Genomic DNA, 115,343 nt, shown 5'->3' on the forward strand with positions numbered 1-115,343 from the left:
GTTCTTCTGCAGTTCGCCCAGGGCCATCTCGACCATGCCGACCGCACCGGCAACGATGCGCGTGCGTGCCGCGATCACCGCGTTGGCCTGCTGGCGCTGCAGCATGGCCTGGGCGATTTCGGCAGCGTAGGCCAGGTGGCTGATGCGTGCGTCGATCACCTGCACGCCGGCGTCGGCCAGGCGCTCGGCCAACTCGTTCTTCAGGTGCTGGGAGATCTCGCTGGCGTGGCTGCGCAGCGCCAGCTGGCCCTCTTCATGCTGGTCGTAGGGATAGCTGGTGGCCATCGCGCGCAGCGCCGATTCGGACTGGATGTGCACGAAGCTCTCGTAGTCGTCCACGTTGTAGACCGCTTCGGAGGCATCGACCACCTGCCAGACGATCACTGCGGCGATCTCGATCGGGCTGCCATCGAGCTCGTTGACCTTCAGCTTGCCGCTTTCGAAATTGCGCACGCGCTGGCTGACGTGGCGCTTGCTGTAGAAGGGGTTGTTCCAGCGCAGGCCATTGTCTTTCACGGTGCCGACGTACTTGCCGAACAGGCTCACCACCGCGGCCTGGTTCGGCTGCACGGTGTACAGGCCCGCCAGCGCGAACAGCGCCACCACCGCGACCAGCGCGCCAACCAGCATCATCAGCAGGTTGGGGGAGCCGGTCGACGCCTTGGCGGCGATGCCCAGCACGAACAGCACACCGCCGAAGACGGCGACGAGCAATGCGCCCGCCAGAGTGCCCAGGCCGTTGAGGGAGGACAGCGACTTCTCTTTCATGGCAGTACGTCCTTGAGGGTTCGAGGCGACGATATCAAATTGATATCAGATGGCGACTACCGTTCGTCGGGAACCGCCGCTGGACCGGCTAGAATGCCCACCCGCCTTCACATCACTGCCGGACCCCTCCATGGCCAAGCTCGGAACCCCCCTCTCGCCCTCCGCCACCCGTGTGCTGCTGCTGGGCTCGGGCGAACTCGGCAAGGAAGTGGCCATCGAGCTGCAGCGGCTGGGCGTGGAGGTGATCGCCGCCGACCGCTACGCCGATGCGCCCGCCATGCAGGTCGCGCATCGTTCGCACGTGATCGACATGCTGGATGCGATGGCGCTGCGTGCGCTGATCGCCCAGGAACAGCCTCATCTGGTGGTGCCGGAGATCGAGGCGATCCACACCGAGACGCTGGTACAGCTGGAACAGGAGCAGGGCCTGCGGGTGATCCCCACCGCGCGTGCCGCACGCCTGACCATGGACCGTGAGGGCATCCGCCGCCTGGCTGCCGAGACGCTGGGCCTGCCAACCTCGCCCTACCGCTTTGTCGATACCGAGGCGGAGTACCGCGCCGCCGTGGCCGCCATCGGCCTGCCGTGCGTGGTCAAGCCGGTGATGTCCTCCTCGGGCAAGGGACAGAGCACGCTGCGCAGCGAAGCGGACATCGCGCCGGCCTGGGAGTATGCGCAGACCGGCGGCCGCGCGGGCGCCGGCCGCTGCATCGTCGAGGGCTTCATCGATTTCGACTACGAGATCACTCTGCTGACCGTGCGCCACGCGGCAGGTACCTCGTTCTGCGCGCCGATCGGTCATCTGCAGAAGGACGGCGATTACCGCGAAAGCTGGCAGCCGCAGCCGATGTCGGACAAGGCGCTGGCGCGTGCGGAGGAGATCTCGCGTGCGATCACCGATGACCTGGGTGGCTGGGGCCTGTTCGGCGTGGAGCTGTTCGTGAAGGGCGATGAAGTGTGGTTCAGCGAAGTGTCCCCGCGCCCGCACGACACTGGCCTGGTGACGCTGGTATCGCAGGAACTGAGCGAGTTCGCGCTGCACGCACGCGCCATCCTGGGCCTGCCGGTTCCGGTGATCCGCCAGAGTGGTCCGTCGGCATCCTGTGCATTGCTGGCGCAGGGCGAAGGCGTGCCGTACTTCAACAACGTCGCTGCCGCACTGCAGGTGCCGGATACGGCCGTGCGCCTGTTCGGCAAGCCGAGCGTGCACGGTCAGCGCCGTGTCGGCGTCACCCTGGCGCGCGCCGACACCATCGACGAGGCGCGCTCGATCGCCCGTGATGCCGCCGACGCCATCGGCGTCGAGCTGCGTCCGTAAGCCGGTAGCGCCGCGCCGCGCCCGGCGGCTTTCTGCAAGGCAGAGCAGCGCGCCTGGCGCCTGGGGTCACTTCACATCCACCCACACCAGGTGGTGGTCGCTGCCGTCGGCAATCTTCGCGTCAGGGCTGTTGCTGGCTGGCCAGAACACGCCACTGCCCACGTACTGGAACCCGGTGGAAGGCAGCACGTAATCCAGTCGCAGGGTGCCGGACTTCGGGCCAAAGTCGCCGGTGGCGTGGAAGGGCGCACCCTTACGCACGATGCCCTTGGCGGCATAGGCGAGGCTGGTTTCCTCACCCCCCGCGCTGCGCGGGGTGGGGTAGCGCAATACGCGTGCGTTCTCGATCAGTTCGACGATCGCCTCGTGGCGGCCATCGCCGTCGACCGGGTCGTTGTTGAGATCGCCGAGGATCACGAAGCGTGCATCCTGCGCCAGACCTCCGCACTGGCCCTTGTCGTCGCACAGCCAGGGCTTGTCACCCGCGGTGAGATACTCCTGCCACAGGCGCAGTTCGTCGTGGTTGCGCGCCGCGTTGCGCTTTTCCGGGCCGTCGAACACCGGCGGCGTCGGGTGCGAGACCAGCGCATGCACCACGCCTGCCGGGGTCTGCACCGGTACATCCCAGTGCGACTTCGACGACAGGCGCAGCTTCGACCACACGGCGTCGCTGTAGAAGCTCTGCCCGCTGCGCGGATCGACCGGACGGATCGCGCCCGGCATCGTGCTCCACTTCAGCAGCTGGAAGCTGCGTACCCTGGCTTCATCGATCGGGTAGCGCGACAGCACCAGCATGCCGTACTGGCCCGGGTGCAGGCCGTAGCCCCAGGCATCGTTGCCACGGCTGCGACCTTCGCCGCCGACCACGCCGTTGTTGTCCAGGTCCAGGCCACTGGGCACGCCGGTGTTGACCGGGGCCAGGTAGCGGTAGGCGAAGTGCAGCGGCGCGCCGCCGCCCGGCTGCGCCACTTCCAGGTAGCGCTTCTGGAACAGGTCGGCGGCGCGATGGGCGTCGTCGAAATCGAATTCGTTCAGCAGCACCAGGTCCGGGCGCACCTGCTGCAGCACGGCGGCAATCTTGCGCGCATGCGCGCTGTCGCCTTCAAGCTCCCGGATCAGGCCGCCGGCCTCATCGGAGTACAGCGACGTGTTGTAGGTGGCCAGGCGCAGCGATGCAGACGGTGTTTCGGTCATCGCAGGGGTCCTGGCAAGAGCAGGGGCCGCAGCGCCACACAGCAGGGCCAGGGCAAGAATCAGGGGTTGGGTGTTCATGCCGCCTATTGTGCACCCCGCCCGGTGTCAGCGGTTTGTCAGCGGCCGTCCAGATCGCGGTCGAAATCGTGCCAGCGACGGCCATCGTAGGCCTCCAGCGGACGGAAGCGGCGCTTGTAGTCCATTTTCTGGTGTTCACGGATCCAGTAGCCCAGATAGACGTGCGGCAGTCCTTCGCGACGCGCCCATTCGATCTGCTGCAGGATGGCGAACGTGCCCAGTCCCCGCGCTGCGTGGTCTGGATCGAAGAAGGTATAGACCGCCGAAAGGCCGTGCTCGGTGACATCGGTGACGGCCACTCCGAGCAGCTGGCTGCGCCGGCCATCGTGGCCCGGCAGGCGCATCTCCAGGAAGCGGGTGTGCGACCAGCTGCCGATCAGGAACTGCTCGAACTCGTGCGGGCCATGATCGTCCATGCCGCCGTTGGCGTGGCGGTGCACCAGATAGCGGTGGTAGAGGGCAAACAGGTCCTCGCGCGCAGTGGCGGCGGTGATCCGCACTTCCAGGTCGGCGTTGCGGGTGGCGCAGCGACGCTGGCTGCGGTCCGGTGCGAACCGGGCCACCGGAATCCGTACCGCCACGCAGGCATGGCACTGCGCGCAGTGGGGCCGATAGACCAGGTCGCCGCTGCGGCGGAAGCCCCAGCTGAGTGCGAGGGGATACAAGCCGCCCAGGCGACGGTCGTGGGGATCCATCACCAGGTCGCGCGCCACCCGGTCCGGCCAGTACCCGCAGGGGTGCTCGCCGGTCTGGAACAGCCGCAGTTCGTCGTCTCTGTCGCCGTGGATCGCCATGGCCACAGCATAGCCCCAGCGTGTCGCAATGAACGCGACTGTCCGCCGGATGAACGGAACTGGCGACCGCGTCAACCGCCGTCGCGGCCGGGCGTTGTTGTCATTCGAGGGTGAAGTGATCACCCCGACGCAACCTCATCCCCAGGAGTGACCTCATGATCCGTACCCCCCTGCTGCTGGCCCTGCTGCTTGCCACGTCCGCCTCCGGTGTCGCGCTGGCGGCGACTCCCCCGACCGCACCGGCACAGCGTCCGGCCAAGCTGGACACCAACGGTGACGGTGTCATCGACCGCAGCGAGGCCGCTGCCAACCCACGTCTGGCGGCCAAGTTCGACGAACTGGACCGCAACAAGGACGGCAGGCTGTCGCGCGATGAAATGCCGCGCGGGCAGCATGGTCGTCGTGGCGGCCATGGCGGCGAGCGCTGGGCCAGGCTGGACACCGACAAGGACGGCCGCATCAGCCGCGAAGAGGCCAAGGCCGATCCGCGCCTGGCGGCACGTTTCGACCAGCTCGATCTCAACAAGGACGGCTATCTGGACAAGGCTGATCGCGAGCTGCGCATGAAGCAGCATCGCGACGCCTGGTTCGCCGCTGCCGACACCAACAAGGACGGCCAGTTGAGCAAGGCCGAATTCGATGCGGCGAAGGGCCCGATGCATGGCGGCCCGCGCCACGGGGGCCCGCGTGACGGCGCCGCACCGAAGCCGCAGCGCTGATCACGGCGCGACGTTCAACGACGACGCCGGCAGACTGCCGGCGTCGTCCGTTACAGGCGACCGCTGTCGAGCAGCGTATAGGCCACCAGGGCGATCACCAGCAGGTTCATCGCGATGATGGCGCTGCGGCCGTACATCGCTTCGTACTTCCAGTTGATGCCCTGCCGCCCGCGCCGCGCTGCGTCGCGCACGATCAAGGGCCGCATCAGGCGCTGCAGCGGTCCCAGGCACTGGTAGTTGACCGCACCCAGGCCGATGGCCATGACCACCAGGTGTACCCATACCGGCGTCTGCAGCAGCACGACCAGCAGTATGGACAGGCAGCAGGCCATCACGGTCCAGGTGTTGAGATGGACGAAGCGCCGGACCTGGGTCCGCTCCGGTTCCGTTTCGGCGTAGGACAGCAGGAAGCGACCGCCCAGGTAGCTGCCGAGCACGCCGCCCAGCACGGCACCGGCGATCGCTGCCCAGTTGTGGGCGGGGACCAGATGCAGGTGCCCCAGCGCCGCTGTCAGCGATCCCATCGCGGTACCGCCGGCTGCGCTGGCGCCGCCCAACCCCAGCTTGCTGCCGCCAATGCCCACACCGGTGCCGAGCAGGATCGCGGCACTGGCCGTGCCGGGCGCAGCGATCAGCACCATCGAGACCACGGTGGTTGCGAAGGCAGCGCTGGGTGCGCTGCTGCGCGCGAATTCGCCGAAGCGCTGCAGCAGTCCCTCGCGGACCTGCGCGCGGGCCCGCGACAGGCGCTTGCGCACCGCCGCATCACTCAGGCCCAGCAGGTCCGCCACCTGCTGCGAGCGCTGACCTTCCCGGTAGTAAAGCAGCAGGACTTCGCGGCTGTCGGTGGGCAGCGCCGAGATGATGTCCTCGGCGGCAACCTCCTCTTCCAGTCGCTGCAGGCGGTCGGCGGCAGTCGGCGAGGGGTCGGCCGCCATGCCCAGCGCAACTTCGGCGGCTTCGCCGCTCAGGGGCCTGCCGCGCTGCGCACGCAGCCAGTCGCGCGCGAGGTTGCGGGTGATCTGCCGCAGCCAGGGCAGGAAGCTGGTGGAACTGCGCAGCTGGTGCAGTTGCTGCCAGCCCTTCACGAACGCTTCCTGCGCGATGTCCTCGCTGGCCTGGCGATCGCCGGTAATGGCCAGGGCGATGGCGGTCACGGTGTTCTGGCAGGCGAGTACGATGCGCCCGTACGCCTGCTGGCAGCCGCTGCTGGCGGCTGGCAGTTCACGTTCCAGGGTCTGGTCGATGCTGGCGGCGAACGTCGTCATGGCAGCGGCTCCTGCAGGGATTGTGTCCCATGACGGGGCCGCGTGCCGAATGTGACCGGTTCGCGCCCCGGCAGCGCCGGGCCATTCCCGGCGGCTTTTCTGTCCGCTGCGCTCGCCGGGCATGGCCCGGCGCTACCGGCGCGTCATTTCGAGGGCTGGATGCGGACCCGCACTTCTTCCTGTTCCGGTGCGGGCTGCTGCGGTTGCGTCTGCGGGGCGGGGGCGGGTGCTGCGGGGGCCGGGCCACCGCGGTGGCGCAGGCCGATCACCAGCGCCACGCCAGCGATCACCACCAGCAGTGCGATGCGGATCCGCCAGGCCCAGCTGCGCCCGCCGCTGCCGGCATCCGGCGTGTCGCGGAACGCGAACTCGGCCGTGGGATGGTCGCGGCGGGTGGTATCGAGCAGGCGTGCATCGCGCAGGATGTCGCGCGCACGCGGCTGGTCGTCGGCGCGTACGATCCAGACCGCTGGATAGCCCTGCGTGTTGCCCAGGTCGGTATAGCTGAACTGGCCGCGGCGCCGGGTCTTGTACGAGCGCCCATTGGTCACCTTCACTTCGATGCCATGGCTGCGCAGGAGCTCGGCCACGCCCTCGACGGTTTCCACACGCTGGCTGCTGAAGATCTGACGCATCGGATCAGTCCTTGGCCGGCACGGCGGCCGCTGCAGTCTGGTCGGGAACCACGCGGATCAGGCCCTCCTGCGCCGTGCTGGCCACCAGCACGCCATTACGGGTGAAGAACTGGCCGCGGGCGAGGCCGCGCGAATCCTGCGCACTGGGGCTGTCCAGCGAATAGAGCAGCCAGTCGTCGGCGCGGAACGGGCGGTGGAACCAGATCGCGTGGTCGAGCGAGGCCATCTGCACGTGCGGATGGTAGTAGCTGATGCCGTGCGGGAAGGTCGCCGTGCCCAGCAGATGGAAGTCGGACGCGTAGGCCAGCAGCGCCTGGTGCAGCTCGGGGGCATCGCCGACCGGTTCGCTCAACCGCATCCAGACCTGGTGATAGGGCGGGCGCTTGGGCGGATTCAGTTCGTCGCGGGGATAGACGTGGCGGAACTCGAACGGGCCACCGCGCGAGAGCCAGCGCTGCACTTTGATCGGCAGCCGCTCCAGCACTTCGGCCGGCAACGGGCGGTTCGGCTCGATGTCTTCCGGTTGAGGCACTTCGGGCATCTTGTGCTGATGCTCGGCACCGGTCTCCGCCTGCTGGAACGAGGCAGCACAGAAGAAGATCACCTTGCCATGCTGGATCGCGGTCACCCGGCGCACGGAGAAGCTGCCGCCATCGCGGGTGCGGTCCACGTCGTAGACGATCGGATGGTCGATGTTGCCGGCCCGCAGGAAATACGCGTGCAGCGAATGCACATGGCGCCCGTTGTCGACCGTGGCCTGGGCGGCGGCCAGCGCCTGGCCCAGCACCTGCCCGCCGAACACGTACTTGGTGCCGATGTCGCGGCTTTGTCCGCGGAACAGGTTGTCCTCCAGCCGCTCCAGGGTGAGCAGGTCGATCAGCTCGGAGACGACGGGTTCGGGCGTGTCGTTCAAGGGGGCGGCCACAACAATGAAGAGGCCTTGATTATACCGGTCCGGGGTCGGATCCCTTTCGCATTGCAGAAGGGGGCTGACCCCAGAGCGCGGAGACCGTTACTTGCCCAGCCGCGCCACCAGCGCCTGCAGGGCATTCTGTGCGTCCGGGGCGAACCAGGCCTCTACGAACCGGTCCAGCTGGATCAGGTCCGGGTGCAGCGCTTCGTGCAGGTCATTGCGGGCCACGGCGCGGGTCAGCAGCATCGGCTGCCGCGGCTGCCTGAGCAGGTTCTGCAGCCAGGCCACGGCGCGGGCGACCACCAGATCGCCCTCGGCCAGTTCGTCGACCAGGCCGATCTGCAGCGCCTGCTCGGCCGGCACCAGGGCGCCGGTGGTGAGCAGCACCCCCGCGCGGTGCACGCCGACGGTACGGCGCAGCAGGCGCTGGATGCCTTCCGGTGCGATCAGGCCGACCTGCACCTCGTTCAGTCCGATGGCATACGGGCGTGCCGGGTCGGCGCTGCGCGCCATCACCCGGTAATCGCAGCACAGGGCGAGCACGCAACCGCCGGCAGGGGCGTGGCCGGTGATCGCGGCGACCACCGGGATGCGGCTCTCGGCCAGCGTACGTACCGCGCCGAAGAAGGCATTCCAGGTATCCAGCAGCTTGTGCTTGTCATCGCCGTGGGAGAGCAGGTGTGGCACGTCCATGCCGCCGGTGAACACGCGCTCGCTGCCGGACAGCACGATGCCGTGCGCATCGTCGGCCATGGCCTGCTCGACGGCGTGGATCAGCTGCCGGCACAGGTCGGTGTCCAGCGCATTGACCGGCGGCCGCGCCAGGCGCAGTTCGCGGATGGGACCATGGTTGATCACCTCGATGAGCGTCGTCATGCTGCGGTCTCGTTGCGAAGAAGGAACGTGGGCGATGATAACCAAACCATTCGTTGGCGTACTGTTGCTTCTGTGTGCGTCCGCAGCAGCGGCGGCGGAATCGCGCTGTGTGACGGTGGAGCAGGGCTGGGTGCGCCTGCCGCCGAACCCGGCCATGCCGATGACGGCGGGTTACGGGACGATCGTGAACCGCTGCGCAGCGCCGGTAACGGTGGTGGGCGCGGGCAGCAGGGCCTTCGGCGACGTGTCACTGCACGAGACCACCGTGGTCGACGGTGTCAGCCGGATGCGCGAAGTCGAACGGCTGCCGATTGCAGCCGGGGCGCGCACCGAGCTCAAGCCCGGTGGCCTGCACCTGATGCTGATGGAAGGCGAGGGAGCTTTGAAGGAAGGGCAGGTCGTGCCGCTGCAGTTGCAGCTGGAGGGCGGTGGCACCGCCAGCGCAACGCTGACGGTACGCAAGGCCGCTCCATGATGCAGCGCCCGTTCCGCCGGGTATCAGGGTCGGACCGGCGTCGGTAGCGCCGGGCCATGCCCGGCGGGGTGGGGCCGACCCGGGCCGGCACCCACCCGCAGTCCATCAGCTCGATGCGCTGCGGATCGCGTCCGGCAGCGGCGCGCTTTTGCCGGTCTGGGTATCCATCCAGACCACCACCACGTTGCCATCGGAGTACAGCTTCGACTCGTCCTGCTGGTCGACGATGCGATGACCGATGGTGACGCTGCTGTTGCCCAGGCGCTCGACGAACAGTTCGACCAGGATGTCGTTGGGCCACACGATCGGCAGCCGGTAGTTGACGTTGGTCGCGGCCACCACCGGCGCGATGCGGTCGGTCATCGACACGCCTTCCACGCCCAGCATCCAGCGCACGCGCGCTTCCTCCAGGTAGGAGATGTACTTGGCGTTGTTCACATGGCCCATGCTGTCCATGTCGCGCCAGCGCACGCTGATCGGGATGCGGGCCAGGATCTTGTGTTCGCTGCTCATCAGGCGTCCTTCTTCTTGGTCGTGCTCTTGCTGGCCTTGCCGGTGCTCTTGGCGGCCACGGCCTTCTTCGCCACCTTCTCCGGCTTCACCTTGCGCGGCGGCCGGGCGTCGGGCTTGTTGGCCACGGCGGCCGGCTGCTCCGGGCGCGCACTGGTGGACGGCAGCATGCGTGCCAGGAACTGCCCGGTGTACGACTGCGGGCAGGCGGCCACGTCTTCCGGCGTGCCGGTGACCAGGATGGTGCCACCCCGGTGGCCGCCTTCCGGCCCTAGGTCGACGATCCAGTCGGCGGTCTTGATCACATCGAGGTTGTGCTCGATCACCACCACCGTGTTGCCTTCGTCGCGCAGCTTGTGCAGCACGCCCAGCAGCGCTTCGATGTCGTGGAAGTGCAGGCCGGTGGTCGGTTCGTCGAGGATGTACAGGGTGCGGCCGGTATCGCGGCGCGACAGCTCCTTGGACAGCTTCACGCGCTGCGCTTCACCACCGGACAGCGTGGTCGCGCTCTGTCCCAGCTTGATGTAGCTCAGGCCGACATCCACCAGCGTTTCCAGCTTGCGCGCGATCGACGGCACGGGCTCGAACAGCTTCAGCGCATCTTCGACGGTCATTTCCAGCACGTCGTTGATGTTGAAGCCCTTGTACAGGATCTCCAGCGTTTCGCGGTTGTAGCGCTTGCCGTGGCAGACATCGCAGGGCACATACACGTCCGGCAGGAAGTGCATCTCGACCTTGATCAGGCCATCACCCTGGCACGCCTCGCAGCGTCCGCCGCGCACGTTGAAGCTGAAACGACCCGGTGAATAACCACGCGCACGCGCTTCGGGCACCTGTGCGAACAGCTCGCGCAGCGGGGTGAACAGGCCGGTGTAGGTGGCCGGGTTCGAGCGCGGGGTGCGGCCGATCGGCGACTGGTCGATGTCCACGACCTTGTCGAACAGGTCCAGGCCATCGATCTCCTTGTACGGGGCGACCGGGTGCGAGGAGCCGTTGATCTCGTTGGCGGCCAGCGAGAACAGGGTGTCATTGATCAGCGTCGACTTGCCCGAGCCGGACACGCCGGTCACGCAGGTCAGCAGGCCCGAGGGAATCGACAGGTCCACCCCCTTCAAATTGTTGCCGCTGGCGCCGCGCAGATGCAGGGTCATCTTCGGATTCGGCCGGTGCCGGCGCGCCGGAATCTCGATCGAGCGCTTGCCGGACAGGTACTGGCCCGTCAGCGAACGGGGTGCATCCAGGATGTCCTGCAGGGTGCCCTGGCCGACGATCTCGCCACCGTGCACGCCCGCGCCCGGGCCGATGTCCAGCACGTAGTCGGCCAGGCGGATCGCATCTTCGTCATGCTCGACCACGATCACCGTGTTGCCGAGGTCGCGCAGGCGGGTGAGGGTGCCCAGCAGGCGTTCGTTGTCGCGCTGGTGCAGGCCGATCGACGGCTCGTCGAGCACGTACATCACGCCGACCAGGCCGGCACCGATCTGGCTGGCCAGGCGGATGCGCTGTGCCTCGCCACCGGAGAGGGTATCGGCCTTGCGCTCCAGAGTGAGGTAGTCCAGGCCCACGTCGACCAGGAAGCCCAGGCGTTCGCCGATCTCCTTGACGATCTTCGAGGCGATCTCGCCGCGCCAGCCCGGCAGGCTCAGTTCGCTGAAGAACTTCAGGGCTTCGTCGATCGGCAGCACCACCAGATCCGGCAGCGGCCGGTCGGCCACGAACACGTTGCGCGCAGCCTTGTTCAGGCGGGCACCGTTGCACTCGGGGCAGGCGCGCTCGCTGATGTACTTGCCGAGCTCCTCCTGCACGGCCGCCGACTCGGTTTCCTTGTAGCGGCGTTCCAGGTTGGGAATGATGCCCTCGAAGCGGTGCTTGCGCTGGGTGCGGCCGCCGGCTTCGGTGAAGTAGGTGAACGTGATTGCGTCCTCGCCGCTGCCATACAGCACCGCCTGCTGCACCTTGGCCGGCAGCGAGTTCCAGGCGGCATCGACGTCGAACTTGTAGTGACGTGCCAGCGAGGCGATCAGCTGGAAATAGTACGCATTGCGACGGTCCCAGCCACGTACTGCGCCGGCGGCCAGGGACAGCTCGGGATGCACGACCACGCGCGAGGGATCGAAGAATTCGGCCATGCCCAGGCCATCACAACCGGGGCAGGCGCCCATCGGCGCGTTGAACGAGAACAGGCGCGGTTCCAGCTCCGGCAGCGAGTAATCGCAGACCGGGCAGGAGTATTTGGAGGAGAACAGGGTCGGCGCGCTGGCGGTGTTGTCCAGGCTCTGCACCGAGGCCATGCCGTCGCCGAGTTTCAGCGCGGTCTCGAAGCTCTCGGCCAGGCGCTGCTTGATGTCCTCGCGCGGGCGGAAGCGGTCGATCACCGCCTCGATGGTGTGCTTCTGGCGCAGCGCCAGCGGCGGCACCGCGTCGATCTCATGCAGCTCGCCATCCACGCGCACGCGCACGAAGCCCTGTGCGCGCAGCTGGTCGAATACCTGCGCGTGTTCGCCCTTGCGATCGCGGATCACCGGGGCCAGCAGCATGTAGCGCTGTTCCGGGTCCAGCGTCAGCACCTGGTCGACCATCTGGCTGACCGTCTGCGCTTCCAGCGGATAGCCGTGGTCGGGGCAGCGCGGCGTGCCGACGCGGGCGTACAGCAGGCGCAGGTAGTCGTAGATCTCGGTGATCGTGCCGACCGTCGAGCGCGGGTTGTGCGACGTCGACTTCTGCTCGATCGAGATCGCCGGAGACAGGCCCTCGATGTGGTCCAGGTCCGGCTTCTCCATCACGCTCAGGAACTGCCGGGCGTAGGCCGACAGCGACTCGACGTAGCGACGCTGGCCTTCGGCGTAGATCGTGTCGAAAGCCAGCGACGACTTGCCCGAGCCGGACAGGCCGGTGATCACGATCAGCTTGTCGCGGGGCAGGTCGAGGTCGAGGTTCTTCAGGTTGTGCGTCCGCGCGCCGCGGATGCGGATGAAATCCATCGCCATGGGGAATCCGGTTGTGGGGGCGTTGGCTGGGTGCCGGGCCAGCAGGGAACGGCAATCGGTCAGCCTACCGAGGTGACCAGATGGGGGCAATGGGCGACAATGCCAGCCCGGTGTCTCACCTTCTGAGACAGGCCGACAGGTGGGGGTCAGATCCCTTTTCACAACGTGAAAAGGGATCTGACCCCGTTCCGGCCGGGCCCCCTAGGCCGTTCAGGGGTTGACTTGACCCGCGGCCGTTGATCTGCGTACAATTCCGCTCCTGTCCGCCCTCGATGGCGGCAGCTCAGACCACAATAACTACAGAGGAAGGCCTGGTCATGTACGCAGTACTGGTCACCGGCGGTAAGCAATACCGCGTGGCGCAGGGCGAAAAGCTCCGCGTTGAAAAGCTCGAAGTCGAAGTCGGCAGCGAGATCAAGTTCGACAACATCCTGATGCTGGGCGACAGCGATGGCGTGAAGCTGGGCGATGCGCTGAAGGGCGCCGCCGTCACCGCCAAGGTTCTGTCCCAGGGTCGTGCTGACAAGGTCCGGATCATCAAGTTCCGTCGCCGCAAGCACCACATGAAGCGCCAGGGTCACCGTCAGTACTACACCGAAATCGAGATCACCGGCATCGCCGGCTAAGCATCAGGAGAAGCAGTCATGGCACATAAAAAGGGCGTAGGCTCCTCGCGCAACGGTCGCGACTCCAACCCGAAGTACCTCGGCGTCAAGATCTTCGGCGGCCAGGCCATCGAAGCAGGCAACATCATCGTGCGCCAGCGCGGCACCCAGTTCCACCCGGGTTCCGGCGTCGGCCTGGGCCGTGACCACACCCTGTTCGCCCTCGTGGACGGCAAGGTGGAGTTCTCGGTCAAGGGTCCGAAGAAGCGTCGCACCGTCAGCATCGTCTCGGCCGAAGCCTGATCCAGGCATCCGCCGGCACCCGTGCCCCGGCATGGGAATGCTGCATGAAGAGCCCCGCTTCGGCGGGGCTTTTCGTTAGAGTAAAAGCAAGACCGGCTGCGCCGGGTTGCCCGCCATCGGCAGGCATTACATTCAAGGCGACGGCAGGCTGGCCGCGCCCATCGCAGGCATCGAAACAATGAAACTGGTAGACGAAGCAGAAATCGAAGTGTTCGCCGGCAACGGCGGCAACGGCTGCATTGGCTTCCGTCGCGAGAAGTTCATTCCGCTCGGCGGCCCGGACGGCGGCGACGGCGGTGCGGGCGGCAGCGTGTACATCCGCGCCGACGAAAACCTGAACACCCTGGTCGACTTCCGCCATGACCGCATCTTCAGGGCGCAGCGCGGCGAGAACGGCATGGGCCGGCAGGCCTATGGAAAGGGCGGCGAAGATCTGACCATCACCGTGCCGGTCGGCACCGTGGTCATCAACGTCGCCACCGATGAAATCATCGGCGACCTGACCCAGCACAACGACCGCCTGCTGGTGGCCAAGGGCGGCAGGGGCGGCCTGGGCAACATGCACTTCAAGAGCTCGACCAACCGTTCGCCGCGCCAGGCGTTGCCGGGCGAGCCGGGCGAAGAGCGCACGCTGAAGCTGGAACTGAAGCTGCTGGCCGACGTCGGCCTGCTGGGCTTCCCCAATGCCGGCAAGAGCACCCTGATCCGCGCTGTCTCGGCGGCGACGCCGAAGGTGGCCGACTACCCGTTCACCACGCTGTACCCGAATCTGGGCGTGGTGAAGGTCGAGAACTACCGCAGCTTCGTGATCGCCGACATTCCGGGCCTGATCGAGGGTGCGGCCGACGGTGCCGGCCTGGGCGCGCAGTTCCTGCGCCACCTGCAGCGCACGCGCCTGCTGCTGCACTTGGTGGACATCTCGCCGATGGAGGGTGGCGTGGAAGGCATCTCCCCGGTCGAGCAGGTGCGCGCGATCGAGCGCGAGCTGGAAAAGCACGATCCGGAACTGCTGCAAAAGCCGCGCTGGCTGGTGCTGAACAAGGCTGACCTGATGTTCGAGGACGAGGCCAAGGCGGCGGCCGAACAGATCGTGGCCGAGCTGGGCTGGAAGGAGCCCTGGTTCCTGGTGTCCGCCCTGGGGCGCGAAGGTACCTTCCCGATCATGAGCCGGATCATGGCCTTCTTCGATCGGCAGAAGGAAGAGGAGCTGGAGGCCCGCAACGCGCAGTAAGGGCGTTGTGGCTCCCGCCAGAAAAGCCCGGCTTCGGCCGGGTTTTTTTGTTGGTTGCGATGCAGGCAGCAGCCGAGCATGGGCTCGGCTCTACGGAAAACGGGGAGGCGGCGGAGTGCAGGCAACAAAAAACCCGGCCGGAGCCGGGCTTTTGCGTGTCGCCGGGACGGCAGCCCCGGCGGCAACCGGATCAGGCGGCCTTGAGGGCCTTGATGCGGTCGTTCAGGCGGCTCTTGTGGCGAGCAGCCTTGTTCTTGTGGATCAGGCCACGCGCGCTGAAGCGATCCAGGATCGGCTGGGCAACGGCGAAGGCGGCTTCGGCGCCGGCGGCATCGTTGGCGTCCAGCGCCTTGATCACTTTCTTGACAGCGGTGCGCAGCATCGAGCGCTGAGCCACGTTGCGCGCGTTGCGCACGACGGTCTGCTTGGCGCGCTTCTTGGCGGACTTGATATTGGCCACGGTGGTGGTTTCCTGAAAAAATCGGTGTTATGGGAACAGCAAGCTGGCTAGTATGATGGCGCGGGAAATGTACGTCAAGTCGATTGTCAAGAGGGACGTTGAGTGAGTTCACCGAAGATGTTGCGGGGCCTGCTGTCGTTCAGCAGCATGACCATGGTCTCGCGGGTGCTCGGACTTGTCCGGGACCAGGTGATCACCACCACGTTCGGCACCAATGCGGTCACCGATGCGTTCTGGGTGGCGTTCAGGGTACCCAATTTCCTGCGTCGCCTGTTCGCCGAAGGCTCCTTCGCCACCGCCTTCGTGCCGGTGTTCACCGAGGTGAAGGAGACCCGCAGCCACACCGAACTGCGCGAACTGATGTCACGCGTGGCGGGCACCTTGGGCGGGACGCTGCTGGTGGTCACCGCGCTGGCGTTGATCTTCGCTCCCCAGCTGGCGGTGGTGTTCTCAAGTGGCGCTGATACCGACCCGGTCAAACAGACCCTGCTGGTCGATCTGTTCCGCCTGACCTTCCCGTTCCTGTTGTTCGTCTCGCTCACCGCGCTGGCCGGCGGGGCGCTGAACAGCTTCCAGCGCTTCGCGATGCCGGCGCTGACCCCGGTCATCCTCAACCTGTGCATGATCGCCGGCGCGCTGTGGTTGGCGCCGCAACTCGGCGGCACCCCGGAAAAGCAGATCCTGGCGCTGGGCTGGGCCGTGCTGGCGGCCGGTATCCTGCAGCTGCTGTTCCAGCTGCCCTCGCTCAAGGGCATCAATCTGCTGACCCTGCCGCGCTGGGGCTGGAACCACCCGGGTGTGCGCAAGGTGCTGACCCTGATGGTGCCGACCCTGTTCGGTTCCTCGGTGGCGCAGATCAACCTGCTGCTGGACACCCTGATCGCCGCCAAGCTGACGGATGGCTCGCAGTCCTGGCTGTCCCTGGCCGACCGCTTCCTGGAGTTGCCGCTGGGGGTGTTCGGCGTGGCCCTGGGCACGGTGATCCTGCCGGCGTTGGCCCGCCACCACGTCAGCACCGACCGCGAGGGCTTCTCGCGCTCGCTCGACTGGGGCCTGCGCATGACCCTGCTGATCTCGGTGCCGGCCATGCTGGGCCTGGTGCTGCTGGCTGAACCGCTGATCGCCACGCTGTTCCAGTACCGCCAGTTCACCGCCTTCGACACCCGCATGACCGCGCTGTCGGTGTATGGCCTGAGCTTCGGCCTGCCCGCGTTCGCCCTGTTGAAGGTGGTCCTGCCGGCCTTCTATGCCCGCCAGGATACCCGCACCCCGGTACGTGCCGGCGTGGCCGCGCTGGTGGCCAACATGGTGTTCAACTTCGTCCTGCTGGCCGTGCTGTATCAGGTGATGGTGCCGGACGCGCTGAAGGCGCAGGGTGTAATGACGGCCATCGGCAAGCAGCCCGGCCTGCATCTGGCGCTGGGCATTGCCAGTGCGTTGTCCAGTTACCTGAACCTGGGCCTGCTGTGGTACTGGCTGGGCAAGACCGATGTCTACCAGCGCCTGCCGGGCTGGGGCAGCTACCTCGTGCGGCTGCTGGTGGCGTGCGCGTGCATGGTCGGCGTGCTGCTGGCCCTGCTGTACTGGATGCCGGCCTTCACCGGGATGGACAAATGGCACCGGATCGGCGGCCTGATCCTGCTGGTGGGGGGCGGTGGCCTGACCTATCTGTTGGCGATGCTGGCCATGGGCTTCCGCCCGCGCGACCTGCGCGGGCATTGATCGTCGCCTGCGGCGGCTATACTTCAGGGTTACACCATTGAAGCGGCGGCCCCGGGTGGGCCGGAACGGGAGTTGATGAGCAGGCTGTTCAGAAGCGTCGAGGGCGGGGAGCTGCTCCCCAACGGAAGCGTGGTCTGCATCGGTGCATTCGACGGCCTCCATCTGGGGCATCGTGCACTGGTGCGGCATGCCGTTGCGCGCGCGCGCGCCTTGGGCGTGGCTGCGGTGGCCGTGGCGTTCGAACCGTTGCCCCGTGAGTTCTTCGCCCAGGGCACACCACCACCGCGCTTGACGCTGGCACGCAGCAAGGTCGAGATGCTGCGCGAGCTGGGGGTCGACGCGGTGGGGCTGCTGCGCTTCGATGCAGCGATGGCGGCGATGCCGGCCGAAACCTTCGTCCGCCAGCTGCTGGTGCGGCGACTGAATGCCCGCGAAGTGTGGATCGGGCCGGAGTTCTGCTTCGGCAACCGTCGCCGCGGTGATCTGGCCCTGCTGCAGAAGCTGGGTGGCGAGCTGGGCTTCAGCGCGGGCGAGATCGAGGCGGTCGACCTGCACGGCGAGCGCATTTCCAGTACCCGCATCCGCCAGCTGCTGCAGTCCGGCGATTTCGCCCGGGCCGGCGATCTGCTCGGTCGCCCTTACGCGATCAGCGGGCGCGTGGTGCGTGGTCGCCAGCTCGGCCGCACGCTGGGCTTCCCGACCGCCAACCTGCGTTTCCCCAAGACCCCGGCGTTGTCGGGCATCTACGCGACCTGGGTGCACGGTGTGTTCGACCAGCCCTGGCCGTCGGTGTCCAGCTTCGGCACGCGGCCGACGGTGGAGGGCGTGGAGCCGCTGCTGGAAGCCCACCTTTTCGATTTCCAGGGTGACCTGTACGGTCGCCACATCGACGTTGAATTCGTCGCCAAGCTGCGTGACGAAGAGAAGTTCAATGATCTGGCGGCACTGACCGACCAGATGCACCGCGACGCCGAGCAGGCGCGCGCCATCCTTTCCGAACATAGATTGCGAGCCACTGCGTGAGCCAGGACTACAAGACCACCCTGAACCTGCCAGCCACCGATTTCCCGATGCGCGGCGACCTGCCCAAGCGCGAGCCGGGCATTCTGGCGCGGTGGGAGGAGCAGGGGCTCTACCAGCAGTTGCGCGACAACGCCGCCGGCCGCCCGTTGTTCGTGCTGCACGACGGCCCGCCGTATGCCAACGGCCGCATCCACCTGGGCCACGCGGTCAACAAGATCCTGAAGGACATCATCGTCAAGTCGCGCTACCTGGCCGGTTTCGATGCGCCCTACGTGCCGGGCTGGGACTGCCACGGCCTGCCGATCGAGATCGCGGTGGAAAAGAAGTGGGGCAAGGTCGGCGTGAAGCTCGATGCGGTTGAATTCCGGCAGAAGTGCCGTGAGTTCGCCGAGGAGCAGATCGACATCCAGCGCGTGGACTTCAAGCGTCTGGGCGTGACCGGTGACTGGGACAACCCGTACAAGACCCTGAGCTTCGACTTCGAGGCCAACGAGATCCGCGCACTGGCCAAGGTGGTGGCCAATGGCCACCTGGTGCGGGGTGCCAAGCCGGTGTACTGGTGCTTCGACTGCGGTTCGGCGCTGGCCGAAGCCGAGATCGAATACCAGGAAAAGGAATCGCCGGCGATCGACGTGGCATACCCCGCGCGCGATCCGCAGGCCATCGGCCAGGCATTCGGCGTGAGCGTGCCGGCCGATGTGGACGTGGCGGTGCCGATCTGGACCACCACGCCGTGGACGCTGCCGGCGTCGCTGGCCGTGTCGCTGGGTGCGGACATCCGTTACGTGCTGGCCGAAGGTCCGGCGCACAACGGCAAGCGCCGCTGGCTGGTGCTTGCCGCTGCGCTGGCTGGACGTGCGCTGCAGCGCTACGGCGTCGAGGAGGTGGTACTGCACGGCGAAACCACGGGCGCTGCACTGGAAAACCAGCTGCTGTCGCATCCGTTCTATGCCGGGCGCGCGATCCCGCTGCTCAACGGCGACCATGTGTCCGACGAAGACGGTACCGGTGCGGTGCACACCGCTCCTGGACATGGCCAGGAAGACTACGTGGTCAGCCAGAAGTACGGCCTGCTCGACACGTACAACGCCGGCCAGGTGACGCCGATCGATGGCCGTGGCGTGTACCTGGAATCGACGCCGCCGGCCGGTGACGTGGTACTGGCCGGCCAGCACCTGTGGAAGGCGCAGGAGGCCATCATCGGCGTGCTGCGCGACAACGGCACGCTGCTGGCCTTCCACCCGATCCGCCACAGCTATCCGCACTGCTGGCGCCACAAGACGCCGGTGGTGTTCCGTGCCACCCCGCAGTGGTTCATCTCGATGGACAAGGCCAACCTGCGCAGCGATGCGCTGGCCGCGATCGACACCGTCGGCTGGTTCCCGGCCTGGGGCAAGGCGCGCATCCAGAGCATGGTCGATGGCCGTCCGGACTGGACGATCTCGCGCCAGCGCACCTGGGGCGTGCCGATCGCACTGTTCACCCATCGCCAGACCGGCGAGATCCACCCGCGCTCGGTGGAGCTGATGCAGCAGGTTGCCGACCGTGTCGAAGCCGAGGGCATCGACGTGTGGTACTCGCTGGATGCAACCGAACTGCTGGGCGCCGAAGCGGTCGACTACGAGAAGGTCACCGACATCCTCGACGTCTGGTTCGACTCGGGTGTCACCCATGAAGGCGTGCTGGCCGCGCGTGGCTTCGGCAAGCCGGCCGACCTGTACCTGGAAGGCTCGGACCAGCACCGCGGCTGGTTCCAGTCGTCGCTGCTGACCGGCGTGGCAATCGACAGGCGCGCGCCCTACAAGCAGTGCCTCACCCACGGTTTCACCGTGGACGAGCACGGTCGCAAGATGTCCAAGTCGCTGGGCAACGGCATCGAGCCGCAGGACATCATGAACAAGCTGGGCGCGGACATCCTGCGCCTGTGGATCGCCTCGGCCGACTACAGCAACGAGATGTCGCTGTCGCAGGAAATCCTCAAGCGCAATGCCGACGCCTACCGTCGCCTGCGCAACACCGCGCGCTTCCTGCTCGGCAACCTGGACGGTTTCGATCCGGCCCGGGACCTGCGCCCGCTCGACCAGATGGTCGCGCTGGACCGCTGGATCGTGCATCGCGCGTGGGAACTGCAGGAGAAGATCAAGGCGGCCTACGACGGCTACAACATGGCCGAGATCGTGCAGCTGCTGCTGAACTTCTGCAGCGTGGACCTGGGCTCGCTGTACCTGGACGTCACCAAGGACCGCCTGTACACGATGCCGACCGACTCGCACGGTCGCCGTTCGGCGCAGAGCGCGATGTATCACATCGCCGAGGCGTTCACCCGCTGGGTGGCACCGATCCTGACCTTCACCGCCGACGAGCTGTGGGGCTACCTGCCGGGCACGCGCACCGGCCACGTGCTGTTCACCACCTGGTACGAGGGCCTGGCGCCGCTGCCGGCGGATGCCCAGCTCAACGCTGCCGATTTCGACCAGCTGCTGGCCGTGCGCGAGCAGGTGGCCAAGGTGCTCGAGCCGATGCGTGCCAACGGCGCGATCGGCGCCGCCCTGGAGGCCGAGATCACCGTGGCCGCCAGCGAAGAGCAGGCGGCGCGCTGGCAGCCGCTGGCCGACGAACTGCGCTTCCTGTTCATCAGCGGTGACGTGCAGGTGCGTCCGGCAACCACCGACGAGGTGTTCGTCAGTGCCCAGCCGACCACCAAGGCCAAGTGTGTGCGCTGCTGGCATCACCGCGCCGACGTCGGCAGTCATGCCGATCACCCGGAACTGTGCGGCCGTTGCGTGAGCAACATCGACGGCGCTGGCGAAGTTCGGAGCTGGTTCTGATGAGCGCCGCCCGTCCGCATCCCAACGCTCTGGTCTGGCTGCTGCTGTCGGCGGCCATCATCGGCCTGGACCAGTGGTCCAAGGCCTGGGTCCTGTCGAGCCTGCCGGAGTTCCAGCCGGTGGTGGTCATCGATGGCTTCTGGAACTGGTATCGCACCTACAACACCGGTGCCGCATTCAGTTTCCTCAGCGACGCCGGTGGCTGGCAGAAGTATTTCTTCACGGCGCTGGCGATCGCCATCAGCGGCCTGATGGCATGGTGGCTGCGTGGCACCGCCCGTGGCAACTGGAAGGCCGCCGTTCCCTATGCGCTGATCATCGGCGGGGCGATCGGCAACGTGATCGACCGCCAGGTGCACGGTCATGTCGTCGATTTCATCCAGTGGTACGTTGGCAGCTATACCTGGCCGGCGTTCAACATCGCCGACTCGGCCATCGTGGTCGGTGCCATCGGCATCGCCCTGACCGGCCTGTTCGACGGCAGGTCCGCCAAAAAGGCGGATAATGCCACTCCGAAACCGTAAGCCGGCCGCTGCCGGGAGATTGAACTGATGGATGTGCTGCTCGCCAACCCGCGTGGTTTCTGTGCCGGTGTCGATCGTGCGATCGAGATCGTGAAGCGCGCGATCGAAACGCTCGGCGCGCCCATCTACGTCCGTCATGAGGTGGTGCACAACCGCTTCGTGGTCGATGATCTGAAGCAGCGCGGTGCGATCTTCGTCGAGGAACTGGACGAGGTGCCGGACAACAACACCGTCATCTTCAGTGCCCACGGTGTATCGCAGGCAGTGCGCCTGGAAGCGGAGCGTCGTGGCCTGAAGGTATTCGATGCCACCTGTCCGCTGGTCACCAAGGTCCACTTCGAAGTGGCGCGCCATTGCCGTGCGGGCCGCGACGTGGTGCTGATCGGCCACGCGGGCCATCCGGAAGTGGAAGGTACGATGGGGCAGTGGAACCAGGAAGCCGGTACCGGCCAGATCTACCTGGTGGAGGATGTGGAGCAGGTCGCCACGCTGCAGATCAACCAGCCCGAGAACTTCGCCTACACCACCCAGACCACGCTGTCCGTGGACGATACGCGCGGCATCATCGACGCCCTGCGCGAGCGCTTCCCGGCCATGCAGGGGCCGAAGAACGACGATATCTGCTACGCCACGCAGAACCGGCAGGACGCGGTACGTGACCTGGCCAAGCGCTGCGATCTGGTGCTGGTGGTCGGGTCCCCGAACAGCTCCAATTCCAACCGGCTGAGCGAGCTGGCACGGCGCGAAGGCGTCGAGAGCTACCTGATCGACGGCGCCCATGAGATCAACCCGGCCTGGGTGCAGGGCAAGCAGCACGTCGGCGTCACCGCCGGTGCGTCGGCACCGCAGGTGCTGGTCGATGGCGTGCTTGCGCGCCTGGCCGAACTGGGCGCCGGCAGTGTGTCCGAGCTTGATGGCGAGCCGGAATCGATGGTGTTCGCGCTGCCGAAGGAACTGCGCCTGCGCCTGATCGACTGACCGGGAAAGGCCTCATCCACGCATGGCGTGGATCTACTGAAACCGCTCTGGTGGGTGCAAAAACCGCTCTGGTGGGTGCAAACCAGCACAAGGTGGGTGCGAACCTTGGTTCGCACGCTCTTGGGCATGCGCGGATGGGCAGCCCGCCCATGACCTTTGGCCATGGGGCCGCGCACCACACAGGCCTAGCATCGGAGGATTCTCCGCTGTTGGAAGCCGCCCGATGAAGACCCGTGCCCTGGTGATGTCCGTGCTGTTCGCGCTGGCGGCCACACCCGCGCTGGCGCAGAGCCCGCCGCCGGCCGATGCCGCTGCGCACGGCCTGCTGCGCATCGACGTGGACGCGCGCGATCTGGCCCGGCGCATCTTCAAGGTGACCGCCACCGTGCCGGCAAAACCCGGCCCGATGACCCTGCTGTACCCGCAGTGGATTCCCGGCAATCATTCGCCCACCGGCCCGATCGACAAGCTCGCTGGCCTGCGCGTCACGGCCAATGGCAGGCCGCTGGCCTGGCAGCGCGACCAGTACAACGTCTATGCGTTCAAGGTCGATGTGCCGGAGGGCGTCAGCGAGATCGTGGCGCAGTTCGATTTCCTGTCCTCGCAGGGCGGCAACCAGGGCCGCGTGGTGATGACGCCGGAAATGCTCAACCTGCAATGGAACGCCAACGCGCTGTATCCGGCCGGGGTCGATGCACGCCATCTGCAGGCCCAGGCCAGCGTGACCCTGCCGAAGGGCTGGAGCTACGCCACCGCGCTCGAAACAGTCCGGCGCGACGGTGACACGGTGGTGTTCAAGCCGATCACTTTCGACCATCTGGTCGATTCGCCGCTGTTCGCCGGTGAGCATTACCAGCGCATCGATCTGGACCCGGGCGCCAAGGCGCCGGTGCACCTGAACGTGTTCGCCGATGAAGCGAAGTCGCTGAAGCCCACCGAGGCACAGATCAAGGCGCACCGCGCCCTGGTGCAGCAGGCTGACCGCTTGTACGGCGCGCGCCACTACGACCATTACGAGTTCCTGCTGGCATTGACCGACCGACTGGGCGGCATCGGGCTGGAGCATCATCGCTCCAGCGAGAACAGCGCTGCGCCGGGCTACTTCACCGAGTGGGATGACTCCGCATGGATGCGTGACCTGCTGCCGCACGAGTACACGCATTCCTGGAACGGCAAGTATCGCCGTGGCGCGGACCTGGCAACCGACAACTTCAACGTTCCGATGGGTGACAGCCTGCTGTGGGTGTACGAAGGCCAGACCCAGTTCTGGGGCCAGGTGCTGGCCGCCCGCTCGGGGTTGTGGTCCACCGATCAGGCGCGCGACATGCTGGCCAATGTTGCGGCGACCTATGATCGCGGTCGCCCGGGACTGGCCTGGCGGCCACTGCAGGACACCACCAACGACCCGACCATCGCCCAGCGGCGCACACTGCCGTATCGCAATTACCAGATGAGCGAGGACTATTACTCCGGCGGCCAGATGCTGTGGCTGGAAGTGGAGGGCAGGCTGCGCGCGCTGACCGGAAACCGGCGCAGCCTGGATGATTTTGCCCGTGCCTTCTTTGGCGTAGGCAACGGAGACTGGGACGTCAATCCGTATACGTTCGACGACGTGGTGGCGACCTTGAACGCCATTGCTCCGTACGACTGGGCCGGCTTCCTGCGGCAGCGCCTGGACGGCCACGGATCGCTGACCGGCGGTCTGGAACTGGCCGGCTGGAAGCTGGTCTACCGCGACGCGCCGAACGATGCCTACAAGGCACAGGAAAAACGCGCCAAGGCGGCGCTGCTGGCGTACTCGCTCGGTGCGACGGTGATGGACAGCGGTGTGGTCGGCGACGTGATCTGGGACAGTCCCGCCTTCAATGCAGGCCTGGCGCCGGGCATGAAGGTGATCGCCATCGGTGACCGCGAGTACAGCAGCGAGCGGTTGAAGGACGCGGTTGCCGTTGCCGCCACCAACAAGGCGCCGATCACGCTGCTGGTCAAGCAGTTCGACCGCATCGTGCCGATCCGGATCGACTATCACGGTGGCCTGCAGTATCCGGTGCTGGAGCGCATTCCCGGCCGCCCGGATCAGCTGGCCGAGCTGTGGAAGCCGCGATGAGACCACGCCTGGGCGGCGGTGCGATCCTGCTGCTGGCGGTGCTGGCCATCGTCGGTGCATTCCTGCCCGGCGAGGGCCGCTGGCTGCACTGGCTGGCAAAGCCGACAGCGACCCTGCTGATCGCGGCGATGGTATGGCAGACGCGTCCTGCTGGATCACCGTCGTACCGTCGCGCGGTGCTGGCGGGCATGCTGCTCTCGTGCGCAGGCGACATCGCGCTCATGCTGCCGATGGATGCCTTCGTCCCCGGCCTGCTGGCGTTCCTGCTGGCCCACCTCTGCTACATCGTCGCCTTCCGCGCCGGCCTGCGCGCGGGTCGCGGCCTGGTCGCCGCAGGGGGACTTCTGGGTGTGTTCGCCGCGCTCAACGTGTCCGGTCTATGGCCGCATCTGCCACCGCCGATGCGCATCCCTGTGCTGGCCTATGTGGTGGTACTGGCGTGCATGGCGATCCTGGCGCTGGCGCGGCAGTGGACCCGCCAGCGACCGGAGGCTGTCGAAGCGGGCAGTGCGCGCTGGGCGGCAGCCGGCGCCCTGCTGTTCGTCGCCAGCGATTCACTGCTGGCCTGGGACCGCTTCGCCGGTGGCCTGCCGCTGGCAAGCCTGCTGGTGCTGTCCACCTACTACGCGGCGCAGTACGCGATCGCACGATCGGTGCGCTAGCTACTCGACGTCGCCCGCGTTCTCGCAGGTCCGCTGCCGCGGGCACAGGCGATCCAGCAGTGCCAGTGTCACCCCGTTGCTCCAGCCGAAGCCATCCTGCAGCGGATACTCGCCGCCACCCCCTCCGCCCGCGGAGCCATCGACCACGTACTTCTCCACCAGCTTGCCTTGCCGATCGTAGACGGACTGCACGGTGCGCAGGAAGCGCACTCCCAGCTGCCGCGCCAGGCGCTCCTGACCGTAGTGCTGCAGGCCATCGACGGCCACCCACTGCAGCGGTGCCCACCCGTTCGGCGCGTCCCACTGCTGGCCGCTGACGAGGGTGGTGGTCAGCAGGCCGCCCTCACGCATCAATTGTGCTTCGGCTGCGTCGGCGCTGCGTCGCGCCTGCTCATCGGTGGCGATCTTCAACCACAACGGATACAGCGCGGCAGCGGTCAGGGCAGGGCGCAGCTGTCCGCTGCGCAGATCGTGATCGGCATACCAGCCCTGCGCCGCATCCCACAGCAGGCGATTGATGGCACTGCGTCGGGCCTCGGCCCGGGCCGAGTAGTCGCGGGCCGATGCGCGGTCGCCGGCCACGCGGCTGGCCCGGGCGATGGTCTGCTCGAGGTGGTACAGCAGACTGTTCAGGTCGACTGGAACGATCGACGTGGTCTGGATGCTGGACAGTGCACTGGGGTCGTCCATCCATCGCGAGCTGAAATCCCAGCCGGATTCGGCGCCGGCGCGAAGGTCGCGGTACACCTGCGAGGGTGCCCGCTGCGGTGCCTGTGCCGCCGTCGCCAGATCGTCCGTCCACGATTCGCTGCGTGGCACCGCGCGAGCATCCCAGTAGCGGTTGAGCAGGTCGCCATTGGGCATGCGCACCACGCGCTCGCGTGCCTGGCCGGGCGCAAGGCCATCGGCGCCCCGCATCCAGAAGTCGTGCTCGGTGCGCAGCTGTGTCAGATAGCGGCGGTACGCCTGATCGCCTTCGTGCGCGGCCAGCAGGGTCACCATCAGACTGAAGAACGGCGGCTGCGAGCGGCTCAGGTAGTAACTGCGGTTGCCGTTGGGAATGTGCCCGTACTGGTCGAGCTGCCACGCGAAGTTGTCGACCATCGCGCGGACCTGGGGCCAGCGGCCACTGGAGGCCAGTCCCAGCATCGTGAAGTAGCTGTCCCAGTAATACACCTCGCGGAAGCGCCCACCGGGCACCACATACGCGTGCGGCAGCGGCAGCAGCGAGCCATGGGGATCGACCGCCGTGGACTGCCGGGTCAGCACGGGCCACAGGCCTTCGATATGCGCGCGCAGGCTCTGGCCGGCGGGTGAGACGTAGGGCGCAGGTCCATCGGGCAGGTCGAAGGCCCTGTCGACGAAGGCCTGCAGCGTGTAGCCAGGCTCTCGCTGCGCGCGCTGCCAGTCAGCCAGCAGTGCAGCCGGCGACTGCCGCGGCACAGCATCGGCAAAGGTCTTCTGGTCGGGGAACAGATGCGCGCGCTGGACCTGCTGGAAAAGCGGTTGCCAGGCCTGGTCCGGTGGCGCAGGGGTCGATGCGGGTGAGCCGGCGCATGCCGCGCCGGCACTGAGCAACAGAGCCAGTACGCAGACGACCGGGCGGATCGAAGGACGCATGACGTACCTCACGGTGGGCGTGGGCCCACCCTAGCGTGCCGCCCGTGTCACCCGCGTGTGGATGCCAGCGGCCTCAACGGAACTGCAGGGTCAGCAGGAAATAGCGGCCCAGCGGATCATCCAAACCCGGCAACTGTCCGCCGTTGCCGACCAGATAGTTCACCGGCTGCCGGTCAAGCACGTTGTGCACGTCCAGCGCGGCGATCACCCGCGGCCCCAACCTGCGCGCCATGTGCAGGTTCCAGCGCAGCTGCCGTGGATTCATGCAATGGTTCATCTCGCGCTGGTCATCGGGGCATTCCGCACCGGGCAGCCAGGCGCGCGTGCGTCCCACCTGGTTGCCGCGCAATGCCACGTCCCATGCCGTGTTCTGCCATTGCACGGTGAGGATCGCGGCCATTGCCGGCGTGGCATGGCCGCGAAGATCCACGCTGCCATCCTGCCCTCGTTCGCGGCGCAGCGCCTGCTGTTTCAGCGCGTCCAGTGAGAAAAGCCACTGGCCGGTGTCATCGGTGTCGACGCGGTATTCGCCGCGCATTACCCAATTGCGCGACGTCGTGCGGCCGATGTTGTCGAATGACAGGCGAAGACTGCTCAGCCGCCCTTCGTCATCCAGCTCCCACGTGCTGCGGTTCCATGCCGCGTCGGTGGGCCGCAGGGCAAGGATCTCGTTGCGCAGCTCGACGATGTTGTGGGTCAGTGACAGCGAGAACACGTCGTTGGGCGTCCACGTGGCTGCCAGCGAATGGCTGCGTGAACGCTCCGCCTTCAGCGCGTCGTTCTCGGCGACCTCCACGTTGACCAGGCAGCTGCCGTCGATCGCGGGCTGTGCGCAGGGCGGCAGGCCCGGCGAGGCCGGCAGCGCGACCAGGCCGAAGTAGCCAGGGGGGCGTCGCTGCTCGAACAGGCTGGGCGCACGGTAGCCTTGTCCGCTGGTCAGCAGGAACGACCAGTGGGGCGTTGGACTCCAACGCAGTCCCGCGCGTGGCGAGAACGCCAGGTAATCGCCATCGCGGTCCCAGCGTGCGGCCACGTCCATGCGCAGCGAGCGGCTGAGCGGCAGGCCGACCTCGGCATAGGTGGCTCCGCTGCGACGTGACAGGCGTCGCTGCTGCTGGGGCAGGCCCAGTGCCAGATCGCCCTGGATCAACAACGGATCGGGTAACGAGGCCCATGCTTCGTAGCGCAGATCGACGCCGGTGGCCAGCTGGGCCGGCCCTCCAGGCAACTGCATCAGTTGCCGCTGCATGCCCCACCAGCCCTGCCACTGGTCAGTGCGTCCACGATTGCGGATCGACGGGAACAGCTGTTGCGCTTTGTCCGCACGCAGCGAGGTAAAGCCGGGAAGGTAGTCCAGTGTCTCGGCGGCGTGCAGCAGCGGTTCGGTGCGCACGGTGCCCGGCGTGACCAGGGTGACCTGGCTGCGTTGCGCGCTGATGCCCGCATCCCAGCTGCGTGACTGCTGCTCGCGACCGATACCCAGGGTGATGTCGGCATCGCTGGCGCGCACGTGCGGGCGCACGCTTCCGGCCTCGCGCAGCACGCTGTTGAACGTGATGCCGTACAGGCCGATGGCAACGGCGGTCGGCCCCAGGTCGAAACGCTGCCGATTGTGACTGCCACGTGCTTCCAGATAGGCGTAGCGTCCTTCGCCACGCTCGTGCCGGTAACGCAGGTAGGCCGAGGCAGTATCCGACGCGGGCTGCAGCGAGCGCGGCCGCGCGCTGTCGAACCAGCAGCCATCCTCACGCTGCATCAAGGGACCTTCGCAGAGTTCGGCGGGGATGTACGCGCCGTCGTAGAACGCGCCGATCGGATACAACGACGTTTCCGCATGCCACGCACGGCGATCGCCGGCCACGTGCTCGATGCGATGCAGGTCCAGGCCGGCGAACCAGCGGTCCCCACCTTCGCGTACGCCGCCGTTGGCGATCTGCAGGCGATTCTGCTGCGCGTCGCCGCGGCTGCTGATGCCCGATTGCACCGTCGCCTCCGGGCCTTCGGCCTGTTCGCGCAGGATGATGTTGACCACGCCGGACATCGCGTCGGCACCATAGATGGCCGACGCGCCTCCGCGCACCAGCTCGATGCGTTCGATGAAACTCAGGGGAATGCCGCCCAGATCGGTGAGCCCGCCCTGTTCCAGCGACACCATCGGATAGCGTGGCAGCCGCCGGCCGTTGACCAGGAACAGGGTCGCACGCGGCCCCATGCCATCCAGGCTGGTGGTGGCTGCAGCGCCCACCGGCAGATACTGCGAATCGCCGCCGCGCGACGTGGTCATCGCCGGGTGGCCGTTCATGCCGGGAAGGTGTCGCAACAGGTCGAACAGGCTGCCGTAACCACTGCGCAGGATGTCTTCGCGATCGATGATCGTCATCGGCAGCGTCGTCTGCACGGAGGTGCGCGGCAGGCGGCTGCCGGTGACGTGTACCGGTGCCAGTTCCACCTGCGCGGGGGCCAGTGCGACGGGCGGCGGCGGCTTGGGCGACGTCACGGCCGGGGCACGTGCAGGGGGCGCGGCAGAAGCAGCGACGCGGCGGATGACGAACGCCCCCGAGGGCGTGCGCAGGATGTTCACCGGCATCCCGGAGACCAGCTGCTTGAGAGCGATCGCCGGTGCCTGTCGGCCGTCGGCGCCGGGGGTGTGCAGGCCCGTCAGCTCGCGGGCGTCGAATACCAGGGCGATGCCGCTCTGGCGTGCCCATTGCTGCAGTGCCGGTGCCAGCGGGCCGGGTGCGATGTGGTAGTCGACATTGGCGGGTTGCTGGCCGGCGTGGGCCGGCGCGGCGCTGGCAGCGCCGAACATGACCCACAGCAGCCCCCGGAGCAGCCCCCACTGCAGCGCGCCCGGTCCTGCCATCACCGCCTTTCTCCTCAGTAGGTACGCCGCAGTTCCAGCGCGCCATCCGGACGCGCCTGGCCGGCAACCGACCATCCCAGCTCCAGCGCAGACAGCAGTTCCTCTGCGTCGCCTGCACGGAAGGTGCCGCTGACCGCAAGATTGGCGATCTCCGGATCGGCGATCACCATCTGCGTGCGGCCGTAGCGGTTCATGCGTTCGACCACGGTCGCCAGGGGAGTGGCATCGAACACCAGCCGTCCCTGCAGCCAGGCCTCAGCCGCTTCGGTCGAGGCGAGCGCAGGGCCCGGCTGGATCCGCCCGGAGGGCAGTACCTGCAGCTGCTGGCCCGGGGCCAGCGTGTGCTGCGCGCTGCCGCTGGTGACCTCCACTGCGCCTTCCAGCAGGGCGACCTCGACATGGCCGTCGCGCAGGCGCTCCACCTGGAAGGTGGTTCCGATATCGCGGATCGAACTGTTGCCTGCCTGCACGCGCAGGGCCTTGCGCGACGGTGCCACCTGCAGTTGCAGCCGACCCTGCTCCAGGACCAGTTCCCGATGGCGCCAGCCCATGCGCACGGTCATCGTGGTCCCTGCGTCCAGGATGGCGGAACTGCCATCGGCCAGCGTCTGTTGGCGGGGAGCAAGGCTGTCGTTGGCATAGATGCGGGGCGTGGGATTGCCATCGGTGGCGACCATCCAGCCCATGCCGATGGCCAGACAGAGCGCCGCCGCAGCAGCGACGCCGGGCAGCCAGCGGCGCCGGGCCGGATGCGCGGCGCGCGCCGCCGCCGTGCGCAGCCAGGGATCCTGGGCCAGGCCCGCACTCTGCTGATAGAGCGTTTCGGCCTGTACCCACGCCTTGACGTGGCGGGTGTCCTCCGCCAGCCAGTCTTCGAAGCGCTCGCGTTCCTCGGGCGTGCAGTCGTGTGCCTCCAGGCGCGCCACCCAGGCGCTGGCGCGCTCGAACACTCCCGCCTCTTCCGTGTGCCGGGTGCTGATCATTCGTTGTCCCTGTCGTTGTGCAGCGGGTGTGGCCCCAGCTCCTGGCGCAGGCCCTGCAGTGCACGGGCGATGTGTTTTTCCACGGTCTTGGCGGTGATGCCACAGTGCTGCGCGATCTGCGTGTAGCTCATCCCGGTGATCCGGTTGAGCAGGTACACCTCGCGCGCGCGCTCCGGCAGTTTGAACAGGGCCTGCCGGAGCAGGGCGAGCATCTGCCCGGATTCGGCCTGGCGCAGCGGGTCGGCTGACGTGCTGGAGGGCTCGTCGCTGCCATCGCGCTCGGCCAGCGACAGATGCGGTCTCGCCTGCGGCGAGCGGCCGCGGTCTGCCAGGCGGTTGCGGGCGATACGATACAGCAGCAGGCGCAGTTCCTCGGTGCCGTGCGCGCGATAGCGGATCAACCGTTCCATGCAGTCCTGGGCGATGTCCTCCGCATCCTCCGGGCCCACCCCACGGGTACGCAGGAAAGTGCACAACGGCGCGCGCTCTTCCCTTACGAACGTGATGAAGGCGTCCGGAGGCCCAGGCGGATCCGGTGCGCGATGGATCAGGGGGGACGAAGCGGACAGGGCTGGCCTCGGGCAACGATGAGGGGGGGGGCGTCACCGAGTTTTACGCGACGATGACCGGATGGGGAAGAGCCGCCGGCCTGCACGTGTCGATCATGAATTCGTTCACCTTTCACTCGGATGGCCACTGGGGGTGTTACCGCCCTTTCTGCGTTTTTAACTTTGCCGGAGGCTGTATTTCTCCTGTAAAAGCGTTCAAGAGCGCTAACTCAGCCACAGTTTTGACTGCCAACTTGATCTGAATCCGTTCATTATTTTCCATGGCATGCAGCGGGGGAGGGCCTCCCGCTCTGACGTTTAGCTTCCCGTCCGCGTGTTGCGGGGGGAGAGAGAACGGTATGAAGCAGTCCAAGTTGAGTCTGGCCCTGGCCGGCCTGATTGGTGTTGGCGTCATGGTCAAGGCTGATGACGCCATGGCAATGAACTATCACGTGCAGGGAGACCGCATCTTCCTCAGCGGTGGCGTCACCTTCGCCGACGTCGTTTCGCTGCCGGCGCTGCTGGCCAAGGCGCAGGCCGAGGGGCGGCCGATCCGGGAGGTGGTGCTGCGTACCTCCAACGGTGGCGCGCTGATCGCCGGCGAGTGGCTGCAGGGGGTGATCCGCACGTCCGGCCTGAACACCATCGTATCGGGCCACTGCATCTCGTCCTGCTCGATCATGCAGTCCGGGGGCGTGGAGCGCTATCTTGCCGGCGATCTGCCGATTGTCGATTCGGTGGAGATCCATGCGGCCAACAACGGCAGCAATGTGATCTACGAGCCGTCGCCGCGCATGACCCAGATCTACACCGGCAACTATGGCGGCGGCATGGATGCTGGGCTGCTGCACAAGGCGATGTACGAAGTGGTCAAGCCCAACGGCCTGCTGGTGTTCCGCGATCCTGCGCGCACCCCCGGTACGTCGGTCACGTTCGATCCGGATGGCAGCGGCAGCGCGCTGGAGTCGTTCCCTGGGCAGGACATTCACAGCAACCGGATCATCACCGCAACCGGCTATCGTGATCCGGGCGATAAGTTGAATGTCACTGCGGACGTCACCGGTGACATCAATCCGGGCTACCTGCGGTCGGGACGCCAGCTGCAGACCTTCGTCGATGATGACTTCGCGCGCTGGAGCACCGACCGGCCGTCGGCGTACTTTTCCTACGCACTGACCATCTACAACCTTTCCAGCACGGGTCCGCAGGGCATCGGCGCTGGTTCGGTGCAGGATTATCTGAGCGATCCCGGCGTGCAGGCCCTGCTGCTGTCCAAGCTTCGGCTGGGCGATCTGGACGCGTCCACGCTGGACGATTCGATGGGCGTGATCCGGATTGCCAATGGCGCTGTCTGGCGCTCGTCCGCAACCACCGGTGCGGACTTCATGCTGGTCGACAATGGCACCATCGCCCTGGAAGGTGGCGCCCTGCGTGCCCCGGAAGTGCGTGTGCTCGGTGCGGGCATGCTGGTCGGCCACGGCGACGTGGCGGGCACCGCGATGGACAGCACTGCATTGCTGGGTGGCACCGGCCCGTCCTGGCGCGAGGATGGCTTCAACCGCCTGCGCGTGTTCGGCACGCTGATGCCGCGCGGAGGTGATCTGGTCACCCATGGCTACGTCAACATCATGCCCGGCGGCAAAGTGCTGTTCGACGTGACCGAGAGCGGCGGCAGTGCCGGTGGTCGCGTGCGCGTGGGTAATTTCTTCGACCCGTCCACCAACAAAGTGCTCGATGGCGCGCTGGTGATCTCCAAGGGCGCCTTCCTTGAACTGAACGTGGCGCAGGGCTATTACAGCAAGGACTTCCGTCGCGATCTGGTTGAAGGCCCGATCTACCAGGATGGCTTCCAGGAGGTCGTGCGGCTGGGCGACACTGGCTACCGCGCCAGCATCAGCGGCGGTGAGGTGTTCCGTCCGCGCCACAACTCGCTGTTGAGTTTCAATGTCAGGCAGACGGCCGACGGTCTGTGGCTGACCGCCAACCCGGGCTTCGACCAGTGGGATCTGTTCGCCAACGGCCCGTCCGGTGATGACCTGGGGCGTGTGCTGGGAGCTGCATCCGATCGCCAGGACAGTGGCCTGAAGCCGCTGCTGGGCGCATTGCAGTTTGCCGACCGCGACGTGGTCGCGCAGCAGGCCGGTGCGCTGCGTGGCGATGCGCATGCCACCCTGCGCCTGGCTGACAACGCCCTGCTGGGCAGCATCGGCAACGTGGTCCAGCAGCATCAGGCGGCGATGCGCAGTGCCGGCGGCGATGCCGATGGCCTGGCCGCGCAGGTCGCGCAGTCGATGTCGGCACAGCCGGGCATGCGCCATGGCACCCTGTTCAACCAGCTGGCAATGCATCTGGTCGAGCCGACGGCAGCAGGTGCGGGGGCCAGCGGTGATGGCCAGCGTGGCCACGGTCTGTGGGCACGTGGCTTCGCCAGCCATGGCCGCATCGATGCCGATGCCGGCGTGGCCGGGATGAGCCATACCGTGGGCGGCATCGTGGTCGGTGCCGATGCGCGCCTGGCCGATGACCGTGTCGGCCTGGGCGTGAGCGTGGCGGCCGCGGACATGTCGACCAAGGCCCGTGGCGCCTCCCGCTTCACCGGCGACGTGCGTGCGCTGGATGTGGGCGGTTATCTGGACGCGATCTACGCGCGCGGTTATCTGTCCGCGGCGGTGCGCTACACCGACCTGCGCCACGACACCCGGCGCAGCATCGCCGGCATCGAGGGCCTGCAGGATCCGCTGCGTGCGAAGTACAGCAACGATGCGATCTCTGCGCGGGTGGAACATGCGTTCTCCTTCACCCGCGGCAAGGGCGTGGTGATCCAGCCGCTGCTGCCGGTGGTGGACTACGCGCGCACCTCCGCGACGCGGTTCAACGAAGGGCAGGGCGTGGCGGCGCTGGCCGGGCGTGGCGGCAGCCTGGAGAGCATCCGGGTCGGTGCGGGCCTGCAGCTGTTCAAGACCTTCGAGGGCAACAACGGCGAGCGCATCACCCCGCGGGCGCGGGTGGTGTGGCAGAAGGAGCTGGGGGATACGCAGGCCCGCTACAGCACCGGCTTTGCGGCGGCGCCGGATCTGGTGTTCGGCAGCAACAGCCAGACGGTGGGCGAACAGGTGCTGAGCTGGAACCTGGGTGTGACCAGCCGGGCCAGCGAGCGCCTGTCGGTGATGGTCGACTATGTGGGCGAGCGCCGCGACGGCCAGCTGCAGAATGGTGTGCAGCTGGGCCTGGGTTACCGGTTCTGAGTGGCCGGCGGCACCGGCGATGCCCGCATCGCCGGTGCCATCCCAGGACGCACGCTGCTGCGGTATGGTTCGGCATGGAATTCCACCCAGGCCCCTCCATGCAGATCGCAGTCTTCAGCGCCCGGCCCTATGATCGCCGCTTTCTTGACGAGGCCAATCAACGCGGCGCCGCAGAACAGGATTTCGCGTTCGTCTACTTCGATGCCGCGCTCGACCTGCATACCGCCACGCTGGCACAGGGCTGCGACGCCGTCTGCGTGTTCGTCAATGATCGTCTTGATGCCCCTGTGCTGCAGGCCCTGCACGCTCAGGGCGTGCGCGCCGTGCTGCTGCGGTGCGCCGGCTTCAACAACGTCGATCTCGCCGCTGCGACGTCGCTGGGCCTGTTCGTCGCGCGCGTGCCGGCCTACTCACCTGAGGCCGTCGCCGAGCATGCACTGGCCCTGGTGATGACCCTCAACCGGCAGACACATCGCGCCTACAACCGCGTGCGCGAAGGCAACTTCATGCTCGATGGCCTGCTTGGGCACACCCTGCATGGCCGCACCGTCGGCATCGTCGGCACCGGCAAGATCGGTCTGGCGACGGCGCGCATCTTCAAGGGCCTGGGCTGCACGGTGCTGGGCCATGATCCCTGTCCATCGGCATCCTTCGTCGGGCTGGGAGAAAACGTGGCTCTGGCCGAGCTGTTGTCCCGCGCCGACATCGTGTCGCTGCACTGCCCATTGACGGCGGACACCCATCACCTGATCAACGATGCGTCGCTGGCGCAGATGAAAGCGGGTGCCATGCTGGTCAACACCTCGCGTGGCGGTCTGGTCGATACCCATGCGGTCATCCGCGCGCTGAAATCACGCCGGCTGGGCCACCTGGCAATTGATGTCTACGAGCAGGAAAGCGCGCTGTTCTTCCAGGATCTCTCCGGGGAAATCATCGACGATGAAGCATTCCAGCGCCTGATGACCTTCCCCAACGTACTGGTGACCGGCCATCAGGGCTTCTTCACCGTGGAGGCCCTGCAGGAGATCTCGGCGATCACGCTGGGCAACCTGGCGGATTTCGCAGCCGGGCGGGCATGCGCGAACCGGGTGGAGGCAGGCTGACCGAGGGTGGATTGACCACCGGGCAGGGGAGCCCGTAAAATCGCGTGCTCGGCCGGAATAGCTCAGTTGGTAGAGCGGCGCATTCGTAATGCGTAGGTCGCAGGTTCGACTCCTGTTTCCGGCACCATGTTTGATGAAAAGCCCCGGCCCTGGTCGGGGCTTTTTTGTGTCTGGTGGCGCCGGGCCATGCCCGGCGGAATACGAGTTCCCCAGCAGTGCCAGCCCCATGGCGGGCAGCCCGCAGCTTCCGAGCCTCGCGACCCGCTGGCCCCTCCGGCTTCCCAGGCGCTTAGCTCCTCGCACAGTTCCTGACGTGGCAACCGCAGCCGGTCATTCCTGTGCTATGAATACCCAGCCTTGCTTCAAGGCTCTTTCAGGGATTGGAAGGATGCGCAGGTTCGGGGGAACTGCGGGCGGTGTGTCGACCCGCTTCAGGGGGTTTGAAGATCGAATTCGGAAGCTGGGGGCATTGGGCGCCTGGCTGTGCTGCGTGCTGCTGCTCGGCCTTGGCGTGTCGCCAGCCGCAATTGCCCAGACGACGGTGACGTACATCCACACGGACGCGCTGGGCTCGGTCGTGGCCGAGAGCGATGCCAACGGCAACGTGATCAAGCGCTATGACTACGAGCCTTACGGTGCTGTGGTCGGTGGTCAGGTCACGGATGGCCCGGGGTATACCGGGCATGTGAGCGACTCGGCCACCGGGCTGAGCTACATGCAGCAGCGGTACATGGATCCGCAGTTGGGTGTGTTCCTGTCGGTGGATCCGGTGACGGCCTATGAACAGCCGGTGGGGCAGTTCAATCGATATCGGTATGCAAACGGCAATCCGTACAAGTTCACTGATCCGGACGGGAGGCAGAGTTGGAGTGACTTCCAGACCGGCTTTGAGAACGGAACACTTAACGCCTCCCGATACGAGCACGGATTTCCGTTGCATGCCAATTGGGCTGAGCAAACTGGCTATGCCATTGGTTCCGGTATCGTCAAGGGCGGGCAGTCCCATGCTGGTGGCATTCGAGCGCCGCCCCTGCGTATGCAGCCACCCCGGACTGGGACTGTTACAGTTGGCGCGCCATCTGGCCGGAACACAAACAAATTGCGACCGGACGCCAATGCAGAGGGCGCACACTCTGTCCTAAAGCGTGGTGAGGATGGCAATATCAGCAATACTGCCACTTACCAGCCAAATCCGAACAATCCGTCCGGCTTCCAAGAGGTAAAGCGTGTCGACGTAACCGGAAAGGCTCATACCAATCCTGATGGATCCATCATTGCCACACCTCATGTGAAAGAGGCAGGGCAAAAGGGGGTGCGTCCGGCGCTCCCAGAAGAGCTGCCAAAGCGGAACTGAGATTATTTATGGACACTGCGATTGCGCTTTTGCAAAAATGGTACTCGAATCACTGTGACGAAGATTGGGAGCATTCCTACGGTATCAAGATAGACACTTTGGATAACCCAGGGTGGATTCTCACTGTCGACCTGGTTGACACGGAGTTGAGTGAATATTCGCTGCCCAGAACGCGCATTGATCGTTCGGAAGTAGATTGGATTCAGTCCGAGATTTCGGATGGGCGCTATATCGCTTGCGGTGGAGTGCTCAACCTGGAGGAGATCGTGCTTCAGTTTTTGAACTTCGCCGAGGGTCCCCGCGTCGACAGTCAGGATGCGCGAACCGACGGCGTAGGGCAGTAGGTTTTTTCGTTCAGTGTTCGGAGCAAGTTTGTGCTCTGTCGTCGCAGACATTAGGCATCGTCAGCGGACGATCCTCATCCAAACATCCCCTCGCATCCTGTCCTAAGTTGGCTCTATCGCCACTCACGGACAACCCGCCCGATGTCATCCGCCCTCACCAAACGCATCGTTCTCAGGGCTGAACCCCGGGATCGCCCCTGCGAGGTCAGGGACGCTCAGGTTCGCGGCCTGATCCTGCGTGTGCAGCCTTCAGGGCATAAGGCTTGGATCGTGACCTGGGCGCACGGTAAACGTCGTACCTTAGGTTCGGTCGAGCACTTGACGCTCGACCAGGCCCGCGACCAAGCCCGGCAAGCGGTCGCTGAATACGTTCAGTCCGGATTGCCGGCACTCGCAAAGTCCAAGCCCACTAGCTGCACGCTCGAAACACTGCTCAACGAGCATTTCGAGCCTTGGGCGATAGCTGAGCTCAAGGGTGGTCGTCAGTACCCGGACCGCATCCGATCAGTGTTCCCGTGGCTGCTGCGTCGTCAGATCATCGAAATTGACGTGCCCACAATGGAGCGATGGTGGCGCGGTCGTGTCACTGGCCCCGATGCAGTCACCAAGGCTACCGCAGCGCGCGACTTTGCTTGCCTGCGGTCTGCCTTGTCTCGGGCCGTTGAGTGGAAGCTGATCGAGACTAACCCCCTCATGGGCATGCGTCAGCGATCAGCAGCTAGCCGCAAGGTGGTTCGGTTCCTGTCCCCTGATGAGGAGGCGATGCTCCGGGCCTCGCTGGCAGCGCGCGATCTAGCTGGGGTTGAGGGGAGGGCGAACGCGAATGCGGCCCGACGTAAGTACCGGCAAGCGGTTCTGCCTGACTTGCCGATGGACGGCTATGTCGATCACCTGACTCCGGTGGTCCTTACAGCCATCAATACCGGCATGCGGCGGGGTGAACTGCTATCGATGACATGGGCGGACATCAACTGGGAAGCCAAGATGCTGACCATTCGAGCCGAGAACGCCAAGTCCGGTAGGCAGCGTCACATCCCGCTAAACGTCGAAGCCATGGAAGTCCTGCAGCGTTGGGCTAGACAAGCGGGCGAGCGCCGTGCGGGCAAGGTCTTCGACGTGACGGACATCAAGAAGGGGTGGGGCAACCTCATAGCCGATGCCCGCATCGAAGAATTCCGGTCAATCGCTATCGGTATGCGAACGGCAATCCGTACAAGTTCACAGATCCGGATGGACGTGCAGTCACTTGTAACGAGAATCGATGTTCTGGTGAGGTGAACACCATCGCTGATGCTCTGGCGCTTCCTGCAATTCTGACGATAGCGTACGGGGGGAGATTAGTCTCAAATGCAATTGATTCCATCCAGCGGAGTGAAGGGGCTGATCCGACCGACTCCACGGAGGGGGAAGGGGGAAAGCAGGCGCCCGATAGCGTAGCTGGACTACGTGGTGAATCGACTATTGAAAATGTCACTACCCGAGGCACCCGGGTATGGGATAGAGGAGCCGAATCAGATCAGAAAGCAAAGGATTTTGACGCGCTGGGTCCCAAGGATGTCGACACAAAGGCAAACGGAACTCGTGTTGGGCAATTGGAGGATGGAAGTCGAGTGATTGACAGGAACTACTCCAAGGATGGACGGCCGACGCTGGAGATTCGGCGCCAGGACGGTCGAACCACTGATGAGTTTAGATATGGGAAGAACCCATGATTGGACAGCGTTCTGCAGATTTTGAAGAGTGGCGACCTGACGGAATGGACGGGGATCACTCGTGGGATGTCGGGGAAGTTAGATATTCGATTGACGGATCTATGGCTATAGATTTGTTCGAGAACACGGGAAGGAAGGCGTGGATTCTGATTTTCGCAACGCCCTTGGCCGTTCGAATTACTCAGGAGGGAAGTCTCCAGGAATACTGGGAGTCAGGCGTAGTGGTGGCCGGGCATAACCTGATGCGTGCAACCAGCTCATCGTTGTTGACGTGGTTGGAGAATTCGAGCGGTGGCGTTCATTCTTCGGGAAATATGGCGCATTATGCGGTCTTCTCCGACGATGTCTGCGTTGAAGTTCTCTCGCGTGTCGTGCCTTCTCTGATGCCTGCAGATGCCTAGATGAGGACGATCCTCATCCAATCAACGCCTGGCATCCTGTCCTAATTTGGCGCTATCGCCACTTACGGACGCTCCGCCCAATGTCATCCGCCCTCACCAAGCGCATCGTTCTCACAGCAGAACCCCGAGATCGCCCCTACGAGCTCAGGGACGCTCAGGTTCGCGGCCTGATTCTGCGAGTGCAACCCTCGGGCCACAAAGCTTGGATCGTGACCTGGGCGCACGGTAAGCGTCGTACCTTGGGGTCGTTGAGCTTCTGACACTTGATCAGGCCCGCGACCAAGCCCGGCAAGCCGTTGCTGAGTACGTTTGGACTGCCACAAGCAATTGCACGGGAGAGATTAGCAATGAATGAGACGACCATAGCTAAAGATGGTGAGAACGAGACTGCGGTGCCGCAAGCTTGGCGGCCCACGCTCGCAGCCATCGTTGATGCTCTGATTCAAGGTGGCGAACCATCGCTACCGCAGGTAACCCTTCAGGCCCCAGATGTGTGGGCAAGCGCGCTAGAGAACATTCGCGCGTATGGCGCACACTTGAAAAGGCTGCCAGATGAGTCCTGGAACTCTTCCGTCTGCATCTGGTATGGAGATTTTTGGAATGTTCTGGTTGATCTTTACACAGAAGAAGAGGGGAGGAGTGACCTAGTGCTTCAGGCTCACGTGTACGAAGTTGGTGATGGGTATCGATACGAGGTGATTTTGGTATGCGTGCCGTAGAACCTGAAGGTCTGTTCGAATTTCATCGGTTTTCAAATTAAGTAGTGACTTAATTGGCGGCTACATGGGGCGGGGCTGTGCACTGTGGACGATCCTCATCCAAACACCGCCTTGCATCCTGTCCTAAGTTGGTTCTATCGCCATTTGCGGACGCTCCGCCCAATGTCATCCCCCCTCACCAAGCGCATCGTTCTCACAGCTGAGCCCCCGAGAGCGCCCCCATCGTCCCGGCGGCAACGGTCCATGCCGGTTCGCTCGTCCGGAGTCGGGATCATCCGGTCAGTCGCGAGCTGCTTAGATCGCTCGCCAAGTTCAGTCGGCTGGGTTCGTAATGCGTAGGTCGCAGGTTCGACTCCTGTTTCCGGCACCATGTTTGATGAAAAGCCCCGGCACTGGTCGGGGCTTTTTTTGTGTCTGGTAGCGCCGGGCCATGCCCGGCGGAATGCGAGTTCCCCAGCAGTGCCAACCCATGGCGGGAAGCCGCAATTTCCGAGTCTCGCGGCCTACTCGTCCCTCCGGCTTCCCGAGCGCTTGGCTCCTCGCACTGTTCCTGACGTGGCAACCGCGGCCGGTCATTCCTGTGCTATGAATACCCAGCCTTGCTTCAAGGCTCTTTCAGGGATTGGAAGGATGCGCAGGTTCGGGGGAACTGCAGGCGGTGTGTCGGCCCGCTTCAGGGGATTTGAAGAGCGATTTCGGAAGTCGGGGGCATTCGGCGCCTGGCTGTGCTGCGTGCTGCTGCTCGGCCTTGGCCTGTCGCCAGCCGCAATTGCCCAGACGACGGTCACTTACATCCACACGGATGCCTTGGGCTCGGTTGTGGCCGAAAGCGATGCCAACGGCAACGTGATCAAGCGCTATGACTACGAGCCTTACGGTGCTGTGGTCGGTGGTCAGGTCACGGATGGCCCGGGGTATACCGGGCATGTGAGCGACTCGGCCACCGGACTGAGCTACATGCAGCAGCGGTACATGGATCCGCAGTTGGGTGTGTTCCTGTCGGTGGATCCGGTGACGGCATATGAGCAGCCGGTAGGGCAGTTCAATCGGTATCGCTATGCCAACGGGAATCCGTACAAGTTCACTGATCCTGATGGACGGCAGGCGATCCCGATGCCGGCCCCTTACATCCTTCCCATCCCGGTTCCCAACCCTGGTGGAAACATCCAGCGCAGTGAGGATACATCCGGGGGGAATCGCGAGAGCGGGCCAAGTGGAAGGCCAACTTCGAGGCCCACTGAACGTCCCGCAGGTCGGGATACAGTGCGGCGGGGGCGAGACGGGCAGCCAATACCCAATCGTTTCCCCGACCGACCACTACCCACTAAGCCCAATGGTGAGCCTGCACCAGAACCGGATGCGGCTGGCCCGCATACGCAACTGGGGCAGCGAGATGGTAGAAATGGAAAGTACGACCAGGCGAGAGAATTCGACGGTCACGGGAGGCCGGTAAAGACTATTGATTTTACTGACCACGGTCGGCCGGGCAGTCATACGAACCCGCACGAACATCCTTATGAGCCGAGTGCTACCGGGGGCACTCCTTCACGCGGACCCGCGCGGCCGCTTAACGGAGGCGGATAGTCATGACCGTAAACGCTTGGGACTTCCCAATCACGGGAGACAGGGTAGTTGAGGCGTTAAGAGATAACTTCAGCACGAATGATATTTGGCTGCTATCGCATTTGGATGTCCCTTCGGGAGCGGAGTCAAAAGCGACCTTGGGTCATCTTCGAGAGCGGATGGTGAACAGGCCGTTAGAGGTGTCGACGGGTGATCTGTGCGATGCGCTTGCTGGTGCGCCGCAAGTATGGGTACTGGACATCCGGCTATCATCCGACCACGAAGTTCAGCTCTACATTGAAGATGGTGAGGTATTTGAGGAGAGTCTGGACAGGATGGTCGGAACCGGAAATATCGCTGGACCGACAGACCCGGGACTGAGATGAAATGTAGGTTCGACTCCTGTTTCCGGAGTTGGGCTTGTCCCCGTAGTAGGGGATGGGGCTGGGAAGCTGATAAAAGGCGCCGACAACATAGCGGATGGAGTTAGGTTGAATAAGCAACTTGGCAGCGAGCAGCAGCTTGGCGAGCTGATATCAGGCGAAGGGCGGGTCATAGCTGGCGGTAATGGTAGCGTCGGATTACGGGACTCGCCGCGCCTTAGCGCTGTTCATGGAGGGCAGGCATCAGATTGGACCAAGGTGTCGAGCTCATCGCATAAGGCGCCAGATGGTCAGCAGTTTTCTACCCACGCATATCGAAATCAGACGAGCGGACAAGTCGTTGAGCCAAAAACAAAGTTGATTGAAGAGGGGAAGTAGGTCATGCGAGTTAAAGTTATTGATGATTGGGAGAGCGTTCTCGCTGACCTTGGCGCAGAGGGTAAGGTGAAGCCGAAACTGTTCGTGGCTCGTGGAAAAGAGTACACGGTTTATGGGCTCAGTTTGCATCGTAGTTCAAGTGTGTATAGAGCGGGGGCGCTAATCTGTCAGCTGGTCGATGATTATGGGAATCTTATCTTCGCGCCGATTGGCGTATTTGATGTAATTGATGGAGCAATTCCGGATTTCTGGCGGATCGAAGTTCGCGATGGTGACGTTCTTATTTGGCCAGATATTTTCTACAAAGACTTCTTCTTCGACGACTTGTCAGATGGTGTTCCGGAGTGCGTCGCGGCCTTCCGAAATCTGCAGTCACTGATGGGAAATACTGGCTGACTGGTTTCCCGTATAGATAGGAGAACAAGGTTGAGGGCTTCGATGCAAAGGCTGGCGGAGCACGTTTGCTGCGGACGATCCGCATCCAATCACCGCCTCGCATCCTGTCCTAAGTTGGCCGGTAATCTCCCCGTAGGTCGGCAGCATTGATAAATGGAATTTTCTCGTAATCTAATCCAGAGGAGATCCCATGAAAATTCACTATTCGCCGATAGCCATATTGGACCGGTCAGGACTTCGCGCATGAACGGTGATAGCTACGAGCTTCTGGCCATAATTGTGGAGACAGGGCTTCTCGGATCTGCTAGCGAATTGGCTCCTGGCTTGCTGGACCGCTACTGGTCGGGCGAAGTAAGTGTGCCCTCGGCTATCGATGCCGACATTGCTTCCTATCTTTCGCAACACGACGTAGGGGCTCTTGCAAGAGCATCAACGTGGATTGCAAGGAATCATGTCCTTTCCGGGCAGATGCCCAAGCAACACTTGAGCATGGTGCGGTGGCTGTTTGAGAATGGCTATGTTGATCGGCTCGATCTACTGAACCTGCTGGCGCTGCTTTCACTTGGACCGCTGGATGAAGCCGGATTGGAGATCGCCTTGCTCTCCAAAGAAGCACTGGACGAAGGTCGGCTGGAGGGAGGCTTGAAGCTGATAGAGCCAATGCTACTGGCCTATAGCCCTTCGCTATGATGGATGCGTAGGTCGCAGGTTCGACTCCTGTTTCCGGCACCATGTTTGATGAAAAGCCCCGGCCCTGGTCGGGGCTTTTTTGTGTCTGGTGGCGCCGGGCCATGCCCGGCGGAATGCGAGTTTCCCAGCAGTGCCAACCCATGGCTGGCAGCCCGCAGCTTCCGAGCCTCGCGACCCGCTGGCCCCTCCGGCTTCCCGGGCGCTTGGCTCCTCGCACAGTTCCTGACGTGGCAACCGCAGCCGGTCATTCCTGTGCTATGAATACCCAGCCTTGCTTCAAGGCTCTTTCAGGGATTGGAAGGATGCGCAGGTTCGGGGGAACTGCGGGCGGTGTGTCGACCCGCTTCAGGGGGTTTGAAGATCGAATTCGGAAGCTGGGGGCATTGGGCGCCTGGCTGTGCTGCGTGCTGCTGCTCGGCCTTGGCGTGTCGCCAGCCGCAATTGCCCAGACGACGGTGACGTACATCCACACGGACGCGCTGGGCTCGGTCGTGGCCGAGAGCGATGCCAACGGCAACGTGGCCAAGCGCTATGACTACGAGCCTTACGGTGCTGTGGTCGGTGGTCAGGTCACGGATGGCCCGGGGTATACGGGGCATGTGAGCGACTCGGCCACCGGGCTGAGCTACATGCAGCAGCGGTACATGGATCCGCAGTTGGGGGTGTTCCTTTCTGGTGTCAAGCTCTTCTCATAAGGCGCCAGATGGTCAGCAGTTTTCCACCCACGCATATCGGAATCAGTCGAGCGGGCAGGTTGTTGAGCCAAAAACAAAGCTCATTGAAGAGGGGAAGTAGCTCAATGCGAGTTAAAGTTATCGATGAATGGGAGAGCGTTCTCGCTGGTCTCGGCGCAGAGGGCAAGCTGAAGCCTCGATTGTCCGTGACTCGCGGGAGGGAGTACACGGCTTATGGGCTTAGCCTGCATGAAGCCTCATCTGTGTATCGGGCAGGCGTACTTACTTGTCAGCTGGTCAGCGATCATGGGAATCTGATTTTTGCGCCGGTTGATATATTCTCAGTGACTGATGGAAAACTCCCGGACTGTTGGAGGGTTGAAATTCTTGGTGGCAGCGTCCTTATCTGGCCAGATATTTTCTACAGAGAGTTCTTCTTCGAAGATCTGTCAGATGGCGTTCCGGAGTGCGTCGCGGCCTTCCGACATCTGCAGTCGCAGCTGGAAGATGCGGGCTGAATGAATTGTCTGAAATAGTAAAAGGAAGGGAAGGACATCGATACAAAGGCTGACGGGGCACGTTGGTCGCGGACGATCCGCATCCAGACATCGCCTCGCATCCTGGCGTAAGTTGGGCCCATCGCCGCTTACGGACAATTCTCCCGATGTTGTCCGCTCTCACCAAATGCATCGTTCTCGCGGCTGGGCCAAGGATAGACCTGCGAGCTCAGGGGCGCTCAGGTTAGGTTCGTGGCCTGATCCTGAGAGTGCAGACCTCTGGCCACAAGGCTTGGATCTTCACCTGGGCGCAAGGGAAGCGCCGCACCTTGGGCTCCGTCGAACGCCTGACGCTTGAACAAGCTGCGACCAGGCTCGGCAAGCTGATGCGTAGATCGCAGGGCTCTTGTTTCTGATGCCCGCTGTAATGAAGATCCCTGGCCCCGGTCGGGGATTTCTGTTTTGGGGTGCCGGTGGTGCGGGCCCAGGCTCGACGGCCGTGGTGGCTGGCAGCCGCGGCCACCAAGGCCGCGCCGGGAGCCTGCCGACACGCCTCGCTGCGATGTGGCGCGATTCGCCGCCCGACTGGGGGTGAGGGCGACCTTCGGCCGTTAGTGCTTCCTGTCGTCGGCCACAGGCGCGACGGATGGCACTGCGACGTCCAGTGGCCCTGCATCGGCGGGGGCGTTGGCGGGGCGGCACTCTCTCGAACACAGGTAACCCGCATGTCGAACTCGTCGATCTCCCCCCTCACTTCCCGGTCCAGGCTGAGCATGGCGATGTCGTTCGCTCTGATGGCGGGACTCTCCACGCTCGATGCGCAGGCAAGCACCTTCCATCTTAACGGCGACACGATCTACTACTCCGGCGGCGTCGAGAGCAGCGATCCCAGGACCTTGGAGCGCATTCTCAGCGCGGCGAACCGGCAGGGACGGACCATCCGCCAGATCGTCTTCCGCAATTCACCCGGTGGTGCTGCCAGCGGTGGCGTTGGCATGGGCGAGGTCATCCGTCGCAATGGCCTGGATACCGTGCTGGACGGTGGTTGCTACTCGGCGTGTGCCGATGCGTTCGTCGCCGGTGTCAATCGTCGGATCACCCGCTTCGCCCTGCCGGTGTATGACGGTTACGACATGACCGTGCTGGGGATCCATGGCGAAGCCCGGGATGGTGTTCCCACGCCGTACCCGGGCCAGGAGAAGTACATCCAGTACTACCGGGACATGTTTGGCGCCAGGGACTTTGCCGTCATTGAAGGCCGGATCACCCAGGCCCACTACGAACTGACGGAAAGCTCCGGGTTCCTGCGCTATTTCGATCCGGCCACGATGGCCATCGCGACCCGCTTCTGCCCGACCCGCGACACCAGCGACGACGGTGGCTGCACGGCCTATCCGGACGTGACGCTGTTCAGCGACAGGGTGGCGACCTCGATGGACTATGCAACGACCAACGATGTCCTGATCATCGATGGCAAGCGGGTGAGCGGAAACATCAATCCGGCATTCGATCCCGCGCAGTTCTCCTATGTGCGCGATGTGGATGTGGACAAGGTCGTCGGCGGCGATGCCTTTGGCGTGATCAAGCTCACCGCAGGCGCCCACTGGTCCGCGACAGAAGACAGCGGTGCGTCGATCCTGTGGGTGGACTCGGGAAGGCTGGACATCACAGCGCAGAGCAACCTGCTTACCGGCAACAGCGTGATAGGACGCAACGGTGCCGTCGATGTGAGGGACGGTCTGCTGAAGGCCGGGAGCACGATCGTGGACGGTTCGCTGTCCCTCGCCTCGACCGGCGAACTGGACAACAGCGATACGCTGCTGGTCCGGCGTGGAGGTGAGGTGGCGATGGCCGGTGGTCGAATCTCCACGGCCGTCGTGACGCTGGATCCAGGGGCCGCACTGAAGGGGCATGGAACCATCGGCGCGACGGCCTATGTCGGGGACCCGGACTATCCCGACTTCCCCTGGAATGTTCCGCAGGTGGCGCGGGTGAGGGTGGCCGGTGGCGATCTTCATCCGCAGGGCGGCCCGTTGACGGTCAACGGCTATGTCAGCTTCGCCTATCCCAATGCCGGCCGGCTGCTGTTCGACATCACCCCGGAGACGCGCCAGGCGGGCCTTGTACTGGACGCATTCGAAGTCCATCGCTGCGACAGCCAGGGCAGCTACTACTATTGCGGAAACAGGGCGGCCACCACGGCGCCGGGCTTCCTGATCGGCGGCACGGTCGGCAAGCTCGCGCTGGATATCGCACCGGGCTACTACCGCCAGGATCTTTCGATCCCGCTGGTACAGGGACGTATCTATGGCAGCAAGGAAGGCAACGAGCTGACCACCGCGCTGTTGAACGACAGTGACAGCGAGTTCGATGCCAGCGTGCCGCAGCTGCAGGCCGGACAGGTCGCCTTCACCCGTGCCGAGCGGCAGGACGGCTCGGGCTACAGTGCCGATCTGACCAGTGCCGACACGGCACAGCGCAGGTTCCATCCGCGCGAGAACTCGCTGCTCACGTTCAATATCGTGCAGACCGGCGACGGCATCTGGGCGGTCGCCAATCCGGCCTTCGATGACGTGTCTCCGTTCGCCAACGTGGCGTCGGGCGCGGGCCTCGGCCAGGCATTGAGGACGGCCGCGTCGCAGCCGGCGTCGGCGCTGGAGCCGCTGCTGGGCGCACTGCAGTTTGCCGACCGCGACGTGGTCGCGCAGCAGGCCGGTGCGCTGCGTGGCGATGCGCACGCCACCCTGCGCCTGGCCGACAACGCCCTGCTGGGCAGCATCGGCAACGTGGTCCAGCAGCATCAGGCGGCGATGCGCAGTGCCGGTGGCGATGCCGATGGCCTGGCCGCGCAGGTCGCGCAGTCGATGTCGGCACAGCCGGGCATGCGCCATGGCACCCTGTTCAACCAGCTGGCAATGCATCTGGTCGAGCCGACGGCAGCAGGTGCGGGGGCCAGCGGTGATGGCCAGCGTGGCCACGGTCTGTGGGCACGCGGCTTCGCCAGCCATGGCCGCATCGATGCCGATGCTGGCGTGGCCGGGATGAGCCATACCGTGGGCGGCATCGTGGTCGGTGCCGATACGCGCTTGGCCGATGACCGTGTCGGCCTGGGCGTGAGCGTGGCGGCCGCGGACATGTCGACCAAGGCCCGTGGCGCCTCCAGCTTCACCGGCGACGTGCGTGCGCTGGATGTGGGCGGTTACCTGGACGCGATCTACGCACGCGGTTATCTGTCCGCGGCGGTGCGCTACACCGACCTGCGCCACGACACCCGGCGCAGCATCGCCGGCATCGAGGGCCTGCAGGACCCGCTGCGTGCGAAGTACAGCAACGATGCGATCTCCGCGCGGGTGGAACATGCGTTCTCCTTCACCCGCGGCAAGGGCGTGGTGATCCAGCCGCTGCTGCCGGTGGTGGACTATGCGCGCACCTCCGCGACGCGGTTCAACGAAGGGCAGGGCGTGGCGGCGCTGGCCGGGCGTGGCGGCAGCCTGGAGAGCATCCGGGTGGGTGCGGGCCTGCAGCTGTTCAAGACCTTCGAGGGCAACAACGGCGAGCGCATCACCCCGCGGGCGCGGGTGGTGTGGCAGAAGGAGCTGGGGGACACGCAGGCCCGCTACAGCACTGGCTTTGCGGCGGCGCCGGATCTGGTGTTCGGCAGCAACAGCCAGACGGCGGGCGAGCAGGTGCTGAGCTGGAACCTGGGTGTGACCAGCCGGGCCAGCGAGCGCCTGTCGGTGATGGTCGACTACGTGGGCGAGCGCCGCGACGGCCAGCTGCAGAATGGTGTGCAGCTGGGGCTGGGTTACCGGTTCTGATGCAGGGAGGACGTCCTCGCCCGCCGGGCGGGGACGTCCACCGGCGGCTGATCCGCCTCTACCGCCCGCACAGGTTGGCGCAGGAGTGTCTTGAGTCGCGAAGGAGCGGTCTTCCGTGGGTCGCTCAGATAGATCTCATGGTGCGGGCCGGCAAACGTGTAGCCTGGTCTGGTAGCGCCGGGCCATGCCCGGCGGAATGCGAATTCCCCAGTAGTGCCAGCCCACGGCTGGCAGTCCTGATTGCTGAGCGAAGCCTTCATGGCCCTGCTTCAGCACATGCGACATCCCACGCCAGTGTCGCATTTGCACCGAAAAGACCCTCCTGCTGCTGAACAGATGTTCCAGAACGACGGTATCGGCAGGGAGTCGGTTGGCTCTCCATAATCCCTGGACAGAGTCGGATTCCGGGCACGTCGGCAAATGTGGCAAGCATTGCCACGGGGCGTCGGAAGTCGGCTCATGGTTTCCCTTCTCCCCTGTGCCTATACTCGATGCAACGCATACAGCGGCCCGATCCATAGCACGGAGGCTTACCACGATGTCCATTGGCGCGATTCCTGACGTTTCTCTGGTCGATAACAGCGAACAGCGCACACCGCTGATACTGGTACTGGACTGCTCCGGCAGCATGGATGGTAGCCCGATCGAACAGCTCAACGTTGGTCTGAAGCTGCTGGAGAAGGAGCTGAAGGACGATGTGATAGCGGCCAAGCGTGTGCGCGTGTTGCTGGTGGAATACGGTGGCATGGACACTGCCGCCGTACGTGGTGACTGGTGCGATGCAATGGATTTCACTGCGCCCACCCTGAAGGCCAACGGCACCACCCCCACCGGCGCGGCGGTGGAGCTTGCCCTGCAGGAAATCGAAGATGAGAAGCAGCGCTTCCGGCAGGCTGGCGTGGCCTACACGCGGCCATGGTTGTTCCTGATGTCCGATGGCCAACCGACCGATGCCTGGGAGGCGGTGGCCGAACAGTGCCGCAGTGCCGAGGAACAGAACAGGGTGGCGGTGTTTCCAATTGCAGTGGGTAATGCCGACCTCGGTGTGCTTGCCCGGTTCAGCCGCAATGGCGAGCGCGGGGTGAAGCGTTTGCAGGGCCTGCAGTTCAAGGAGCTGTTCCTGTGGCTCAGCGCGAGCATGCGCGTGGTGTCCAATTCGACGCCCGGCGGGCAGGTCCAGTTGCCGGCGACCGATAGCTGGTCGCACGTGCCGGTCTGACCGTGAGTTGGCGCGTTATGGCTGCCTCGGCTACGGGGCGGTCGCACGTGGATCGCGGGCAGCCCTGCCAGGACGCGCATGCCGCGGTATGCAGCGGTGCGCTGCTGGTGGCGGTGGTCTGCGATGGTGCCGGCTCGGCCTCGCACAGCGATGTCGGGGCGCAACACATGTCGTGCAGCGTCGCCGCTGCACTGGCGGCGGCAATGGCGTTGGGCGACGCACCGCTGACGGTGCCCGTGGACGCGCTGCGGCCGATCATCGAAACGGCCATCGATGACGCGCGCGGTCAACTGGCGCTGTTGGCCGCCGGACATGGCCTGCGCCTGTCCGACCATGCCTGCACCCTTGTGGGGGTAGTAGCCGATGCGCGTGGTGGCTGGTTCCTCCATATCGGCGATGGGGTCGCCGCCTGCGCGTTCAGCGATGGCACCGCCGATGCAGTGTCGCTGCCGGCCAACGGCGAGTACGCCAACGAAACCTGGTTCGTTACCGGAGCCAATTGGCGTCAACAGTTGCGGCTGACCCGTTTCGAAGGGGCGGTGCAGGCGCTGGTGCTGATGTCCGACGGCGTGCAGCCCTTTGCGATGGGACGCCGAGGGGACACCTTGTTCCAGCCGTTTTTCGGGCCGGTGCTGCGCTATCTCTCTGCCGTGGATGAAGCACATGGCAGCCAGGCCTTGCAGGCGACCTTGTCCGACCCGCGCACGGATGGCATTACCGGCGATGACAAGACGCTGCTGATCGCATTGCCGGGCTGAGCACATGCCTGGCCGCAGTGGAGAAATCATCTTCGACCAGCGGCGCCAGCCGCTGACCCTGCTGCGCCTTCTCAAGAGTGGTGGCGCCGGCAGTGTGTTCACTCTGAAGGAGCGTCCGCGCGAGGTCGCCAAGCTGTATCACTCGGCCAAGGACGTGCCGTTCTACGAGCGCAAGCTGCGGGCAATGCTGGAACTGCAGCCGGATCTGCCGACGCTCCGTGAGGGTGGGCGCGAACGTGTGCAGATCGCATGGCCGACCGGTCTGCTCCGTGACCGTGGCGGGCGCTTCATCGGCTTCAGCATGCCGATCCTGGACGTGTCGGCCACCACCGATCTTGAGCATGTACTGCAGGAACGGCAGGCACGCGTTGAAAAGCTGCCCACCGGTCTGGGCGCGAAGATGACCCTGGCTGCGAATCTGGCGGCGACCTTGGCTGCCTTGCACCGCTGTCAGCACTACGTGGTCGATCTCAAGCCGCTGAATGTCCGCTTCTACCGCGATTCGCTGTTCATCGCCATGCTTGATTGCGATGGCTTCAGCATCCAGGGCAAGGACGAGCGTTTCCCGGCCGGCCAGGTGACCACCGATTATCTGGCGGCCGAGTTCCAGCAGCGTGGGGTCACGCCTGGCGAGGAAGAGGCGCAGGATCGCTTCGCATTGGCGGTGATCGTATTCCAGCTGCTCAATTCGGGCCTGCATCCGTACGCCGGGCGCCCCCAGGGGGGCGACGTGCCCAACGACCTGCCTGGGCGCATCGCTGCGCGGTTGTATCCCTACGGCCGGCGCGGCATCAGCCGCCTGCTGCCCGCACCGGTCAGTGGCCATGAAATGTTCCCGCCGGCTCTGCGCGATCTGTTTGATCGCGCGTTCTCGGCGCAGCCGCAGCGCCGTCCATCGGCGCAGGAGTGGTCGTCGCTGCTGATGGGCTACGCGCGGCGAAGCGGCGGCCAGTTGGTGGCGTGCAGTCAGGATGCCAGCCACCAGCACTTTGCCGGGCTACCCTGCGCGGCGTGCGCGCGCGCCGGCCTGGTCGCACGCAGTGCGCGCGTGGCACAGCAGACGAACGGCGGCAAGGGCCGCGGTCGCAAGCGGAAACGTACCCGCACGGCCCAGCCACTGCGGCAGGCGGCAGCCGCCCGCCCGGTGGCAAGGCCGGCCGCTCCGGGCGCTGCTGCCACAACCAGTCAGCTTCCCGGCCTGGGGTCGCGGGTTACGATGGCGGCGGTCGGCACCCTGGTGCTGGGCTGGGTGGCCGGCTGGGGCATGCCGGCCTGGCGTGCCTACGACGCGCTGCCCTCGCCGGGCTGGTGGGATGGCTTTGAGCTGGCCGTGCAGTCCGGCATGCTCCTGCTGGGCGTGCTGTTCTACATCCTGTGCGTGCCGGGCTTGATCATGAGTAGGCGGCCGTGAAGTGGCTGGGCTGGCTTGCCGTGCTGCTGGCGGTTCTGATTGGCCTGACGCCGTTGTGGGCGTGGCTGGGCGGTCTGGTTTACTCCACGTTTGATGTCCTGGGCCATCTGGGTGCTCGCCCATCCATCAGCGATGGCCGCGCTGCCTTCCGCGCGGCGGTGATGCTGGGCGGCACGGCTTCGGTGCTGTCGCTGCTGCGCGTGGCCTGGCTGGATCGGTCCGGCAATTACCTGGTGGCGGCTCTGATGCTGGGCTTGGGTTTCGTCGTGGTGGTAGTGATCTCTGGTGGCGGAGGCTCTGTTGATCGCGACGCACCGCGCCAGGTCTACATAGCGGCGAACGACTTGGCGCGCGGGCAGCGGCAATGGAGTTCGCGCGAGGCGTTCGAGCAGGACTCGCTGCAGACAGTGGAGGCGGCGATGCGCGCTGGTGCCCGCGGAGACGTGGCGCAGGTCGATCACCTGTTGAGCGAGCTGAAGGCATCTGCTCGGCTCTGGCCGCGCACGTCTGACCATACGCGCGAGTTCGCGCGCCTGCGCGACCAGTACAGCGCCGTGGTGGGCAAGATGAACGCGCTCTCTCCGCCCAGCCGTACCGGTGCCATCGATCGCAGTGTGCTGGAGGCAAGGCGGAGCCCGGAATACAGGGCGCTGGACGCGGAATCGACCGAACTGCTTCGGCAGATGTGGGCTGCGTCGCCACGCCGCCCGGCCATTGCTCTGGCGCTGTTGACCGAGGACATGCGAGCGCTGTCGGTGCGCAGCTTCTTCGGCAGGCGGCAGCTGCCTCCTGCGTTGGACGAGTTGCCATTGCAGGAGCGCCTGTATCGGATACAGACCCTCTTGGAACAGGTGCTGGCCTATGCGCCCAACGAAGTTCCTGTATGGGAGGCCTACAGCGAAGTGATGGCCGACCAGGACGAGGAACTGGCGCTGGGCGCGCGCGTGGTAGCCGGCCAGTTGGAACGACGGCTGCGCAGCGGCGTGGACTCGCGTGACTACCTCAATACCGGCAACATCCTGCTGGGCAGCGACGTGCGCCTGGGGGCCATCATGATGTCGCGCGGCAGCAGGGAGCGCTCCCGCATTCTGGAGGCGCGGGCCTCGGCGCTGCTCGGGCCGGCTGCCGACAAGGTTTCTGAGGGTACAAGTGATGACGCTGGCGGCGACACGGCGGCCTCGCCTGGCGGGATGGCAGAGCCGGGCGTGCCAGTGGTGTCGGTGACGTCGCCCTCGGATGAGCCCGACGCAGAGCGAGCGCTGCCGCCACGCGGAACGCTGGCCGATGGCACAGGGTTGTGGGTGCCGCCGCGGCCCCGGGCGCCCGCAGCCCCTGCGCAGGAAGACGGCGGGCCGCCCAATACGGCGGAGGGCGATCGGGGAACGCTACGTGTGGATCTGGCCGCGGCCGGCTTCACACCCGAGCCGTTGCCGCCTTTGCCGGAAGGCACCGTCGTTGCCCGTAACGTGCGTATGTTGCTGGTGGTTGATGTCTGGGAGGACGGGCAGGTGACCTCGGTCCTTGTGCAGAGGAGCAGCGGCGTCCTGGCGCTGGACCAGGCTGCGCGGGCGGCGGCGGCGCGCTGGCGCAGCGCAGTCAAGGTACCGGCTGGCGGGGAGCGGCGAGGGGTGGCAGTCGAGTTCCTGCCATCGGGTGGCGAGCCCCCCGTGCGTCGCTGACTGCCTTCATCCGCGGCTCCCCCGCCGATTGAGGCGGACGTCATTGCGTATCTGGCCCATGCGGATGATGTTCGGCAGCAACAGCCAGACGGTGGGCGAGCAGGTGCTGAGCTGGAACCTGGGTGTGACCAGCCGGGCCAGCGAGCGGCTGTCGGTGATGGTCGACTACGTGGGCGAGCGCCGCGACGGCCAGCTGCAGAATGGCGTGCAGCTGGGCCTGGGTTACCGGTTCTGATGCAGGGAGGACGTCCTCGCCCGCCGGGCGGGGGCGTCCACCGGCGGCTCATCCGCCTCTACCGCCCGCACAGGTTGGCGCAGGAGTGTCTTGAGTCGCGAAGGAGCGGTCTTCCGTGGGTCGCTCAGATAGATCTCATGGTGCGGGCCGGCAAACGTGTAGCCCAGCGATGGCATCACCTCCTGGTGCAGCCTCGCGAGTGTCGGGCCTTCATCCTCATAGGGGCCCACGTGCAGCGTTTGCAGGCAGAGACCCTCCTCCAGCCGCTGCAGGCGCAGGCTGGAGGGTGGCGCACCGAGCTTCGCCCTCACCTTCTCCGTTGCTGCAGCGAACCGCGGCGTGTCGACGGCATCCGGGGTGCGGATCATCAGGGTCCAGGTCCATTCGTCCTTGCGGCGGGCGACGAAGCTGCCCGGATCCTCAGCGCTCCACAGCCCCTCCAGCGGCGCAACCACATGGTCCTGTCCCACCGCCTTGAGGGCGAACTTCAACGCATAGCTGACGGAGTAAAGCCAGCGTACGGCCTCGGCGTAGGCGATTGCCGTGTTGGGGTCGCCGCGGCCGTCAATCATCACGAACGGCAGGGAGGGCACTTGGAGCAGGACGAAGTCGCCGGTCGGCGCCCGGTACAGGGTGCGGTCAAGCGTCTTGAAATCGACTTTGCCCATTGGAGCTCTCCAGTAGACGGACAGCATCGCACGCGCGTCAGCATGCCACAGTTCCTGAATGCGTTCATTCGACTTTGCCGAACGAGGGATTCCGGCGTGGCGACACCTGCGGCTGCGATGCTCCGCGCCCCATTGCGCGCACGGTGCGACAACGTGTCGCAGCCAGAATGGGGCCTTTCCTGCGGAGGATCATTGTCAATGCCTTTCTTAAATGGTGGGTGACGGCCTAAAATTGCAAGGCTGACTCGACCCCACCTCCCTGCCTGTCTCCGGACGGGTGGGACCGGCTTTGGCCGGAGCGGGCAGGACGGGGAACGGCATTCCCTCGCAATTGGATCGACCGATGATTCCGTTGAAAACCCTTGGGCGCTGGTTGCGCCCGGGCCTGCTGCTCGCAGTGCTGGTGATGCTCACCGGCTGCGATGCCGTGGCCATCCTCAGTCCGAAGGGCCAGATCGGCCAGGATGAGAAGACCCTGCTGATCACGGCCACCGTGCTCATGCTGCTGGTCGTCATCCCGGTCATCATCATGACCCTGACCTTCGCGTGGAAGTACCGCGCTTCCAACACCAAGGCCCGTTACGAGCCGAAGTGGTCGCACTCGACGGCGATCGAGGTGGTGGTGTGGTCGATCCCCTGCATGATCGTCCTGGTGCTGGCCGTGCTGACCTGGCGCTCCTCGCACGCGCTGGATCCGTACAAGCCGCTGGAATCGGACGTCAAGCCGGTCACCATCGAGGCGATCTCGCTGGACTGGAAGTGGCTGTTCATCTATCCGGAAGAGAAGATCGCGGTCGTCAACGAGATCAAGTTCCCGGTCAACACTCCGCTGAACTTCAAGATCACCTCCGACACGGTGATGAATGCCTTCTTCATCCCGCACCTGGGCAGCATGATCTATTCGATGGCGGCGATGGAGACCAAGCTCCACCTGATCGCCAACGAAACCGGTGAATTCCCGGGCATGTCCTCGCACTACAGCGGTGCGGGCTTCGCCAAGATGCACTTCACTGCCTATTCGGTCACCGATGCCGAGTACCGCCAGTGGCTGGACCAGGTCCGCGCCGGTGAGCAGACGCTGGACAAGGCCTCGTTCAAGGCCCTGGGTGAAGCGCGCAATGCCGAGTGGTATCCGGTGACCTACTACGGCCGGTCCGAGGAGGGCCTGTTCGACTGGGTCATCGCCAAGCACATGGGCGACAACAAGCACTACGGCATGAAGCACGCCCATGCGGGCGCCGCTGCCGCCGATGCTGCCAGCCATGAAGGGCACGAAGGCCACGCCCCGAGCGAAGAGCACAAGTCCAAGGAGTCCGGGGAAAACCTGGATGCCACTGAACACGAGCACGCCGGCCACGCCGGTCATGCGGGCTCGGGAGAATGAACATGCTGGGAAAACTCTCTCTTGAGTCGATCCCCCACGATCCGATCGTGCTGACCACACTGGTCGGTGCGGTGCTGGGTGGCCTGGGCGTCGTCGCCCTGATCACCAAGTTCAAGCTGTGGGGCTATCTGTGGAAGGAGTGGTTCACCTCGGTGGATCACAAGAAGATCGGCGTGATGTACCTCATCGTCGCCTTCGTCATGCTGCTGCGCGGTTTCTCCGACGCGATCATGATGCGCACCCAGCAGGCCATCGCCGTCGGTGGCTCCGAGGGTTACCTGCCGCCGCACCACTACGACCAGATCTTCACCGCCCACGGCGTGATCATGATCTTCTTCGTGGCGATGCCGTTGATCACCGGCCTGATGAATCTGGCCGTGCCGCTGCAGATCGGTGCGCGCGACGTCGCGTTCCCGTTCGTCAACTCGCTCAGCTTCTGGCTGTTCGTCGCCGGTGCGGTGCTGATCATGCTGTCGCTGTGGATCGGTGAGTTCGCCGCCACCGGCTGGCTGGCATTCCCGCCCTTGTCGGGGATCGAATACAGTCCAAGCGTAGGCATGGACTACTACATCTGGGGTCTACAGGTGGCGGGTCTGGGTACCACGCTGAGTGGTATCAACTTCTTCATCACCATCCTCAAGATGCGCACGCCGAGCATGAAGCTGATGCAGATGCCGGTGTTCACCTGGACTGCCCTGGTGACCAACGTGCTGATCGTCGCTGCCTTCCCGGTGCTGACCATCACCCTGGTGCTGCTGACCCTGGACCGTTACCTGGGTACGCACTTCTTCACCAATGACGGTGGCGGCAACGCCATGCTGTACATCAACCTGATCTGGATCTGGGGCCACCCGGAGGTGTACATCCTGGTCCTGCCGGCGTTCGGCGTGTTCTCGGAAGTGATCGCCACGTATTCGCGCAAGGCCCTGTTCGGTTACAAGGGCATGGTCTACGCCACCGCCTGCATCGGCGTGCTGTCGTTCATCGTGTGGCTGCACCACTTCTTCACCATGGGTTCGGGTGCCAACGTCAATGCCTTCTTCGGCATCACGACGATGATCATCTCCATTCCCACGGGCGTGAAGATCTTCAACTGGCTGTTCACCATGTTCCGCGGCCGCGTGCAGTTCACCACGCCGGTGCTGTGGACGATCGGCTTCATGGTCACCTTCACCATCGGCGGCATGACCGGCGTGATGCTGGCCATCCCGGCCATCGATTTCGTGCTGCACAACAGCCTGTTCCTGATCGCGCACTTCCATAACGTGATCATCGGCGGCGTGGTGTTCGGCATGTTCGCGGGCATCACCTACTGGTGGCCGAAGATGTTCGGCTTCCGCCTCAACGAGTTCTGGGGCAAGTGCGCGTTCTGGTGCTGGTTCATCGGCTTCTACGTGACCTTCATGCCGATGTACGTGCTGGGCTTCATGGGCATGACCCGTCGCCTGCAGAGCACGGTCAATCCGGCCTATGAGCCGCTGCTGCTGGTTGCTGCTGCAGGTGCCTTCATCGTCGGTGCCGGCATCCTGTGCCAGATCATCCAGGTGGCCGTGTCGATCCGCGACCGCAAGAAGACCGTCGACCTGACCGGCGATCCGTGGGATGCCCGTACGCTGGAGTGGGAAACCTCTTCGCCGCCGGCGTTCTACAACTTCGCCACGCTGCCGGACGTCACCGAGCTGGACGATTTCTGGGAGCGCAAGCAGCGCGGTGAGGCCTGGCCGAAGCCGGCGAAGTACACCGACATCCACATGCCGCACAATACCGGCACGGGTGTTGTCATCGGTGCCTTCAGCCTGGTGTTCGGCTTCGCGATGATCTGGCACATCTGGTGGCTGGCCATCGTCGGCTTCGTCGGCATGATCGCCACGTTCATCTACCGCACCTTCGACCAGGACGTGGACTACTGGGTCCCGGCCGCCGAGGTGGAACGCATCGAGAACGAACACCGCAAGCACCTGGAAGCCCAGGGCCTGGTGAAGTCGGAGCTGAAGGCATGAGCACCAATACCTCGACCCTGAGCCACGGGCACGCCGCGCATGCGGCGGCCCATGACGACCACGAGCATCACGACACCGGCGGCAACACCGTCTTCGGTTTCTGGGTGTACCTGATGAGCGACTGCCTCATCTTCGCGTCGCTGTTCGCCACCTATGTGGTGCTGGCCGGCGGCACCGATGGTGGCCCCGGTCCGAAGGACCTGTTCGAACTGTCGTTCGTGGCCTGGGAAACCGCGCTGCTGCTGACCTCCTCGCTGACCTTCGGTCTGGGCATGATCGCCCTGCACCGCAAGCAGGTGGGTCAGATGTACCTGTGGCTGGCAATCACCTGGCTGCTGGGCTTCGGCTTCATGTGCATGGAAGTGTGGGAATTCCAGCACCTGATCCACCAGGGCTATGGTCCGGACCGCAGTGCCTTCCTGTCGGCGTTCTTCGCCCTGGTCGGTACCCACGGCCTGCACGTCAGCGCCGGCCTGCTGTGGCTGCTGGTGATGTTCGTGCAGCTGAAGAAGTACGGCCTGACCCCGACCAACAAGACCCGCATGGCGTGCCTGAGCCTGTTCTGGCACTTCCTGGACCTGATCTGGATCGGCGTGTTCTCCGTCGTCTACCTCAATGGAGCGCTGTAATGGCACATGACAACCACGCACACGATCATGGCACCGGTGGCGAAAGCCACGGCAGCGTGAAGTCGTACCTGATCGGCTTCGTGCTGGCAGTGGTGCTGACCGTCATCCCGTTCTGGATGGTGATGTCGGGCGACTTCTCCCGCACCGTCAACGGTGTGGTGATCGCGATCACCGCCGTGCTGCAGATGCTGGTCCACCTGGTGTTCTTCCTGCACCTGGACCGCTCCTCGGAGAGCCGCTGGAACGTCAACGCTGCTGCCTTCACCATCGTGGTGATCGGCATCATCGTGGTCGGCACCCTGTGGGTCATGCACAACATGAACGTGCATATGATGCACTGACGTCCCCGCGACGTTGCCACGCAGAAAGGCCGCCCCCGGGCGGCCTTTCTGTTGTCGGGTGGATGGGGTCGGATCCCATGTCGCAGGCGAGGGCTCCGAACTCGCACGACGGGCCTCACCCCACCTTGCGCAGGAACTCCTCGGCATCCATCGGCCGACCCAGGTGGTAGCCCTGCAGCTGGTCGCAGCCCAGTTCGCTCAGATACTCGCGCTGGGCCTGGGTCTCCACGCCCTCGGCCACCACCTGCAACTGCAGCGTACGGCCCAGGGCGATGATCGAGGAGACGATCGCGGCGTCTTCGGCATTGCGTTCCAGGTCGTGCACGAAGGCCCGGTCGATCTTCAGCTCGGTGGCCGGCATGCGCTTGAGGTAGAGCAGGCTGGAATAGCCGGTGCCGAAATCGTCGATGGCGATGTGCACGCCCATCGCGGTGAGATCGTTGAGAATCGCCAGGCTCGCGTCGACATTCTTCATCGCAGTCGTTTCGGTGATCTCAAGCGTCAGCAGAGGCGGATCGATGGCGTGTCGTTCCAGCGCCGCACGCACGCTGGCCAGCAGCGTCGGCGAGGCGAACTGCAGGGGAGACAGGTTGACCGCCATCGTCCAGCCGCGATGGCCGGCATCATGCCACGCACGCAGCTGGGCGCAGGCGCGATCCAGCACCCAGTCACCGATCGGCAGGATCAGCCCGCTGCGCTCGGCGATCGGGATGAACACGTCCGGTGCCAGCAGGCCCAGTTCCGGGTGCTGCCAGCGCAGCAGCGCTTCGGCGCCGCTGGCGGGGGCATCGGCGGCGGGAAATTTCGGCTGGTAGTGCAGCACCAGTTCGTCCCGGGCGATGGCCTTGCGCAGATCCTGCAGCAGCCGCAGCTGGCGGTTTGCACTGAGCTGCATCGAGGGAGTGAAGAACGTGTAGCCGTTCCGGCCAGTGTCCTTGGTGTGGTACATGGCTGCATCGGCGTGGGCCATCAGCTCGCGTTCGTTGCCGGCGTCGTCCGGGTACAGGGCGATGCCGAGGCTGGCGCTGACCTGCAGCTCGGCCGCGTCGAGAATGAAAGGCTCGCTGGCCGCGGCGATGATGCGCTCTGCGACGACCACGGCGTCATCCGGGATGTCGATCGCCAGCACGATCACGAATTCGTCCCCGCCCAGGCGCGCGAAGGTGTCCTGCGGTCGCAGCAGGCCGCCGATGCGTTGCGCGACGGCGACCAGCAGGCGATCACCCAGTTGATGACCGTAGGCGTCGTTGACCGCCTTGAATCCGTCAAGATCGCAGAACATCACGGCCACCGCGTGCTGGTGCCGGCAGGCTTTCTCGATGGCCTGTTCGATGCGGTCCTGCAGCAGCATGCGGTTGGGCAGCTGGGTCAGCGGGTCGTGCAGCGCAGCCTGGATCAGCCGGTTGTTGGCGTGCGCCAGCGAATCGGCCAGCAGCCCGGTGCGGACCCGCATCTGGCGATCGAACAGGGAGGCCACCAGCGCGATGCCAAGCGTCGCCACGGTGGTGACGATGACCAGTACCGCCAGCCAGCGGGCATCGATGCCGCCATTGACCACGGCACCGCAGATGCTGCCGTCCGCGAAGCGTGCGGCGGCCATGCCGGTGTAATGCATGCCGACGATGGCCAGCCCCATCACCAGCGAGGCGAGCAGGCGCAGGCGCAGCGTGTTGCGCTGCTCGGTGCGCAGGCGGAAGGCGATCCACAGCGCAGCGCCGGCTGCGCCGATGGCCACCACGATCGATGTCGCGAACCAGCCTGGGTGGTAGTCGATGCCGGGCTGCATGCGCATGGCGGCCATGCCCAGGTAATGCATGGCCGCGATGCCGGTGCCCATCAGCACCGCACCGGCCAGCAGCCGCCGTCGCGGCAGGCTGGGGCGGGAGACCAGCCACAGCGCATAGGCCGATGCGCCGATCGACACGGCCAGGGAGTAGAGGGTGATGGCCAGGTCGTAACCGATCGGGATCGGCAGGTCGAACGCCAGCATGCCGATGAAGTGCATCGACCAGATGCCCAGGCCCATCGCGGCGGCGCCACCAGCCAGCCACCAGCGGGCGACGCGTCCCTGCGCGCTGGCGACACGCCCGGCCATGTCCAGGGCCGTGTACGAAGCAAGAATGGCCACCAGCAGAGAGATGGCGACCAGGCTCTGACTGTAACTTCCAGTCATGTTGAATCCAGTGGGAAAGGGAGGGGCGCCCGCAAGGCGCACGCCCGCGACCCCTATCGGCGCAGGTGGGCGGTACTTGAGCGGTCGCAGCACCTGCGACCGGGCTCGGCTATCCTGCCACGCCCGTCCCCGCCGCAGGAAATTCCCAGATGGCAAAAGCCCGCACCGCCTACGTCTGCAATGAATGCGGCGCCGAGTACAGCAAATGGCAGGGCCAGTGCACCGAGTGCAATGCCTGGAATTCGCTGTCGGAAATCGTCCTGGAAAGCGCGGCGGCGGCCAAGGCGCCGGCATCGCGGCGGGCCGGCTGGGCGGGCAAGGTCGATCCGCCGAAGATCACCGCCCTGAAGGACGTGGAGCAGACCGAGCATCGCCGGGTCAGCACCGGCATCGGCGAGTTCGACCGCGTGCTCGGCGGCGGCCTGGTGGAGGGGGCGGTGGTGCTGGTCGGCGGCGATCCCGGCATCGGCAAGTCGACCCTGCTGCTGCAGGCGGTCGCCAGGATGGCGGCCGAGCTGCCGGTGCTCTATGTCACCGGCGAGGAGTCTTTGGCCCAGGTGGCCGGTCGCGCGCATCGGCTGGAACTGCCCCTGGATGGCGTCAACGCGCTCGCTGAAACCGGCGTCGAGTCGATCCTCCAGCACGCGGCCAAGGCCGGCCCGCGCCTGATCGTGGCCGACTCGGTGCAGACGCTGTGGACGGAAAGCCTGACCGCCGCACCGGGGTCGGTCAGCCAGGTGCGCGAGAGTGCCGCACGGCTGGTGCGTTTCGCCAAGGAAACCGGCACCGCCGTGTTCCTGGTCGGCCACGTCACAAAGGAAGGTGGCATCGCCGGCCCGCGTGTGCTGGAACACATGGTCGATGCGGTGCTGTACTTCGAAGGCGAAAGCGGCAGCCGCTTCCGGCTGCTGCGTGCGTTCAAGAACCGTTTCGGCGCGGTCAACGAGCTGGGCGTGTTCGCCATGGGCGACAAGGGCCTGAAGGAGGTCTCCAATCCGTCGGCCATCTTCCTGTCCGGTGGCAGTACGCATCAGCCCGGCAGCTGCGTGATGGTGACCCGTGAAGGAACCCGTCCGCTGCTGGTGGAGGTACAGGCGCTGGTCGACGCGTCGCCGCTGTCGAACCCGCGCCGTGTCGCCGTAGGCCTGGAGCAGAACCGTCTGGCCATGCTGCTGGCGGTGCTGCACCGGCACGGCGGTGTGCTGGTGGGCGACCAGGATGTGTTCGTCAATGTCGTCGGCGGCATCCGCGTGCAGGAGACGGCCGCCGACCTCCCGGTGCTGCTGGCGGTGCTGTCGTCGCTGCAGGACCGGCCGTTGGCCGAGAAGACCATCGCCTTCGGCGAAGTGGGCCTGTCCGGCGAGATCCGGCCGGTGCCCAATGGTGAGGACCGGCTGCGCGAGGCGGCCACCCATGGTTTCAGGCGTGCGATCGTGCCGAAGGCCAATGCGCCCAAGGGCGGCTCGGTCAAGGGCATGGAGGTGATCGCCGTGGAGCGCCTGTCCGAGGCGATCGACGCGGCGTGATTCCATCGGAGGCGCGCCGGCGGCCGCGATCCTGTTGAGCCGGGCCACGCGCGTCTGCTTCCCCGGCGAAGGACCGCCGGGCATGGGCCAGACGCTGCAGACGTCAGATGCGGCTACGGTCAGCCTCCCTGTGCTAGTTTTTCCCGCTCGACGAAGGCGCCCTGTGGCGCCTTTCCGTGCCCAGGAGTAAACGATTACATGCAGGACCCCGCGCTTACCGCCCCCGCCGCCGAAATCCGCCGAGCGGGCGTCGACCTCAATGGACTGATGACGGTGCTGGGCAAGCACCTGTACTCCACGCCGATGGTGGCCCTGCGCGAGCTGGTGCAGAACGCGCATGACTCGATCATCCGCCGTCGCATCGAGCAGCCGGGCAGGGACGTGCCTTCCCGGATCTCCGTCCAGGTCGACGCCACCGCCGGCGTGCTGCGCATCAGCGATACCGGGGCGGGCCTGACCCGCCAGGAGATCCACGATTACCTGGCGACCGTCGGTGTCGGCTACACCCGTGGCCTGCGCCAGGGCGGCGCCGACGAGGATGGCCTGATCGGCATGTTCGGTCTCGGCTTCCTGTCCGCCTTCGTGCTGGCGCGTCGGGTCAGCGTTCGCACCACCTCCTACCAGACGCCGGAACTCGGCCATCTGTACGTGTCCAGCAATGCCGAGCAGTACACGGTCAGCGAAGTGCCCGCGCGCGAGATCGGAACCGAAGTGGAGCTGGAACTGCACCCCGACTTCCTGCCGCTGGCCAACGAAGCACGCCTGCACGAGGTGCTGGGGCGGTACTGCGCGCTGCTGTCCGAACCAATCTTCATCGGTGCCGCCACCTCGGCGATCAATCCGGAGCCGCCGCCGTGGCGGGCGCAGGGCGAGGTCGCGCTGCACCCGGTGCAGGCGCGCCGGCAGTCCCTGCAGTTCGCCGCGCGTTTCGAGCATGACTTCGAGCCCATCGTCACCCTGCCGCTGCGCGCCGATGGCGTCAGCGACGCCACGGGCCTGTTGTGGGTGCAGGATGGCGCCACCTATGGCACCAGTGACAACCGCAATCTGTCAGTGTTCGTGCGCGGCATGCTGCTGGACGACGATGCACGTGACCTGCTCCCGCCCTGGGCCGGCTTCATCGGTGGCGTGATCGAGTCCTCGCGGCTGACGCCCACCGCCAGTCGTGAGGATCTGCAGCGCGATGATCATTACCGCGCCGTGCAGCATGCCCTGCTGGAGGCGTTGATCGATGGCCTGGCCGAGGTCGCACGGCAGCAGCCTGAAGCCTGGCGCCGGGTGCTGGCCCGCCACAACGAAGCGCTGCTGGGCGCGGCGCTGTGTGATGACCGCTTGTTCGAACTGCTGGTGGAGCACGTGCGCGTGCCGACCTCGCAGGGCGATCTGCCGGCCAGCGCGCTGCCGGCACGCGGCGCCGTGCATGTGATCCTCGACAACGGTGGCGGTTTCGAAGAGATGCTGTTCCGCGCGATGGGGGTGCCGGTCGCGCATGGCCATCGTTATGCGGTGGTTCCGTTCCTGCGTCGCTGGGCCCAGGCCAAGGGCCTGCGTCTGGTGGAACTGGGCACCGAGCAGGGCAACCGCGCGCTGTTCCGTACCGATGACAGCCTCGATGAGGCGCAGCTGGCCTGGCTGCGTGAGCAGTTGGGCGATGGTGAGCAGCTGCTGCCGGCGCGCTTCAGTCCGGAGGCACTGCCGGTGGTGGTGGTGCCCGACCGCGAGGCCGAACTGAAGCAGCGGCTGGAGGACGACGAGAACGACAAGCGTGTGTCGATGGCCGCGCTGCGGCTGGCCCGCCAGTTCACTGCACGCATCGAATCGCGTGCACCGTCGCGGCTGTATCTCAACCTCGACAACACCGCGGTGCAGGCGCTGCTGCGCGCACAGCGCGAAGGCCACCCGCAGGCCGAAGCGGCTGCACGCCTGCTGCGCTCCCTGAAGATCATCGTCGCCGCGCAGGGCAGGCCCCTGGCGCGGACGACGGCAACCGCAGGCCCCGACCTCAATGGAGCCTTCACCGACATCGCGGGCGCGCTGCAGCAGATGCTGCGATGACGCCCGCTCTCATCCAGCCTTCGCTAGACAGGAGCACGTAATCCCCTCATGGACATCTGGAACTGGGTAGAAAAACTGCAGGGCGACCTGCGCCAGGCCGGGCAGGCGCAGAACGCGCACCTGCTGAACCGCCTTGCAGACGACGTCAGCGAGCTGCAGGTCGACCGCGTCGATGCGCTGTTGCCCGAGGCGCGTGCGCTGGGCAAGGCGCTGGACAATCCCTGGGTCGATGTCTACGTCGGCCACTGGGCGCTGCGCAACCGCGTGGGCAACCGCGTCGAAGGTGAAAGTGCACTGGGCGAGGCGGTCGCGCTGTTCGAGCGTGCGCATCGCGAGGACACCCTGGAGTGCCCGCAGTCGATCTGCGTGACCCAGGATCTGGCCGCCTGCTACGGCAACATCGACGGCCCCGGCTGGGTGCCCGAACGGGTCGAGGTCTGCGACGAGACCCTGGCACGCATCGATCCGAGCTGGGCCTGCTTCCAGTGCCTGAGCTGCGAGAAGGCGGACGCGCTGCTGGACGACGATCGGGGCCAGGAGGCGCTGGATTACCTGCAGGCACAGGCCGACGCGATCGAGGCCTGCGGCAAGGAGGTGTTCGACAGCTTCCCGGAGATGCAGATCAAGATCCTTCTGGGCCTGGGCCGCGCTGAGGAAGCGCTGGCGCTGATCGAAAAGCGGGAGGCCGAGGTGGTCGCGTCGGGCGAGTATGAGCCGGCCAACTGCACCGTGCCGCGCCGCCTGTCCAAGGCCTGGGCGCTGGCACAGCTGGGCCGCGACGAAGAAGCGCTGCAGCAGATGGTGCCGTGGAGCGAACTGACGCCGAACTACTGGCGACTGTGGGCGAACACCGCCGCTGCGCTGTGCCGGCGCGATCCGGCGCGCAACACCTGGGACCTGGGTACGCGCTTCAACACCATCATCGAACATTTCGCCCGCGTCGGTTCGCACCGGCTGTTGATCGAGGTGGCTGCACTCAGCCTGGAGCTGGCGCTGCAGCGGGGCGCGCGCTGGGTGGCGCAGCGGCAGCTGGGCCTGGCCCGTGCCCACCTTCCGCAGCTGCGCCAGGACCGCGGCGCGTCCGCGCTGGTGGCCGCCCTGGCTGCACGCGTGGAAAGCCTGCCGGAGGTCGCGCCGTTGCCGGTGCCGGCCACGGAGCTGCTGGCGTGGCTGGAAGCGCGCGGGGAGCAGAACCACTCGCGCGATCCCGAGCAGGAGGCGCAATGGTTGCTGCAGGCCCACGCACAGTGTCCCGATGATGAGCCGTTGGCCGACACGGCGGCTTCGGCGCTCAATGCCTGCGGCGCGCAGGCCGAAGCACGCACACTGCTGTGGGACTTCGTGGCGGCGCATCCGCAGCACGATGGTGCCGCGGCCTACACGCTGATGCGGTGGCTGGCCGAACAGGGCGATGACGCGGGCCTGCGCCGGTTGGCGGATGTGTTCCGCGACAGCGTGCCGGTGTTCGCCCACTGGTGCGAGGTGCAGCGCGCGCGCCGGGTGTCCGACTGGCCGGCGTTGGAGCTGGCCGCAAAGGCACTGCTGGAGCTGTCGCCGGGATCGCATGGCGCGCGTGGCACGCTGGCCCGCATGTACATGGAGACCGGACGCTTCAGCGATGCCCAGGCCTGCTACGCGCAGCTGATCGAACTGCTGGAGGAGCCCAATGCCGCGCATTGGGACCACATGAGTGCCGCCAGCGCCGCGCATGACTGGGACGCCGTGCGGCGGTCGGCGGCGGCGATCGGCATGGAACTGTCCAGCACCGAGGGTGTGGTCGAAGAGCCGTGGGGCTGGGTGATCATCCGCAGCGAGGAAGAGGGCGAGCCGATGGAGTACTACGCCCGGCGCAGTGGCCCGGTGACCGCCCGCATCGTCGAGAACGCGCCGGCCAACCGCGCCCAGCAGGTGGGTGACTGGGTGGTGTTCGACGCGGCGCTGGTGCATCCGGCACCGGAAGACGAGGAGGCACGCGAGCACTTCATCCCGACCTACGCACAGGTGCATGTGCTGGAGCGTGGCGGCTTCGCCCGCAGCTGGCTGATCGACGGCGCCCATCCGGGTGAGGACGCCTGGAATGCCCTGGTCGAGGCGGTTGAGGCGCAGGGCTGGAAAATCTGGGCCCACAGCCGTCCCGACTACACCGTGACCGACCCGGAGGCCGAGGATGGCACGCTGCCGGGGCTGCTGTTCACCATCGCCCAGCCTCAGGATCACGCACCGCTCGCGCTGCACCGGTTCCTGCAGCAGGCCACCGCCGGCTGGGCACATCCGCTGTGCTGGCTGCGCCTGGCCGAAGCCTGCGACCAGGATCGCCAGCCGCATCTGGACGTGATCGAGCGGTACGGCCTGTAGGCACGCCTCGCTCGCCGGGGCATGGCCCGGCGCCACTGCTCTGCGCCGCCGGGCGATGCCCGGCGGACCTGTCATCCGATCAACGGGAGTGTCCGAACACCAGCTCGATCGCGAACTGGCTGCCGAAGAAGGCCAGCAGCAGCAACAGCATGGCCGTCAATGTCCAGTGCACCGCCTTCACCCCGCGCCAGCCGTAGCGGCGGCGGCCGATCAGCAGCACGCCGAAAACGATCCACGACAGCACGCTCAGTACGGTCTTGTGCACCAGCTTCTGTGCAAGCAGGTCATCGACGAACAGGACGCCGGTGACCAGGGTCAGCGTGAGCAGGGCGAAGCCCACCGCGATGACCCGGAACAGCAGCGCTTCCAGATCGGCCAGCGGGGGCAGGGCGCGCAGCCAGGGCCGGAATTCGCGGCGGCGCAGCGCGCGTTCCTGCAGCCACAGCATGATCGCCAGCAATGCCGCGATGCTCAGCGTGGCGTAGGCCAGCAGGGCCAGCCAGGCATGGCTGGCCAACCGCCAGCCCAGCACCTTGCTCGGCTCGTGGCCATAGCCGTGATAGGCCAGCAGCAACAGTGCCGCGAGCGGAAACACCACCACGCCCAGCGCGGACATGCGGCCGCGTGCACCCACCAGCGACGTCAGCCAGGCCATGCCCAGGCCGACCAGCGACAGCGCCGCGAAGAAATGCATGTCCGGCCCGCCGTTCGTGCGCATCGCCACCATCACGTGATAGCCGCCATGCAGCACGATGGCTGGCAGCGCCGGCCACAGCCAGGCGGGCGAACCTACGGCACCATCGCGGCCGAGCGCGCGCACCAGCAGGACGCTGGCGGCCAGGTAGAGCAGGACGGCGATGAGAACGATTGTCATCGTGGCAGTTTCGCATACCCCCGGGGTGCTGGCGACGGCCGCCGTGTCGCAGCCCGGGAGCAGGGGCGGACCGGCTATACTGTGTGCCTTATTGTCCCCCGTTTTCAGACAGGTCGCACCGCATGTTCGAGTCCCTGACCCAGCGCCTTTCCGGCACCATCGAGCGCCTGCGCGGCCGTGGCCGCCTGACCGAGGAGAACATCCGCGAGGCCACCCGTGAGGTCCGCATCGCGCTGCTCGAGGCCGATGTCGCGCTGCCGGTGGTACAGGCGCTGATCGAGCGCATCAAGGTGCGCGCCGTTGGCCAGGAAGTATTGAAGTCGCTGACCCCCGGCCAGGCGCTGATCAAGGTCGTCCGCGACGAGCTGACCGCGGTGATGGGCGCTGAAGCCAGCGACCTGAACCTCAACGTGCCGGCGCCGGCCATCATCCTGATGGCGGGCCTGCAGGGCGCCGGCAAGACCACGACCGTGGGCAAGCTGGCCAAGCACCTGAAGGAAAAGCGCAAGAAGAAGGTGATGGTGGTCTCGGCCGACGTCTACCGTCCGGCGGCGATCGAGCAGCTGAAGACCCTGGCCGAACAGGTCGGCGTGCTGTTCTTCCCGTCCAGCGCCGACCAGAAGCCGGAAGCCATCGTCCGCGCCGCCATCGACGATGCGCGCAAGTCGTTCGTCGACGTGCTGCTGGTCGATACCGCCGGCCGCCTGGCCATCGACGAAGCGATGATGGCCGAGATCAAGGCCCTGCACGCAGCGGTCAACCCGGCCGAGACTCTGTTCGTGGTCGATGCCATGACCGGCCAGGACGCGGCCAACACCGCCAAGGCCTTCGGGGATGCGCTGCCGCTGACCGGCGTGGTGCTGACCAAGACCGACGGTGACGCCCGTGGCGGTGCCGCCCTGAGTGTGCGCTACATCACCGGCAAGCCGATCAAGTTCGTCGGTGTCAGCGAAAAGCCGGACGGCCTGGATGTGTTCCATCCGGACCGCATCGCCAGCCGCATCCTGGACATGGGCGATGTGCTGTCGCTGGTCGAGCAGGTAGAGCAGCAGGTCGACAAGGACAAGGCGGCCAAGCTGGCCGAGAAGGTCGCCAAGGGCAAGAAGTTCGACCTGAACGACATGCGCGACCAGCTGGAGCAGATGCAGAACATGGGCGGCATCGGCGGCCTGATGGACAAGCTGCCGGGCCTGGGCAACATCCCGGACCACCTCAAGCAGCAGGTCAGCCAGGGCAAGGAAGTGCCACGCATGATCGCCATCATCAGTTCGATGACCAAGAAGGAACGGCGCAATCCGAACCTGCTCAACGGCTCGCGCCGCGCGCGCATCGCCAAGGGCTCGGGCGTGACTCCGGCCGACGTCAACAAGCTCATGAAGCAGTACATGCAGATGGAAAAGATGATGAGCAAGATGGCCGGCGGCGGCATGAAGGGCATGATGCGCAGCATGAAGGGCATGATGGGCGCCATGGGTGGCCGCGGCATGCCGTTCCGTTGATCAACATCGGGGGCGGAACCTGTTCGGATCCGACCCCGCCTGCAACGACTGGCGTATGCTGGGCGGCGACCTCTCCCGCAGGTATGTCGCGTGAACGCATCGCCGATTCTTGAACGCGCCGACGCCTTCTGTCGGCGTTTTTCATTGCAGCTTCCGATCCTCCTCGCCCCCATGGCCGGTGCCTGTCCGGTGCCGTTGTCGGCGGCGCTGGCCAATGCCGGCAGCATGGGCGCAATGGGCGCGGTGCTCTCCTCGGCCGCCGATATCGGGCGGTGGATGGATGAGTTCCGGGCCATTTCCACCGGCCCGGCGCAGGTGAACCTGTGGTTGCCGGACCCGGCGCCGACGCGCGACGTGGTCGCCGAATCCGCCAGCCGTGCCTTCCTCGCGCAGTGGGGACCGGAGGTGCCGGCCAGTGCGGCCGATGCCACGCCAGCCGATTTCGAGGACCAGTTCGCTGCGTTGCTGGCCGCGCGCCCGGCGGTGGCCTCGACCATCATGGGTGTGCTTTCCCCCGCGCATGTGCAGCGGTTGAAGGACGCCGGCATTGCCTGGATCGCCTGTGCCACCACGCTGGCCGAAGCGCGGGCTGCACAGGACGCCGGGGCCGATGCGGTGGTGGCACAGGGGGCTGAAGCCGGTGGCCATCGCGGGGCCTTCGATCCGGCGCTGGCCGAACGCCAGCTGGTCGGCCTGTTCGCACTGCTGCCGCGGCTGGCGGACCATCTTCAAGTTCCGGTGATCGCGGCCGGTGGCATCGCCGACGGGCGTGGCATCGCCGCGGCATTGACGCTGGGTGCCAGCGCGGTGCAGATCGGCACCGCGTTCCTGCGCACACCGGAGGCAGCACTGGCGCCGGCCTGGGCCGACGCGCTGGCGATCACGGAACCGGAGGATACCTGGCCGACGCGTGCGTTCAGTGGCCGACTGGGCCGCGGCCTGGCAACGCCCTATGTACGCGCCGCTGCGGCGGCCGGTGCGCCGGCTCCGCGCCCGTACCCGGTACAGCGTGGACTAACCGGGCCGATGCGCGCGCAGGCCACACGCGAGAACCGGCTGGCGGCGATGCAGGCCTGGGCCGGGCAGTCGGCGTGGATGGCACCGGCGCGGCCGGCCGCTGACGTGCTGCGCGGCATGTGGGAACAGGCGCAGGCGCTGCTGCGATGATGCTGACCTGCAACGGCCAGCCGGCGCAGGTGGAGGATCTGCTGCCGGCGCTGGTGAATTACGGTCACTTCACCTCGCTGCAGGTGCGTGGCGGAGCAGTGCAGGGATTGGACCTGCATCTGGCTCGACTGTCGCAGGCCACACGAGACCTGTTCGGCAGCGAGCTGGACACCGCGCAGGTGCGGGGCTGGATGGCGCAGGCGCTGCAGAGGGCCGGTCTTGCCGACGCCTCGCTGCGGGTGACGGTGTTCTCGCGTCACTTCGACTTCCGCGATCCACTGGCCCGCGTGGCGGTCGATGTGCTGGTGGCGGTATCCGCGCCGGTATCGCTGTCCACGCCGCGCCGCGTGCGCAGCGTCACCTGGCAGCGGGAGCTGCCGCAGATCAAGCACGTCGGCACGTTCGGCCTGTTCGCGCAGCGGCGCGCGGCGATGGCCGACGGGTTTGACGACGCGCTTTTCGTGGACACGCAGGGGCACGTCAGCGAGGGCACGACCTGGAACGTGGCCGTGCATGATGGGCACCAGCTGATCTGGCCACGCGCCGCCGCGCTGCGGGGTACCGCAGAGGCCCTGCTGCGTGCGCATTGGAACGGACCGCAGGTGTGCCGGCCCCTGCCGGCAGGCGCCCTGCATGGAGTGCAGGCTGCGTTTGCCTGCAACGCCAGCGGACTCTGGGCGCTGCAGATCATTGATGGGCGGGCCCTGACCGGCTCGCTGGCGTTGGCTGAACAGGGCCGGGCGGTACTGGCCGGCGTGCCGTGGCAACCGCTTTCCTGAACGGATGCATGGCCTGCCGGCCGCCGGGCATGGCCCGGCGCTACCGTGACGCATGGGGTTGGCTCGGTCACGCTCTGCCGCTATAATCGCCCGCTTACCTCGCCATCCTGGCGACTGGGCAATAGGAAAACACACCATGGTCAAGATTCGACTGACCCGCGGCGGCGCCAAGAAGCGTCCGTTCTACCACATCATCGTCACCGACGTGCGCAGCGCGCGCGACGGCCGCAACATCGAGCGCGTTGGCTTCTACAACCCGGTCGCCCAGGGCGCCGAGAAGCGCATCGAGCTGGATCTGGCCCGCGTTGACCATTGGGTCAAGAACGGCGCCCAGCCGACCGACAAGGTCCGCAACCTGATCAAGGAAGCGACCAAGTCCCAGGCCGCTGCGGCCTGATCCTGACGGGCCACGCTCCGGCGTGGCCCTCCTGGTTGAAGCAGATGAAAGATATCGAGCGCCGCATCCTGCTGGGCAGGATTGTCGGCGCTTTTGGTGTGCGCGGCGAGATCAAGCTCGAGTCCTGGACCGAGCCACGTTCCGCCATTTTCCGTTACCAGCCATGGATCGTGCGCAGTCCGTCCGGCGTGGAAACCACGATTGAAGGTGTGCGGGGTCGCGACAGCGGCAAGCACCTGGTCGCGCGTTTCCCCGGCGTCGAGGACCGTGACGCGGTCGAAGCCATGCGTGGCACCGAGATCTACGTGCCGCGCAGCGCGCTGCCGCCGCCGAATCCGGATGAATATTACTGGGTCGACCTGGAAGGCCTGGACGTGAAGACGACCGAGGGCGTTGCCCTGGGCCAGGTCTCGCACCTGTTCAGCACCGGTGCCAACGACGTGGTGGTGGTCCGTGGCGACCGCGAGCGGATGATCCCGTTCGTGCTGCCGGACTTCGTCGTTTCGGTGGACTTCGAGGCGAACCTGGTCGTGGTCGACTGGGATCCCGAGTTCTGAGCATGCGTTTCGACGTCATCACCCTGTTCCCCGAGTTCCTCGCCCAGTCTGCTGGACTGGGCGTGGTCGGACGCGCGCAGGAGAAAGGGTTGTTCAGCCTTCACGGCTGGAATCCCCGTGATTACGCCGAAGGCAACTACCGCCGGGTGGACGACCGTCCCTTCGGCGGTGGCCCGGGCATGGTGATGCTGATCGAACCGCTGCAGGCCTGCCTGCAGGCGATCCGCAATGCCGATCCGACCCCGGCCAGGGTGATCTACCTCAGCCCGCAGGGGGCGCCGTTGACCCAGGCCAAGGTCCGTGAACTGGCGGCGCTGCCGCGCATGGTCCTGCTCTGTGGGCGCTACGAGGGCATCGACGAGCGCTTCCTGGAAGCCAATGTCGACGAGGAGATTTCCCTAGGCGACTACGTGCTGTCCGGCGGCGAGCTGGGCGCAGCGGTCATCATCGACGCCGTGGCCCGCCTGCAGGAGGGGGCCCTGAACGACGCTGAATCGGCGGCACAGGACAGCTTCGAGGGCGACCTCGGCCTGCTCGACTGCCCGCATTACAGCCAGCCGGCCCAGCACCCGCTGGGTGACGTGCCGGAGGTGCTGCGCTCGGGCAACCACGCGGCCATCGCCGCCTGGCGCCGCCAGCAGTCCCTGGTCCGTACCGCCCAGCGGCGCCCGGACCTGCTGGATGAACAGGCGCTGGGCAAGACCGACCGCAAACTGCTGGAGCAGGGCCGTCAGGCCCGGAAACAAAAGGCCAGCCCCTAGCGCAGGGCTGGCGTTATCGGCTATCATGGCCAATTCCCGCCGGCCCCGGCTGGCGTGCGCAGTACCCAAAACAAACGTGCAGCACAGTCCGGTGACTGCATGAGCCTACGTTGTCGAATCGACACGCCCACCCGAACAAGAATCGGTGTAACCCATGAGCAAGCTGAACAAGTCCATCGTCGCGGAATTCGAATCCGCCCAGATCACCCGCGAACTGCCGAAGTTCAGCCAGGGCGACACCGTTGTCGTCAACGTGAAGGTGAAGGAAGGCAACCGTGAGCGCGTGCAGGCCTACGAAGGCGTTGTGATCGGCACCAAGAATGCCGGCCTGAACTCCTCGTTCACCGTCCGCAAGATCTCGCACGGCTACGGCGTCGAGCGCGTCTTCCAGACCCACAGCGCCATCATCGACTCGGTCGAAGTGAAGCGCCGCGGCAAGGTCCGCGCCGGCAAGCTGTACTACCTGCGTGGCCTGGAAGGCAAGGCTGCCCGCATCAAGGAAGACCTGGCTGCCGCTGCGCAGGCCAAGGCTGCCCGTCTGGCCGAAAAGGCCTGATAGACAACTCCGGTTGTTGCCGCGACGGCCGCCTTCGGGCGGCCGTTTGCGTTTGTGCTCCTGCATCCGCTAGGTTCGTGCGATGAACAAGAACGACCTGCGCTATCCCGACCGCATCCGCGCGGCGCTTCGTCTGCTGGACGACAAGGGGCTGCCGCGCGCGCAGTCCGCACCGTTGCTGCATCGGACGCTGTGGCGGATGGGCGTCGCTGTGCCGCCGCCGATCCTGGCCGGTTTCCGCATCAACGCGCTGGTGCAGGGGCTGCTGTTCGGCCTGTTCTGGTGCGCCCTGATGTGGCTGCTGCTGTGGCAGGGCGGTGAGCGTCCACTCGGCCTGCTGCTGGGTGCCGGATTGCTGGCGGGCGGCCTGTTCGGTGTGGTGATGGCGCTCCTGATGCGCTCGCTTCAACGCCAACGACAGCTGCCCGAATGGCGCCAGTTCCTGGCCTCGCTGGCGGACTGAAGCGATGGCGCAGTGCGCCGTGACCGCAGGCTGCCGATGGCGCTAGTCTGCGGCTTCATTCCCATGCATGCGCCGTGCGATGCCTTCCAAGCGAGCCGCACCTTCCACTGCACCCAGGCTCCTGTCCGGGGGAAATCCGCAGATCGCCAAGGGCGAGGGTGATGCGCCGGTGCAGGCGTACATCGCCGCCATGCCGGACTGGAAGCAGCCCATCGGCGCACGCCTCGACGCACTGATCGGCCAAGCCGTGCCCGACGTGCACAAGGCGGTGAAGTGGAACTCGCCGATGTACGCGGTGGCCGCCGATGCCGGCTGGTTCCTCAGCTTCCATTGCTTCGCCCGTTACATCAAGGTTGCGTTTTTCCGCGGTGCGGCCCTGCAACCGATGCCACCGGAGCCGTCCAGAAGCGCCGATACCCGCTACCTGCACATCACGCAGGAGGGCATGCTGGATGAAGCGCAGTTCCTCGAGTGGGTCCGCCAGGCCGCTGCATTGCCCGGCGAACGCATGTAAGCCCGCCATTCCGGACGTTCCGCCGACGAGAGCACACGATGACCACGCATGCACCGAACCCCGACGACGCCGGAACACCCGCGGCCGCACTGATCGATGCGCGCATCGCGGAACTGGGTGACTGGCGCGGTGAAACGCTGGCACGCGTTCGGGCGCTGATCCATGAAGCGCTGCCGGAGGTGCAGGAAACCTGGAAATGGCGGGGCACACCGGTATGGGAGCATCACGGCATCCTGTGCACCGGTGAGACCTACAAGCAGGCAGTGAAGCTGACCTTCGCCCAGGGGGCGGCCTTGCCGGACCCGAAGCGCCTGTTCAACGCCAGCCTGGAAGGCAACACGCGGCGCGCGATCGACATCCATGAAGGCACCATGCCCGATGCCACGGCGTTCAAGACCCTGATGCGCGCGGCGGCCAAGCACAACGCCGCGAAGAACAAGCGGTAGCACCGGGCCATGCCCGGCGCTACCGGGTCACGGCATCCGGGTCCGCCACCGGTGACGGTGGGCAGGCGGGAATCTCCGACGGTGTGGCAATCGCCTCGGCCTTCGCGGGTGTGCTGATCATCTTCGCCTTGCGCCATCCCCCCCAGCGGTAGTACGCCAGCGACAGCAGCATCGACACCAGAGAACTGACCGGGAAACTCCACCAGATCGCATCTGCACCCCAATAGGGCTGCAGCAGTTCGGCGAACGGAACGCGCACGCCCCACAGTGACGCGGCCAGGATCAGAAGCGGTGGAATCACCGCACCCGTCGAGCGCACCACGCCGGAAATCACGAAGCTCACGCCGAAGAACAGGAACGAGCCGATCACGACATGGTTGAGGTGGCGCGCGATCTGCAGCGACTCGCTGCCCTGCGGCAGGAACAGGGCCAGCGAGTACTGGTCCAGCAGCACCAGCGGCAGGATCAACGCACCGGTCAGCAGGAAATTGAACAGCACGCCCTTGCGTGCGGTGCCGCGAACGCGATCCCACTGCTGGGCACCCACGTTCTGTGCGGCCATCGTGGAACAGGCCGCGCCGATCGCCATCGCCGGCATCTGCACGTAGTTCCACAATTGCAACGAGGCGCCATAGGCCGCTGCAGTTTCGGTGCCGTACTGGTTGACCATGGTCATCAGCAGGATCACCGACAGCGAGATCAGCACCATCTGCAGGCCCATCGGCACGCCTTTGACCACCAATGCCTTGAGGATGGTCAGGTCCAGCTTGAACAGGCGCATGTCGGCGCGACCCAGCCACAGCGTGTGGCGCTTGTGCCGCATGTACAGCAGCAGGCCGCCCAGCGAGAGGGTCTGCGACACCAGCGTGGCCCAGGCCGAACCGGCGATGCCCAGCTCCGGGAACGGACCCATGCCGAAGATCAGTACCGGATTCAATGCGATGTCTAGCACGACCGACAGCAGCAGGAAGCGGAACGGCGTACGCGAGTCACCGGCACCGCGCAGCGCGGCGCTGAGGAAGGCAAAGGCATACAACGTCGGCATGGCCAGGAAGATGATGCGCAGATAGGCCTCGGCCAGTGGCAGCGAGGCCGCCGGCGTGCCCATCGCCGCCAGCAGCGGATGGGCCATGAACCAGCCGGCGATGGCGATGATCGCCGACAGGCCGATGAAGAACGTGGCACTGGTGCCGACCACGCGCCGTGCCTGGGCGATATCCCGTGCACCGATGGCCTGGCCGATCAGGATGGTGGAGGCCATGCCGAAGCCGAACACCGAACCGATCAGGAAGAACATGATGTTGTTGGCGTTCGCGGTGGCAGTCAGTGCCGCTTCGCCGAGGAAGCGCCCGACCCATACCGCGTTCACCGAACCGTTCAGCGACTGCGCGATGTTGCCCGCCAGGATCGGCAGCGAGAACAGCAGGAGATTGCGGCCGATCGGGCCGGCGGTCAGGTCAAGCGGCGCTTTGGCCATGGGGTGGTGATCGAATCCTGGGAGGCGCACACTAGCACCAAGCCGGTTCGCGGGATGTGGCAATGCATCAACGACAGCAGGTGAGGTCGATGACGTTGGCCTTGATTGGCGGCCTGTTGGCCGCATGTTCGTCGGGAGACCGGCTGGGCGATACCCAGGTGCGGCCGACCGACCGCCCCGAATGTCTGGTCGGCAGCCAGCGCCAGGATCTCGCTGCCGGAGCACCGACCCTGATCGGGGGCAGCGGCTGCCGCACCGACCCCGACAATCCGCGTCCCCTGAACAAGCGAACGGAGTAGTACCTGCCGATGCCTGAGCTTTCCCCGCTGTCGCCCAGTGTCCGCCTGGACATCTGGTTGTGGGCGGCCCGTTTCTTCAAGACCCGCAGCCTGGCCAAGCAGGCCATCGAAACCGGCAAGGTCAGCGTGGCCGGTCAGCGGCCGAAGTCCTCGCGCGCGGTGCGCGTGGGTGAGCACCTGCAGGTCGATCGCGGCGAGGAGCATTTCGAGATCCAGGTGATGGGCCTGAGCGACCAGCGCGGGCCTGCCCCGGTCGCGCACCAGCTGTATGCCGAGAGCGAGGCCTCGAAGGCACGGCGCGCCGAGCAGCGCGCACTGCGCATCGCCGCGCGCGACGGCTTCCAGCCACCGGAGCACAAGCCGGACAAGCGCGCGCGGCGTCTGATCCGCGCGCTGGGCGACATCGACGCGCTGTAACGCGAACGCCCCCAAGGCAGCGCCGGGCCATGCCCGGCGAGCCCTTCAGTGGCAGCGCCGGGCCATGCCCGGTGGGCCTTCCGACAGCAGCGCCGGGCCTGCCGGTGATCAGCCGTGCAGGTCGTAGCGGTCCAGCTCCATCACCCGGGTCCACGCCGCGACGAAGTCCTGCACGAACTTCTTCTCGCCGTCTGCACTGCCATAGACCTCTGCCAGCGCACGCAGCACCGCATTGGATCCAAATACCAGATCAGCACGGGTGGCGGTCCAGCGTGCGGCGCCGTCGTTGCGGCTGCGGCCTTCGTAGGTTTCACGACCGGTGGCCTTCCACTGCGTGCCCATGTCCAGCAGGTTGACGAAGAAGTCGTTGCTGAGTGTCCCGGGCCGATCGGTGAAGACGCCGTGCGCGCTGCCATCGGCATTGGCACCCAGTACGCGCAGGCCACCGACCAGCACGGTCAGCTCCGGGGCGGTCAGCGTCAGCAGTTGCGCCCGGTCGATCAGCAGCGCTTCGCCCGGAACGCTGTAGGCGCCCTTGAGGTAGTTGCGGAATCCATCGGCCGCCGGTTCCAGCACCGCGAACGATTCCACGTCGGTCTGCTCCTGGCTGGCGTCGGTACGGCCCGGCGTGAACGGTACGCTGATGTCATACCCACCGGCCTTGGCGGCCTGTTCGATGCCCACGCCACCGGCCAGCACGATCAGGTCGGCCAGCGACACCTGCCTTTCACTGCCGGCATTGAACCCGCTCTGCACCTTTTCCAGTGCGGCCAGCACCTTGGCCAGACGGGTGGGCTGGTTTACCGGCCAGTCCTTCTGCGGTGCCAGGCGGATGCGCGCACCATTGGCGCCGCCCCGCTTGTCCGAGCCACGGAAGGTGGAGGCCGATGCCCAGGCCGTGGAGACCAGTTCAGGGACGCTCAGGCCGCTTGCGGCGATCGCCTGCTTCAGGGTGGCCACGTCCCTGGCATCGATGAGCGGGTGCTTTGCGGCCGGCAGCGGATCCTGCCAGATGAACTCTTCGGCCGGCACTTCCGGCCCCAGATAGCGCGCGCGCGGCCCCATGTCGCGATGGGTCAGCTTGAACCAGGCGCGCGCGAACGCATCGGCAAACGCCTGCGGATCGGCCAGGAAGCGGCGCGAGATCTTTTCGTAGGCGGGATCCATGCGCAGCGACAGATCGGTGGTCAGCATGGTCGGGCGGTGCTTCTTCGAGGCGTCGTGCGCATCGGGAATGACCGCCTCGGCATCCTTGGCCACCCATTGATGCGCGCCGGCCGGACTCTTGGTCAGTTCCCATTCGTACTTGAACAGGTTCTCGAAGAAGTCATGGCTCCACTGCGCTGGAGTACGGGTCCAGGTGACTTCCAGGCCACTGGTGATGGTGTCGCCGCCCTTGCCGCTGCCGAAGCTGTTGGCCCAGCCCAGGCCCTGGCTCTCCAGATCGGCCGCTTCAGGCTCCTTGCCGACGTTGTCTGCCGGGCCGGCGCCATGGGTCTTGCCGAAGCTGTGCCCGCCGGCGATCAGCGCCACCGTTTCTTCATCGTCCATCGCCATGCGGCCGAACGTGTCACGGATGTCATGTGCAGCCAGTACCGGGTCAGGATTGCCGTCGGGGCCCTCGGGATTCACATAGATCAGGCCCATCTGCACTGCGGCCAGCGGGTTCTCCAGCTTGCGCGAATGCACGTCGCCATCGGCATCGTCATCGGACACCAGCACGCCGTGGGATTCCACCACGCCTTCGGAGCCGTGCTTGTAGCGCACGTCACCGCCCAGCCATGTGGTTTCGCGGCCCCAGTACACATCCTGATCCGGTTCCCAGGTATCGGGACGGCCACCGGCGAAGCCCAGTGTCTTGAAGCCCATCGACTCCAGCGCGACATTGCCGGTCAGGATCAGCAGGTCGGCCCAGGAGATGGCCTGGCCGTACTTCTGCTTGATCGGCCACAGCAGGCGTCGCGCCTTGTCCAGGCTGACGTTGTCCGGCCAGCTGTTGAGCGGAGCGAAGCGCTGCTGGCCGCGGCCGCCGCCACCGCGGCCATCACCGATGCGATAGGTGCCGGCGCTGTGCCACGCCATGCGGATGAACAGGCCGCCGTAGTGACCGAAATCGGCCGGCCACCAGTCCTGCGAGTCCGTCATCAGTGCTTTCAGGTCTGCCTTCAGCGCGGCATAGTCCAGGCTCTTGAACGCCGATGCGTAATCAAAGCCGGCATCGAGCGGGTTGGAGCGCGCGGAATGCTGGTTGAGCAGGTCCACGCGCAGCTGGTTCGGCCACCAGTCGCGGTTGGTCGTCGCGTCACCGACGACGGCATGGTTGAAGGGGCACTTCGCTTCGCTTTTCATGGGTCTCTACCTGTGGACTGGCGAAAGGTGGAATCGGGGGAGGCCCGACCCACATTAGGTGGCGCCTGTGGATCGGTAAATTCGATTGATTCAACCAATGCGATAGTGGCTGTCTATTAGGTCCGGGGCTTGTACGGGTGTGTGCGATCAGCGCTTGAGCAACCCCGAGCCGAGCTTCAGCAGGTCGCTGGCCCCGAACTGGCCGTCGCCGTCCTGATCGAGCACACCGCCCAGCATGCTGCCGATGCCGCCGGACTGCTGCGCCTCCTGGCCGAGGGCGCTGCTGAGTTCGCTGGCGTTGCCCTGCTGGGCGAAGCGCTGGGCCAGGAAGGACATGACGATGGGCGCAAGGATCGCCAGCAGCTTGCCGGAGGTGCCGCTGTCCAGACCGGTCTTCTGGCCAAGCACCTGCGCGGCCTGCGGCTGCTGGCCACCGAAGATGTGGCCGAGGATGCCGGCCCCATCGGTGGCGCCGCTGCCGCCGCCACCCATCACTGCGCCGAGGATGCTGCCGAGGTCGAAGCCGCCCCCCCCACCACTGCCCAGATGGTCACGCTGCAGCGCATTGAGCAGGGACTGCGCGCCCTGCGGCTCGCTGGCGTTCTGGCCCATTGCGCCCAGCAGCAGCGGCAAGGCGCTGCCCACCGCCTGGGTGGTCTGGCTGCTGTCCAGGCCGAGCTGCTGGGAAACCTGCTGCAGGCCTTGCCCCTGCTGCAGCTGCTGGAAGAGGGATGCGGCGAGGGATTCGGTGTTCATGGCGGTCTCCGTTCTGTGAAGGAAGGACCGCCCGAGCATAACGCCGCCTGCACGACGGAAATGCGAAGGCTGCCGGGCGCAGGCTCGCTCTGACCGGGGGCGGGAGGGGGGGCCGGCGTTGCGCCGGTCCCATGCCGGTTACAGCAGTGACTTCAGCCGATACAGCGCTTCCAGCGCCTGTTTGGGCGTCAGTTCGTCCGGATCGATGGCGGCCAGCGCCTCCTGCGCCTTGCTGGACGGGGCATTGAACAGGCCGAACTGCTGCGGGGCATCCAGCGCCTGAGGGGCCAGCTCCGCCGCGTGGCTCTCGCTGCCCCGTTGTTCCAGTTCGGCCAGGCGCCGCCGCGCCTGTGCCACGGTCGATCGAGGCAGGCCGGCCAGCGCGGCCACCTGCAGTCCGAAGCTGCGGTTGGCCGGGCCGTCTTTCACAGCGTGCATGAACACCAGCGCTTCGCCATGCTCGACCGCATCCAGGTGCACGTTGGCGATACCGCTGCGGCCGCCCTCGTGCTGCTCGTCGGCCAGCGCGGTCAGCTCGAAGTAGTGGGTGGCGAACAGCGTGTAGCAGCGGTTCTCATAGGCGAGGTGGCGGGCCACCGCGTCGGCCAGGGCAAGGCCGTCATAGGTGGAGGTGCCGCGGCCGATCTCATCCATCAGCACCAGCGAATGTGGGCTGGCGTGATGCAGGATGTAGCTGGTCTCGGCCATTTCGACCATGAAGGTCGACTGCCCGCGGGCGAGGTCGTCGCCGGCGCCGATGCGGGTCAGGATGCGGTCGATCGGGCCGATCACGGCGCGGCTGGCCGGTACGAAGGAGCCGATGTGGGCCAGAAGCACGATCAGTGCATTCTGCCGCATGTAGGTGGATTTACCGCCCATGTTCGGGCCGGTGATGACCAGCATCCGGCGGTCCGGGTGCAGGTCCAGATCGTTCGGCTCGAAGGGCTGCTCGCGCACGGCTTCCACGACAGGGTGACGGCCGCGCTCGATCTTCAGGCAGGGTGCCGTTTCCAGTTCCGGGCGCGACCAGTCCAGTGCCTGCGCGCGCTCGGCGAATGCGGCCAGCACATCCAGTTCGCTCAACGCGGCGGCACACTGCTTCAGCGGCTCCAGCTGTGCACCCAGCGTGTCCAGCAGCTGCTCATACAGGAACTTCTCGCGCGACAGCGAGCGGTCACGCGCGGACAGTACCTTGTCCTCGAACGCCTTCAGTTCTTCGGTGATGTAGCGCTCGGCGTTGGTGAGGGTCTGGCGGCGCGTGTAGTGTACCGGTGCGCGGTCGGCCTGGCCCTTGCTGATCTCGATGTAATAGCCGTGCACACGGTTGTAGCCGACCTTCAGTGTGGCAATGCCGCTGCTTTCGCGCTCGCGCCGTTCAAGGTCGACCAGGAACTGGTCGGCGTTCGTGGAGAGGCGTCGCAGCTCATCCAGCTCCTCGTCGAAGCCATCGGCCAGCACGCCGCCATCGCTGAGCTTCAGCGGCGGCATTTCAGCGATGGCACGCGCGAGCAGCTGCGCGCAGTCGTCATGCTCGCCCAGCGCGGCGTACAGCGCCTGCAGGCGTGGCGAGTCCAGCGGCGCCAGCACGTCGCGCACCGCAGGCAACAGGCCCAGGCCATCGCGCAGTGTCGAGAAATCGCGGGGGCGTGCCGAGCGCAGGGCGACGCGGGTGAGGATGCGCTCGAGGTCACCCAGGCGACGGAACTGTTCGCGGATGTCGCCATCGCTGCCGCGATCGATCAGCGTCGCTACCGCATGGTGGCGCTGTACCAGCACCTCGCGCAGGCGCAACGGGCGATGCAGCCAGCGACGCAGCAGGCGGCCGCCCATCGGCGTGACGGTGCTGTCGAGCACGCCCAGCAGGGTGTTGCGGGTATCGCCGTCGACCCGCGTATCCAGCTCCAGGTGGCGGCGGGTCGCGGCGTTCATGGCGATCGCCTCGCCGGCGGTTTCCATCGCGATCGAGGTCAGGTGCGGCAGGCGCTGCTTCTGGGTTTCTTCGACATAGCCGAGCAGGGCGCCTGCGGCGGCCGTGGCGCGTGGCTTGTCGTCGATGCCGAAGCCGCTCAGGTCATGCAGCTTGAAGAAGGCCAGCAGCTGCCGACGACCGCTGTCCGCATCGAACAGCCATGGCGCGCGGCGACGCACACCGCTGCGCTGGCGCAGGAAGTCCGGCCAGTTCTCCTCGTCCGGCACCAGCAGCTCGGCCGGCTCCAGGCGCGCCAGCTCGGCTTCCAGTGCGTCGTCGGTGTCGACCTCGTTGACCAGGAAGCGGCCACCGGCGAGGTCGGCCCAGGCCAGGCCGTAGCCCTGCCGGGTGCGCGACAGGGCCATCAGCAGGGTGTCGCGGCGTTCGTCGAGCAGTGCTTCGTCGGTGACCGTACCGGGGGTGACGATGCGGACCACCTTGCGCTCGACCAGCCCCTTGGCCAGGGCCGGGTCGCCGATCTGCTCGCAGATCGCCACGGATTCGCCCAGCGCCACCAGCCGTGCCAGGTAGCCCTCGTAGGCATGCACGGGCACACCGGCCATTGGAATCGGGGCGCCGCCGGAACTGCCGCGCTGGGTCAGGGTGATGTCGAGCAGGCGTGCAGCCTTGCGTGCATCGTCGTAGAACAGCTCGTAGAAGTCGCCCATGCGGAAGAACAGCAGCAGATCCGGGTACTCGGACTTCGCTGCGAAGAACTGCTTCATGAGGGGCGTGTGCTCTGCACTGGCCTTCGATGCAGACGGTTTCGCTTTTGAATCAGTGGTTTGCAAGAGAGCTTCCTACCGGTTGTAGCGGTCGATCCGGGGCCACGCCGGCGGCAGTGACTCAAACAGGATCACATTGATGGCGCGACAGGCACACAGCGGATCGACCATGGATACGGTTGTTGCGACGCAGGCAGATGCCCGGCGCCGCCGACGCACCAAGTTTAAGCCGACCTACCGGCAAATCTGCCAACGGGGCATTATCGGCTGAGACATCACGCAGGAGATGGAGCTGTGACGCGGCGATTCGGTCCATTGTGGGTGATTGCAATCCTCTTCGCGCCCCTGGCTGCCAGCGGTGGGACGCCCACTGACGCAGAGCTGCGCGGTGAGCTCCTGCGGATGAAGGATGCCGATCAGGCGGTGCGGGACCTTCCGCTGACCACCGAGGGCGAGGAGAGGGTGCTCAGTGCCGTCGATGCGGTGCACACCGCTCGGCTGAAGGCGATCGTTGCGGCCCATGGCTGGCCGACCGTGGCGCAGGTGGGCCAGGACGGGGCGGACGCGGCCTGGCTGCTGGCCCAGCATGCCGACAAGGATCCGGCGTTCCAGCGCTCTGTTGCCGAAGCCATGGAGCCCTTGGTAGCGACGGGGCAGGTCAAAGCGTCCAGTTACGCCTACCTCTGGGACCGCACCCACGACCCCCAGCGCTATGGAACGCAGGGGCGTTGTGCAGACCCGGGGCGTTGGGAGCCACGTGCGGTTGAAGCACCTGAGACGCTTGACGAGCGTCGCGCTCGAATGGGCCTGGCGCCCATGGCGGAGTATCAAGCGATGGTCTCCAGGCATTGCGGGCAGTTTGGGCGTTAAGATCGGATCAGCAGTTGGGGCACTGCGCGCGGCGAGGCAGGGGTGAGGCCTGATTTTCTGAAATGGACCTTGGCAGCCCCAGACAACTCCGGTGGGCCAACGTGGTGTTGCAGGGCTTGCGGGTGGGCAACGACTGGGCGGGGGATGGACGCATGAGCGCTTTCGTAGGTGGTGCGAAGAGGCTGCTTTGGACGGTGCTGGCAGTGGGCACTTTCACGGTGCCAGTGGCTGCGCGCGACATGGAAGCGGGGTTGCACGCTCCGGCTGCAGCCCCGCACGCGATGGACATCCCCTTCGAGCGCTTCACGCTCCCCAATGGGCTGCGTGTCATCGTGCACACCGACCGGAAGGCCCCCATCGTGGCTGTCCACGTGTGGTATCAGGTCGGATCCGGCGATGAGCCTGCCGGTCGCACGGGTTTTGCGCACCTCTTCGAGCATTTGATGTTCCGCGGCACCGAGCATTACCGCGACGCCTACTACGGCCCGCTGCAACGCGTGGGCGCCACCGACGTCAATGCCACGGTTACGCCGGAGCGCACCAACTACATGCAGGTGGTTCCATCGACGGCGCTGGACCTGGCGCTCTGGATGGAGTCCGATCGCATGGGTCATCTGCTGGGTGCCATCGATCAGAAGGCGCTGGATACCGAACGGGGCATTGTCGAGAACGAGAAGCTGCAGCGGCGTGGCGTGCCTTACGGACTCGTATGGGAGCAGCTTTCCCGTTCAAGCTACCCGCCGGGGCACCCGTACCATCATTCGACCTTCGGATCCGCACGCGATCTGCAGGCGGCCACACTTGCCGACGTCCAGGATTGGTTCCGGACCTGGTACGGCCCAAACAACGCGGTGCTGGTGCTGTCAGGCGATGTCGGCGTTGAAGAGGCCAGGAAGAAGGTCGAGTCCCATTTCGGGCATATCCCAGCGGCGCCCGACGTAACAAGGGATCCCGTGGACGTCGCCAAGCGGGCTTCCACCACCCGGGAAACGTTGTCCGATCAGGTCCCTCAAGCGCGCGTTCACCGCACATGGAACATCGCAGCTCGTGGGACGCCGGACTTTGATCAACTGCGGGTGTTGGCTCACATTCTGGGAGGAGGCAATGCCTCCCGGCTGGGCAAGCGCCTGGTGCACTCCGATCAACTTGCCACTGACGTCACGGCAGAGGCAGGGGGGCAGCTCGGATCGCGCTTCATGATCGTCGCCAACGTGCGCGACGGTGTCGACCCGTCGGCCGTGGAAACCGCCATCGAGGTGGAGCTTCAGCGTCTGCTGAAGGAAGGCCCCACCCTCGATGAGGTGCAACGTGCGCGGACCGCGATGCGGGCCGAGTTCGTGAAGAGCATCGAGCGTAACGGTGGGATGGACGGCAAGGCAGAAGTGCTCGCCGCCTGTGAGGTATTTGAAGGCGATGCAGGCTGTTATCGGCGGTCCGCTGACGTGGTGGCAGCAGCCGCGCCCGACCAGCTGGTTCGCGTCGCTCGCCGTTGGCTGGGGCAGGGGGATCACATCCTGACGGTCATTCCAGGTGCCCGCGCTGCGTTCGCTGAGGAGGCCGAGCCGGCTGACGCGGTGTCCCACGCGCAAAGCCCAGGCAAAAGCCATCGCGCTGCAGCACCGGGCGTGGATCGCAGCGCAGGGCCGCCGTTTCCTGGAAGCTATCCGGAGTTGAGATTCCCTGCGATCGAGCGGGCGGCGCTGTCGAACGGCACCCACGTGATACTGGCTCGACGGGAGGACGTCCCGCTTGTTCGCATGTCGTATCAGTTCCCGGTGGATCCCGCGGCAACTGCGGGTCTGGCAGACATGGCGTTCAGCATGCTGGCGGAGGGGGCAGGGGATTACGATGCCCTGGCGTTCGCGGCGCGCGCTGAATCGCTGGGGGCGGAGCTGGGTTCCAGTGTCGACGTGGGCAGCGGCGCGGTGACCCTGGCCGGTCTCAGAGACACGCTTGACGATTCGGTTGCGCTGTACGCGGACATGTTGCGCCGACCGCGTTTTGAGCCGGCAGCAATGGAGCGCATGCGTGTGGGCAGGCAGGGCGCCCTTCGAGAGGACGCGGCCAACCCGCAACGCTTGGCCACGAGCCTTCTCCCTGCATTGCTGTTCGGGCTGGATCACCCCTACGCGCAAGCCTTCGGACGCGGCACCGTGGCCTCCGTGGAGGCTTTGCGCCGCGATGACCTCGTGGAGTTCCACCGCGCCTGGATCCGACCGGAGCGGGGCACGCTTGTCGTGGTCGGGGATACGACGCTCCAGGAGCTGATCCCGGTCCTTGAGAGGCATCTGGGCGACTGGCGCGGGTCGGGTGGGATCCCTGAGGTGCGCATCGACGACCGCCTGCCCGCGCAGGCGAGGCCACGGGTGTTTCTGGTCGACAGCCCTGGCGCTCTGCAGGCCACCCTGGTGGCCGGGCAGCTGGTCGCGCCGAGTTCAGACCCCCGGACGTTGGCCTTCGAGGTCGCCAATTCCGTCCTCGGGGGATCGCCAAGCGCGCGCCTCAACATGAATCTGCGAGAGGCCAAGGGCTGGTCCTACGGCGTGATCTCCAGTGCCGCCAATGCCCCGATAGCGCGACCCTGGCGCGTGGTGGCGCCGGTGCAGTCCGACCGCGTGGCGGAGGCCATGGCGGAGATTCAGCGCGAGATTGCGGAGTACGCGTCCGGACCGGCGCCTGCCAGGCAGGACGAGGTTGCACGCTTCCGGGACAGCCAGGTGCGGCGTCTGGCGGGCAGTTTCGAGACGCGGGAGGCCGTCGCCTCGGAGATCGCAGACATCGTGCGGTTCGACCGGCCAGACGATTGGACCACACAGCGCAGCAGCGCTCTCCGACAACTCGATCTCAACGAGGTCCGGGCCGCTGCTGCCGCGCTGGATGCCGACGGGTTGACGTGGGTCGTGGTGGGTGACCTGTCCCGTGTCGAGGCACCCGTGCGCGCCATGGGCTTCGGGGAGGCAACAGTGGTTGACTCACAAGGACGTCGTATCGGCGGGCGGCCCGACGAGACGCGCTGAGTCGCACACTCCTTCGGTTCAGGCCGATGGTGGAGGGGAGCGAATGCCGGCCAGCGGATCCCGCAGGATGCCGAGCCAAGGCTCGACGATCTGCTCGAATGCAAAAACGTGTTCCCGGTGCAGGTCCATGCCGCTGAGGTAGTGGCGGATGCTGCGTTCGAATTCATCGGCCGCGTCCAGATTGCCTGCGTTCGTGCGGAGCAGAAGAACGGTGGCCGCTTCCAGTGCCGCCACACGGACATGCATCCGGTTCATGGCCCCCTGGAGGCGCAGCAAGGCATCCCGCGTCTCAGTGTTCATCGGACCTCCCGGGGAAGATCGCTGCATCGGTCCGCGAACCTGCGAGCCGCCGCTGGAGAGTGAGAGCGACGCTCGGATCAATGAGGGCAACCTCCTGGTTGGATGCCAGGCAGACCCGGTGGCTGCAGAGCGGCAATCCCTGCCCATCGTTGCTGATGGGGTGGACGTGGCCGAGCGGGACACTCTCGATGGTGAGCACCTCGTCAAGCGCCAGGGCGACAAGCTGGACGCCAGCCTGCACCAGCAGCATCGCCGGGCAGCGGGCACCGCAGCGGGTGCCGCCCGTGACAAGGCCAAGATCCACGACGGGCACCGTCTGCCCGCGTACGGACACGCTGGACAGGCCGTCCGTACCCCGGGTTAGAGCCTCCGGACCACGTATTTCCACCGCCGATTCAACATCGATCCCGAACAGCGCCGCACCGGCACGAACAACCACAAGTTCCAGGAACGGCTGCGGTGACGCGTGGTGAGCGGGAGCGGCGGCAAGCGGGAGGGCACTGTGGTCGATGGCATCCGCGCGGGGCAACCGCTTGACGAACTCCTCGAAGCGCATGCGGCTGACCGCCTGCCGGTTGTGGCAGCAGGGGCAGACCAGGATCCCTGCGCCACGCAGATCGGTCAGGCCTGCGCCCGCCTTCAGCATCGAGGTGTGGTTGCATGCACGGCATGTTGCTTGCACTGCGTGCAGGCGTGTCAGCGCTCCTTCAGTGGTCAGGTCTCCCTGAACAAGGCGAAGCAGAAAGGAACCTGTGTTGGCCACTGGCAGACTTCTCGGATGGATCAGGAGCAGGCAACTGCCCCGGGATTCTCGGCGGCTTCCATGAAGGGATCAAACGCACGCCGCGCAGTCCATCCGCGGGTGCAGGCCTGGCTCATTCGAGCAGGTGGGGTGCAACAGTGAGTCTATCGGTCAGTTCGGTCGCACTGATGGGCCTGCACAATGCAAAGCCCTGGATCTGGTCGCATCCGAGCTCCCGCAGCGTGGTGACCTGGTCGGCGGTTTCAGCCCCCTCAGCGACGGCGGTGTAGCCCAGATCATGGGCCAGGCCGATGATGGCACGGACTTTCAGGCGGGCCCGCGTGTCGGTCGAGATTCCATCAATCAGCGATTTGTCCAGCTTCAGCGTGTGGATCGGCAGTTCGGTCAGGTAGGCGAAGTTGCTGTAGCCGCTGCCGAAGTCGTCCAATGCTAGGCGGATTCCCGCCGATGCCATCCGCCTGAGCTGCTCGCCGGGCACGGAGTTCACCCTCAACCATTCTCCTTCGGTGATCTCGATCTCGAGGTCGCTGCAGCGCAGCCCCTCGGCATGGATCCTGGCGACCAGCGCATCGGCCATGCCGGCACGGGCCACATTCCGTGCAGACAGATTGATCGACAGGCCCAGCGTGATGCCGTCGCGTCTCCAGCATGACAGCTGCTCCAGCGCTCGGTCGACGACCCACTCCGTGACCTTCTCCATCAGTGCGTTACGTTCGAATACCGGGATGAATTCGGCAGGGCTGACCGGGCCAAGCCGAGGATGATCCCAGCGGATCAGCGCCTCCGCTGACACCGCACTGAGATCAGACCCGCGGAAACGAGGCTGGTAAAGCAGATGGAATTCGTCGTGGCGCAGGCCGTCGCGGGCGCCGGCAAGCAGGTGATACTCGCGCCGCAGACTTTCATCGCGCGGGGCGGAGTACCAGCAGTAGGTGACCTGGCTGGACACTGCCCAGTGAAGTCCCACGAACATCCCGCGGATGATGTCGTCGGCGCTGTCCTTGCCGGTTTCGGCCTGGCAGAGGCCGACGTGGACGAGGGGCCGGAGGGGCTGCGCTGCACCCTCCCTTGGCTGCGTCAGGCGCAGGTGCAGCGCTTCCACCAGGCGCTCGACGGCGTCACGGGTGGGCAGCTCCACGATGAAGGCGAAACGGCTGCCGCCCATATGGTGGACGTCCGCCTGGCCGTCCAGGGCGGCCTCGATGCGTGCTGCGTCCTGCCTGACCCGCGTCTCCAGCGAGGCCATGCCGAAGGCCTGACAGGGCTCGGCAATCGGCAGGTCAAGGACATCGACGAGGACGGCGACGGGCGATCGGCCCGGTAACCGGGGTGATCGTGTGGTGTAGTCGATCGTGAAGGTATGTCTGTCCAGCAGCCCGCTGGAGGTCCCGTGGCGGCTGGACAACGCATGCGGCCGCAGGGGGCGTGTCACCGCCCCGATGAGGGACGGCAACGTGCGCCGATCAGTCAAGGAGAGTTTCCTGGGCAGGCTTTCCATCGAAGGATCCCGGGCATCGAGGGCGGCGCGGAGTGGCGCCGCCCCTGAGGCTTACTGCCGGGCTACCAGGGTCAACCCGGAATATGTTCCCGTGAGGCGGATCATGTAGGTGACCGCCGAGGGCGAGCCGATCCGCACCGACTCCGAATTGGTCGGTCGGGTTGATTTCGCATCGTAATCGGAGGCGCTGGGGACGCGCTGCGCCGCTACATACAGCGATACGTCGCCTTTGCCGCCCAGCGTCATGATGGTCAACGGTGTGCCGGCCCGGGCGGTGAAACTGTAGGTCCGCTCTGCGGAGGTGCTTGACAGCCCGCGCAGTTCGACTGCATTGCTCAGTTCCACATTCGGCGGGGTGCAGCTCTCGACGGTGGGATCGCAGGGTTCGGTGGTCGCGGCGGTTACCAGTGCATTGGCGTCGAGGATTCCCGCGCCCATCGGTGTGCTGGTGGGAATGCTGGCCGGGAAAGGACGCGCAGTGGATTTCAGCAGGTCCCGCATCTGATCCCAGCGCAGCGGCGTGGTGGCCACGCTCTGGACCAGCGCTGCCGCCGCGGCCACATGGGGCGATGCCATCGAGGTGCCGGTATATCCCCCGATGCCGAACTCGGTCGTGGGGCGGGTGGTGCCCGTGTTGACGATCTGGAAGATGTAGCCATTCGGGTCTCCATCAACACCTCCACCGCCACCTGGCGCGGACAGATCCACCCGGTTGCCCCAGCTGGAGTAGCTGGCCTTGCCGCCGGTGACACGCGTGGCGCCGACGCTGATCACGTCCTTGCAGGAGGACATCGTGTAGGTGCCGGCATCGGCGTTGGAGTTGCCGGCTGCCACCACCACCATCGCACCGCGTCGGTTCACTTCGTCGATGGCGTCCTGGTAGATCTGCGGGCAGGCGTCGGGCCCATTGCTGCCCAGGCTCATGTTGAGCACTTCTGCCGGATTGGCATTGACCGGCAGGCCGGCAACGGTCGCACCGACCGCCCACAACATGCCATCGGCAATGTCGCTGCCGTACCCGCCACACGAACCCAGCACACGCACCGGCAGAATCCTGGCGTTGTGGGCCAGACCGGCCAGACCGACACCGTTGTTGGTCTGCTGCGCGACGGTACCGGAGACGTGGGTGCCGTGCCAGGAGCTGTCGCGGGCGGCGTGCGGAGGCGCGCCCAGCGCCGTGCAGTAATTGGCTTCCATCCAGTCGCCCTGGTCCCAGCCACCGGCGACGCGGGCGTCGGTGTCGCGACGGGAGATCAAGCGGTCGGAGATCATGTCATAGCCCGGCAGCACGTTGTCCTTCAGGTCGGGCGTGTTTTCCACGACGCCGGTGTCGATCACCGCCACCACGACGCCTGCGCCGGTGGAGATGTCCCAGGCCTGGTCGGCGCGTACTCCACCGGTCTGATCGTGGAAGTTCCACTGCAGCTGGGCATATTGAGGATCATTCGGGATCAGTTTCGGCTGCACCATGCCGCGCCCGGTGTCGAGCGCCTGGTAGAGCCGGTCCACTTCGACCGACGTCACGCCGGGTTCGGCCGCCAGCTCGCGGACGAAGGCTGCCGTCTCGGCGGAGTTGAGCCGGCGTGAGGTCTGCACCACGTACCAGCCAGGTACGGCCATGTTGCGCAGGACACTGGCCCGGGCGGCCGGACGGGCGGCTGCGCGTGCCGTTGCCGCAGCCGCCGTGGTGATGCCTGAACGCTGCGCCGAGCTGGCGAGCGACTGCGTCAACAGGCTGCGTGACTGGGTGGTGGTGCCGGTCGTCTTGACGATGAAGCGCTGGCCGACCGACGGCTGGGCGGTCGATGTGGCGGCAGCCACGTTGCGCTTGATCACCTTGCTGGTATCCAGCCGTGGTGCGGCATGGGCGGCGCTGGTGGTGATCAACACCGAAGCGATTGCAGCGGCCAGTGAGGTGTGGATGGACATGGTGGGTCTCCAGGGAAAGGGTGAAGCGCGTCGGAGCGGGAGTGGTCGGTGTCGCTCTGTCACAGGTCGATGCCGAAGCCCACGCCTGCGGAGGATTCGCCACCACTGAAGGCCCCGCCCAGACTGAAGGAGCCGCGTTCCCCGATCTTCCGTGCATAGCCCACCGACAGCGCCTGCTCGCCGCTCTGGAAGCCCGCACCGACCGCGATGCGCCCGCGTTCGCTGCGGGTGCCTGCGGCGTTGGTCGCCATGTTCAGCATCGCCGCGCTCATCGCGCCCTGGCGGTCCAGGCGGCGATCGACCGAGCTGAGGCGGCGGTCCACGTCCGTACGATAGGTTTCGAAGGAATCGTTCAATGCGGTGAACCGTGCATCGGTATAGGATTTCGCCGCGTTGACACCGGCATTGACCTGGCCCACGTTCGCCGCATCGGTCGCCTGGGTACCGGCGGCCACATGGGTGATCTGGCGCTCCGCACCGCTGGCACCGACCGACACCGTGTCGGCGCGATCGGCGACCGAGCCGCGCCCCAATGCGACGGCGTTGTCGGCGGTGACGCTGGCACCTTGGCCGAGTGCGGTGCCGGAAGCGCTGCTGACGGAGGCCGACTCACCCAGGGCCACGGCGTTGCTGGCCTGGGCACTGATGCGGCTGTTGGCACCGACGGCCGTGCTGCCGTCGGCATTGACCCGCGCGTTGCCGCCCAACGCCGTGTCGTTGGGTCCATGGGCGTAGGCGCCGGCGCCCAGCGCCACGCTGTTGTCCGCGTTGGCGGTCGCGCCGGATCCCACTGCCACAGCGTTGGTCCCTTCGCCCGCCTGGGCTGCGGAATCGCCTCCCACGGCGACCTGATCGTTGCGGCCATGACCTGCACCGACGTCCGCCTCGATGTCATCCAGTCGGGTGGTCAGCCTGCCGATCTGCACATCGATGGCTGCGAAACTGTCGGCGAAATTGCCGAGCGCACCCGACACCGCATCCAGCTGTGCCTTGTTGACCGCATCGGTTGCCGCCGTACCGGCCGCCACGTTGACGATCTGGCGTTCGCTGCCTGCGCGTCCCACCGAGATGGTGTTGTCACGATCGGCGTAAGAGCCTGCACCGAGCGCCACCGCGCGGTCGACGGGGTGGGTCACGCCGTCGACGAACGACGGGTCGCCCACGGTTGCACCGCCGCCGATCGCCACCGACTCGCTGCCCCACACATCCGAATCCGTGCCGATCGCCACGCTGTTGGTGAACAGCCGCGGTGTATCCCCCCAGAAATCGCCATTCCAGGTCATGCCGTCACCGACCACCACGCTGCCTTTGCCGGCGGCCCAGGCGCCATAACCGACTGCGGTGGCGCCCTCGATCAGGGCCAGCGCGTTGGCGCCCAGGGCCGTGGTGTTGAGCGCGCCCGCCCGGGCATTGCTGCCCACGGCCACGGTCAGGTCGTACAGGGCCAGTGCGCCCGAACCGAACGCATTGGAGAACTCGCCCAGAGCCTGGGCCCGGTCACCGACGGCCATGGCGTCATATGCGCTGGCCACCGCGCGGTAGCCGATCGCGGTGGAGCGGATAGCGCTGGCACTGGCCAGCCCGCCCAGGGAGATTGCTGCATAGGCGGTGGACTGCGCGCCGCCGCCGACGGCCACGGAAAGGCGACCGGTGGCCTGCGTGTTCTGCAGCAGCTGGCCGGCAAAACCTTCCCCGATCTGGTCCTCCAGATCGTCGGCAATGCCGCCGATCGCCACGCTGGATTTGCCGCTGCCCAGGGCGCCGGCGCCCCCGGCAGTGGCAAAGTCACCTTCGGCCTGCGCGCCGGCGCCCAGCGCCGTGGACGCCACGCCGGTGGCGGCGGTCTGCTGGAACAGCACTACGCCATACGGGTTCTGCGACTGGTAGTCGATGTCCAGCATGCCGCCGATCGCGGTGCTCGAGTCGGCGATGGCCAGCGCTTCATTGCCCACCGCGGTGGCGCGGTTGGCGTAGGCCACGCTGCCGGCGCCAAGCGCGGTCGTGCCTTCCCCGACCGCGGCGCTCGCCTCGCCTGCGGCCAGCGCGTTGTCGCCGTCGGCGTAGGCGCCGGCATTGCTGTCTTCGCTGCCGGTGGCGGCGAGGTAGGGCACTGGATCAGCCTCGACATCGGCGGCGTACACGATCTGCTCCGGCGCGGACACCTGCTCGACGCCCAGCGCCGTGACGATCCCGCTGGCCAGGGCGGAGCAGGACACCAGCAGCGAGCCGGTGGCCAGCAGCGCCGCGACCTGGCGGCGGCGCCCGGACCGCGTCCGGCTGCACGCGATTTCGGACACAACCACCTGCCGGCCCAGCGCGGCGTTCCACACGATACGGTAAATCCGGTTCATTGCTCTGATCCTCGATCTGGAGTGCAGGCCCTTCGTCGTGGCTGCCCGCAGGGGGTCGACGAGTGGGGCGGTGTAGTCGTCGTGTCACGGCAGTGGCGTAGGCGCCCGCCGACAACATGAACGTAGGCCCACCGAGGGGGCATGTCGACTGCAACTCCTGACAGAAATATGATCGGTTTCTCGCCATCTCTTCACGCCGCCCATGCTCCGTTCATTCCTGCGCTGGCTGGACCGGGCGCCGATCGAAGACCCGGTGGACCGCCGCAACGCGCGCGTCATCCAGCTGCTGCTCCTGTTCCTGGGGGTGACCATCCCGGCGACCCTGGCCTTCGCGGTGATCGTGGCCTGGTCCCAACTGGTCTCGAGCGAGGTGCACTGGTCGACGCATGCCTCGTTGGCGATGAGCCTGTCCATCGGCGCCGCCGCATGGATCGGACTGGCACTGACGCGGCGTGGTGCGTTCGCTGCGGCGGTCAAGCTGTTGATCGGTGCCATGCTGCTGGTCACGACGATCAATCTGGGCGTGAACGGCCTGCAACGGCAGATGCCCGACCAGCTCGCCCAGATGCTGGTGCTCGTGCTGAGTGGTCTGGTGCTTGGTCGTGGCGCGCTGTGGACCACGCTGGCGGTCCTGGTGGGCAGCGTAGTGCTGGGTGCAGGACGCGATGCGATGAGCGTCTTCGCCGATGCTCCCGCGCGTGCGTTCTACAACCTGCCCCCACTGCTGTTCACCTACCTGCTGGTCACACTGCTGATCGACCGGACGACCCAGGCTCTGCGCGAAAGCCTGCGCGAGTCGAACGAGCGCGGGCGGCAACTTGCCGAAGAGATGCGCGAACGCGAGCGCACCCATGCCCAGCTGATCCATGCGCAGAAGAAGGAGATCACCGAACGCATGGCCAGCGGCATGGCGCATGATTTCAACAACATCTTCGCGGTGATCGTCGGCTTCGCCAACCAGCGGCATGAAGACGACGGCGAAGGCAGCCGGCAGCGTCTGGTGCAGCTTGAAGGCCACCTGTCAGACGTGGAGGAGACCGCGCGGCGTGGCATGGCCATCAGCCGGCGGCTGCTCCGTTTCAGCCGTCGTGATGGCGAGCAGGCCGTCGTGTTTGATGCCGCGCAGGCGGTCCGGGAACTTGAGTCGATGCTGCGCCAGTTGCTTGGGCCGGGGATCGTACTGTCCGTGCGCAGCGATGGTGAAGCGGCGCCGGTGCGGATGGACCGCAGCCAGTTCGAGCTGATGCTGTTGAACATCGCGTCCAACGCCCGCGATGCGCTCAGCGATCACGGGCGGTTCGAGATCGACATCGACCGCGATGGAGATCGCGTCCGGATCCACCTGCGTGACAATGGCAGCGGCATGCGCGCCGAGGTGGCGGCCCGGATCTTCGAACCCTTCTTCAGCACCAAGCCGGCGGATTCGGGCACGGGACTGGGGCTGGCGGTCGTGAACGAGCTGGTGACAGAGGCCGGCGGTGGCATCGGCGTCGAGAGCATCCGTGGCGAAGGAACGACGTTCCTGATCAGCCTGCCGTGCGCCCGGCAGGATTCAGCATGTATCCCCGGCCATGAACCACCGTAAGAGGCAGTTCCATGCCACAGCGCTTGCGTGCCTTCACGCGCAGCCGGTAGACCATGGCGTCGAGCCGGTGCGCATCGAAATCGTCTGAATCATCTGCAATGGCCAGGATCAGCTGCTCGCGTGACACCAGCGCCCCGGCGTGCTGGAACAGTTCCGCGCACAAGCTGCGCTCGCTGCGGGTGAGCGCGGCCGAGGTGCCGTCGGGCGCGATCAGGCCCCATTGGTCCTCACTCATCCTCCAGCCGGGCAGTGACCGGTTCGCTGTTGCCGGCGTGGCGATCCGTCGTGCCAGGCTGTGCAGTGCCGCCGCCAGCAGATCGATCTCGATCGGCTTGGAAAAATACACGTCGGCACCTTCGGTCAGGCCGCGGATACGATCACTCACATCGGCAAGGCTGGTCAGCATGATGACGCCGAGGCCCGGTTGTCGTTGGCGCATTTCGCGCGCCAGGCTGAAGCCATCGCCGTCAGGCAGGCTCACGTCGAGCACGAGCAGGTCGGCGGGCTGTCTCTCCATTCCGGCGCGGAAGGCGGCGACGCTGGCGTAGCCGGTCGCCAGGAATCCATAGCGCGCCAGTCCTGGCAGGATGATGCGCTCGCGCAGGGCAGGCTCATCCTCCAGTACCGCTACCCTCAAGCTTTCTGATTCCTGCACATCCACGTCCAGATGCCTGCGCCCTTTGTCGGTTGATCATAGCCGCATGCGCGCTGCCCCCGGGAGGGGCCGCGCGGGTCGGCGCACCGATGCAGGGGGCCGATTCCCTTCGCGGCGACCGAACGGGAGCCTCTGCCAGGCGCTGGATCGTTCCATGGCCGCGGTTCTCTTCATGAACGACGCATGGCCGATGAAGTCCTGATGACACCGATTTCACTCGTAGTTGCCAGCGGCAGGCGGAGACTGGACCCATCCCGGAAGACAGGAGCTGGCCATGAAGACCTCGACCCGACTGCTCGTGCTGGGCACCCTGATGGCGGCATCGTCGATGGCGGGTGCGCAGACCTACGGGCCCCGCGATGAAGGCCGCAAGTTCAACGACGGCAGCCGTGTGGAATGCAGGAACGTTGAAGTCCAGCGCAACTCGCGCGATCCGAACCGCATTGCCGGTACGGCCACAGGTGCGGTGGTGGGCGGCCTGCTGGGCAACCAGGTGGGCGGCGGCAATGGCAAGAAGCTCGCCACCGTCGCCGGTGCAGTCGCCGGCGGCGCCGCCGGACGACAGATCCAGGGCAACCACCAGCAGAAGACCGGCGATCGGGTGGTGGAACGTCGCTGCGAGCGCGTCTACCGCTGATCGCCGTTTTCCCCTTCCACGTAGTGATGCAACGAACGCCGGCTCCGTGCCGGCGTTTGTCTGTGCTCAGGGGCGCACCCCGCCCGACGGCCTGCCATGCAGCCGCCAGATGGCAAGACCGCCGTAGATCACCAGCAGCGCCGCGAGCGTGGCAAGTTCACGGCTGACTTCGTCCAGGCGTGCGTCCATCTGGTTCAACCGCACCATCAGATTGATGCCGGAGGTGGTCGGCAGCAGCTGCGCCAGCCACACCAGCGGGCGGGGCGTCATCACCGCCGGCCAGGAGAGGTTGGCGAGGAAGAACAGAGGAATGGAGGTGGCGATGATGTACTGGAAGGCGCGTTCGCGGGTGCGGAAGAAGCTGCCGATGAACAGCCCGAAGGCCACGGTGGCGGCAATGAACAGCGTGCCGCCCAGCAGCTGGCCCAGCGGATTTCCGCCGCGCGGGTAGTCCTGTACCCAGGCGGTGAAGCCGGCGTAGTAGAACAGGCCGAACAGCCCGATCAGGCCGAAGCCCATCGCCATGCCTGCCAGGGTCGGCAGATCGAAGTGCAGCCGGCGGCCGAGCACCAGACGCCGCCCTCCCAGCAGTACGCCGATGCCCATCAGCAGTGTCTGGTGCACGATCAGTTCGGCCACGCCGGGTACGATGGCGCTGCCATAGCCTTCCTGCGTGTTGTACAGGGGCCGCTGCACGAGAGTGACCGGCGCTGCCTGCGGCGCGCCCATGAACGCGGCCTGGGTCACGGCGGCGTCGCGGCCGAATGAGCCCAGCGCATCGGCGATGCTGCCCAGCACCCAGCTGGCGCGTCCCAGGTAGGCACCATTGCCCAGCAGGACCAGCTTGGCTGGCTGGCCACGCAGGATGTCGCGCTCCAGGTTTGCGGGGATGAGCACGATGCCCTCGGCATGCCCCGCTTCCAGCTGCCGGCGCGCGCTGTCCAGATCCGCCGGCTGGCCAACCACGCGCGCCACGCGCAGGCCATCGAGGATGCGCAGCAGTTCGCGGCTGGTGGCACTGTGATCCTGATCGACCACCAGCACCGGCAGATTGCCGGCCACCTGGTGGCGGTACGCGGCGGGATAGAAGAACGAGTACAGGATGACCGCACCGACCATCACCACGATGGCATAGCGGTCGCCGAGCACCGCCAGCAGGGTCTGCCGCAGGCTGCGCCAGACCGTGCTCATGCGTCGGCTCCGGCCGGTCGCGCGGCCTCCGGGGTGCGGCCGAAAGCGATCAACCGCAGGCTGCCGATGCCGCCGGCCACCACCGACATCAACACCAGCGTGGCCAAGGGCCACAGCGAGACGGACAGCGGTGCGCCGACGAACTGCTGCTCGGTCTGCACCTTGATGTACGCACTGAGTGGCAGCAGCTGGTGCCAGATGCGGGTGAACAGCGGGCCATCCAGTACCGGGAAGGTGGCACTGGAGAAGGCCAGCGCGGTGCCGATGGTCAGGCCGACCACCGACAGCGCGGTACCCATGTCACGGGCAAGGCCGACGAAGAACAGCGCATATGCGGCCGTGGCCAGGTAGAACGCCGGCTGCGCGGCCAGCAGCAGGAGCAGGCTGCCGGCGATACCGTCACCGCGCAGCCATGCGAGGTAGCCGACGCCCAGCGTGCCGTACAACGCGAACAACAGTACGTAGGGCGCGAGCTTGCCGGCGATCGAGGCCCACGGGGTGTCACCGAGCCAGGCCGGCAGGGTGCCATCGCGGATTTCCCGGCCCACGCTTCCGGCCACGGCCAGTGCCAGCACCAGCGACAGGACGGCCGGGAAGATCAGCGGCAGCAGGAACAGCTCATAACTGCGTGCAGGGTTGTAGAGGATGTCGGACTGCACGGCGATCGGGGCGGCGCGCAGCTTTGCGGGCCCCACCTGCAGGCCGATGCGCTCGCGCAGCATGCGTGCATTCCAGGCCGACACCGCATCGGCGATATCGCGCGCGGCCGATTGTCCGGTGGTCATGTAGGTGGCGTTGTAATAGGCGAACACCGTGCCCTGGCGGCCGCGCAGGGCCTGACGGGTCACGTCGCGCGGCACCAGCACCACTGCGAACACCTCCAGGCTGCGCAGCTGCGAGCGCGCGGTGTCCATGTCGGCGGGCTGGCGGGCGACGCGGACCCCCGGGCTGGCATCGAGCATGCGCAGCAATTGCCGGCTGTCGCTGCTGTGATCGAGGTCGACCACGGCGATGGGTACATCGCGCATGACCGATGGCGTGAACATCCAGGCCATCAGTACCAGCATCAGCAGCGGCAGCACCGTGACCAGCGCCAGGTCGGCACGGTTGCCACCAAGACCCCGCAGCTCGCGCTGCCAGGCAGCAGCAAAGCCGTTGCCACCAGGGCTCAGTGCTGGGGCCATGCGAACAGCACGCTCATGCCGGGGCGGAAGCCCTCGATGCGGCGTACCGGGCGCACCCGCACCTCGAAGCTGCGGACATCGTAGCCGGACGACTGCCGGGTGGTACGCCAGGTGGCATAGTCGCCGGCCGGGTTGATGAAGTAGACCTTGAACTCGCTGTCCTGACCGAGGGCCGGCACGCTGCCACGCAGCGTGCTGCCGACCTTCAGGCCCTGCATCTGGGATTCGCGCAGGTTCATCGATACCCACATGCGGTCGATGTCGACCAGGGTGAATACCGGGTAGCCGGCGGGTACCAGTTCGCCGGGATCGGCCATGCGCTTGTTGATCTCGCCGGCCACCGGTGCACGGCCCTCCACTTCGACGCGGGCCGCATCCACTTCGGCCACGGCGCCCTGCGCCTGCTGTACCTGGCCCTGCGCGGCACGCTTGTCCTGTTCCCGCGCACCGGCCAGTGCCATGTCGTACTGCGCACGGGCGGCACGGGCCAGCTCGCGCGAACTGGTGGACTGGGCGAGTGCTTCGTCGCGCTTCTGCCGGGTCATCACCCCTTCGTTGAACAGGTTCTGCACGCGGCGGTAGGTGGCTTCGGCCAGCGTTGCTCCGGCTTCGGCACGCTTCCAATTGGCTTCGGCAGCACGGATGTCCTCACTGCGCGCACCTTCGGCAGCCTTGTCGGCCACCGCCTGCGCAGCGGCCAGAGCGCCGCGTGCCTGCTGTTCCTTCGCCGTCACTTCGGGGCTGTCGAGCAGGAACACGACCTGACCGGCCTGCACGCGGTCGCCTTCGCGAACCTTCAGCTCGGCGACACGGGCGGTGATCTTCGCGGCGACGTTGATCGTGTCCGCGTCGGCCATGCCCTGGATCTGGTCGGCCGGGCTGCGCCAGGCGAGCCACAGGCCCAGCGCCACCACTACCAGCAGCACCACGAGCAGGATCCGGCCAAGCCGGCGCTTGCCTGGTGGTGTCGCTTCATCCTGCAATACGTCACTCATGGTCGATCACCTCATCTGCGCGACGCCGGAATTCCTCGAAGCGGTCCATCTGCCCACTGATCTCCAGCAGCTGTGCCAGCGCGACATCGTACTGGTAGGCGGCCTGTGCACGCTCCACGCGAGCGCCTCCCAGACCCAGCCGCGCATCGATGACGTCCAGCGACGTGGACTGCCCCTCGCGGAATGCCAGCTCCTGCAGGCGCAGGTTCTCCTGTGCCTGGGCGATGCTGCTGTCGAGCAGCACGAACTGCTGGCGTGCCGTTTCCAGCTCGTTCCACGCCTTGCGCACGCCGAGCGCGACCTGGTTCTCGGCTTCGCGCAGTCCGGCTTCCGCCTGCTCCTGCTGCGCACGTGCCGCGCTGATCTGCGCCGGTCGCGAGTTCGGCGACAGGAAGGTGTACTTCAGGCCGATGCCGAACGCCCAGTCCGGATCGGTCAGCATCTCGTCGCGGCGACGGAAGTCGTACTGGCCAAAGGCGAATATCTGCGGCTTGAGCTTGGCCTGTTGTACGCGCACGCCCTGTTCGGCCTGCGCCACCATGGCCCGCAGCCGTGCGATCTGGGGTTGCCGTGCCTGCGCGATGCGCTCGAAGCTGGCGGCCGGCTCCAGCGGCACGCGCTGCACGAACAGGGGGGATACCGGCTGCACCTCGCCGCCACTGCGCAGCAGGGTGGCCAGCGCGGCCTTCAACGTGGCCAGGTCGTTGACGGTCTTCTGGTACTCGCGCTCTGCCTTGTCGCGCGCCACGGTGGCCTGCAGTCGCTGCGCGCGGGTGGCGAAGCCTTCGCGCTCCAGCTTCAGCGCATCGGCCAGGTGGCGTTCCAGGCCATCACGGACGTCACGGCGCACGTCCACCGCCTGCTCGGCCAGGCGCTGGCCGAAGTAGGCCTGGGCCAGCTGCACGGTCAACGACTGCCGCTGTGCTTCGCGTTCCGCGCTGGCCTGCTCGTGGGCTGCGCTGGCGGCACGCTGTGCGGCAGGAATGACGCCACCGGTGTACAGCGGCAGCACAGCGGTGACGATCGGGCGGGTGCGCCAGTCGCGTTCGGTGAACGACAGGGGGGAATCGATGCCAAAGGCCTCGGCCACCGGTGCCAGCGAGCCCAGTGGCAGGGTCAGGGTCTTCTGGAACTGCAGGCGGCGGACCTCGCCGGTGATCTCCGGCAGGCGCAGAAGGCGCGTGGCCTCCTGCAGATCCTGCTTGTTGCGGACGGCGGCGTCGGCCGCGGCCAGCGCGTCGGAAACCTGTTCCAACCGCTGCCGCGCCTGTTCCCAGTCCAATGCCGGTGTATCGGTGATGGCCTGCGCTGACGTGGCAAAGGGCAAGCAGGCCGCAAAGGCCATGCCGGCGACGCCCATCGCGCTGCGCATCCTTGTCCGTGGGCGGCTCACACGCATGCCGTTCCTGTAGTTAAGAAGTGAGCAAACGTTAGTGGTCTGCGCGTGAAGCCCGGGTCTGCGGTCATCGTATGGACCTCAGCGCAGGGCGCCGCTGGCCGCCGTGCGCAATGCCTGGGTGATGTGCTGCAGCGTGCTTGAGCGCACGGCCGCGTGCTGCCAGTACAAGGGCACGTCGAGCCAGCGGCGGGGTTCCAGTACCACCACGCGGCCGGCATGCACGGCAGGCCCCACCAGGGTTTCCGGGGCCATGCCCCAGCCCAGTCCGCACGCGGCGGCTTCGACGAAGCCGGTCGAGGAGGGCAGATAATGCAGCGGTGGCTGCAGCCGCGCGCGGGTCAGCCGCCGCACGAAGCGCCACTGCAGTTCATCTTTGCGGTTGAACACCAGCATCGGCGCACGTGCCAGCGCCGCAGCCTGCATGCCCTCGCTGAAGTGCCGGCGGGCGAAGCCGGGCGAGGCGATGGCGTGGTAACGCATGGCGCCGAGCGGATGCACGTTGCAGCCCTTCACCGGCTGGCTTTCGGCGGTGACCGCGCCGAGCACGCTGCCATCTCGCAGCAACTGCAGGGTGTGGTCCTGATCATCCATGCGCAGGTCGAACAGATAGCCATGGCGCTGGTGCAGCTCGGCGATGGCCGGCACGAACCAGGTATCGAGCGAGTCGTCGTTGACCGCCAACGGGATCGGTGTGCGCGGGGCATCGCTGCCGCGTTCGGGCAGCAGTTCGGCCAGCGCCTCGGCCTCCAGCGTCTGCATCGGTCGCACCCTGCGCAGCAGCGCTTCACCTGTGGCGGTGGGTCGGCACGGTGCCTGACGTACCACCAGTACCTGGCCGAGCCGGTCCTCCAGTGCCTTGATCCGTTGCGACAGTGCCGACGGGCTGATCGACAGGCGTCGGGCCGCAGCGTCGAAGCTGCCTTCCTCCAGCACCGCAGCAAACGCAGCCAGTTGTGGATGTAGCAGATCCATGCCGGTGCCTCTTCAGTTTTTCTGCACAGGATAAAGAAGAATCAGATTGTCTAAACAGGGGCGGCGGCCGCACTCTGCGCGTCCCCTCGCTGCCATGCCTGCCCCATGTGGATCGCCGCTGCCGCCGCCGGCCTGTTCGCAGGTGCCGGCCTGATCATCGCCATCGGTGCACAGAACGCCTTCGTACTGCGGCAGGGCCTGCAGCAGCGTCATGTGGGAAAGGTGGTGCTGGCCTGCGCCGGCGCGGACATCGTGCTGATACTGGCCGGTGTCGGCGGCATGGGCGCGCTGGTGCTGCAGTGGCCGCTGCTGCTGCAGGTGCTGCGCTTTGGTGGTGCGGCGTTCCTGCTGTGGTATGGCCTGCAGGCGGGACTACGCGCGTGGCGTGGTGGCAGTGCGCTGGCCGCCGCCGAGGCGCAGGGCGGCAGCGGGCGCGAGGTACTGCTGACCTGCCTGGCCTTTACCCTGCTCAACCCGCACGTCTACCTGGATACCGTGGTGCTGCTGGGCAGCCTGTCCACGCGCTATCCGGGCGATCTGCGCTGGGCGTTCGCCACCGGTGCCTGCGTGGCCAGCGTGGCCTGGTTCTGCACGCTGGGCTATGGCGCGCGCCTGCTGCAGCCGGTGTTCCGCAGGTCGAGCGCGTGGAGGGTGCTGGATGCCGGCGTGGCGATCTTCATGTTCTGCCTCGCCACCCTGTTGCTGTTGCGTCCGCTCTAGGCCGCGTCCACCGCGCACAACGGCGTCTCGTCGGGGCGCAGCGTCAGCACCCGCACGCCCTTGCGGGTCACGGCCACGGTGTGCTCGAACTGTGCCGACAGCGTGCCGTCGCGGGTATAGACCGGCCATTCGCCCGCGCGCTGGCGGATCGCCGGCCTGCCCTGGTTGAGCATCGGTTCGATGGTGAACACGATGCCTTCTTCCAGCACCCTGCCGGTGTTGGGATGGCCGTAATGCAGGATCTGCGGTTCTTCGTGCATCTCCCGGCCGATGCCATGGCCGCAGTATTCCTTTACTACGCTGTAGCCGTGGCGGCGAGCGTAGCGGGCGATGGCGTGGCCGATGTCGCCCAGGCGCGCGCCGGGCCGTACCACGGCGATGCCTTTCCACATCGCTTCGTAGGCGGTCCGCACCAGCCGCCGTGCGGAAGGGGTGACCGCGCCGACCGGGTAGGTGGTGCTGGAATCGGCGATGTAGCCGTTCTTTTCCAGGGTGATGTCGAGATTCACGATCTGGCCCTCACGCAGCACGTCTGCGGTACTGGGCACCCCGTGGCAGACCACGTTGTCGATGGAGGTGTTGAGCACGTACGGAAAGCCATACTGGCCCTTGCTGGCAGGCCTCGCCTGCAGCTCGTCGACGATCATCCGTTCGACGAAGTCGTTGATCTCCATCGTGCTGCGACCCTGCAGCGGCCATCTGTCGAGCGCGGCGAACACCTGTGCCAGCAGGCGGCCGGATTCGGCCATCAGCGCGATCTCGTCGGGCCGCTTGATGATGCTCACGTCAGGCCAGTGCGGGTGTCAGCGGCTGTGGCTGCACGCCGGCGGCGCGCAGTTCGCTGGCCACGATGTCCTGGAAGCTCAGCGTCGGATTCATTTCGCACAGCATGCCCACGCGGATCCAGAAACTGGCCTGGGCGTTGATCGAGCGGCTGGAGACGGTGCAGGCACGGCGCAGCTGGTCGTGCAGGGTGTCATCGATGTTGACGATGCCCATGGGCGGATCCAGGTAAGAGGAATATACGTATCGTATATGTTTCGTATATCCCTCTCAAGCCTGCGAGGACTCAGTCCGTTGCGGTGGCGAAGCGCAGGCGGTTGTGGTCCGGATCGAGCAGCAGCATTTCGCGGCTGCCCCAGTTGGTGTCATGCGGCGGCTGTTCGATCGGTACCCCCGCGGCACTGAAGGCGCGGTGCAGCGCGTCGACATCCTCGACGATGAAGTAGACCGCGCCGCCCACTTCGCAGTCGCCGCTGTGCTCGGTGAGGAACAGCGTCTGGCCGTCGCGGGTGAGCTGGGCGAACAACGGAAACCCCGGCTCGAACCGATGCTCCCAGTCGACGACGAAGCCCAGGCCCTGCACGTAGAAGGGCAGGCTGGCATCGGCGTGGCGCATGCGCAGCTGCGGGATGACGGTCTGGCGCATCATGGTGGCTCGCAGGGGTGAGCCGGCAGTGTATCGCCGGCAGGGTGCCGCCACATTCGTGGTCAGTCCTGCAGGCCGGGTTGCCCCTGGACCAGCGGCACCCGTGAGCCGTCCAGCAGACCGCGGCTGAGCCGGCCATCCTCGATGAACAGCAGCTCGCCGTTCTCGCCGTTCTCGCCGTTCTTGATGCTGCTGTCGATGGCGATCACGCGATCACCATGGAACGTGCTGACATGCGGCATCGACGTGTGGCCGACCACGATGCGCTTGAGCCGCAGCGTGTCGAGCACGTCCTGCACGCCCCGTGCATCGAGACGCCCATCGAAGTAGCCGCGGTACCAGATGGGGCTGGTCTTGCCGTCGTACAGCGGTGCAGTTGCGGGGTCGGCCTTCACTTCGGCCTTGGGCAATCCCAGCGAGGCCTGGTAGGCGGCGTTCGTGCGTGCCGGGTGCAGTGCCAGTTCCACCGCTTCGGGCGAGATGCCGCCATGCAGGAACAGGGTGTCGCCGATCTTCAGCAGCACCGGCCGCGTCCGCAGCCATTGCCCGATCACCGAATCAGCGCCGTACAGCTGCGGATAGCTGCGCCCGAGCAGCTGCGCGCTGCGCAGGTACTTCGGATTGACATAGCGCAGGTCGTCGTACAGGACCATGGTCTCGTGGTTGCCGAGCACGAAGTGCACCGCACCGCCGGCGGCCGCCGCCTGCTGCTGCAGGCCATACAACAGCCAGAACGCTTCGGTGACCTGCGGGCCGCGATCGAACACGTCGCCAGCGACCACCAGGGTGTCCTGGCCGAGGGCCCAGCGGTCCTGCGCATCGATCACATGGTGGGCGCGCAGCAGTCGTACCAGCAGGTCGTACTGGCCGTGGATGTCGGACAGGGCGACGATGCGCGGTACCGCAGGCAGCTCCGACACCGAAGGCGCGACCGGTGGCAGCACGTGCACGCTGTGCGGGTAGCCGCACAGGGGCGCGACATCGGCAGCTCCAGTGGCGGTGCCCAGCGAGCGGGTCTGCACAGCGTCAGCGCAGATCCATTTGGCCTGCAGCTGATCGCCGTTGCGGAACACGTAGGGGCCATCGGCCTCGACGTGGGCGGCAGGCGCGGCGACTTCGCGGCCCTGCGCGCCTGGCACGCCCCACAGCAGGAGCAGGGGCAGAAGCACGGACGCGGATCGGGGCAGGGCACGGCGGAGCATGGGCGGAGTCCTAGGCAGCAACGGAAGGGCGGGCCGCAGGGCCCGCCCGTGATCCTACGCTGGCATTGCTACACGCTGCATGCGCGGGCGGCGCGCAGGCTTTGCCGTGGGAGGCGGATCATCGATCCGGCGCATCGCGCTCAGGTGGAACGGCACGCGAGGCTCGGGCTAGCGGATGTCCACCTTGCGGACCGCGGTCTGTTCCGCCAGCAGCGGCGTACCGGTGTGGTCATGCGGCTGCATGTAGGGAAGGGGCGCTCCGCTGGCACGCTCGACAAGCTGCGAGTGCGCCTCACCCGTTGCGAAACGATGGCGTTCGCCCCATTGGCGCAGCGCCACCAGCACCGGGAAAAGTTCGCGTCCGGCTGGCGTCAGCACGTACTGCTGGTAGGCGCTGCCATCGCTGGCAGGTTGCTGCAGCAGCAGCCCGGCCTCGACCAGACGCCGCAGGCGGTCGCTGAGGATGTTGCGCGCTGCGCCGAGGCTGCGCTGGAAGTCACTGAAGCGGGTAACGCCATCAAAGGCATCGCGGATGATCAGCAGGGCCCAGCGATCACCGAGCAGATCGGCGCTGCGGGCAACGGGGCAGGGGCTGTCGGCATGCATGGGCAAGGCTCGTGACGATGTGGTTGCATTTTAAAACCAATGTCGATAGGGTGCATCCAGTTTCAATATGCAACCACATTCATGCCCGTTTCCGTCCTTCCGCGCGCCCTGTTGGGCCTGCTGGCCATCGCGGCGGGTGCCAGTGTGGCCAATGTCTATTACGCACAGCCGCTGCTGGAGCGCTTGGCGCAGGCCTTCGCCATGGAGCGCGCGACGGCCGGCGCTGTGGTTGCCGCCACCCAGGCCGGCAGCGTGCTGGCCCTGCTCGGCCTGCTGCCGCTGGCCGACCGCGGCGATCGTCGCCGCCTGCTGCGCGTGCAGCTGCTGGCACTGGTGATGGTGCTGCTGGGACTGGCGGCAGCACGCAGTACCGCCTGGCTGCTGGGGGGCATGCTGCTGGCGGGCCTGCTCGGGACGGCGCTCACCCAGGGACTCATCGCCTATGCAGCCACGCTGGCACCGTCGGGGCAGCGGGGGCGCGTGGTTGGCATGGTGCAGGGCGGGGTGTTCATCGGCCTGCTGGCTGCGCGTGTGGTATCCGGCGCGGTGGCGGCCCTGGCCGGCTGGCGCGCGGTGTACCTGCTGTCAGCAGTGATGATGGCGGCGTTGGCGATGCTGCTGTGGCGACGCCTGCCTGCCGTGCCGGTTCCCTCGCAGCCGCCGGCCTGGCGCGCCCTGCTCGGCTCGATGATGACGATGCTGCGCAGTGATCGCACGCTGCGCGAGCGTGGCCCTCTGGCGCTGCTGCTGTTCGCCGGCCTCAACGTGTTCTGGGCGGCCGTACCGCTGCCCCTGTCGGCATCACCGATGAACTGGTCGACCGCGGCCATCGGCGCGCTCGGTCTGGCCGGCATGGTCGGTGCGCTGCTGGCTGCACGGGTGGGGCACTGGATGGATCGGGGTTTCTGCCTGCGGGTGAGCCTGGGGGCGCTGCTGCTGATGCTGCTTGCGTGGTGGCCCCTGCTGGGTCTGCCGCACGCCCTGGCATGGCTGCTGCTGGGCGTGGTGGTGCTCGATCTGGGAGGACAGGCACTGCATGTGTCCAACCAGGCGTTGCTGCTGCGCGCGCCTGCCGAACAGCACGGTCGCCTGGTGGCGCTGTACATGTTGTTCTACGCGGTCGGCAGCGGCGTCGGTGCTGCGGCCGGTACGTGGATGCAGGCGCACCACGGCTGGACCAGGGTCTGTGCACTCGGTGCAGGCATCGCGGTGACAGCGCTGGCATGGTGGGCGCTGTATGCCGCTGCACCGGCAGCGCGTCACCCCGGCGGCCACCGGCCTCCTGCGTAGTACCCATCAGCAGGGGTACGCCGAATGAGCGTACTTGGCCCCATGCACATTTGCGAAGCGCTTGCACTGCGTTGACGCATTTGAGAATCAATCGCATTGATGGGAGAATGCGCGCATGGATCGGCCTGCGGAAGATGTGCGGCGCCGCTCCCACTCCCCCCGTCGTCGCCTCAAGCCCTTTGCCAGAGGTCCCGTTGCCCTGCCAGAAGGTGTTGAAGATGTCTGCCGTCCTTGTTCCGCCGCCGCGCCCGTTGGCGCTTGCCGTTGCTGCCCTGCTTGCGGGCAGTGCCCTGGGTGCCCATGCGCAGACCGACGCGACCGATATCGATACGGTGCACGTCACCGCCTCGCAGATCGCGCGCCAAGCACTGGGTACATCGACCATCACCGCCGAGGACATCGCGCGCCGTCCTCCTGCCAACGACATCGCCGAGCTGCTGCGGACCATGCCCGGTGTCAATCTCACCGGCAACAGTGCGTCTGGCCAGTATGGCAACAACCGCCAGATCGACCTGCGCGGCATGGGGCCGGAGAACACGCTGATCCTGGTGGACGGCAAACGCGTCGGCGCCCGCGACGCCGTGCGCATGGGCCGCAGCGGTGAGCGCAATACCCGTGGCGACACCAACTGGGTGCCGGCGGAGATGATCGAGCGCATCGAAGTGCTGCGCGGTCCGGCAGCGGCGCGTTATGGATCCGGCGCCTCCGGCGGCGTGGTCAACATCATCACCAAGCGCCCGACGGGCGATCTGACCGGAGCGGTCGATCTGTATGGACTGGTACCCGAGCACAGCGCCGAAGGTGGCAGTGAGCGCGTGGGCCTGCAGCTGAGCGGCCCGATGACCGATGCGTTGTCCTTCCGCCTGTATGGCAACCTCAACAGGACCGACGCCGATTCGCTCGAACTCAATCGCGCGTTCGCCACCGCGCCGGGCACCGTACCTCCCGCAGGCCGCGAGGGCGTCAAGAACCGCGATGTCAACGCGCTGCTGCGCTGGGACATCAACGCCGGCCAGGTGGTGGAATTCGAAGCCGGTACCAGCCGCCAGGGCAACATCTATGCGGGCGACCGTGCCGTGAGCAACACCGGTACCTCCACGCCGGTCAATCTGGCGGCGCTGGCCGAGAGCGAGGCAGAGACCAACCGCATGTACCGCACCACCGGGGCGATCACCCATCGTGGCCGCTGGGGTGATGTGACCTCGCGCGTTACTGCTGCGGTGGAAGCGGTCAACAATTCGCGCATCAACGAAGGCCTGGCCGGTGGCCCCGAGGGCAGCTTCAACGGCACCGACTGGTCCACCTCCCGCCTGCGCAATTACCAGCTCGACGGCGAGGTCAGTTTCCCGACCACGATCGGCGCGGCGGAGAATGTCTGGACGCTGGGCTTCGAGCATCTCGACAGCCGCCTGACCGATCCGTATTCGATGAGCCAGTCCGGCAGCAGTGGCGGTGGCCTGCCGGGCCTGTCGGCCGATCGCGCGCGCGGCAAGTCCGATGCACAGACCACGGCGGTCTTCGTCGAAGACAACATCTACCTGGGCGAACGCTGGATCGTGACGCCGGGCCTGCGCTTCGACCATCACAGCCAGTTCGGCAACAATGCCAGCCCCAGCCTCAATGCGCAGTTCCGCATCAATGGCGACTGGGTGGTGAAGGGCGGCATCGCGCGCGCGTTCAAGGCTCCCAACCTCTACCAGTCCAATCCGGACTACCTGTACTACACCCGTGGCAACGGCTGTCCCAACGCACTGCCGAGCCTGGGCGCGGGCTGCTACCTGCAGGGCAACGCGGAGCTGGACGCCGAGACCAGCCTGAACAAGGAACTGGGCGTGGAATGGGCTCCGGACAGTGGCTGGCAGGCCTCGTTGACCTACTTCCACAACGACTACAAGGACAAGATCGAGGCCGGGTATACCCAGGTCGGCCTCACCGCCGATACCCGTGGCCGGATCTTCCGCTGGGAAAATGCACCGAAGGCCATCGTGCAGGGCCTGGAGGGCAACCTGGTGGTGCCGCTGCTGGGCGAGCAGGGCGACCGGCTGAAGTGGAGCAGCAACTTCACCTACATGGTGGAGAACGAGAACAAGAGCACCGGCCAGCCGCTGTCGGTGATACCGCGCTACACGGTCAACACGATGCTGGACTGGCAGGCCACCGAAAAGCTGTCGCTGCTGCTCACCGGCACCTTCTACGGCAGGCAGGAGCCGGCCACCACCAACATCAACAACGATCCTCGCTGCACCGGAAGCTGCGATCCGTCGGTGGTGCTGCAGGATCGGGGGGCATACAACATCTGGGGCGTGAGCGCGCGCTACAGAGTTACCGGGACGGTCAGCTTCGGTTTCGGCGTGAACAACCTGGCCGACAAGCGCCTGTTCCGCGAAGCCAACAGCAGCGACGCCGGTGCGGCGACCTACAACGAACCGGGCCGCGCATACTGGGCCAGCCTGCGTTTCGGCTTCTGAGCGCGCGCGGTGCCTGACAGGCATGGCCCGGTGCAATCGGCGAGCGCCGGGCCACGCCCGGCGCGACCGGCGCCGCACAGCTGCAATGTTATAAACATCGTAATAGTCTCCCCCGCAGCCACGCCGTAGCCTGACCGCATCGCACAGGAGCTGTTGCATGGGCCACGACCACGATCACCTGCCGTCCCAGATCCGCCACGAGAAGCCGTTGTGGTGGGCGTTGGGGCTGACTTCCACCTTCCTTGTCGTCGAAGTCGTCGGCGCGTTCTGGACCAACAGCCTGGCGCTGCTGTCCGATGCGGCCCACATGGCCACCGACGCGCTGGCACTGATGATCGCGCTGGTCGCGGTGCGCTTGAGCCGGCGCCCGCCGGACGCGCGCCGCACCTATGGCTATGCGCGGCTGGAAGCCCTTGGCGCGATGATCAACGGCGCGATGCTGTTCGTGGTGGCCGGCTACATCCTGTGGGAAGCGGTCGGCCGCTTCCGCGAACCGCAGGAGATTGCCTCCACCGGCATGCTGGTGATCGCCGCCGCCGGCCTGGTCATCAATCTGATCTCGATGCGCCTGCTGCAGGCCGGCAGCGGTGAAAGCCTCAACGTCAAGGGTGCCTACCTGGAAGTGTGGGCCGACATGCTCGGCTCGGTGGCGGTGATCGTCGGCGCGCTGCTGATCCGTTGGACCGGCTGGCAGCCGATCGACCCGATCCTGGCGGTGCTGATCGGCCTGTGGGTGCTGCCACGCACCTATGTGCTGATGCGCGAGGCGATCAACGTGCTGCTGGAAGGCGTGCCCAAGGGCATGGATGTGGCGAAGGTCCGCGACAGCCTGTCCGGTCATGCCGCGGTGCTGGACGTGCATGACCTGCATGTGTGGGCACTGGCCTCGAGCACGCCGGCGCTGACCGCGCATGTCGTGATGCGCGACGGTACCGACGCCGACGTGCTGCGCCGTGAGCTGGGAGGTCGCCTGCACGATGACTTCGGCATCGAGCATGTGACCCTGCAGATTGAAGCGGATCACTGCGGAGAGGCATGCGGAGATCCCGCGCCGCCCAGTGCGGCCGCACCGGATGCGCGGCACGATCACGACCACGGCGAGGACGCGCAGGGCCATCGCGGCCACGTGCACCACTGATCTGCCGCTACGCGTCCCGTCGCGACGCCAGCCGATCCGCCAGGCGGGTCGGCTCCGGCAGGCGATAGCCACGCAGCGTGCGCTGCACCCACTGCAGTGCGGTATCGGCGCTGATGCGGTGCCCGCCAGCGACGAACAGCGGCCTGCAGCGGACCTTGCTGCGCAGCACCCAGCCGAGCTGTTCATCGCCATCGAGCAGGGGCGTATGCGCGCCAGCCTCGTCTGCGGGCTCGACGAAGCGACCGACCAGTTTCGACTTGGCCACGCCGATGCTCGGCAGATCGGTGACGACGCCCAGGTGCGCCGCCACGCCCAGCCGTCGCGGATGGCTGATGCCGTGCCCATCGACGAAGACCAGGTCCGGCGAACGCGGCAGCAGGGCCAGTGCAGCGAGCAGGGCGGGCAGCTCGCGGAAGCTGAGCAGGCCAGGGATGTAAGGCATCACCGTGGGAATGCGGGCGATCTCCCGGGCCACCGGTTGCAGGGTGGCGGCATCCAGCAGCACGGCTGCGGCGCGGGTGGTGCGGCCGTCGTCCTCGAAGCCGACGTCCAGCCCGGCCAGCCAGCGTACGGTACCCGGCAGCCGGTCGCTGCGCTCCACCCGCGCCGCAAGTCGCAGCTGTTGCTCGCGTGCGGCGGCGACGCTGCCCTGCCAGCGCCCGGGATCGATCACGGTATTCATCGATCACAGCATCGCATGGGCCGCGCCACGGCACGGTGAGCGGCCCCGGGGCTACAATGGCGGCCTGCCTTTCCTCGCGTTGGAGATCCTGCAGTGACCCGTAAACTCGTACTGTTGCGCCATGGCCAGAGCCAGTGGAACCTGGACAACCGCTTCACCGGCTGGGTCGATGTCGACCTGACGGAGCAGGGGCGCCGGGAAGCGGCCGCCGCTGGCCGCCTGATGCGCGAGGAAGGCTTGCAGTTCGACGTCGCCCACACCTCGGTGTTGAAGCGCGCCATCCACACCCTGCAGGGCGCCCTGGCCGAGCTGGAGCAGGACTGGCTGCCGGTGAACAAATCCTGGCGTCTCAACGAGCGCCATTACGGCGGCCTGCAGGGCCTGGACAAGGCCGAGACCGCTGCAAAGCACGGCGAGGAGCAGGTCAAGGTGTGGCGTCGCTCCTATGACATCCCGCCGCCGCCGATGGATCTGGAAGACCCGGGCCATCCGATCCACGACCGTCGCTACGCCGGGCTGGACCGCAACGCGCTGCCGGGTACCGAATCGCTGGCCACCACCCTCGACCGCGTGCTGCCGTACTGGCACGACGCCATCGCGCCGCAGCTGAAGGACGGCAAGACGGTGCTGGTGACCGCCCACGGCAACTCGCTGCGCGCGCTGTACAAGTACCTCAACAATGTTTCGCGCGAGGAAATCCTCGAGCTGAACATTCCGACCGGCATTCCGCTGCTGTTCGAACTGAACGATGACCTGACCGTGCAGTCGTTCCGCTACCTGGGCGACCCGGAAGCGGCGCGCAAGGCCGCTGAGGCCGTGGCCAACCAGGGCAAGGCCAGGTAACCATCGGAAGGCCGGCGCACGCCGGCCTTCGCTTTTTGTGGCGCAGAGCAGGGCTCGGCGCCACATGACGAGCGCTCTGTGACCTTTGGCCGGTCCCTGCCGCGGGCGTCCCCGTCTACCCTGTGGAATTACCCGCAGGAGAGCCTCATGAACGTCCGCAACCTGGCCCCGCTGGGCCTGACCATCGCCATCGCCGCCTCCCTGGCCGCGTGTGGCAAGAACGAAACTGCACCGGCGACCAGTGCCGACGCTACGCCGGCCTTCGACCTGTCACAGATCAAGACGCCGCTGATCTCGCTCAACAGCGCCGATCTCGATCCGGCCATCGCGGCCTGCACCGACCTCAATGGCTTCGTCAACAGCAAGTGGCTGAAGGCCAATCCGGTACCGGGCGACCAGACCACCTGGGGCAGCTTCGAAATCCTGCGCGAGCGCTCGCTGGAAGTGCAGCATGCGCTGGTACAGCAGGCTGCCGCCAGCCAGGCCAAGGCCGGTTCGGTGGAAGCCAAGATCGGCGACATCTGGAAGACCGGCAACGACGAAGCGAAGATCGAGGCTGCGGGCCTGGCGCCGCTGCAGCCGCAGCTCGACAAGATCGCCGCGCTGAAGGACACCGCCACCCTCACCCAGTACCTGCGCGACAGCCAGGCCGAGGGCAAGGGCGTGCTGTTCTCGCTGTTCGCCAATGCCGATTACAAGGATTCGGCCAATGTCATCGCCTACGTCGGCCAGGGCGGCCTCGGCCTGCCGGAGAAGGGCTACTACTTCGATGATGCGCAGGCCAAGATCCGCGACGCCTACGTGGCCTACATCGCGCAGGTGCTGACCCTGTCCGGCGTGGACGCCGCGCAGGCCGCCGAGCAGGCCAAGGCCGTGATGGCCTTCGAAACCCGCCTGGCCAAGGCGTCCATGTCGCGCATCGAAATGCGTGACCCGGCCAAGCGCTACAACCCGCTCAGCGCCGCAGACGCCGACAGGCTGACCCCGAACTTCAGCTGGACCGCGCTGTTCGACACCCTGAAGGTGCCGGCCGCGCAGAAGTTCTCGCTGGCGCAGCCGGGCTTCTTCTCCGAGATGGACAAGATGCTGGCCGATGTGCCGGCCAGCACCTGGCAGGCCTACCTGCGCTTCCACACCATCGACGACGCCTCGCCGTACCTGAGCAGCCAGTTCGAGAAGGCCAACTTCGATTTCTATGGCACCACCCTGCGTGGCCAGAAGGAAATGCAGCCGCGCTGGAAGCGCGTGCTGGAGTCGGTCAACGGCGGCATGGGCGAGGCGCTGGGCCAGCTGTACGTCGACGCCGTATTCCCGGCCGAGTCGAAGGTGGCCATGCAGCACCTGGTGGAAAACCTGTCGCAGGCGTTGAAGGTGCGCCTGGAGCAGCTGCCGTGGATGGGCGAGGAAACCAAGAAGAAGGCACTGGAGAAGTGGGCCAGCTTCACCCCGAAGATCGGTTACCCGGACAAGTGGCGTGACTGGGCAGGCCTGCAGACCAACGGCGACAGCTACCTCGGCAACATGCAGGCGGCGCGCGCGTTCAACTACCGCTACATGCTGGACAAGATCGGCAAGCCGGTGGACAGGACCGAGTGGGGCATGACGCCGCAGACCGTCAACGCCTACTACAACGCCACCAAGAACGAGATCGTGTTCCCGGCAGCGATCCTGCAGGCGCCGTTCTTCGACGCCAAGGCCGATCCGGCACTGAACTACGGCGGCATCGGCGCGGTGATCGGCCACGAGATGATGCACGGCTACGACGATTCGGGCAGCCAGTTCGCCGCCAACGGCAACTTCGACAACTGGTGGACCGATGCCGACCGCAAGGCGTTCACCGAACGTACCGACCAGCTGGTCGCGCAGTTCGATGGCTACGAAGCGGTGCCCGGCGTGAATGTGAAGGGCAAGCTGACCCTGGGCGAGAACATCGGCGACCTGGGCGGCCTGACCGTTGCCTATGACGCGCTGCAGATGGCGCTGAAGGAAGATCCGAAGGCGAACGTCGAGGTCGATGGCTACAGCCAGGACCAGCGCTTCTTCATGAACTGGGCCACCGTGTGGCGTCGCAACTTCACCGATGGCGAACTGCGCGTGCGCCTGAACACCGATCCGCACGCGCCGGCCAACTTCCGCGCCAACGGTGCGCCCTCGAACATGCCGTCGTTCGCGGCTGCGTTCCAGTGCAAGGCCGGTGACGCGATGGTGCGTGCCGACGACAAGCGCGTGGTGATCTGGTAACCGATCACACGTGAAGCGTGATGCGAGAGGCCCGGCGCAAGCCGGGCCTTTTGTCTGTTCGCCCGGTGGCGCCGGATCTCAGGCCAGCGCAGGTTCCTGCGCCAGCAGGCGATGGAAGCGCTGCAGCACGTAGGGGTCGATCAGGCCGCCGGCCTGGTCATCGAGGATGCGCAGTGCCGTTCCGTGCGCCATCGCCGCCCGGTACGGACGATCACTGGTCATCGCATCGTAGGCGTCGGCGAGCGTGACAATGCGCGCGCCCAGCGGGATGTGCTCGCCGTGCAGGCCGTCGGGATAGCCGCTGCCGTCGAATGCCTCGTGATGGGCCCGGATCAGCCTGGCCACCGCGGCGGCATCGCTGCGGCCGGTGGTCAGGAAGATGTGCTCGCCACGCACGGGATGCTCACGCATGATCGCGCGCTCCTGTTCGGTGTGCCGGCGAGGGCTCAGCAGCACGTCGTCGGGAATGCCGATCTTGCCGATGTCATGGAATCGCGCGGCCAGCGCGACCCGCGTGCCGGCCTCCTGGTCCAGGTCGCAGTGCACGGCCAGGCGCTGGGCCAGCCGGCCGACCCGGTCACAGTGATGGCGGGTGTAGGCATCGCGCATCCGCAGCGACATGGCCAGGGCATCGATCAGGCAGGCCTGCGCGTGCAGCAGGTCGGGGGCGG

At 66.3% G+C, this 115,343-nt stretch carries 99 protein-coding genes and 1 tRNA gene (2 of these 100 running past the window's edge); 61 read left to right on the forward strand and 39 right to left on the reverse strand.

Annotation, left to right across the window (positions count from 1 at the left end; all coding sequences use genetic code 11):
* Positions 1-768, reverse strand: the 5' portion of a protein-coding gene (locus N8888_RS05020) for an SPFH domain-containing protein (protein ID WP_053516150.1). The gene continues 114 nt to the left of window position 1, outside the view; the window shows 768 of its 882 coding nt (coding positions 1-768); the start codon lies at positions 766-768; the stop codon falls past the left edge of the window.
* Between the two features lie 130 nt (positions 769-898).
* Between N8888_RS05020 and purT the strand changes: the two genes are divergently transcribed.
* Positions 899-2,086, forward strand: a complete 1,188-nt coding sequence (gene purT, locus N8888_RS05025) for a formate-dependent phosphoribosylglycinamide formyltransferase (RefSeq protein ID WP_053516148.1) — start codon at positions 899-901, stop codon at positions 2,084-2,086.
* Positions 2,087-2,152: 66 nt separating this feature from the next.
* Here purT and N8888_RS05030 read toward each other — a convergent pair whose 3' ends face one another.
* Together N8888_RS05030 and N8888_RS05035 are read right to left on the reverse strand one after the other, a co-directional pair.
* A complete protein-coding gene (locus tag N8888_RS05030) occupies positions 2,153-3,358 on the reverse strand; it encodes an endonuclease/exonuclease/phosphatase family protein (RefSeq protein ID WP_111186571.1) in 1,206 nt (401 codons plus the stop codon).
* Between the two features lie 38 nt (positions 3,359-3,396).
* Positions 3,397-4,152 (reverse strand): arginyltransferase, encoded by a 756-nt coding sequence (locus N8888_RS05035; protein ID WP_180875430.1) that lies wholly within the window; start codon positions 4,150-4,152, stop codon positions 3,397-3,399.
* 155 nt (positions 4,153-4,307) lie between these two features.
* On the opposite strand from N8888_RS05035, the gene N8888_RS05040 reads away from it, so the two are divergent.
* A complete protein-coding gene (locus tag N8888_RS05040) occupies positions 4,308-4,871 on the forward strand; it encodes an EF-hand domain-containing protein (RefSeq protein ID WP_053516143.1) in 564 nt (187 codons plus the stop codon).
* A gap of 50 nt (positions 4,872-4,921) precedes the next feature.
* Here the strand turns inward: N8888_RS05040 and N8888_RS05045 are convergent, their stop codons facing one another.
* The 4 genes from N8888_RS05045 to N8888_RS05060 form a co-directional block, all read right to left on the reverse strand.
* Complete coding sequence (locus tag N8888_RS05045; protein WP_253120475.1) at positions 4,922-6,139, reverse strand: RNA polymerase sigma factor; 1,218 nt, start codon at positions 6,137-6,139, stop codon at positions 4,922-4,924.
* 143 nt (positions 6,140-6,282) lie between these two features.
* On the reverse strand, positions 6,283-6,774 hold the full coding sequence (locus N8888_RS05050; RefSeq protein ID WP_053516139.1) for a pathogenicity-like protein: 492 nt from the start codon (positions 6,772-6,774) through the stop codon (positions 6,283-6,285).
* Between the two features lie 4 nt (positions 6,775-6,778).
* Positions 6,779-7,699, reverse strand: a complete 921-nt coding sequence (tesB, locus tag N8888_RS05055; protein WP_414487809.1) for an acyl-CoA thioesterase II — start codon at positions 7,697-7,699, stop codon at positions 6,779-6,781.
* Positions 7,700-7,786: 87 nt separating this feature from the next.
* On the reverse strand, positions 7,787-8,563 hold the full coding sequence (locus N8888_RS05060; protein ID WP_053516135.1) for an enoyl-CoA hydratase/isomerase family protein: 777 nt from the start codon (positions 8,561-8,563) through the stop codon (positions 7,787-7,789).
* A 34-nt stretch (positions 8,564-8,597) separates the two neighbouring features.
* Between N8888_RS05060 and N8888_RS05065 the strand changes: the two genes are divergently transcribed.
* Positions 8,598-9,038, forward strand: coding sequence for a copper chaperone PCu(A)C (locus N8888_RS05065; RefSeq protein ID WP_053516133.1), 441 nt, complete (start codon positions 8,598-8,600; stop codon positions 9,036-9,038).
* 105 nt (positions 9,039-9,143) lie between these two features.
* Here N8888_RS05065 and N8888_RS05070 read toward each other — a convergent pair whose 3' ends face one another.
* Both N8888_RS05070 and uvrA read right to left on the reverse strand, forming a co-directional pair.
* A complete protein-coding gene (locus N8888_RS05070) occupies positions 9,144-9,551 on the reverse strand; it encodes an acyl-CoA thioesterase (protein ID WP_053516131.1) in 408 nt (135 codons plus the stop codon).
* Positions 9,551-12,535 carry an excinuclease ABC subunit UvrA gene (gene uvrA / locus N8888_RS05075; RefSeq protein WP_053516129.1) on the reverse strand — a complete coding sequence of 995 codons (2,985 nt, stop codon included), beginning with the start codon at positions 12,533-12,535 and terminating at the stop codon, positions 9,551-9,553. The genes N8888_RS05070 and uvrA overlap by 1 nt, the downstream gene beginning before the upstream one ends.
* Positions 12,536-12,852: 317 nt before the next feature.
* Between uvrA and rplU the strand changes: the two genes are divergently transcribed.
* From rplU to cgtA, 3 genes are all read left to right on the forward strand, one after another.
* A complete protein-coding gene (gene rplU, locus N8888_RS05080) occupies positions 12,853-13,161 on the forward strand; it encodes a 50S ribosomal protein L21 (RefSeq protein WP_006424709.1) in 309 nt (102 codons plus the stop codon).
* Positions 13,162-13,179: 18 nt separating this feature from the next.
* On the forward strand, positions 13,180-13,443 hold the full coding sequence (gene rpmA / locus N8888_RS05085; RefSeq protein WP_053516127.1) for a 50S ribosomal protein L27: 264 nt from the start codon (positions 13,180-13,182) through the stop codon (positions 13,441-13,443).
* Between the two features lie 178 nt (positions 13,444-13,621).
* Entirely contained in the window at positions 13,622-14,674 is a 1,053-nt protein-coding gene (gene cgtA, locus N8888_RS05090; RefSeq protein WP_065181115.1) for an Obg family GTPase CgtA, read from the forward strand.
* Positions 14,675-14,864: 190 nt separating this feature from the next.
* Here the strand turns inward: cgtA and rpsT are convergent, their stop codons facing one another.
* Complete coding sequence (gene rpsT, locus N8888_RS05095) at positions 14,865-15,134, reverse strand: 30S ribosomal protein S20 (protein ID WP_005408560.1); 270 nt, start codon at positions 15,132-15,134, stop codon at positions 14,865-14,867.
* Positions 15,135-15,251: 117 nt separating this feature from the next.
* Here rpsT and murJ point away from each other — a divergent pair, with 117 nt between their 5' ends.
* From murJ to N8888_RS05130, 7 genes are all read left to right on the forward strand, one after another.
* Positions 15,252-16,856 (forward strand): murein biosynthesis integral membrane protein MurJ, encoded by a 1,605-nt coding sequence (gene murJ / locus N8888_RS05100; RefSeq protein WP_197572075.1) that lies wholly within the window; start codon positions 15,252-15,254, stop codon positions 16,854-16,856.
* 75 nt (positions 16,857-16,931) lie between these two features.
* On the forward strand, positions 16,932-17,879 hold the full coding sequence (locus N8888_RS05105) for a bifunctional riboflavin kinase/FAD synthetase (RefSeq protein ID WP_197600837.1): 948 nt from the start codon (positions 16,932-16,934) through the stop codon (positions 17,877-17,879).
* On the forward strand, positions 17,876-20,707 hold the full coding sequence (gene ileS / locus N8888_RS05110) for an isoleucine--tRNA ligase (RefSeq protein ID WP_263177812.1): 2,832 nt from the start codon (positions 17,876-17,878) through the stop codon (positions 20,705-20,707). Before N8888_RS05105 ends, ileS begins: the two co-directional genes overlap by 4 nt.
* Complete coding sequence (gene lspA / locus N8888_RS05115; protein ID WP_065174616.1) at positions 20,707-21,231, forward strand: signal peptidase II; 525 nt, start codon at positions 20,707-20,709, stop codon at positions 21,229-21,231. Before ileS ends, lspA begins: the two co-directional genes overlap by 1 nt.
* 27 nt (positions 21,232-21,258) lie before the next feature.
* Entirely contained in the window at positions 21,259-22,209 is a 951-nt protein-coding gene (gene ispH, locus N8888_RS05120) for a 4-hydroxy-3-methylbut-2-enyl diphosphate reductase (RefSeq protein WP_065174617.1), read from the forward strand.
* Between the two features lie 223 nt (positions 22,210-22,432).
* Positions 22,433-24,316: a M61 family metallopeptidase gene (locus N8888_RS05125; protein ID WP_253120403.1), complete on the forward strand. Its 1,884-nt coding sequence runs from the start codon at positions 22,433-22,435 to the stop codon at positions 24,314-24,316.
* Positions 24,313-24,978 (forward strand): lysoplasmalogenase, encoded by a 666-nt coding sequence (locus tag N8888_RS05130; RefSeq protein ID WP_262219221.1) that lies wholly within the window; start codon positions 24,313-24,315, stop codon positions 24,976-24,978. The genes N8888_RS05125 and N8888_RS05130 overlap by 4 nt, the downstream gene beginning before the upstream one ends.
* Here N8888_RS05130 and treA read toward each other — a convergent pair whose 3' ends face one another.
* From treA to N8888_RS05150, 4 genes are all read right to left on the reverse strand, one after another.
* On the reverse strand, positions 24,979-26,598 hold the full coding sequence (gene treA / locus N8888_RS05135) for an alpha,alpha-trehalase TreA (protein ID WP_263177813.1): 1,620 nt from the start codon (positions 26,596-26,598) through the stop codon (positions 24,979-24,981).
* A 73-nt stretch (positions 26,599-26,671) separates the two neighbouring features.
* Positions 26,672-29,461, reverse strand: a complete 2,790-nt coding sequence (locus N8888_RS05140) for a TonB-dependent receptor plug domain-containing protein (protein ID WP_263177814.1) — start codon at positions 29,459-29,461, stop codon at positions 26,672-26,674.
* Between the two features lie 14 nt (positions 29,462-29,475).
* Positions 29,476-30,444 (reverse strand): FecR family protein, encoded by a 969-nt coding sequence (locus N8888_RS05145; RefSeq protein WP_263177815.1) that lies wholly within the window; start codon positions 30,442-30,444, stop codon positions 29,476-29,478.
* Positions 30,441-30,920, reverse strand: a complete 480-nt coding sequence (locus tag N8888_RS05150; RefSeq protein WP_229765781.1) for an RNA polymerase sigma factor — start codon at positions 30,918-30,920, stop codon at positions 30,441-30,443. Before N8888_RS05150 ends, N8888_RS05145 begins: the two co-directional genes overlap by 4 nt.
* Before the next feature lie 431 nt (positions 30,921-31,351).
* On the opposite strand from N8888_RS05150, the gene N8888_RS05155 reads away from it, so the two are divergent.
* The 19 genes from N8888_RS05155 to N8888_RS05240 all read left to right on the forward strand — a co-directional run bounded on the left by N8888_RS05155 (position 31,352) and on the right by N8888_RS05240 (position 53,571).
* Positions 31,352-34,237, forward strand: coding sequence for an autotransporter outer membrane beta-barrel domain-containing protein (locus N8888_RS05155; RefSeq protein ID WP_263177816.1), 2,886 nt, complete (start codon positions 31,352-31,354; stop codon positions 34,235-34,237).
* Positions 34,238-34,335: 98 nt separating this feature from the next.
* Entirely contained in the window at positions 34,336-35,340 is a 1,005-nt protein-coding gene (locus N8888_RS05160; RefSeq protein ID WP_263177817.1) for a 2-hydroxyacid dehydrogenase, read from the forward strand.
* 51 nt (positions 35,341-35,391) lie between these two features.
* A tRNA-Thr gene (locus N8888_RS05165) sits at positions 35,392-35,467 on the forward strand.
* A gap of 216 nt (positions 35,468-35,683) precedes the next feature.
* Positions 35,684-36,694: an RHS repeat-associated core domain-containing protein gene (locus N8888_RS05170; protein WP_430542966.1), complete on the forward strand. Its 1,011-nt coding sequence runs from the start codon at positions 35,684-35,686 to the stop codon at positions 36,692-36,694.
* An 8-nt stretch (positions 36,695-36,702) separates the two neighbouring features.
* The gene (locus N8888_RS05175; protein ID WP_053520415.1) at positions 36,703-37,038 is read left to right on the forward strand and encodes an immunity 53 family protein; all 336 of its coding nucleotides are present in this window, start codon (positions 36,703-36,705) and stop codon (positions 37,036-37,038) included.
* 141 nt (positions 37,039-37,179) lie between these two features.
* Entirely contained in the window at positions 37,180-38,316 is a 1,137-nt protein-coding gene (locus N8888_RS05180; protein ID WP_263177818.1) for a site-specific integrase, read from the forward strand.
* Positions 38,317-39,498: 1,182 nt separating this feature from the next.
* Positions 39,499-39,870, forward strand: a complete 372-nt coding sequence (locus N8888_RS05185; protein ID WP_253120517.1) for a DUF7668 domain-containing protein — start codon at positions 39,499-39,501, stop codon at positions 39,868-39,870.
* Between the two features lie 630 nt (positions 39,871-40,500).
* Complete coding sequence (locus tag N8888_RS18760) at positions 40,501-41,454, forward strand: RHS repeat-associated core domain-containing protein (RefSeq protein WP_317629488.1); 954 nt, start codon at positions 40,501-40,503, stop codon at positions 41,452-41,454.
* 743 nt (positions 41,455-42,197) lie between these two features.
* Complete coding sequence (locus N8888_RS05195; protein WP_154582419.1) at positions 42,198-42,590, forward strand: hypothetical protein; 393 nt, start codon at positions 42,198-42,200, stop codon at positions 42,588-42,590.
* Positions 42,591-42,833: 243 nt separating this feature from the next.
* The gene (locus N8888_RS05200; RefSeq protein ID WP_263177819.1) at positions 42,834-43,280 is read left to right on the forward strand and encodes a hypothetical protein; all 447 of its coding nucleotides are present in this window, start codon (positions 42,834-42,836) and stop codon (positions 43,278-43,280) included.
* Between the two features lie 332 nt (positions 43,281-43,612).
* Positions 43,613-43,975 (forward strand): RHS repeat-associated core domain-containing protein, encoded by a 363-nt coding sequence (locus N8888_RS05205; protein WP_317629482.1) that lies wholly within the window; start codon positions 43,613-43,615, stop codon positions 43,973-43,975.
* Positions 43,976-44,079: 104 nt separating this feature from the next.
* Complete coding sequence (locus N8888_RS05210) at positions 44,080-44,472, forward strand: hypothetical protein (protein ID WP_263177820.1); 393 nt, start codon at positions 44,080-44,082, stop codon at positions 44,470-44,472.
* Positions 44,473-44,714: 242 nt separating this feature from the next.
* Positions 44,715-44,867, forward strand: coding sequence for a hypothetical protein (locus N8888_RS18805; protein ID WP_430542981.1), 153 nt, complete (start codon positions 44,715-44,717; stop codon positions 44,865-44,867).
* A gap of 363 nt (positions 44,868-45,230) precedes the next feature.
* A complete protein-coding gene (locus N8888_RS05215) occupies positions 45,231-48,269 on the forward strand; it encodes an autotransporter domain-containing protein (protein WP_263177821.1) in 3,039 nt (1,012 codons plus the stop codon).
* A gap of 538 nt (positions 48,270-48,807) precedes the next feature.
* Complete coding sequence (locus N8888_RS05220; RefSeq protein ID WP_065174626.1) at positions 48,808-49,488, forward strand: vWA domain-containing protein; 681 nt, start codon at positions 48,808-48,810, stop codon at positions 49,486-49,488.
* Positions 49,489-49,505: 17 nt separating this feature from the next.
* Positions 49,506-50,246 carry a PP2C family serine/threonine-protein phosphatase gene (locus tag N8888_RS05225; protein WP_263177822.1) on the forward strand — a complete coding sequence of 247 codons (741 nt, stop codon included), beginning with the start codon at positions 49,506-49,508 and terminating at the stop codon, positions 50,244-50,246.
* A 4-nt stretch (positions 50,247-50,250) separates the two neighbouring features.
* Positions 50,251-51,657: a hypothetical protein gene (locus N8888_RS05230; RefSeq protein ID WP_263177823.1), complete on the forward strand. Its 1,407-nt coding sequence runs from the start codon at positions 50,251-50,253 to the stop codon at positions 51,655-51,657.
* Positions 51,654-53,336, forward strand: coding sequence for a TonB family protein (locus tag N8888_RS05235; protein ID WP_263177824.1), 1,683 nt, complete (start codon positions 51,654-51,656; stop codon positions 53,334-53,336). The genes N8888_RS05230 and N8888_RS05235 overlap by 4 nt, the downstream gene beginning before the upstream one ends.
* Positions 53,337-53,394: 58 nt before the next feature.
* The gene (locus N8888_RS05240) at positions 53,395-53,571 is read left to right on the forward strand and encodes a hypothetical protein (protein ID WP_263177825.1); all 177 of its coding nucleotides are present in this window, start codon (positions 53,395-53,397) and stop codon (positions 53,569-53,571) included.
* On the opposite strand, the gene N8888_RS05245 is transcribed toward N8888_RS05240, so the two are convergent.
* A complete protein-coding gene (locus tag N8888_RS05245; RefSeq protein ID WP_065181125.1) occupies positions 53,559-54,239 on the reverse strand; it encodes a GyrI-like domain-containing protein in 681 nt (226 codons plus the stop codon). The genes N8888_RS05240 and N8888_RS05245 overlap by 13 nt on opposite strands.
* Positions 54,240-54,582: 343 nt before the next feature.
* Between N8888_RS05245 and cyoA the strand changes: the two genes are divergently transcribed.
* Genes cyoA through cyoD form a run of 4 tightly spaced genes read left to right on the forward strand, consistent with a single transcriptional unit; the run spans position 54,583 to position 58,593 of the window.
* Positions 54,583-55,623 (forward strand): ubiquinol oxidase subunit II, encoded by a 1,041-nt coding sequence (cyoA, locus tag N8888_RS05250; RefSeq protein WP_053518989.1) that lies wholly within the window; start codon positions 54,583-54,585, stop codon positions 55,621-55,623.
* A 2-nt stretch (positions 55,624-55,625) separates the two neighbouring features.
* Complete coding sequence (cyoB, locus tag N8888_RS05255; RefSeq protein ID WP_263177826.1) at positions 55,626-57,623, forward strand: cytochrome o ubiquinol oxidase subunit I; 1,998 nt, start codon at positions 55,626-55,628, stop codon at positions 57,621-57,623.
* Complete coding sequence (cyoC, locus tag N8888_RS05260) at positions 57,620-58,252, forward strand: cytochrome o ubiquinol oxidase subunit III (protein ID WP_253118952.1); 633 nt, start codon at positions 57,620-57,622, stop codon at positions 58,250-58,252. The genes cyoB and cyoC overlap by 4 nt, the downstream gene beginning before the upstream one ends.
* Positions 58,252-58,593, forward strand: coding sequence for a cytochrome o ubiquinol oxidase subunit IV (cyoD, locus tag N8888_RS05265; protein WP_053518984.1), 342 nt, complete (start codon positions 58,252-58,254; stop codon positions 58,591-58,593). Before cyoC ends, cyoD begins: the two co-directional genes overlap by 1 nt.
* A 115-nt stretch (positions 58,594-58,708) precedes the next feature.
* Here the strand turns inward: cyoD and N8888_RS05270 are convergent, their stop codons facing one another.
* Positions 58,709-60,766: a putative bifunctional diguanylate cyclase/phosphodiesterase gene (locus N8888_RS05270; RefSeq protein WP_053518982.1), complete on the reverse strand. Its 2,058-nt coding sequence runs from the start codon at positions 60,764-60,766 to the stop codon at positions 58,709-58,711.
* A 149-nt stretch (positions 60,767-60,915) separates the two neighbouring features.
* Here N8888_RS05270 and radA point away from each other — a divergent pair, with 149 nt between their 5' ends.
* The 3 genes from radA (at position 60,916) to N8888_RS05285 (ending at position 66,702) form a co-directional block, all read left to right on the forward strand.
* Entirely contained in the window at positions 60,916-62,292 is a 1,377-nt protein-coding gene (radA, locus tag N8888_RS05275) for a DNA repair protein RadA (RefSeq protein ID WP_053518980.1), read from the forward strand.
* A 198-nt stretch (positions 62,293-62,490) separates the two neighbouring features.
* Entirely contained in the window at positions 62,491-64,347 is a 1,857-nt protein-coding gene (locus N8888_RS05280; RefSeq protein ID WP_164150734.1) for an ATP-binding protein, read from the forward strand.
* 48 nt (positions 64,348-64,395) lie between these two features.
* Positions 64,396-66,702, forward strand: coding sequence for a tetratricopeptide repeat protein (locus tag N8888_RS05285; RefSeq protein WP_263177827.1), 2,307 nt, complete (start codon positions 64,396-64,398; stop codon positions 66,700-66,702).
* Positions 66,703-66,781: 79 nt separating this feature from the next.
* On the opposite strand, the gene N8888_RS05290 is transcribed toward N8888_RS05285, so the two are convergent.
* Positions 66,782-67,576, reverse strand: coding sequence for a cytochrome C assembly family protein (locus tag N8888_RS05290; protein WP_053518974.1), 795 nt, complete (start codon positions 67,574-67,576; stop codon positions 66,782-66,784).
* A gap of 122 nt (positions 67,577-67,698) precedes the next feature.
* On the opposite strand from N8888_RS05290, the gene ffh reads away from it, so the two are divergent.
* The 10 genes from ffh (at position 67,699) to N8888_RS05340 (ending at position 74,715) form a co-directional block, all read left to right on the forward strand.
* Positions 67,699-69,075 (forward strand): signal recognition particle protein, encoded by a 1,377-nt coding sequence (ffh, locus tag N8888_RS05295; protein ID WP_053518973.1) that lies wholly within the window; start codon positions 67,699-67,701, stop codon positions 69,073-69,075.
* 90 nt (positions 69,076-69,165) lie between these two features.
* Positions 69,166-70,242: an NAD(P)H-dependent flavin oxidoreductase gene (locus N8888_RS05300; protein ID WP_253118959.1), complete on the forward strand. Its 1,077-nt coding sequence runs from the start codon at positions 69,166-69,168 to the stop codon at positions 70,240-70,242.
* Complete coding sequence (locus N8888_RS05305) at positions 70,239-71,021, forward strand: aminotransferase class IV family protein (protein ID WP_263177828.1); 783 nt, start codon at positions 70,239-70,241, stop codon at positions 71,019-71,021. The genes N8888_RS05300 and N8888_RS05305 overlap by 4 nt, the downstream gene beginning before the upstream one ends.
* A gap of 136 nt (positions 71,022-71,157) precedes the next feature.
* A complete protein-coding gene (gene rpsP / locus N8888_RS05310; protein ID WP_005415733.1) occupies positions 71,158-71,418 on the forward strand; it encodes a 30S ribosomal protein S16 in 261 nt (86 codons plus the stop codon).
* A 44-nt stretch (positions 71,419-71,462) separates the two neighbouring features.
* The gene (rimM, locus tag N8888_RS05315; protein ID WP_053518968.1) at positions 71,463-71,975 is read left to right on the forward strand and encodes a ribosome maturation factor RimM; all 513 of its coding nucleotides are present in this window, start codon (positions 71,463-71,465) and stop codon (positions 71,973-71,975) included.
* Positions 71,976-71,977: 2 nt separating this feature from the next.
* Positions 71,978-72,736, forward strand: a complete 759-nt coding sequence (gene trmD, locus N8888_RS05320) for a tRNA (guanosine(37)-N1)-methyltransferase TrmD (protein ID WP_053518966.1) — start codon at positions 71,978-71,980, stop codon at positions 72,734-72,736.
* A 154-nt stretch (positions 72,737-72,890) separates the two neighbouring features.
* Positions 72,891-73,292, forward strand: coding sequence for a 50S ribosomal protein L19 (gene rplS / locus N8888_RS05325; RefSeq protein WP_053518963.1), 402 nt, complete (start codon positions 72,891-72,893; stop codon positions 73,290-73,292).
* An 82-nt stretch (positions 73,293-73,374) separates the two neighbouring features.
* Complete coding sequence (locus tag N8888_RS05330; RefSeq protein ID WP_053518961.1) at positions 73,375-73,755, forward strand: DUF6404 family protein; 381 nt, start codon at positions 73,375-73,377, stop codon at positions 73,753-73,755.
* A gap of 79 nt (positions 73,756-73,834) precedes the next feature.
* Positions 73,835-74,269 (forward strand): DUF1801 domain-containing protein, encoded by a 435-nt coding sequence (locus tag N8888_RS05335; protein ID WP_263177829.1) that lies wholly within the window; start codon positions 73,835-73,837, stop codon positions 74,267-74,269.
* A gap of 38 nt (positions 74,270-74,307) precedes the next feature.
* Complete coding sequence (locus N8888_RS05340; RefSeq protein ID WP_053518959.1) at positions 74,308-74,715, forward strand: DUF1801 domain-containing protein; 408 nt, start codon at positions 74,308-74,310, stop codon at positions 74,713-74,715.
* 19 nt (positions 74,716-74,734) lie between these two features.
* Here the strand turns inward: N8888_RS05340 and N8888_RS05345 are convergent, their stop codons facing one another.
* Positions 74,735-76,192, reverse strand: coding sequence for an MATE family efflux transporter (locus N8888_RS05345; protein WP_065174644.1), 1,458 nt, complete (start codon positions 76,190-76,192; stop codon positions 74,735-74,737).
* 62 nt (positions 76,193-76,254) lie between these two features.
* Here N8888_RS05345 and N8888_RS05350 point away from each other — a divergent pair, with 62 nt between their 5' ends.
* Entirely contained in the window at positions 76,255-76,491 is a 237-nt protein-coding gene (locus tag N8888_RS05350) for a hypothetical protein (RefSeq protein ID WP_053518955.1), read from the forward strand.
* A gap of 9 nt (positions 76,492-76,500) precedes the next feature.
* Positions 76,501-76,908, forward strand: a complete 408-nt coding sequence (locus N8888_RS05355; protein ID WP_053518953.1) for an Hsp15 family ribosome-associated heat shock protein — start codon at positions 76,501-76,503, stop codon at positions 76,906-76,908.
* Between the two features lie 108 nt (positions 76,909-77,016).
* Here the strand turns inward: N8888_RS05355 and katG are convergent, their stop codons facing one another.
* The 3 genes from katG to mutS all read right to left on the reverse strand — a co-directional run bounded on the left by katG (position 77,017) and on the right by mutS (position 82,707).
* On the reverse strand, positions 77,017-79,257 hold the full coding sequence (gene katG / locus N8888_RS05360; protein ID WP_111186811.1) for a catalase/peroxidase HPI: 2,241 nt from the start codon (positions 79,255-79,257) through the stop codon (positions 77,017-77,019).
* A gap of 147 nt (positions 79,258-79,404) precedes the next feature.
* Positions 79,405-80,013, reverse strand: coding sequence for a DUF937 domain-containing protein (locus N8888_RS05365; RefSeq protein WP_065181132.1), 609 nt, complete (start codon positions 80,011-80,013; stop codon positions 79,405-79,407).
* Positions 80,014-80,151: 138 nt separating this feature from the next.
* A complete protein-coding gene (gene mutS, locus N8888_RS05370; protein WP_065181133.1) occupies positions 80,152-82,707 on the reverse strand; it encodes a DNA mismatch repair protein MutS in 2,556 nt (851 codons plus the stop codon).
* Between the two features lie 294 nt (positions 82,708-83,001).
* On the opposite strand from mutS, the gene N8888_RS05375 reads away from it, so the two are divergent.
* Both N8888_RS05375 and N8888_RS05380 read left to right on the forward strand, forming a co-directional pair.
* A complete protein-coding gene (locus tag N8888_RS05375; protein WP_263177830.1) occupies positions 83,002-83,577 on the forward strand; it encodes a DUF6624 domain-containing protein in 576 nt (191 codons plus the stop codon).
* A 152-nt stretch (positions 83,578-83,729) separates the two neighbouring features.
* The gene (locus N8888_RS05380) at positions 83,730-86,594 is read left to right on the forward strand and encodes a M16 family metallopeptidase (protein ID WP_263177831.1); all 2,865 of its coding nucleotides are present in this window, start codon (positions 83,730-83,732) and stop codon (positions 86,592-86,594) included.
* An 18-nt stretch (positions 86,595-86,612) separates the two neighbouring features.
* On the opposite strand, the gene N8888_RS05385 is transcribed toward N8888_RS05380, so the two are convergent.
* From N8888_RS05385 to N8888_RS05405, 5 genes are all read right to left on the reverse strand, one after another.
* Positions 86,613-86,894, reverse strand: a complete 282-nt coding sequence (locus N8888_RS05385) for a hypothetical protein (protein ID WP_146256219.1) — start codon at positions 86,892-86,894, stop codon at positions 86,613-86,615.
* Complete coding sequence (locus tag N8888_RS05390; RefSeq protein ID WP_164150746.1) at positions 86,884-87,540, reverse strand: chemotaxis protein CheW; 657 nt, start codon at positions 87,538-87,540, stop codon at positions 86,884-86,886. The genes N8888_RS05385 and N8888_RS05390 overlap by 11 nt, the downstream gene beginning before the upstream one ends.
* A 229-nt stretch (positions 87,541-87,769) precedes the next feature.
* Complete coding sequence (locus tag N8888_RS05395) at positions 87,770-89,155, reverse strand: GGDEF domain-containing phosphodiesterase (RefSeq protein WP_263177832.1); 1,386 nt, start codon at positions 89,153-89,155, stop codon at positions 87,770-87,772.
* Positions 89,156-89,206: 51 nt separating this feature from the next.
* Positions 89,207-91,084 (reverse strand): S8 family peptidase, encoded by a 1,878-nt coding sequence (locus tag N8888_RS05400; protein WP_164150750.1) that lies wholly within the window; start codon positions 91,082-91,084, stop codon positions 89,207-89,209.
* A 59-nt stretch (positions 91,085-91,143) separates the two neighbouring features.
* Positions 91,144-93,435 (reverse strand): ESPR-type extended signal peptide-containing protein, encoded by a 2,292-nt coding sequence (locus N8888_RS05405; protein WP_111185865.1) that lies wholly within the window; start codon positions 93,433-93,435, stop codon positions 91,144-91,146.
* 202 nt (positions 93,436-93,637) lie between these two features.
* Between N8888_RS05405 and N8888_RS05410 the strand changes: the two genes are divergently transcribed.
* Positions 93,638-95,020 (forward strand): sensor histidine kinase, encoded by a 1,383-nt coding sequence (locus N8888_RS05410; protein ID WP_263177833.1) that lies wholly within the window; start codon positions 93,638-93,640, stop codon positions 95,018-95,020.
* On the opposite strand, the gene N8888_RS05415 is transcribed toward N8888_RS05410, so the two are convergent.
* A complete protein-coding gene (locus tag N8888_RS05415; protein ID WP_227255210.1) occupies positions 94,962-95,657 on the reverse strand; it encodes a response regulator transcription factor in 696 nt (231 codons plus the stop codon). The two genes, N8888_RS05410 and N8888_RS05415, sit on opposite strands and share 59 nt — an antisense overlap.
* A 292-nt stretch (positions 95,658-95,949) precedes the next feature.
* On the opposite strand from N8888_RS05415, the gene N8888_RS05420 reads away from it, so the two are divergent.
* Positions 95,950-96,312 (forward strand): glycine zipper 2TM domain-containing protein, encoded by a 363-nt coding sequence (locus N8888_RS05420; protein WP_081284341.1) that lies wholly within the window; start codon positions 95,950-95,952, stop codon positions 96,310-96,312.
* A 66-nt stretch (positions 96,313-96,378) separates the two neighbouring features.
* On the opposite strand, the gene N8888_RS05425 is transcribed toward N8888_RS05420, so the two are convergent.
* The 5 genes from N8888_RS05425 to N8888_RS05445 all read right to left on the reverse strand — a co-directional run bounded on the left by N8888_RS05425 (position 96,379) and on the right by N8888_RS05445 (position 102,053).
* A complete protein-coding gene (locus N8888_RS05425; protein WP_263177834.1) occupies positions 96,379-97,503 on the reverse strand; it encodes an ABC transporter permease in 1,125 nt (374 codons plus the stop codon).
* Positions 97,500-98,687: an ABC transporter permease gene (locus N8888_RS05430; protein ID WP_065174649.1), complete on the reverse strand. Its 1,188-nt coding sequence runs from the start codon at positions 98,685-98,687 to the stop codon at positions 97,500-97,502. The genes N8888_RS05425 and N8888_RS05430 overlap by 4 nt, the downstream gene beginning before the upstream one ends.
* Entirely contained in the window at positions 98,672-99,682 is a 1,011-nt protein-coding gene (locus tag N8888_RS05435) for an HlyD family secretion protein (RefSeq protein ID WP_065174650.1), read from the reverse strand. Before N8888_RS05435 ends, N8888_RS05430 begins: the two co-directional genes overlap by 16 nt.
* Positions 99,675-101,081, reverse strand: a complete 1,407-nt coding sequence (locus N8888_RS05440; RefSeq protein WP_430542967.1) for a TolC family protein — start codon at positions 101,079-101,081, stop codon at positions 99,675-99,677. Before N8888_RS05440 ends, N8888_RS05435 begins: the two co-directional genes overlap by 8 nt.
* 78 nt (positions 101,082-101,159) lie before the next feature.
* Positions 101,160-102,053 (reverse strand): LysR family transcriptional regulator ArgP, encoded by an 894-nt coding sequence (locus N8888_RS05445; protein ID WP_065181141.1) that lies wholly within the window; start codon positions 102,051-102,053, stop codon positions 101,160-101,162.
* Positions 102,054-102,158: 105 nt separating this feature from the next.
* Between N8888_RS05445 and N8888_RS05450 the strand changes: the two genes are divergently transcribed.
* On the forward strand, positions 102,159-102,773 hold the full coding sequence (locus N8888_RS05450) for a LysE/ArgO family amino acid transporter (protein ID WP_164150760.1): 615 nt from the start codon (positions 102,159-102,161) through the stop codon (positions 102,771-102,773).
* On the opposite strand, the gene map is transcribed toward N8888_RS05450, so the two are convergent.
* From map to N8888_RS05475, 5 genes are all read right to left on the reverse strand, one after another.
* Positions 102,770-103,552, reverse strand: a complete 783-nt coding sequence (gene map, locus N8888_RS05455; protein ID WP_263178352.1) for a type I methionyl aminopeptidase — start codon at positions 103,550-103,552, stop codon at positions 102,770-102,772. The two genes, N8888_RS05450 and map, sit on opposite strands and share 4 nt — an antisense overlap.
* Before the next feature lie 7 nt (positions 103,553-103,559).
* The gene (locus N8888_RS05460; RefSeq protein ID WP_263177835.1) at positions 103,560-103,772 is read right to left on the reverse strand and encodes a ParD-like family protein; all 213 of its coding nucleotides are present in this window, start codon (positions 103,770-103,772) and stop codon (positions 103,560-103,562) included.
* Positions 103,773-103,842: 70 nt separating this feature from the next.
* Positions 103,843-104,202, reverse strand: a complete 360-nt coding sequence (locus N8888_RS05465) for a bleomycin resistance protein (protein WP_263178354.1) — start codon at positions 104,200-104,202, stop codon at positions 103,843-103,845.
* Positions 104,203-104,264: 62 nt separating this feature from the next.
* Positions 104,265-105,404, reverse strand: coding sequence for a metallophosphoesterase (locus tag N8888_RS05470; protein ID WP_430542968.1), 1,140 nt, complete (start codon positions 105,402-105,404; stop codon positions 104,265-104,267).
* A 168-nt stretch (positions 105,405-105,572) separates the two neighbouring features.
* Positions 105,573-106,010: a winged helix-turn-helix transcriptional regulator gene (locus N8888_RS05475; RefSeq protein WP_111185849.1), complete on the reverse strand. Its 438-nt coding sequence runs from the start codon at positions 106,008-106,010 to the stop codon at positions 105,573-105,575.
* A gap of 81 nt (positions 106,011-106,091) precedes the next feature.
* Between N8888_RS05475 and N8888_RS05480 the strand changes: the two genes are divergently transcribed.
* The 3 genes from N8888_RS05480 (at position 106,092) to N8888_RS05490 (ending at position 110,906) form a co-directional block, all read left to right on the forward strand.
* On the forward strand, positions 106,092-107,300 hold the full coding sequence (locus N8888_RS05480; RefSeq protein WP_263177837.1) for an MFS transporter: 1,209 nt from the start codon (positions 106,092-106,094) through the stop codon (positions 107,298-107,300).
* Positions 107,301-107,518: 218 nt separating this feature from the next.
* On the forward strand, positions 107,519-109,768 hold the full coding sequence (locus tag N8888_RS05485) for a TonB-dependent siderophore receptor (protein WP_263177838.1): 2,250 nt from the start codon (positions 107,519-107,521) through the stop codon (positions 109,766-109,768).
* A gap of 157 nt (positions 109,769-109,925) precedes the next feature.
* Positions 109,926-110,906 (forward strand): cation diffusion facilitator family transporter, encoded by a 981-nt coding sequence (locus N8888_RS05490; RefSeq protein ID WP_053517376.1) that lies wholly within the window; start codon positions 109,926-109,928, stop codon positions 110,904-110,906.
* Between the two features lie 7 nt (positions 110,907-110,913).
* Here N8888_RS05490 and nfi read toward each other — a convergent pair whose 3' ends face one another.
* Complete coding sequence (gene nfi, locus N8888_RS05495; RefSeq protein ID WP_065174657.1) at positions 110,914-111,588, reverse strand: deoxyribonuclease V; 675 nt, start codon at positions 111,586-111,588, stop codon at positions 110,914-110,916.
* A 93-nt stretch (positions 111,589-111,681) separates the two neighbouring features.
* Here nfi and gpmA point away from each other — a divergent pair, with 93 nt between their 5' ends.
* Entirely contained in the window at positions 111,682-112,431 is a 750-nt protein-coding gene (gene gpmA, locus N8888_RS05500) for a 2,3-diphosphoglycerate-dependent phosphoglycerate mutase (RefSeq protein ID WP_053517379.1), read from the forward strand.
* Positions 112,432-112,578: 147 nt separating this feature from the next.
* Positions 112,579-114,672 carry a M13 family metallopeptidase gene (locus N8888_RS05505; RefSeq protein WP_262101107.1) on the forward strand — a complete coding sequence of 698 codons (2,094 nt, stop codon included), beginning with the start codon at positions 112,579-112,581 and terminating at the stop codon, positions 114,670-114,672.
* 78 nt (positions 114,673-114,750) lie between these two features.
* Here the strand turns inward: N8888_RS05505 and N8888_RS05510 are convergent, their stop codons facing one another.
* A protein-coding gene (locus tag N8888_RS05510) for an HD-GYP domain-containing protein (protein ID WP_263177839.1) crosses the window boundary here: on the reverse strand, positions 114,751-115,343 show its 3' portion. The gene runs 19 nt beyond the window's last position; the window shows 593 of its 612 coding nt (coding positions 20-612); its start codon lies off the right edge, out of view; the stop codon is at positions 114,751-114,753.

Source organism: Stenotrophomonas maltophilia (assembly GCF_025642255.1).
GTDB classification, from domain to species: Bacteria; Pseudomonadota; Gammaproteobacteria; order Xanthomonadales; family Xanthomonadaceae; genus Stenotrophomonas; species Stenotrophomonas maltophilia_P.

Excerpts from the sequence above, each read along its gene's own strand:
- N8888_RS05060 (WP_053516135.1), bottom strand. The coding sequence starts at position 8,563 with ATGACGACGCTCATCGAGGTGATCAACCATGGTCCCATCCGCGAACTG.
- N8888_RS05170 (WP_430542966.1), top strand. The coding sequence starts at position 35,684 with ATGAATACCCAGCCTTGCTTCAAGGCTCTTTCAGGGATTGGAAGGATG.
- N8888_RS05210 (WP_263177820.1), top strand. The coding sequence starts at position 44,080 with ATGCGAGTTAAAGTTATCGATGAATGGGAGAGCGTTCTCGCTGGTCTC.
- ffh (WP_053518973.1), top strand. The coding sequence starts at position 67,699 with ATGTTCGAGTCCCTGACCCAGCGCCTTTCCGGCACCATCGAGCGCCTG.
- cyoC (WP_253118952.1), top strand. The coding sequence starts at position 57,620 with ATGAGCACCAATACCTCGACCCTGAGCCACGGGCACGCCGCGCATGCG.
- N8888_RS05450 (WP_164150760.1), top strand. The coding sequence starts at position 102,159 with ATGTGGATCGCCGCTGCCGCCGCCGGCCTGTTCGCAGGTGCCGGCCTG.
- N8888_RS05350 (WP_053518955.1), top strand. The coding sequence starts at position 76,255 with ATGCATCAACGACAGCAGGTGAGGTCGATGACGTTGGCCTTGATTGGC.
- treA (WP_263177813.1), bottom strand. The coding sequence starts at position 26,598 with ATGCGTCCTTCGATCCGCCCGGTCGTCTGCGTACTGGCTCTGTTGCTC.
- N8888_RS05240 (WP_263177825.1), top strand. The coding sequence starts at position 53,395 with ATGCGGATGATGTTCGGCAGCAACAGCCAGACGGTGGGCGAGCAGGTG.
- N8888_RS05130 (WP_262219221.1), top strand. The coding sequence starts at position 24,313 with ATGAGACCACGCCTGGGCGGCGGTGCGATCCTGCTGCTGGCGGTGCTG.
- N8888_RS05380 (WP_263177831.1), top strand. The coding sequence starts at position 83,730 with ATGAGCGCTTTCGTAGGTGGTGCGAAGAGGCTGCTTTGGACGGTGCTG.
- N8888_RS05480 (WP_263177837.1), top strand. The coding sequence starts at position 106,092 with ATGCCCGTTTCCGTCCTTCCGCGCGCCCTGTTGGGCCTGCTGGCCATC.
- N8888_RS05340 (WP_053518959.1), top strand. The coding sequence starts at position 74,308 with ATGACCACGCATGCACCGAACCCCGACGACGCCGGAACACCCGCGGCC.
- N8888_RS05215 (WP_263177821.1), top strand. The coding sequence starts at position 45,231 with ATGTCGTTCGCTCTGATGGCGGGACTCTCCACGCTCGATGCGCAGGCA.
- N8888_RS05410 (WP_263177833.1), top strand. The coding sequence starts at position 93,638 with ATGCTCCGTTCATTCCTGCGCTGGCTGGACCGGGCGCCGATCGAAGAC.
- N8888_RS05470 (WP_430542968.1), bottom strand. The coding sequence starts at position 105,404 with ATGCTCCGCCGTGCCCTGCCCCGATCCGCGTCCGTGCTTCTGCCCCTG.
- N8888_RS05195 (WP_154582419.1), top strand. The coding sequence starts at position 42,198 with ATGCGAGTTAAAGTTATTGATGATTGGGAGAGCGTTCTCGCTGACCTT.
- N8888_RS05175 (WP_053520415.1), top strand. The coding sequence starts at position 36,703 with ATGGACACTGCGATTGCGCTTTTGCAAAAATGGTACTCGAATCACTGT.
- N8888_RS05225 (WP_263177822.1), top strand. The coding sequence starts at position 49,506 with ATGGCTGCCTCGGCTACGGGGCGGTCGCACGTGGATCGCGGGCAGCCC.
- N8888_RS05230 (WP_263177823.1), top strand. The coding sequence starts at position 50,251 with ATGCCTGGCCGCAGTGGAGAAATCATCTTCGACCAGCGGCGCCAGCCG.
- mutS (WP_065181133.1), bottom strand. The coding sequence starts at position 82,707 with ATGAAGCAGTTCTTCGCAGCGAAGTCCGAGTACCCGGATCTGCTGCTG.
- N8888_RS05420 (WP_081284341.1), top strand. The coding sequence starts at position 95,950 with ATGAAGACCTCGACCCGACTGCTCGTGCTGGGCACCCTGATGGCGGCA.
- lspA (WP_065174616.1), top strand. The coding sequence starts at position 20,707 with ATGAGCGCCGCCCGTCCGCATCCCAACGCTCTGGTCTGGCTGCTGCTG.
- N8888_RS05185 (WP_253120517.1), top strand. The coding sequence starts at position 39,499 with ATGAATGAGACGACCATAGCTAAAGATGGTGAGAACGAGACTGCGGTG.
- N8888_RS05040 (WP_053516143.1), top strand. The coding sequence starts at position 4,308 with ATGATCCGTACCCCCCTGCTGCTGGCCCTGCTGCTTGCCACGTCCGCC.
- N8888_RS05105 (WP_197600837.1), top strand. The coding sequence starts at position 16,932 with ATGAGCAGGCTGTTCAGAAGCGTCGAGGGCGGGGAGCTGCTCCCCAAC.
- rplS (WP_053518963.1), top strand. The coding sequence starts at position 72,891 with ATGAGCAAGCTGAACAAGTCCATCGTCGCGGAATTCGAATCCGCCCAG.
- N8888_RS05365 (WP_065181132.1), bottom strand. The coding sequence starts at position 80,013 with ATGAACACCGAATCCCTCGCCGCATCCCTCTTCCAGCAGCTGCAGCAG.
- N8888_RS05465 (WP_263178354.1), bottom strand. The coding sequence starts at position 104,202 with ATGCGCCAGACCGTCATCCCGCAGCTGCGCATGCGCCACGCCGATGCC.
- N8888_RS05140 (WP_263177814.1), bottom strand. The coding sequence starts at position 29,461 with ATGGCAGGACCGGGCGCGCTGCAGTGGGGGCTGCTCCGGGGGCTGCTG.
- N8888_RS05460 (WP_263177835.1), bottom strand. The coding sequence starts at position 103,772 with ATGGGCATCGTCAACATCGATGACACCCTGCACGACCAGCTGCGCCGT.
- N8888_RS05385 (WP_146256219.1), bottom strand. The coding sequence starts at position 86,894 with ATGAACACTGAGACGCGGGATGCCTTGCTGCGCCTCCAGGGGGCCATG.
- N8888_RS05330 (WP_053518961.1), top strand. The coding sequence starts at position 73,375 with ATGAACAAGAACGACCTGCGCTATCCCGACCGCATCCGCGCGGCGCTT.
- N8888_RS05475 (WP_111185849.1), bottom strand. The coding sequence starts at position 106,010 with ATGCATGCCGACAGCCCCTGCCCCGTTGCCCGCAGCGCCGATCTGCTC.
- N8888_RS05285 (WP_263177827.1), top strand. The coding sequence starts at position 64,396 with ATGGACATCTGGAACTGGGTAGAAAAACTGCAGGGCGACCTGCGCCAG.
- nfi (WP_065174657.1), bottom strand. The coding sequence starts at position 111,588 with ATGAATACCGTGATCGATCCCGGGCGCTGGCAGGGCAGCGTCGCCGCC.
- N8888_RS05030 (WP_111186571.1), bottom strand. The coding sequence starts at position 3,358 with ATGAACACCCAACCCCTGATTCTTGCCCTGGCCCTGCTGTGTGGCGCT.
- N8888_RS05485 (WP_263177838.1), top strand. The coding sequence starts at position 107,519 with ATGTCTGCCGTCCTTGTTCCGCCGCCGCGCCCGTTGGCGCTTGCCGTT.
- N8888_RS05245 (WP_065181125.1), bottom strand. The coding sequence starts at position 54,239 with ATGGGCAAAGTCGATTTCAAGACGCTTGACCGCACCCTGTACCGGGCG.
- uvrA (WP_053516129.1), bottom strand. The coding sequence starts at position 12,535 with ATGGCGATGGATTTCATCCGCATCCGCGGCGCGCGGACGCACAACCTG.
- N8888_RS05490 (WP_053517376.1), top strand. The coding sequence starts at position 109,926 with ATGGGCCACGACCACGATCACCTGCCGTCCCAGATCCGCCACGAGAAG.
- N8888_RS05505 (WP_262101107.1), top strand. The coding sequence starts at position 112,579 with ATGAACGTCCGCAACCTGGCCCCGCTGGGCCTGACCATCGCCATCGCC.
- N8888_RS05335 (WP_263177829.1), top strand. The coding sequence starts at position 73,835 with ATGCCTTCCAAGCGAGCCGCACCTTCCACTGCACCCAGGCTCCTGTCC.
- N8888_RS05405 (WP_111185865.1), bottom strand. The coding sequence starts at position 93,435 with ATGAACCGGATTTACCGTATCGTGTGGAACGCCGCGCTGGGCCGGCAG.
- N8888_RS05220 (WP_065174626.1), top strand. The coding sequence starts at position 48,808 with ATGTCCATTGGCGCGATTCCTGACGTTTCTCTGGTCGATAACAGCGAA.
- rimM (WP_053518968.1), top strand. The coding sequence starts at position 71,463 with ATGAAAGATATCGAGCGCCGCATCCTGCTGGGCAGGATTGTCGGCGCT.
- N8888_RS05035 (WP_180875430.1), bottom strand. The coding sequence starts at position 4,152 with ATGGCGATCCACGGCGACAGAGACGACGAACTGCGGCTGTTCCAGACC.
- N8888_RS05180 (WP_263177818.1), top strand. The coding sequence starts at position 37,180 with ATGTCATCCGCCCTCACCAAACGCATCGTTCTCAGGGCTGAACCCCGG.
- katG (WP_111186811.1), bottom strand. The coding sequence starts at position 79,257 with ATGAAAAGCGAAGCGAAGTGCCCCTTCAACCATGCCGTCGTCGGTGAC.
- rpmA (WP_053516127.1), top strand. The coding sequence starts at position 13,180 with ATGGCACATAAAAAGGGCGTAGGCTCCTCGCGCAACGGTCGCGACTCC.
- cyoA (WP_053518989.1), top strand. The coding sequence starts at position 54,583 with ATGATTCCGTTGAAAACCCTTGGGCGCTGGTTGCGCCCGGGCCTGCTG.
- N8888_RS05425 (WP_263177834.1), bottom strand. The coding sequence starts at position 97,503 with ATGAGCACGGTCTGGCGCAGCCTGCGGCAGACCCTGCTGGCGGTGCTC.
- N8888_RS05270 (WP_053518982.1), bottom strand. The coding sequence starts at position 60,766 with ATGACTGGAAGTTACAGTCAGAGCCTGGTCGCCATCTCTCTGCTGGTG.
- N8888_RS05070 (WP_053516131.1), bottom strand. The coding sequence starts at position 9,551 with ATGAGCAGCGAACACAAGATCCTGGCCCGCATCCCGATCAGCGTGCGC.
- N8888_RS05395 (WP_263177832.1), bottom strand. The coding sequence starts at position 89,155 with ATGGAAAGCCTGCCCAGGAAACTCTCCTTGACTGATCGGCGCACGTTG.
- N8888_RS05125 (WP_253120403.1), top strand. The coding sequence starts at position 22,433 with ATGAAGACCCGTGCCCTGGTGATGTCCGTGCTGTTCGCGCTGGCGGCC.
- N8888_RS05430 (WP_065174649.1), bottom strand. The coding sequence starts at position 98,687 with ATGGCCCCAGCACTGAGCCCTGGTGGCAACGGCTTTGCTGCTGCCTGG.
- murJ (WP_197572075.1), top strand. The coding sequence starts at position 15,252 with ATGTTGCGGGGCCTGCTGTCGTTCAGCAGCATGACCATGGTCTCGCGG.
- N8888_RS05390 (WP_164150746.1), bottom strand. The coding sequence starts at position 87,540 with ATGCTGAAGGCGGGCGCAGGCCTGACCGATCTGCGTGGCGCAGGGATC.
- N8888_RS05345 (WP_065174644.1), bottom strand. The coding sequence starts at position 76,192 with ATGGCCAAAGCGCCGCTTGACCTGACCGCCGGCCCGATCGGCCGCAAT.
- radA (WP_053518980.1), top strand. The coding sequence starts at position 60,916 with ATGGCAAAAGCCCGCACCGCCTACGTCTGCAATGAATGCGGCGCCGAG.
- N8888_RS05065 (WP_053516133.1), top strand. The coding sequence starts at position 8,598 with ATGATAACCAAACCATTCGTTGGCGTACTGTTGCTTCTGTGTGCGTCC.
- N8888_RS05355 (WP_053518953.1), top strand. The coding sequence starts at position 76,501 with ATGCCTGAGCTTTCCCCGCTGTCGCCCAGTGTCCGCCTGGACATCTGG.
- rplU (WP_006424709.1), top strand. The coding sequence starts at position 12,853 with ATGTACGCAGTACTGGTCACCGGCGGTAAGCAATACCGCGTGGCGCAG.
- N8888_RS05280 (WP_164150734.1), top strand. The coding sequence starts at position 62,491 with ATGCAGGACCCCGCGCTTACCGCCCCCGCCGCCGAAATCCGCCGAGCG.
- cgtA (WP_065181115.1), top strand. The coding sequence starts at position 13,622 with ATGAAACTGGTAGACGAAGCAGAAATCGAAGTGTTCGCCGGCAACGGC.
- N8888_RS05145 (WP_263177815.1), bottom strand. The coding sequence starts at position 30,444 with ATGATCAGCACCCGGCACACGGAAGAGGCGGGAGTGTTCGAGCGCGCC.
- N8888_RS05445 (WP_065181141.1), bottom strand. The coding sequence starts at position 102,053 with ATGGATCTGCTACATCCACAACTGGCTGCGTTTGCTGCGGTGCTGGAG.
- purT (WP_053516148.1), top strand. The coding sequence starts at position 899 with ATGGCCAAGCTCGGAACCCCCCTCTCGCCCTCCGCCACCCGTGTGCTG.
- cyoB (WP_263177826.1), top strand. The coding sequence starts at position 55,626 with ATGCTGGGAAAACTCTCTCTTGAGTCGATCCCCCACGATCCGATCGTG.
- N8888_RS05200 (WP_263177819.1), top strand. The coding sequence starts at position 42,834 with ATGAACGGTGATAGCTACGAGCTTCTGGCCATAATTGTGGAGACAGGG.
- N8888_RS05155 (WP_263177816.1), top strand. The coding sequence starts at position 31,352 with ATGAAGCAGTCCAAGTTGAGTCTGGCCCTGGCCGGCCTGATTGGTGTT.
- trmD (WP_053518966.1), top strand. The coding sequence starts at position 71,978 with ATGCGTTTCGACGTCATCACCCTGTTCCCCGAGTTCCTCGCCCAGTCT.
- N8888_RS05160 (WP_263177817.1), top strand. The coding sequence starts at position 34,336 with ATGCAGATCGCAGTCTTCAGCGCCCGGCCCTATGATCGCCGCTTTCTT.
- N8888_RS18760 (WP_317629488.1), top strand. The coding sequence starts at position 40,501 with ATGCGCAGGTTCGGGGGAACTGCAGGCGGTGTGTCGGCCCGCTTCAGG.
- N8888_RS05435 (WP_065174650.1), bottom strand. The coding sequence starts at position 99,682 with ATGAGTGACGTATTGCAGGATGAAGCGACACCACCAGGCAAGCGCCGG.
- N8888_RS05400 (WP_164150750.1), bottom strand. The coding sequence starts at position 91,084 with ATGTCCATCCACACCTCACTGGCCGCTGCAATCGCTTCGGTGTTGATC.
- N8888_RS05050 (WP_053516139.1), bottom strand. The coding sequence starts at position 6,774 with ATGCGTCAGATCTTCAGCAGCCAGCGTGTGGAAACCGTCGAGGGCGTG.
- N8888_RS05305 (WP_263177828.1), top strand. The coding sequence starts at position 70,239 with ATGATGCTGACCTGCAACGGCCAGCCGGCGCAGGTGGAGGATCTGCTG.
- rpsP (WP_005415733.1), top strand. The coding sequence starts at position 71,158 with ATGGTCAAGATTCGACTGACCCGCGGCGGCGCCAAGAAGCGTCCGTTC.
- N8888_RS05045 (WP_253120475.1), bottom strand. The coding sequence starts at position 6,139 with ATGACGACGTTCGCCGCCAGCATCGACCAGACCCTGGAACGTGAACTG.
- ispH (WP_065174617.1), top strand. The coding sequence starts at position 21,259 with ATGGATGTGCTGCTCGCCAACCCGCGTGGTTTCTGTGCCGGTGTCGAT.
- N8888_RS05440 (WP_430542967.1), bottom strand. The coding sequence starts at position 101,081 with ATGCGTGTGAGCCGCCCACGGACAAGGATGCGCAGCGCGATGGGCGTC.
- cyoD (WP_053518984.1), top strand. The coding sequence starts at position 58,252 with ATGGCACATGACAACCACGCACACGATCATGGCACCGGTGGCGAAAGC.
- N8888_RS05290 (WP_053518974.1), bottom strand. The coding sequence starts at position 67,576 with ATGACAATCGTTCTCATCGCCGTCCTGCTCTACCTGGCCGCCAGCGTC.